This is a genomic window from Brevibacillus sp. NL20B1 (assembly GCF_018195675.1).
GTDB lineage: Bacteria > Bacillota > Bacilli > Brevibacillales > Brevibacillaceae > Brevibacillus > Brevibacillus aydinogluensis.
In genome coordinates this window covers 1-115,343 of the sequence record NZ_JAGTPT010000003.1, presented here as the reverse complement: position 1 = coordinate 115,343, position 115,343 = coordinate 1, and the positions used below count along the sequence as shown (strand labels likewise).

98 protein-coding genes, 2 tRNA genes and 2 riboswitches (1 of these 102 running past the window's edge) are annotated in these 115,343 nt (G+C 59.0%); of the genes, 75 read left to right on the top strand and 25 right to left on the bottom strand.

The genetic code is table 11. From position 1 onward, the window contains the following. The 4 genes from nagB to KDN35_RS03625 all read left to right on the top strand — a co-directional run. A protein-coding gene (gene nagB / locus KDN35_RS03640) for a glucosamine-6-phosphate deaminase (RefSeq protein ID WP_212132101.1) crosses the window boundary here: on the top strand, nt 1-527 show its 3' portion. Its footprint begins 232 nt before the window's first position; 527 of the gene's 759 nt are visible here — the last part of the coding sequence; its start codon lies off the left edge, out of view; the stop codon is at nt 525-527. 117 nt (nt 528-644) lie between these two features. Beyond that, the gene (hemQ, locus tag KDN35_RS03635; RefSeq protein ID WP_171565897.1) at nt 645-1,397 is read left to right on the top strand and encodes a hydrogen peroxide-dependent heme synthase; all 753 of its coding nucleotides are present in this window, start codon (nt 645-647) and stop codon (nt 1,395-1,397) included. Between the two features lie 172 nt (nt 1,398-1,569). Beyond that, the gene (locus KDN35_RS03630) at nt 1,570-3,789 is read left to right on the top strand and encodes an S-layer homology domain-containing protein (protein WP_212132100.1); all 2,220 of its coding nucleotides are present in this window, start codon (nt 1,570-1,572) and stop codon (nt 3,787-3,789) included. 173 nt (nt 3,790-3,962) lie between these two features. After that, complete coding sequence (locus tag KDN35_RS03625; protein WP_212132099.1) at nt 3,963-5,948, top strand: methyl-accepting chemotaxis protein; 1,986 nt, start codon at nt 3,963-3,965, stop codon at nt 5,946-5,948. Nucleotides 5,949-6,050: 102 nt separating this feature from the next. Here the strand turns inward: KDN35_RS03625 and KDN35_RS03620 are convergent, their stop codons facing one another. Continuing rightward, nucleotides 6,051-6,767 (bottom strand): glycosyltransferase family 2 protein, encoded by a 717-nt coding sequence (locus KDN35_RS03620; protein WP_171565900.1) that lies wholly within the window; start codon nt 6,765-6,767, stop codon nt 6,051-6,053. A 242-nt stretch (nt 6,768-7,009) separates the two neighbouring features. On the opposite strand from KDN35_RS03620, the gene KDN35_RS03615 reads away from it, so the two are divergent. From KDN35_RS03615 to KDN35_RS03545, 15 genes are all read left to right on the top strand, one after another. Further along, a complete protein-coding gene (locus KDN35_RS03615; protein WP_212132098.1) occupies nt 7,010-8,188 on the top strand; it encodes an ROK family transcriptional regulator in 1,179 nt (392 codons plus the stop codon). Between the two features lie 24 nt (nt 8,189-8,212). Continuing rightward, nucleotides 8,213-9,322, top strand: a complete 1,110-nt coding sequence (locus tag KDN35_RS03610; protein ID WP_212132097.1) for an extracellular solute-binding protein — start codon at nt 8,213-8,215, stop codon at nt 9,320-9,322. Between the two features lie 129 nt (nt 9,323-9,451). Further along, nucleotides 9,452-10,528, top strand: a complete 1,077-nt coding sequence (locus tag KDN35_RS03605; protein WP_171565903.1) for an ABC transporter ATP-binding protein — start codon at nt 9,452-9,454, stop codon at nt 10,526-10,528. A 13-nt stretch (nt 10,529-10,541) separates the two neighbouring features. Further along, complete coding sequence (locus KDN35_RS03600) at nt 10,542-12,269, top strand: ABC transporter permease (RefSeq protein ID WP_171565904.1); 1,728 nt, start codon at nt 10,542-10,544, stop codon at nt 12,267-12,269. Between the two features lie 163 nt (nt 12,270-12,432). Beyond that, the gene (locus KDN35_RS03595) at nt 12,433-14,964 is read left to right on the top strand and encodes an NEW3 domain-containing protein (RefSeq protein WP_171565905.1); all 2,532 of its coding nucleotides are present in this window, start codon (nt 12,433-12,435) and stop codon (nt 14,962-14,964) included. A 122-nt stretch (nt 14,965-15,086) separates the two neighbouring features. Next, nucleotides 15,087-16,598 (top strand): argininosuccinate lyase, encoded by a 1,512-nt coding sequence (gene argH, locus KDN35_RS03590; protein ID WP_171565906.1) that lies wholly within the window; start codon nt 15,087-15,089, stop codon nt 16,596-16,598. Beyond that, nucleotides 16,595-17,605 (top strand): N-acetylglucosamine kinase, encoded by a 1,011-nt coding sequence (locus KDN35_RS03585; RefSeq protein WP_212132096.1) that lies wholly within the window; start codon nt 16,595-16,597, stop codon nt 17,603-17,605. Before argH ends, KDN35_RS03585 begins: the two co-directional genes overlap by 4 nt. A 2-nt stretch (nt 17,606-17,607) precedes the next feature. Further along, nucleotides 17,608-18,345, top strand: coding sequence for a PIG-L deacetylase family protein (locus KDN35_RS03580; RefSeq protein WP_212132095.1), 738 nt, complete (start codon nt 17,608-17,610; stop codon nt 18,343-18,345). A gap of 36 nt (nt 18,346-18,381) precedes the next feature. Beyond that, nucleotides 18,382-18,963 carry a hypothetical protein gene (locus KDN35_RS03575; RefSeq protein WP_212132094.1) on the top strand — a complete coding sequence of 194 codons (582 nt, stop codon included), beginning with the start codon at nt 18,382-18,384 and terminating at the stop codon, nt 18,961-18,963. Between the two features lie 195 nt (nt 18,964-19,158). After that, the gene (locus tag KDN35_RS03570; RefSeq protein WP_349290950.1) at nt 19,159-19,833 is read left to right on the top strand and encodes an NUDIX hydrolase; all 675 of its coding nucleotides are present in this window, start codon (nt 19,159-19,161) and stop codon (nt 19,831-19,833) included. Between the two features lie 28 nt (nt 19,834-19,861). Then, a complete protein-coding gene (locus KDN35_RS03565; RefSeq protein WP_212132093.1) occupies nt 19,862-20,941 on the top strand; it encodes an NAD(P)H-dependent flavin oxidoreductase in 1,080 nt (359 codons plus the stop codon). 82 nt (nt 20,942-21,023) lie between these two features. Continuing rightward, nucleotides 21,024-21,692: a hypothetical protein gene (locus KDN35_RS03560; RefSeq protein ID WP_212132092.1), complete on the top strand. Its 669-nt coding sequence runs from the start codon at nt 21,024-21,026 to the stop codon at nt 21,690-21,692. Nucleotides 21,693-21,807: 115 nt separating this feature from the next. After that, nucleotides 21,808-22,302, top strand: coding sequence for a GNAT family N-acetyltransferase (locus KDN35_RS03555; protein ID WP_171565914.1), 495 nt, complete (start codon nt 21,808-21,810; stop codon nt 22,300-22,302). Nucleotides 22,303-22,402: 100 nt separating this feature from the next. Then, a complete protein-coding gene (gene nagA / locus KDN35_RS03550; protein ID WP_212132091.1) occupies nt 22,403-23,572 on the top strand; it encodes an N-acetylglucosamine-6-phosphate deacetylase in 1,170 nt (389 codons plus the stop codon). 150 nt (nt 23,573-23,722) lie between these two features. Next, nucleotides 23,723-24,001 (top strand): DUF5316 domain-containing protein, encoded by a 279-nt coding sequence (locus KDN35_RS03545; RefSeq protein ID WP_212132090.1) that lies wholly within the window; start codon nt 23,723-23,725, stop codon nt 23,999-24,001. A 71-nt stretch (nt 24,002-24,072) separates the two neighbouring features. On the opposite strand, the gene KDN35_RS03540 is transcribed toward KDN35_RS03545, so the two are convergent. Both KDN35_RS03540 and KDN35_RS03535 read right to left on the bottom strand, forming a co-directional pair. Then, the gene (locus tag KDN35_RS03540) at nt 24,073-25,767 is read right to left on the bottom strand and encodes an L-lactate permease (RefSeq protein ID WP_171565917.1); all 1,695 of its coding nucleotides are present in this window, start codon (nt 25,765-25,767) and stop codon (nt 24,073-24,075) included. Nucleotides 25,768-26,132: 365 nt separating this feature from the next. Continuing rightward, nucleotides 26,133-26,819, bottom strand: coding sequence for a FadR/GntR family transcriptional regulator (locus KDN35_RS03535; RefSeq protein ID WP_212132089.1), 687 nt, complete (start codon nt 26,817-26,819; stop codon nt 26,133-26,135). A 137-nt stretch (nt 26,820-26,956) separates the two neighbouring features. Here KDN35_RS03535 and KDN35_RS03530 point away from each other — a divergent pair, with 137 nt between their 5' ends. The 9 genes from KDN35_RS03530 to rbsB all read left to right on the top strand — a co-directional run bounded on the left by KDN35_RS03530 (nt 26,957) and on the right by rbsB (nt 35,991). Next, nucleotides 26,957-27,691 carry a (Fe-S)-binding protein gene (locus KDN35_RS03530; protein WP_212132088.1) on the top strand — a complete coding sequence of 245 codons (735 nt, stop codon included), beginning with the start codon at nt 26,957-26,959 and terminating at the stop codon, nt 27,689-27,691. Continuing rightward, entirely contained in the window at nt 27,688-29,184 is a 1,497-nt protein-coding gene (locus KDN35_RS03525; protein WP_212132087.1) for a LutB/LldF family L-lactate oxidation iron-sulfur protein, read from the top strand. Before KDN35_RS03530 ends, KDN35_RS03525 begins: the two co-directional genes overlap by 4 nt. Continuing rightward, the gene (locus KDN35_RS03520; RefSeq protein WP_212132086.1) at nt 29,184-29,942 is read left to right on the top strand and encodes a LutC/YkgG family protein; all 759 of its coding nucleotides are present in this window, start codon (nt 29,184-29,186) and stop codon (nt 29,940-29,942) included. Before KDN35_RS03525 ends, KDN35_RS03520 begins: the two co-directional genes overlap by 1 nt. Nucleotides 29,943-30,237: 295 nt before the next feature. Beyond that, complete coding sequence (locus KDN35_RS03515) at nt 30,238-31,242, top strand: LacI family DNA-binding transcriptional regulator (RefSeq protein ID WP_171565922.1); 1,005 nt, start codon at nt 30,238-30,240, stop codon at nt 31,240-31,242. Next, nucleotides 31,239-32,156: a ribokinase gene (gene rbsK / locus KDN35_RS03510; protein ID WP_212132085.1), complete on the top strand. Its 918-nt coding sequence runs from the start codon at nt 31,239-31,241 to the stop codon at nt 32,154-32,156. The genes KDN35_RS03515 and rbsK overlap by 4 nt, the downstream gene beginning before the upstream one ends. A gap of 9 nt (nt 32,157-32,165) precedes the next feature. Continuing rightward, entirely contained in the window at nt 32,166-32,561 is a 396-nt protein-coding gene (rbsD, locus tag KDN35_RS03505; RefSeq protein ID WP_171565924.1) for a D-ribose pyranase, read from the top strand. Between the two features lie 27 nt (nt 32,562-32,588). Continuing rightward, entirely contained in the window at nt 32,589-34,097 is a 1,509-nt protein-coding gene (locus tag KDN35_RS03500; protein WP_171565925.1) for a sugar ABC transporter ATP-binding protein, read from the top strand. Then, nucleotides 34,087-35,013: an ABC transporter permease gene (locus KDN35_RS03495; protein WP_230077323.1), complete on the top strand. Its 927-nt coding sequence runs from the start codon at nt 34,087-34,089 to the stop codon at nt 35,011-35,013. The genes KDN35_RS03500 and KDN35_RS03495 overlap by 11 nt, the downstream gene beginning before the upstream one ends. A gap of 24 nt (nt 35,014-35,037) precedes the next feature. Beyond that, nucleotides 35,038-35,991 (top strand): ribose ABC transporter substrate-binding protein RbsB, encoded by a 954-nt coding sequence (gene rbsB, locus KDN35_RS03490; RefSeq protein ID WP_171565927.1) that lies wholly within the window; start codon nt 35,038-35,040, stop codon nt 35,989-35,991. Between the two features lie 58 nt (nt 35,992-36,049). Here the strand turns inward: rbsB and KDN35_RS03485 are convergent, their stop codons facing one another. Further along, nucleotides 36,050-36,595, bottom strand: coding sequence for a PadR family transcriptional regulator (locus KDN35_RS03485; RefSeq protein ID WP_212132084.1), 546 nt, complete (start codon nt 36,593-36,595; stop codon nt 36,050-36,052). A gap of 215 nt (nt 36,596-36,810) precedes the next feature. Here KDN35_RS03485 and KDN35_RS03480 point away from each other — a divergent pair, with 215 nt between their 5' ends. The 6 genes from KDN35_RS03480 to KDN35_RS03455 all read left to right on the top strand — a co-directional run bounded on the left by KDN35_RS03480 (nt 36,811) and on the right by KDN35_RS03455 (nt 42,325). Continuing rightward, nucleotides 36,811-37,797 (top strand): ABC transporter ATP-binding protein, encoded by a 987-nt coding sequence (locus KDN35_RS03480; RefSeq protein ID WP_171565929.1) that lies wholly within the window; start codon nt 36,811-36,813, stop codon nt 37,795-37,797. Then, the gene (locus KDN35_RS03475; RefSeq protein WP_171565930.1) at nt 37,794-38,645 is read left to right on the top strand and encodes an ABC transporter permease; all 852 of its coding nucleotides are present in this window, start codon (nt 37,794-37,796) and stop codon (nt 38,643-38,645) included. The genes KDN35_RS03480 and KDN35_RS03475 overlap by 4 nt, the downstream gene beginning before the upstream one ends. After that, entirely contained in the window at nt 38,642-39,433 is a 792-nt protein-coding gene (locus tag KDN35_RS03470; protein ID WP_171565932.1) for an ABC transporter permease, read from the top strand. The genes KDN35_RS03475 and KDN35_RS03470 overlap by 4 nt, the downstream gene beginning before the upstream one ends. A 42-nt stretch (nt 39,434-39,475) precedes the next feature. Beyond that, complete coding sequence (locus KDN35_RS03465; protein ID WP_212132083.1) at nt 39,476-40,531, top strand: ABC transporter substrate-binding protein; 1,056 nt, start codon at nt 39,476-39,478, stop codon at nt 40,529-40,531. A gap of 216 nt (nt 40,532-40,747) precedes the next feature. After that, nucleotides 40,748-41,566, top strand: a complete 819-nt coding sequence (locus KDN35_RS03460; protein WP_212132082.1) for an alpha/beta fold hydrolase — start codon at nt 40,748-40,750, stop codon at nt 41,564-41,566. Between the two features lie 78 nt (nt 41,567-41,644). Further along, nucleotides 41,645-42,325, top strand: coding sequence for a hypothetical protein (locus KDN35_RS03455; RefSeq protein WP_171565940.1), 681 nt, complete (start codon nt 41,645-41,647; stop codon nt 42,323-42,325). 103 nt (nt 42,326-42,428) lie between these two features. Here the strand turns inward: KDN35_RS03455 and KDN35_RS03450 are convergent, their stop codons facing one another. Continuing rightward, entirely contained in the window at nt 42,429-43,292 is an 864-nt protein-coding gene (locus KDN35_RS03450) for a metal-dependent hydrolase (protein ID WP_171565941.1), read from the bottom strand. A gap of 178 nt (nt 43,293-43,470) precedes the next feature. Here KDN35_RS03450 and KDN35_RS03445 point away from each other — a divergent pair, with 178 nt between their 5' ends. From KDN35_RS03445 to KDN35_RS03380, 14 genes are all read left to right on the top strand, one after another. After that, the gene (locus tag KDN35_RS03445; protein WP_171565943.1) at nt 43,471-43,686 is read left to right on the top strand and encodes a hypothetical protein; all 216 of its coding nucleotides are present in this window, start codon (nt 43,471-43,473) and stop codon (nt 43,684-43,686) included. A 284-nt stretch (nt 43,687-43,970) separates the two neighbouring features. Continuing rightward, nucleotides 43,971-45,041 (top strand): ribosome small subunit-dependent GTPase A, encoded by a 1,071-nt coding sequence (gene rsgA, locus KDN35_RS03440; protein WP_212132081.1) that lies wholly within the window; start codon nt 43,971-43,973, stop codon nt 45,039-45,041. Nucleotides 45,042-45,165: 124 nt separating this feature from the next. Beyond that, a riboswitch (purine riboswitch) is annotated at nt 45,166-45,267 on the top strand. A 209-nt stretch (nt 45,268-45,476) separates the two neighbouring features. Beyond that, nucleotides 45,477-46,067, top strand: coding sequence for a xanthine phosphoribosyltransferase (locus tag KDN35_RS03435; protein ID WP_212132080.1), 591 nt, complete (start codon nt 45,477-45,479; stop codon nt 46,065-46,067). A gap of 43 nt (nt 46,068-46,110) precedes the next feature. Further along, a complete protein-coding gene (locus KDN35_RS03430) occupies nt 46,111-47,421 on the top strand; it encodes a nucleobase:cation symporter-2 family protein (RefSeq protein ID WP_212132079.1) in 1,311 nt (436 codons plus the stop codon). A gap of 285 nt (nt 47,422-47,706) precedes the next feature. Further along, a complete protein-coding gene (locus KDN35_RS03425; RefSeq protein ID WP_171565949.1) occupies nt 47,707-48,705 on the top strand; it encodes a LacI family DNA-binding transcriptional regulator in 999 nt (332 codons plus the stop codon). 115 nt (nt 48,706-48,820) lie between these two features. Next, complete coding sequence (locus KDN35_RS03420) at nt 48,821-50,275, top strand: aldehyde dehydrogenase family protein (protein ID WP_212132077.1); 1,455 nt, start codon at nt 48,821-48,823, stop codon at nt 50,273-50,275. A 36-nt stretch (nt 50,276-50,311) separates the two neighbouring features. Beyond that, the gene (locus KDN35_RS03415) at nt 50,312-51,487 is read left to right on the top strand and encodes an iron-containing alcohol dehydrogenase (RefSeq protein WP_212132076.1); all 1,176 of its coding nucleotides are present in this window, start codon (nt 50,312-50,314) and stop codon (nt 51,485-51,487) included. 40 nt (nt 51,488-51,527) lie between these two features. Next, nucleotides 51,528-51,674, top strand: a complete 147-nt coding sequence (locus KDN35_RS03410) for a hypothetical protein (RefSeq protein ID WP_212132075.1) — start codon at nt 51,528-51,530, stop codon at nt 51,672-51,674. A 191-nt stretch (nt 51,675-51,865) separates the two neighbouring features. Further along, nucleotides 51,866-52,294 carry a VOC family protein gene (locus KDN35_RS03405; RefSeq protein ID WP_171565955.1) on the top strand — a complete coding sequence of 143 codons (429 nt, stop codon included), beginning with the start codon at nt 51,866-51,868 and terminating at the stop codon, nt 52,292-52,294. A 227-nt stretch (nt 52,295-52,521) separates the two neighbouring features. Further along, nucleotides 52,522-52,640, top strand: a riboswitch (SAM riboswitch). Nucleotides 52,641-52,748: 108 nt separating this feature from the next. Next, nucleotides 52,749-53,897 carry a sugar ABC transporter substrate-binding protein gene (locus KDN35_RS03400; protein WP_376717851.1) on the top strand — a complete coding sequence of 383 codons (1,149 nt, stop codon included), beginning with the start codon at nt 52,749-52,751 and terminating at the stop codon, nt 53,895-53,897. Between the two features lie 31 nt (nt 53,898-53,928). Next, complete coding sequence (locus KDN35_RS03395) at nt 53,929-55,464, top strand: sugar ABC transporter ATP-binding protein (RefSeq protein WP_212132073.1); 1,536 nt, start codon at nt 53,929-53,931, stop codon at nt 55,462-55,464. Beyond that, a complete protein-coding gene (locus KDN35_RS03390; RefSeq protein WP_171565960.1) occupies nt 55,442-56,449 on the top strand; it encodes an ABC transporter permease in 1,008 nt (335 codons plus the stop codon). The genes KDN35_RS03395 and KDN35_RS03390 overlap by 23 nt, the downstream gene beginning before the upstream one ends. A gap of 359 nt (nt 56,450-56,808) precedes the next feature. Beyond that, nucleotides 56,809-56,885 (top strand) — tRNA-Arg (locus KDN35_RS03385). Between the two features lie 34 nt (nt 56,886-56,919). Continuing rightward, nucleotides 56,920-56,996: transfer RNA gene (locus KDN35_RS03380), tRNA-Pro, on the top strand. A 156-nt stretch (nt 56,997-57,152) separates the two neighbouring features. Here KDN35_RS03380 and KDN35_RS03375 read toward each other — a convergent pair. The 3 genes from KDN35_RS03375 to KDN35_RS03365 are packed head-to-tail and all read right to left on the bottom strand — an operon-like array spanning nt 57,153 to nt 59,522. Beyond that, the gene (locus KDN35_RS03375; protein WP_171565961.1) at nt 57,153-58,562 is read right to left on the bottom strand and encodes a ferrous iron transporter B; all 1,410 of its coding nucleotides are present in this window, start codon (nt 58,560-58,562) and stop codon (nt 57,153-57,155) included. After that, the gene (locus KDN35_RS03370) at nt 58,540-59,271 is read right to left on the bottom strand and encodes a FeoB small GTPase domain-containing protein (RefSeq protein ID WP_171565962.1); all 732 of its coding nucleotides are present in this window, start codon (nt 59,269-59,271) and stop codon (nt 58,540-58,542) included. Before KDN35_RS03370 ends, KDN35_RS03375 begins: the two co-directional genes overlap by 23 nt. 2 nt (nt 59,272-59,273) lie before the next feature. After that, on the bottom strand, nt 59,274-59,522 hold the full coding sequence (locus tag KDN35_RS03365; protein ID WP_171565963.1) for a FeoA family protein: 249 nt from the start codon (nt 59,520-59,522) through the stop codon (nt 59,274-59,276). 271 nt (nt 59,523-59,793) lie between these two features. On the opposite strand from KDN35_RS03365, the gene KDN35_RS03360 reads away from it, so the two are divergent. Together KDN35_RS03360 and KDN35_RS03355 are read left to right on the top strand one after the other, a co-directional pair. Beyond that, nucleotides 59,794-60,162 (top strand): ArsR/SmtB family transcription factor, encoded by a 369-nt coding sequence (locus KDN35_RS03360; RefSeq protein WP_171565964.1) that lies wholly within the window; start codon nt 59,794-59,796, stop codon nt 60,160-60,162. Between the two features lie 150 nt (nt 60,163-60,312). Continuing rightward, nucleotides 60,313-62,754, top strand: a complete 2,442-nt coding sequence (locus KDN35_RS03355; protein WP_249178892.1) for a heavy metal translocating P-type ATPase — start codon at nt 60,313-60,315, stop codon at nt 62,752-62,754. 114 nt (nt 62,755-62,868) lie between these two features. On the opposite strand, the gene KDN35_RS03350 is transcribed toward KDN35_RS03355, so the two are convergent. Genes KDN35_RS03350 through KDN35_RS03330 form a run of 5 tightly spaced genes read right to left on the bottom strand, consistent with a single transcriptional unit; the run spans nt 62,869 to nt 68,052 of the window. Continuing rightward, entirely contained in the window at nt 62,869-63,975 is a 1,107-nt protein-coding gene (locus KDN35_RS03350) for a GerAB/ArcD/ProY family transporter (protein ID WP_212132072.1), read from the bottom strand. A 36-nt stretch (nt 63,976-64,011) separates the two neighbouring features. Then, the gene (locus tag KDN35_RS03345; RefSeq protein WP_171565968.1) at nt 64,012-64,161 is read right to left on the bottom strand and encodes a hypothetical protein; all 150 of its coding nucleotides are present in this window, start codon (nt 64,159-64,161) and stop codon (nt 64,012-64,014) included. 12 nt (nt 64,162-64,173) lie between these two features. Next, on the bottom strand, nt 64,174-65,418 hold the full coding sequence (locus KDN35_RS03340) for a Ger(x)C family spore germination protein (protein WP_349290949.1): 1,245 nt from the start codon (nt 65,416-65,418) through the stop codon (nt 64,174-64,176). Then, nucleotides 65,411-66,517: a GerAB/ArcD/ProY family transporter gene (locus KDN35_RS03335; protein ID WP_212132071.1), complete on the bottom strand. Its 1,107-nt coding sequence runs from the start codon at nt 66,515-66,517 to the stop codon at nt 65,411-65,413. The genes KDN35_RS03340 and KDN35_RS03335 overlap by 8 nt, the downstream gene beginning before the upstream one ends. Further along, nucleotides 66,514-68,052 (bottom strand): spore germination protein, encoded by a 1,539-nt coding sequence (locus KDN35_RS03330; RefSeq protein ID WP_171566046.1) that lies wholly within the window; start codon nt 68,050-68,052, stop codon nt 66,514-66,516. The genes KDN35_RS03335 and KDN35_RS03330 overlap by 4 nt, the downstream gene beginning before the upstream one ends. 276 nt (nt 68,053-68,328) lie before the next feature. Between KDN35_RS03330 and KDN35_RS03325 the strand changes: the two genes are divergently transcribed. Beyond that, on the top strand, nt 68,329-69,951 hold the full coding sequence (locus tag KDN35_RS03325; RefSeq protein ID WP_249178891.1) for a dynamin family protein: 1,623 nt from the start codon (nt 68,329-68,331) through the stop codon (nt 69,949-69,951). 8 nt (nt 69,952-69,959) lie between these two features. Next, nucleotides 69,960-71,927, top strand: a complete 1,968-nt coding sequence (locus tag KDN35_RS03320; protein WP_212132070.1) for a dynamin family protein — start codon at nt 69,960-69,962, stop codon at nt 71,925-71,927. Between the two features lie 147 nt (nt 71,928-72,074). On the opposite strand, the gene KDN35_RS03315 is transcribed toward KDN35_RS03320, so the two are convergent. Next, nucleotides 72,075-72,662 (bottom strand): GNAT family N-acetyltransferase, encoded by a 588-nt coding sequence (locus KDN35_RS03315; RefSeq protein ID WP_212132069.1) that lies wholly within the window; start codon nt 72,660-72,662, stop codon nt 72,075-72,077. A 197-nt stretch (nt 72,663-72,859) separates the two neighbouring features. Here KDN35_RS03315 and pdxR (KDN35_RS03310) point away from each other — a divergent pair, with 197 nt between their 5' ends. After that, nucleotides 72,860-74,281, top strand: a complete 1,422-nt coding sequence (gene pdxR / locus KDN35_RS03310; RefSeq protein WP_212132068.1) for a MocR-like pyridoxine biosynthesis transcription factor PdxR — start codon at nt 72,860-72,862, stop codon at nt 74,279-74,281. 157 nt (nt 74,282-74,438) lie between these two features. On the opposite strand, the gene putP is transcribed toward pdxR (KDN35_RS03310), so the two are convergent. Beyond that, nucleotides 74,439-75,908: a sodium/proline symporter PutP gene (putP, locus tag KDN35_RS03305; protein ID WP_212132067.1), complete on the bottom strand. Its 1,470-nt coding sequence runs from the start codon at nt 75,906-75,908 to the stop codon at nt 74,439-74,441. A 244-nt stretch (nt 75,909-76,152) separates the two neighbouring features. On the opposite strand from putP, the gene KDN35_RS03300 reads away from it, so the two are divergent. After that, complete coding sequence (locus tag KDN35_RS03300) at nt 76,153-76,365, top strand: cold-shock protein (protein WP_171565976.1); 213 nt, start codon at nt 76,153-76,155, stop codon at nt 76,363-76,365. Between the two features lie 522 nt (nt 76,366-76,887). Here the strand turns inward: KDN35_RS03300 and pdxR (KDN35_RS03295) are convergent. Then, complete coding sequence (gene pdxR, locus KDN35_RS03295; RefSeq protein ID WP_212132066.1) at nt 76,888-78,327, bottom strand: MocR-like pyridoxine biosynthesis transcription factor PdxR; 1,440 nt, start codon at nt 78,325-78,327, stop codon at nt 76,888-76,890. Between the two features lie 233 nt (nt 78,328-78,560). Here pdxR (KDN35_RS03295) and KDN35_RS03290 point away from each other — a divergent pair, with 233 nt between their 5' ends. From KDN35_RS03290 to cimA, 8 genes are all read left to right on the top strand, one after another. Further along, nucleotides 78,561-80,030, top strand: a complete 1,470-nt coding sequence (locus KDN35_RS03290) for a catalase (RefSeq protein WP_212132065.1) — start codon at nt 78,561-78,563, stop codon at nt 80,028-80,030. Between the two features lie 77 nt (nt 80,031-80,107). Beyond that, entirely contained in the window at nt 80,108-80,596 is a 489-nt protein-coding gene (locus tag KDN35_RS03285) for a redoxin domain-containing protein (protein WP_212132064.1), read from the top strand. A 39-nt stretch (nt 80,597-80,635) separates the two neighbouring features. Then, nucleotides 80,636-81,430: a thymidylate synthase gene (locus KDN35_RS03280; protein WP_212132063.1), complete on the top strand. Its 795-nt coding sequence runs from the start codon at nt 80,636-80,638 to the stop codon at nt 81,428-81,430. Next, complete coding sequence (locus tag KDN35_RS03275; RefSeq protein WP_171565983.1) at nt 81,427-81,915, top strand: dihydrofolate reductase; 489 nt, start codon at nt 81,427-81,429, stop codon at nt 81,913-81,915. Before KDN35_RS03280 ends, KDN35_RS03275 begins: the two co-directional genes overlap by 4 nt. Nucleotides 81,916-82,153: 238 nt before the next feature. After that, nucleotides 82,154-83,359 carry an amidohydrolase gene (locus tag KDN35_RS03270; RefSeq protein ID WP_171565984.1) on the top strand — a complete coding sequence of 402 codons (1,206 nt, stop codon included), beginning with the start codon at nt 82,154-82,156 and terminating at the stop codon, nt 83,357-83,359. An 82-nt stretch (nt 83,360-83,441) separates the two neighbouring features. Continuing rightward, entirely contained in the window at nt 83,442-84,542 is a 1,101-nt protein-coding gene (locus tag KDN35_RS03265) for a YheC/YheD family endospore coat-associated protein (protein ID WP_212132062.1), read from the top strand. Nucleotides 84,543-84,678: 136 nt separating this feature from the next. Next, the gene (locus KDN35_RS03260; protein ID WP_212132061.1) at nt 84,679-85,512 is read left to right on the top strand and encodes an alpha/beta hydrolase family protein; all 834 of its coding nucleotides are present in this window, start codon (nt 84,679-84,681) and stop codon (nt 85,510-85,512) included. Nucleotides 85,513-85,633: 121 nt separating this feature from the next. Beyond that, nucleotides 85,634-87,256 carry a citramalate synthase gene (gene cimA / locus KDN35_RS03255; RefSeq protein ID WP_171565988.1) on the top strand — a complete coding sequence of 541 codons (1,623 nt, stop codon included), beginning with the start codon at nt 85,634-85,636 and terminating at the stop codon, nt 87,254-87,256. Between the two features lie 132 nt (nt 87,257-87,388). Here cimA and KDN35_RS03250 read toward each other — a convergent pair whose 3' ends face one another. The 5 genes from KDN35_RS03250 to KDN35_RS03230 all read right to left on the bottom strand — a co-directional run bounded on the left by KDN35_RS03250 (nt 87,389) and on the right by KDN35_RS03230 (nt 93,424). Next, nucleotides 87,389-88,672: an MFS transporter gene (locus KDN35_RS03250; protein ID WP_171565989.1), complete on the bottom strand. Its 1,284-nt coding sequence runs from the start codon at nt 88,670-88,672 to the stop codon at nt 87,389-87,391. A gap of 271 nt (nt 88,673-88,943) precedes the next feature. Next, nucleotides 88,944-89,621 carry a cupin domain-containing protein gene (locus KDN35_RS03245; protein ID WP_212132060.1) on the bottom strand — a complete coding sequence of 226 codons (678 nt, stop codon included), beginning with the start codon at nt 89,619-89,621 and terminating at the stop codon, nt 88,944-88,946. 276 nt (nt 89,622-89,897) lie between these two features. Next, a complete protein-coding gene (locus KDN35_RS03240) occupies nt 89,898-90,128 on the bottom strand; it encodes a DUF1128 domain-containing protein (RefSeq protein WP_171565992.1) in 231 nt (76 codons plus the stop codon). Between the two features lie 54 nt (nt 90,129-90,182). Beyond that, on the bottom strand, nt 90,183-92,675 hold the full coding sequence (locus tag KDN35_RS03235; protein WP_212132059.1) for a U32 family peptidase: 2,493 nt from the start codon (nt 92,673-92,675) through the stop codon (nt 90,183-90,185). Nucleotides 92,676-92,833: 158 nt separating this feature from the next. Beyond that, a complete protein-coding gene (locus tag KDN35_RS03230; RefSeq protein WP_029098589.1) occupies nt 92,834-93,424 on the bottom strand; it encodes a TetR/AcrR family transcriptional regulator in 591 nt (196 codons plus the stop codon). Between the two features lie 195 nt (nt 93,425-93,619). Between KDN35_RS03230 and KDN35_RS03225 the strand changes: the two genes are divergently transcribed. From KDN35_RS03225 to KDN35_RS03205, 5 genes are all read left to right on the top strand, one after another. Further along, a complete protein-coding gene (locus KDN35_RS03225) occupies nt 93,620-94,099 on the top strand; it encodes an N-acetyltransferase (RefSeq protein WP_171565994.1) in 480 nt (159 codons plus the stop codon). A gap of 205 nt (nt 94,100-94,304) precedes the next feature. Continuing rightward, a complete protein-coding gene (locus tag KDN35_RS03220) occupies nt 94,305-96,389 on the top strand; it encodes a methyl-accepting chemotaxis protein (protein WP_212132058.1) in 2,085 nt (694 codons plus the stop codon). Between the two features lie 181 nt (nt 96,390-96,570). Then, a complete protein-coding gene (locus KDN35_RS03215; RefSeq protein ID WP_171565998.1) occupies nt 96,571-97,311 on the top strand; it encodes a GTP pyrophosphokinase in 741 nt (246 codons plus the stop codon). After that, nucleotides 97,298-98,734, top strand: a complete 1,437-nt coding sequence (gene pepV / locus KDN35_RS03210; protein ID WP_212132057.1) for a dipeptidase PepV — start codon at nt 97,298-97,300, stop codon at nt 98,732-98,734. The genes KDN35_RS03215 and pepV overlap by 14 nt, the downstream gene beginning before the upstream one ends. Before the next feature lie 102 nt (nt 98,735-98,836). Beyond that, complete coding sequence (locus tag KDN35_RS03205; protein WP_212132056.1) at nt 98,837-100,237, top strand: DEAD/DEAH box helicase; 1,401 nt, start codon at nt 98,837-98,839, stop codon at nt 100,235-100,237. A gap of 205 nt (nt 100,238-100,442) precedes the next feature. On the opposite strand, the gene KDN35_RS03200 is transcribed toward KDN35_RS03205, so the two are convergent. Continuing rightward, nucleotides 100,443-101,849: an RsmB/NOP family class I SAM-dependent RNA methyltransferase gene (locus KDN35_RS03200; RefSeq protein WP_171566002.1), complete on the bottom strand. Its 1,407-nt coding sequence runs from the start codon at nt 101,847-101,849 to the stop codon at nt 100,443-100,445. Between the two features lie 90 nt (nt 101,850-101,939). Here KDN35_RS03200 and KDN35_RS03195 point away from each other — a divergent pair, with 90 nt between their 5' ends. Continuing rightward, a complete protein-coding gene (locus KDN35_RS03195; RefSeq protein WP_171566003.1) occupies nt 101,940-102,704 on the top strand; it encodes a hypothetical protein in 765 nt (254 codons plus the stop codon). Nucleotides 102,705-103,040: 336 nt separating this feature from the next. Further along, on the top strand, nt 103,041-104,465 hold the full coding sequence (locus KDN35_RS03190; protein ID WP_212132055.1) for a hypothetical protein: 1,425 nt from the start codon (nt 103,041-103,043) through the stop codon (nt 104,463-104,465). A 42-nt stretch (nt 104,466-104,507) separates the two neighbouring features. Here the strand turns inward: KDN35_RS03190 and KDN35_RS03185 are convergent, their stop codons facing one another. After that, nucleotides 104,508-105,197 carry a class I SAM-dependent methyltransferase gene (locus tag KDN35_RS03185; RefSeq protein WP_171566006.1) on the bottom strand — a complete coding sequence of 230 codons (690 nt, stop codon included), beginning with the start codon at nt 105,195-105,197 and terminating at the stop codon, nt 104,508-104,510. Between the two features lie 268 nt (nt 105,198-105,465). On the opposite strand from KDN35_RS03185, the gene hppD reads away from it, so the two are divergent. The 6 genes from hppD to KDN35_RS03155 all read left to right on the top strand — a co-directional run bounded on the left by hppD (nt 105,466) and on the right by KDN35_RS03155 (nt 112,943). Continuing rightward, entirely contained in the window at nt 105,466-106,557 is a 1,092-nt protein-coding gene (hppD, locus tag KDN35_RS03180; protein ID WP_171566007.1) for a 4-hydroxyphenylpyruvate dioxygenase, read from the top strand. A gap of 447 nt (nt 106,558-107,004) precedes the next feature. Then, the gene (locus tag KDN35_RS03175; protein ID WP_212132054.1) at nt 107,005-108,726 is read left to right on the top strand and encodes a sensor histidine kinase; all 1,722 of its coding nucleotides are present in this window, start codon (nt 107,005-107,007) and stop codon (nt 108,724-108,726) included. After that, the gene (locus KDN35_RS03170) at nt 108,701-109,483 is read left to right on the top strand and encodes a LytR/AlgR family response regulator transcription factor (RefSeq protein WP_212132053.1); all 783 of its coding nucleotides are present in this window, start codon (nt 108,701-108,703) and stop codon (nt 109,481-109,483) included. The genes KDN35_RS03175 and KDN35_RS03170 overlap by 26 nt, the downstream gene beginning before the upstream one ends. A 148-nt stretch (nt 109,484-109,631) precedes the next feature. Further along, the gene (locus KDN35_RS03165; RefSeq protein WP_212132052.1) at nt 109,632-111,725 is read left to right on the top strand and encodes a carbon starvation CstA family protein; all 2,094 of its coding nucleotides are present in this window, start codon (nt 109,632-109,634) and stop codon (nt 111,723-111,725) included. Further along, nucleotides 111,722-111,934: a CstA-like transporter-associated (seleno)protein gene (locus KDN35_RS03160; protein WP_171566012.1), complete on the top strand. Its 213-nt coding sequence runs from the start codon at nt 111,722-111,724 to the stop codon at nt 111,932-111,934. Before KDN35_RS03165 ends, KDN35_RS03160 begins: the two co-directional genes overlap by 4 nt. A gap of 178 nt (nt 111,935-112,112) precedes the next feature. After that, complete coding sequence (locus KDN35_RS03155) at nt 112,113-112,943, top strand: inositol monophosphatase family protein (protein WP_171566014.1); 831 nt, start codon at nt 112,113-112,115, stop codon at nt 112,941-112,943. Between the two features lie 46 nt (nt 112,944-112,989). Here the strand turns inward: KDN35_RS03155 and KDN35_RS03150 are convergent, their stop codons facing one another. Both KDN35_RS03150 and KDN35_RS03145 read right to left on the bottom strand, forming a co-directional pair. Then, nucleotides 112,990-114,942 (bottom strand): glycoside hydrolase family 15 protein, encoded by a 1,953-nt coding sequence (locus KDN35_RS03150; RefSeq protein WP_212132051.1) that lies wholly within the window; start codon nt 114,940-114,942, stop codon nt 112,990-112,992. Between the two features lie 37 nt (nt 114,943-114,979). Further along, nucleotides 114,980-115,343 (bottom strand): substrate-binding domain-containing protein (locus KDN35_RS03145; RefSeq protein WP_212132050.1); only part of this gene is annotated, 364 nt, incomplete at its 5' end.

The following is a 115,343-nucleotide window of genomic DNA, read 5'->3' as shown; positions in this document are numbered from 1 at the left end:
AAAGCTACCACACGTTCATGCAGGAACACTTTTTTCGCCATGTGGACATCCCGCTGGAGCAGACCAACATCCCGCGCGGAGACGCACCCGACCTGCAGGCGGAGTGCCGGCGATATGAAGCGGCAATCGCGGCGGCGGGAGGCATCGACCTGCAGGTGCTGGGTATCGGCGGAAACGGCCACATTGGTTTCAATGAGCCGGGGTCCGACGCGGAGACGACCACGCGGATCGTGGAACTGGCACAAAGTACAATCAAGGCGAACGCGCGCTTTTTCGAATCGATCGACGAAGTGCCGACGAAAGCTGTATCGATGGGGATCAAAACGATTCTGGCGGCGAAGCGGATCATGCTGCTTGCGAGCGGCGAGGCCAAGGCGGATGCGGTGCGCCGCATGCTGGAAGGAGAGAAGACGCCTGACGTGCCCGCGTCGCTGCTGCAGCTTCATTCAGATGTGACCGTCATCGCGGACAAGGAGGCGGCAGCGCTGCTGTCAGCCGAGACGAAAAACAGCGGCCGCCTGGTGTGAACGGCCGTTGTTTGCGGCGCTTGTTCACCAATTCGTTTCGCATAACGCTTCGTTCGTTATGCTATACTGGGAGTGTCCAAGAAGAATGCACCAGATTACCGTAAGGAGTTGAACCTGATGAGCACGAACGAGGCATTGCTTACGCTGGAAGGCTGGTATACTTATCATAATTTCCGCACGATCAATTGGGAGAAGTGGAAAGCGGCTTCGGCCGAAGAGCGCCAGGCCGCACTGGACGAGCTGTTTGGCCTGATCCGCGAGTGGGAGGCAAATGAACAGGAGAAGCAAGGCAGCACGGCCATCTACAGCATCCTGGGGCACAAGGCGGACCTGGTCTTCCTGTTCCTGCGCCCGACGATGCAGGAACTGGACGCGATCAAGACGGCGTTCAACAAGACCCGCTTCGCCGCGTACACCGAGGCGCCGTACTCCTATATTTCTGTGGTGGAGCTGAGCAACTACGTACATAATCCCGGCGAAGACCCGAAGTCCAATCCGCAAATCCGGGAGCGGCTCTACCCGATTCTGCCGAAGTGGGAGCACATCTGCTTCTACCCGATGAACAAAAAACGCAACCTGCAGGACAACTGGTACATGCTGACGATGGAACAGCGTGCCGAAATGATGCGCTCGCACGGAATGATCGGCCGCAAGTACGCCGGCAAAGTGAAGCAGATCATCGGCGGCTCGGTCGGCTTCGACGATTGGGAGTGGGGCGTCACGCTGTTTGCCAACGACCCGCTCGAGTTCAAGCACATCGTCTACGAAATGCGCTTTGACGAAGTGAGCGCACGCTATGGGGAGTTCGGCAACTTCCTGGTGGGCAACATTGTCACACCCGAGTCGCTCACGCAAATGCTGCAGGTGTAACTCTTTCAACCACAATCTACCCACGGTGCAGCCGGGGTAGATTTTTTTTGCATGCAAAGCATCTGCTGGATAGATGATCCTCTCATATATGGAATAATTTGTATCAATTCGTGACAAATGGTAAGATTGTGTTCGAAATCGCAAAGCCAAGAGGGGAGAGGTGTTTTTCGGTATGACCAGAAAAAAGATGCTGCGGGTGGCAGCGGGATTTTCGGCAGCGGTGCTGCTGACCGGTGTTCCCGTCCCGCTTGCCGGCGTGTGGGAGAACAGCCTGCCGAGCGCCTTGGCCGCCGAGCAGCGGGCGGACGGTTTGACGCAGGAGCAGGCGATTCAACAGGTGAGCAAGCTTTTGAACATACCGGCCGATTACAAGCTGGATCGGACGTCGTACCACAAGAAAAATCAAAAATTGCCGTTTGACCATCCGCTGTGGAGCCTGACCTGGGTAAAAGGCAGGGAGGGATTTTTGTCTGTCAACGTCGATGCGGTGACGGGACAATTGGTGTATTATTCACACCACGATGAAAAGTGGGAAAGCGACTCGTTATCGGCGGTCAGCGAGGAACAAGCGCTGCGGGCGGCCGAGCGGTTTCTCGAGCGGGTTCTCCCCAAAGCAGAGCGGGAGAAGCTGTCCAAGCCAAACGAATACCCCGGCCTCCCCAATTTTACGGGTGACCCGTGGAGAACGCGCGTCTTTTCCTATACACGCATGGAAGACGACACGCCTTTTCTCGGCAACGGCGTTCTGGTGATCGTCGATCGAACCGGCGAAGTGATCATGTTTATTCGGAATTGGTACCAGGGAGAACTGCCTGACGCCAAGGCAGTGATCCAGCCTGACGAGGCGGAGCGGCTGCTGGCGGAAAAAGCGGCGCCCTCACTGGTCTACTCGCTGGAGAGTGAGCTGACCGGCCGTTACCAGGAGGACTCAAACCGGTACCGCTTGGTCTACCGCTACGTCCAGACTGATCCGCAGTTCGTGGACGCAACGACCGGGAAGTTACTGAACGCACTCGGCGAGCCGGCCGAAGAAGTCGGCATCAAGCCGCTGGGGACCACGGTCAACAGCCGTGCAGCGGACAAGCTGATCGGCAAGGAAGAGGCGCAGAAGATCGCCGAAGAGCTGGTCAAGCGGCTTCCCGGCAGCTATCGTTCCGATGGAAGCAGGGGAGGAGGTGCCAGATCGGGAGCGGATGGCGTGGAATCGAGATACTGGCGTTTTGAATTCACTCCGCTGCACGTCCAGGGGAAAAATGCGGAGCCGATCGTTATCAGCATCAGCGACCGCGGTGAATTAGTCGAATACCGCATCGGGGAAGGGCTGTTTCCTGCCGAACGGGGACGGAAAATCGAGAAGGCGGTCTCGTGGACAGCAGCGCAGGAGAGTGCGGTCAAGCTGGTAAAAACGCTGCTGTCCGAACGGCTGGGGGACATCTATCTGATTGATCGCAAGCCATCCCGCACGATCGAGGAGGAGGTGCGGGAGCAGGGGCAGTATTACGTGTTTAGGTTTGGCTTGATGAAGAACGGCATTCCGATCGAAGACAGGAATTTCCGCGTGATCGTCAATCCCGACACCGGGGAAGCGATAGAGCTGGACGTATACGAGTTTGGACCTGTCAGTGCAGAGGCGACAGCGGCCAAAATCGACCAAAAGGCAGCAGCCAAAACGGAGCGGGAGCAGAAGAAACTGATGCTTGCCTATCACCTGCCGGACGGCGAGTCCAAACCGCTGCTTGTCTACAGCTACGTCGGCGATGAGGGAGTCGTGGACGCCGTGACCGGGGAGTGGCTCAGTTTTGCCGACTTGCGGAAAAAAGAAATTCCGCAGGACATTGACAACCATCCCGAGCAGGCAGCACTGCAGTTTGCCATTCGGGAGGGCTTGTTGACGGTGACTGACGGCAAGGTGGAACCGGACAAAGCGGCGACGCGCGGTGACATGGTGCAGATGATGGCGCGCATGGTCAACCGCATCGAGTTTCATCGGCAGATCAGCGTGCGCGATGACGATGAAGCCCGCCAGCCGTACCGGTTTGCTGACGTCGACGAGAAACACCCGCTGTACGGTGTCATCCAAAAAGTGATTCAATACGGACTGATCCCCAAGGAGGGGACCAGGTTTGAGCCGGATCGCCCGGTGACCCGCGGAGAAGCGGCGGAAATGGCCGCCCGCCTGCTGGGGTATGGTGAACTATTGGAAAAACCGGGGCTGTTTGCGTCGCCGTATCGGGATGTAGAAAAGCGGCTGGTGCCCGCCGTCGCCCTGGCCCATGCCTACGGGCTGCTTCCTTCCGGGTCACCCGACGCGTTCCAACCAGACAAAACGCTGACCCGGGCGGAGGCTGCCAAGTTGATGAAGGCGCTTCTGGAGGTTAGGAAACCGAAGTGACGTGCGTCCCGCGAAAAAAGATCTAGAAAAAAGAAAAAAATGGGCATGAAGGATATACTTGTCTTGTCATTTTCGGGAAATATTTGTACAATGATGGACGGCTGTTCTTTTTATTTGGAATGGCCTGTTTTTTTTGTGTTTATTATAGCTCATCAACAACAGGAGGAATCGACATGAATGGGCCTACCGAGCCAAAACGAACACGTTCGCTGCAGATGAAAGGAAAACTGCTGTTGACCTTTGCCGTGATTCTGCTGTTGCCGAGTCTGCTGATCGCAGGGGTCTCGTTCTACAGCGCCAAGCAGGAAATCGAGGACCAACTGCTGCAGCGGGCTGACGAGCAGGTGAAGACCCTGGCCGGAACAATTGATGCCTATCTGGATTTGCAGATGAAGGAGGTGGAGCGGGTCGCTTCTCATCTGGCGGGACAGGGGCTGACGAGCAACGATTCCGCAGCGCATGCGTATTTGCAGGAGGCCGCCACCATCCACAACGAGTGGGAAGGTATCTACATCGGAACGGAGACGGGGGCGTTTGTCAGCACGGTGTCGGTAAAGGCCGGGTATGACCCGCGTACTAGACCCTGGTACCAACAAGCCATGGAGAACAAGGGAAAAACGGTCATCACTGATCCGTACATTTCTGCGTCTACAGACCTCCCCGTCATCACCATTGCCCGGACGACAAAAGACGGGCACGGAGTGGTCGGGCTCGACCTCAGTCTGCAGGCACTGGCCGAAATCACCAGCCGGGTCAAAATCGGCGAATTCGGCTACGTCGTGCTGATGGACAAACAGCGGAAGTTCATCGTCCATCCCCAGCAGAAAGCGGGGACGGAAGCGGAGAAAGCAGATTATATCGACCACGTGTATGCTAACGAAGCGGGCACGTTTGAGTTCGTCAACCAGGACGGACAGAGCAAGCGAATGGCGTTTGTCACCAACGGACTGACCGGTTGGAAGCTGCTGGGCACCTATTACGTGAGTGAAGCGGAAGCAGAGGCCTCCGACGTGCTGCCTCCCATTTTGACGATCGTGGCCGTAGCAGTGATCGGCGGCGCCGTGCTGGTGCTGTGGATCGTCCGCTTGATCACGCGTCCGCTCGCCGTATTGATGGCGGCCGCCGCCAAGATCAGCGAGGGCGACCTGTCTGAACCAGTAAGAGTAAATGCCAGGGACGAAATCGGCCGCTTGGCGGAAAGCTTCGAGGGCATGCGCCTGTCGCTGCAGTCTGTCCTGGCCGAGGTGAACCAGGGTGCCGTCCAGGTGGCGGCGTCGGCTGAGGAGCTGATGGCGAGCGCGGATCAGAGCAGCAAGGCCAGCGAACAAATCTCGTCCGCGATTCAGGAAGTGGCCGTCGGGGCGGACAAGCAGGTAGCTGGCGTGGAAGAAGCGTACCAGGTGGTCAACATGATGGCAAGCGCTGCGGAACAGATCAACGGCAACACGCAGCAGGTGGCTGGACTGGCTTCCGAGGCTTCGGACAAGGCAGCTTCCGGCAGCCAGACCGTGCAAACAGCGATCAACCAAATGACGGAAATGAGTGTCACCGTCAAGGAATTGGCGCATACCGTGGACGGACTGGGCAAGCGCTCGCAGGAGATCGGCAGCATCGTCGACGTCATCTCCGAGATTGCCGATCAGACCAACCTGCTGGCGCTCAATGCCGCTATCGAAGCAGCGCGGGCAGGTGAACACGGCCGGGGATTTGCCGTGGTGGCGGATGAAGTGCGCAAGCTGGCAGAGCAGACGACGCAATCCACGCAAAAGATTGCCGAACTCATTGCGGTGATCCGCCAGGAGACGAACGATGCGGTTCGTTCCATGCACACGGTGACCCAGGAGGTGGCCGCGGGAATTGACGTGGTCCATGCGGCTGGGGCCTCCTTCGAAGAGATTCGTGCGGCAGTGGAAGAACTGGCTGGACAAATCCAGGAGGTGTCCGGCGCGGTGCAACAGTTGACCGAAGGCACAAAACGCGTGGTGGAGACGACGCATACGATCCGGGAAGTGGCAGAGGAAGCGGCATTTGGTACGCAAAACGTTTCCGCCGCAGCTCAGCAGCAGTTGGCTTCCATGGAGGAGATCAACGCGTCGGCCACGGCGCTGGCGAAGATGGCCGAAGATCTGCAGGAGATGGTAGGCAGTTTCAAAGTATAACCGTACATGAAGTATAAGCACGATCTGTGCGTATTCAGATTGCCCGGGCGGGGGAAGATCAAGGGATCACCCCCTCCCGGGCTGTTGTTTTTCTGGCAACTCCTATCCGACGACAAACTTGCGATAGTTGACCGTGCGGGCAATCCGCCTGTGCGGCCGGGAGAGCAGGTACCGGTGGCCTGCTTTCCAGGTGTGGCTGCCGACGTTTTTCCGGCGAATCGCACAGTAGTGAAAACGGCTGCCCGAGTAGATGCGAAAGCCGAGGCGGCGGCAATTCCGCAGGAACGAGACATCCTCCCCAAGCGAGCGGTTGGCAAAACGGACACGGTTCCACACGCTTCGCCGAAATGCGAGGGTCCCGCCTGCGATCCCCCCTGTCATCCTGTGTTCGTTCCCCGGATATAGCAGGATCAGCAGCCGCAATCCAGAAAAGTACATAAAATACGAGCGCTTCCCGACGACGGCCGCCTTTGATCGGGCAAACGCGCGCAGCGTGTCAGCCGCGTAGCGGGGGGCGTAGTAATCGTCGTCGTCAAATTTGGCGAGGTAGGGATAGCATGCCTTGCTTGCGGCAAAGTTCAGGCAGGCGCCGAGTGACGTCCGTCCGGGCAGTTTGTAGACGGACACGTTGGGAAACGAACGCGCGTAATTTTTGTAGCGCGCTTCGCTCATCGCATCGTTGTTCAGCACTACGATCAATTCCTTGTTGACTCCGCGCTGCCGCAGATAATTCTGAAACAGGTTGCGCATCATGCCGGGACGTTTGGTGCAGGTGATAATGGAGATGCCGGTTTTCCCGGTACTCCCGGTTCGCTTCACGTTGAACCACTTCCTTCTTCGCTGGGATAGTGTGATACGAGCGGGAAAACGTCCAAAACGTACTACATGTGTATTCAGAGGCGGGGCGAAGAACGCTGAGCGGGTGCGGAGTTTGGCAAGATAACCTGTGGGTGGTGCATATCATTGAAGCGAAATAGTTTGACTATTCTGTGTATGGGCGGTATAATTTGGATAACTTTGTTAGTTAGGTTAACTAACTGTTTGGTGGTGAGTGAAAAGGCGTGCGTTCGTCCAGAAAAACGGGCAGCAGCAAGCTGGTGAAAAAGTGGAACAAGGAAGAGATCTTGCAGCAGGTGATTCAGCACGGTCAGATCTCCCGCGCCGACATTGCCAAACAGACGCAGCTGAGCCGCCCCTGCGTTTCCGCCCTGGTGGAGGAGATGATTCAGGATGGGCTGCTCAAGGAGGTGGGGATGGGCGACTCCCGTGGCGGCCGAAAGCCGATCCTGCTGGAGTACAACTACCAGGCGTACGCGATCGTCGGCGCAGTGTTTGAAGGCTCCGCGCTGGAGATGGCGGTGGCCGACCTGAAAGGCGAGTTTTTGGCCCGGTACCGCAAACGTCTGGCCCAGCCGGCCGACGGAGAACGGGTGATCGAGGATTTGGCGGCGGGACTGGACCGTCTGCTGGCGGAGAGCAGCTTGCCGCGCGACAGGCTGCTGGGCATCGGTGTCGGCCTGCCCGGGGTCACCCAGCGGGGCAGCGGTACGGTCAGCTTTGCTCCCAGCACGGGCTGGATGGGATCGCCGATCAGGCAGACCATCGAGGAACGGCTGGAGGTGCCGGTCATCATCGACAATGACGTCAACATGATGACCCTGGGCGAGAGCGTCCGCGGTGTCGGTGTCGGCTATTCCAACGTTGTCTACATCTACGTCGGCACGGGGATCGGCTCCGGCATCATCCTGGACGGCCAGTTATACCGGGGAAGCCGGGACGCAGCGGGCGAGATCGGTTACATGCTGATCGGCCCCGTACACAGCCGGCGCGACGGAGCGTACGGCGTGTTTGAGACGCATTACTCCGTCCCTGGCGTCAAAGCACAGGCGAAGGCCTTTCTCTCCGACCTTCAGGAAGGGTCGAGTATCATAGAGACGCTGATCGGTCAAGCTCGGCAGGACAACCAGGAGGCCGCGCGGTTGCTGGATGACGTATACCGACACTGGGCCTACGCGATGGCCAATATCGTCAGCGTGCTGAACCCGGAGCTGTTGATTCTGAGCGGAGAGATGGTTCATATCGACGAAAAAGGGGTGAAGCAGATTCGCGAGTGGCTGACGGAATGGGTGCCCGTTGTGCCCCGTATGGAAAAAGCGCGACTTGGTGAAGAGGCGGGGTTGATCGGGGCCGTTCACAGCGTTCTGGAAGCGTTTCCATCTACGAAATTGCTGGACAAATAGAGTGAAAAAAAGGGGGATTCGATTGTGAAAACGTCCAACAGCACATGGAAAAAATGGCTTCGCGGCGTGTTTGTCGGCTCGCTGGCCCTGACCGTCGCCGCTTGTTCCGGCGGAGGACAGGCGGACAGCGGTACAGGCGGCCAGTCCGGTGATCAGGCGCAGCCGGCAGCATCCGGCGAATCGCAAAAATTGGTCATTTACACCGCCCGGGACAAAAATATTTTTGAAATCGTCCTGCCCAAGTTTAAGGAAAAATATCCCAATATTGAAGTGGAAACATTTGAGATGGGGGCGCAGCAAATCCTGGAGCGGGTGCGTGCCGAAAAGGCCAATCCGCAGGCCGATTTCTGGTGGGGCGGCACACAGTCCGCGCTGAGCACGGCAGCGGACGAGGGGCTGTTGGAGCCGTACAAACCGACGTTTGCCGACAAGATTCCCGATCTGTACAAGGACCCGCAGGACCGCTGGTACGGCGAAATGCTGCTGCCCGAGGTGATCATGTACAACTCGCAGGCGCTGACGAAAGAAGAAGCGCCGCAGGACTGGGACGACCTGCTCGATCCCAAGTACAAGGATAAAATCGTGATCCGCAACGTCCTGCCGTCCGGCACGATGCGGACCATTTACGCGGCGATGATCTACCGTCAGGGGCCAGACACGCCGGAAAAAGGGTATGAATGGCTGAAAAAACTGGACGCCAACACCAAGGAGTACGCCCAGGACCCGACCCAGCTCTACCTGAAGCTGGACCGCCAGGAAGGCGTCATTTCCCTGTGGAACCTGCAGGACGTCCTGATTCAAAGCAAGCAGAACAACCATCCGTACGATTTTGTCTATCCGGAGAGCGGCGCGCCGATCCTCGTCGACGGGGTCGCGATCGTCAAAGGAGCCAAGAACATGGACGCAGCCAAAAAGTTCTACGAGTTCCTGTTCAGCCCGGAGATCGCCACGCAGTTGGCGAAAGAGCGCTACCAGTTCCCGTCACGCACCGACATCAGCAAGGACGAACTGCCTGACTTCATGAAAAACCTGGAGCTGAAACCGCTGGAGCTCGACTGGAATGTGATGGCGGAGAAAGAAAAAGAGTGGATGCAGTACTGGGACGAAAACATCAAGGGAAAAAGCAAGAAGTAAGCGGGTGAGGACAGCAGGACCAGACGGGAAGGGGGACCCCTTTCCGTCTGGCCGTGTCCGGTTCCGTCCGGCACAGGCGACTGCCGAAGCCGGGCAGCGCCCTGCCAATCTCGAGAGGGAGGACACCTGATGAGCAGCGTAACACTTGATCACGTCAGCAAACAGTTTGGCGACGCAAAAGGGGTCGAAGATGTTCACATTCACATCGAATCAGGCGAATTCTTCACCTTTTTGGGGCCAAGCGGCTGCGGCAAGACGACGACCCTGCGGATGATCGCCGGCTTTTACTATCCCACCAGGGGACGGATCTGCTTCGGCAGCCGGGATGTCACATCGCTGCCGCCCCACAAGCGAAACACGGGCATGGTGTTTCAAAACTACGCCCTGTTTCCGCACATGACCGTATTTGAGAACATCGCCTTTGGGCTCAAGGTTCGCAAGATTCCGAAAGCGGAAATGAAAGAACGGGTAGAGCGGGTGATGAAGCTCGTCCGTCTGGAAGGATACGGCGAACGCCGGATCGACCAGCTTTCCGGCGGACAGCAGCAGCGGGTGGCGCTGGCCCGCGCGCTCGTTATCGAGCCGCAGATTCTGCTTTTGGATGAACCGCTGTCCAACCTGGACGCCAAACTGCGCGAAGAAACCCGGTATGAAATCAAGCGGCTGCAGATGGAACTGGGCATTACCACCATTTACGTCACGCATGACCAGGCGGAGGCGATGTCCATGTCGGATCGGGTGATGGTGATGCAGGGCGGCGAAGTGCAGCAGGTGGGTACGCCGCACGAGATTTACCATCGGCCGGTAAACCGTTTCGTCGCGTCGTTCATCGGCGAAACCAATCTGTGGGAGGGGATCGTGGCAGGCATCGACGGTAACGAAGTACGGGTGCGGGTGGCTCCTGACCTCGTGCTGACCGGATATGCGCACAACGTGTCGCCGCAGGTGCGGCTCGTGCCGGGCGAGACAGTCGTGCTGTCGATTCGGCCGGAAACGGTGCAGGAAAGCACGGGAGCGGACGGTGAGAACGTGGTGTCGGGCACTGTTGTGCTTGCCGAGTTTACGGGTGCGTGCGTCAACTACGTGACCAGCGTCGGCCCTCATCAGCTCCGCAGCATGTCCATCAGCCAGGGACGGCCGCTGAAACAGCGCGGAGAGACCATCTCCCTGCACATTCCGAAAGCGAGCATCTACTTTGCGGGATAAGGAGGAGGAGCTTGTGAAAGCAGAACTGCAGCCAGCCGCGACACCGTCCAAACGGATCTCCTTCACTGCTTCGCCGTCCTTTGTCTACGTGCTGGTTTCGCCGCTGTTCCTGATCCTTTTGGCCTACGTCATCTATCCGCTGTTTGAAACATTTGCCACCAGCGTCAACGTGGACGGGCAGTTTACGTGGAAAAACTACGCCCGTTTCTTCAGCCTGGAGCACACGGCCAATCTGGAAGCGCTTTGGAACAGCGTATACATATCCGTGTTGAGTGTCATTACCTGCGGCATTGTTGGCGTGACGATGGCCTTTTTGCTGGAGCGCTACGAGTTCCCGGGGCGGAAAATCCTCTCCGTGCTCGCCCTGGTGCCGATGGCGCTGCCGCCGCTCATCGGCGTGCTGTCGTTTACGTTTTTGTACGGGGAAAGCGGCATATTCCCCCGATTGTTCAAGGAACTGTTCGGGCTGGAACAGGTGCCGTTTTCGCTGAAAGGAATATGGGGCGTCGTTGTGGTCCACACCTTTACCATGTACACCTATTTTTTCATGACGGCATCGGCGGCGATCAAAGGTCTTGACCCGTCGCTGGAAGAGGCGGCGGCTAGCCTGGGCGCCAACCGCTTTACCGTCTGGCGGCGGGTGATTTTGCCGATGCTCACGCCAGCCATGGTGGCGTCGTCGCTGCTGGTGTTCATGATCTCCATGGCGTCCTACACGGCGCCGCTGATCTTCGGCATCGACCGGACGATGACGATGCAGATTTACCTGTCCCGGACCAACGGCGATCTGGACATGGCCGCCACCCAGTCGACCGTCCTGTCCGTCGTCTCCATTGCCTTTTTGCTGCTGATGCGCTGGTACCAAGGGGTGCGCAACTACCAGAACATGAGCAAGGGCATCAGCGTACACCGCACCGAGGTGAAAAGCAAAGCGGGCCGCTATGTCTGCATAGTGCTGGCCTTCATCGGCATCGTCATCCTGATGCTGCCGATCCTCGTGCTGGTGTTGATCTCGTTCTCGGTGGACGGCACCTGGACGGTGCAGATTCTGCCGCCGCAGTACACGCTGGACCACTACATCGACCTGTTTACGGACAGCAAGACCTGGCGGCCGATTGCCAACAGCCTGGAGCTGAGTGCGATCGCCACCGTCGGCATCGTCCTGTTCGGGGTGGCGGCGGCGTACGCGATGGTGCGGCTGCGCTTTCGCGGCAAAACGCTGCTCGACGTGCTGATCATGCTGCCGTGGGCGCTTCCCGGCACTGTTGTCGCCGTCAACCTGATCGCCGCGTTCAGTGAGCCGACCGTATTCAGCTTTGGCCAGGTGCTCATCGGCACGTTCTGGATCATCCCGCTCGCCTATTTCGTCCGCCATCTGCCGCTGGTGTTCCGCTCCACATCGGCCACGCTGATGCAGATGGACCCGTCGGTGGAGGAAGCGGCGCGCAATCTGGGGGCATCGTGGTGGTACAGCTTCCGCCGCGTCGTTTTCCCGATGGCATTTGGCGGGATTTTGGCCGGCACGCTGTTGGCGTTCGTTCAGTGTATCGGCGAGTTCGTCGCCTCCATCCTGATCTTTACGCCGCGGACGATGCCGCTGTCAGTGGCCATTTTCCAGCGCATGTACACGTTTGAATTCGGCACCGCGTGCGCATACGGCGTGCTGCAGATTGTGGTCATCATCATCGTCCTGTTCATCTCCAGAAAACTGGCTGGCGACAAGGCGGGCACTGCGGTGTAGGCAGGTTTGCGTTCGATTTAGCGTCCCGAAACCAGACGGCAGCGTCTGTGCATGTCCGTTTCAGCTACCTCAGGTCAATCCATGGCGACAGCAGGAACAGGCTCCATGGACGGCCATGATTGATGCATACATCAATCCCAATAAGGAAAAGGAGGAGCGTTCATTGAGAAAGGGGACATTTGCCAAGCTGTTTTCCGTCGTATCAGCCGTGGCCCTGGCAGGCACTCTGGTATGGCCGATGGCGCCCCGGACCGCCCATGCTGACCGGGGAGTGGTCGACTTGTACAAAGCGATCAAGCCGTTGACTACCATCGCCAGCGCCATGAACACGGGGGCTCACCCGGATGACGAGCACAGCGCGATGCTCGCGTACCTGTCGCTCGGCAAGGGTGTGGACACGTACAGCATCATCGCCAACCGCGGCGAAGGGGGCCAAAACGAAATCGGCAGCGAGCTGGGCAACGCACTGGGCATTATCCGTACTCGTGAATTGCAGGAAGCGTCCAAGGTCACCAACGTCACGCTGGACATCCTCAGCGAATCGATCAACGACCCCATTTACGACTTTGGCTTTTCCAAGAGCCCGGATGAGACACTGTCCAAATGGGGAGAACAGGTCGTCTACGAACGGCTGATTCGCAAGATTCGCGAACTGCGGCCGGACGTGCTCATCCCCGCGTTTTTGAACGTACCCTCCACGCACGGACATCACCGCGCCATCAACGTGATCACGGTAAAAGCGTTCAAGGACGCCGCCGACCCGTCCGTGTTTCCGGAGCATCTGAAAAACGGGCTGCGCCCCTGGCAGCCCAAAAAGCTGTACGTGCCGGCGGATGAGAAAGACTACACGGTTCGCGTGCCGATCGGCGAGTACGACGAGGTGTACGGCGCGTCTTACCAGCAGTTGGGCGAGGAATCCCGCTTCATGCACAAGAGCCAGGGGATGGGGCGCCACTACGACGAAGGGCCCAGCTTCAACTACTACAAGCTGGAGCAGTCGACGGTTCCGTCCAAAGCCCGGGAATCGGACTTTTTCGAAGGCATCGCCTACACCTTTGACGACCTGGCCCGGGAAGTGGCCGGCAAGCCGGGCGGGGAAAAGCTGGCCAGGGAGCTTCGCACCCTGCAAAAAGACGCCGACGACGTGATCGCCGCCTACCCGCGCTTTGCCGACGTGGCCAGGGAAGTGCACGACATGCTGTCGGACGTGCAGAGGGCGCTGACCGTCGTGCAGGAAGCCAAACTGGACGAAGCGACCAGGGCAGACCTGACCCACCGTCTGAAGGTAAAGGAACGACAGCTGTACACGGCGAGTGCGGAGGCGCTGTCACTGGTGGCCAAAGTAAGGCCGGAGACAGGCGAACTGGTCGCCGGTCAGACTGCCACCGTAAAAGTGACGGCGTACAACGGCGGACAGGTGCCGCTGAAAGACGTCAGCCTGAAGCTGAATGTGCCGGAAGGATGGCGGGCCAAGCCGTTGGGGGCGACCAGCTTCGGCCAGGTGGGGTACAACCAGACCGTCACGGCCGCGTACGAAGTGGAGGTGCCGAAAGACGCCCCGCTGTTCCAGCCGTATCTGCCGCCGTCCATCACTGCGGACGTATCGTACAAGGCGTTCGGCTCCACCGCGGTCAGCCGCGTCGTTCCGTCTGACGCTGTCGCCGTCCTGCCGCCGTTCTCGCTGTCGCTCGACCCGGGCGCAGCTGTTCTGAACACGTTGAAGCCGCAAGAGCCGATTTCGGTGAAGGTGACGGTAAAGAACTACCAGCCGGGTGCGGCGGAAGCGGACATCTCGCTGGACGTTCCGGCAGGCTGGACGGTAGAACCGAAGGCAAGTCCGCTGGCGTTTGCCGCCAAAGGGGAGACCAAGTCGGTCGCGTTTACGGTAAAGCCGTCCGCCGCCGTCAAATCGGGCACGTACACGGTAACGGCCGTGGCGCGCGCGGGGGCAAAAGAAAGCCGCCATGGCGCCCAGGTGATCCGCTATCCGCACATCGGCACCACGTATTACGTCCAACCGGCGGAGCTGATGATCCAGGCGTTTGACCTGAAAGTGCCGGAGGGGTTGAAAGTAGGATACGTCTCCAGCGGTTTTGACAACATCGACGAGTACCTGAAACAGGTCGGCGTCAACGTCACCCTCCTCAGCGCCAAGGACATCGAGTCTGGCGACCTCAGCCAGTACGACACGATTGTGCTGGGCATCCGGGCGTACGGGTTCCGTCCCGAACTGATTTCGAGCAATGCCCGCCTGTTGAAGTACGTGGAAAACGGCGGCAACCTGGTGGTGCAGTACCACAAGCCGGAAGACAACTGGAAGCCGGAGTTGGCGCCGTACCCGATCACGATCGGCACGCCGCTGATTGAATGGCGCGTCACCGATGAAAACTCGAAAGTTACCATGCTTGCGCCGGATCATCCCATTTTCAACACACCCAACAAGATTACGGAGGAAGACTGGAACAACTGGATTCAGGACCGTTCCGCCTACAACCCGTCGCAGTGGGGCAAAGAGTACGTGGAGCTGATTGCAAACGGCGATCCGGGCGAGAAGGAGTTTACCGGCACATTCCTGACCGCAAAATACGGCAAGGGGACGTACACCTACAGTTCGCTCGTCTGGTACCGTGAAATCCCCGCCCTGGTGCCGGGAGCCATCCGCATGTTCGTCAACATGGTCAGTTTGAAGCAATAAGGCAGGAAAACGGGACGGGAGAGACGGCCGCAGTCGGCCGTCTTCCCCGCTTTTCCCGGCTCCCCGGCAGTGGGGAACCGCGAAAAAACAGAAAAGGAAACGGCAGGGAAGGAGAACCGTCAATGGACTACAAAGAGCGGATATTTCAACGGGAAGGAGCCCGGTTCCCCGGAAAGACGTACGCGGAGGCCGTGCTGGAACCGGCTTTTTCGGAAGCGAAAACCCATCTGCTGACGCCGATGATGGCGATCAACAAGGCGCATCTGATCATGCTGCGCGAACAGAAGCTGATCACGGAGGACGAAGCGAAGGCGATTGCCCGCGCCCTCACTGCCATCGACCTGGACGGGCTGCGCCGCTCAGCCTATACCGGACAGTTTGAAGATTTGTTCTTTCAGGTAGAGAGCCGTCTTTTGGAACTGGCCGGGGACGTGGCCGGCAATCTGCACCTGGCCCGCAGCCGCAACGACATGGGCGTCACCATCTACCGCATGGTGCTGCGCGAGAAGCTGCTGGCCACGCTGGCTTCGGCACTCTCTCTGAAAGAGCATTTGCTCCTGTTTGCGCAAGAACACACCGAGACGGTGATGATCGGCTACACCCACACCCAGCAGGCGCAGCCGACGACGATGGCCCACTACATCACGGCCGTGGCTGACTCGCTGTCGCGGGACATCCGCCGCCTGATCAGCGCCTACCGCACCTGCAACCGCAGTCCCATGGGAGCGGCGGCGCTGACCACCTCAGGTTTTCCCATCAGCCGGGAGCGAATGCGGCAGCTGCTCGCCTTTGACGAATTGGTGGAGAATTCCTACGACGCGATCGGCGGGGCGGACTACCTGGGCGAAACGGCGGCCGCCGTGCAGGTGGCGGCAATCAACCTGGGGCGGACGGTGCAGGATATGCTGCAGTGGTGCACGCAGGAGTTTGACGTGCTGAAAGTGGCTGACCCGTATGTTCAGATCAGCTCGATCATGCCGCAGAAGCGCAATCCTGTCTCGTTTGAACACATGCGCTCCATGCTATCGTCCAGCGCGGGCAACGCCGCCGTCGTCTTGACGATGATGCACAATACGCCGTTTGGCGACATCGTTGACACGGAGGACGACATGCAGCCGTACGCCTGGCGCAGCCTGTCCGTCCTGGAGCAGATGTACCGCCTGATGGCCTGTGTGGTCGGCACGATGGACGTAAACAAGGAGGGGCTGCTGGAACGGACCAAAGGCAGTTTCGCCACGGTGACGGAACTGGCCGACACGCTGGTGCGCATCGACCGTCTGTCCTTCCGCACGGCGCACCACATCGTCAGCCGCGTGGTGAAGGAGGCGGCGGCCCAAGGGCTGCGGGCGGACCAAATCAGCCTCGAGCTGGTCAATCAGGCCGCTTTGGCTGTCATTGGACGGACGCTGACGATTACGGACGAGCAGCTTCGTCAGGCGCTCGATCCGGTATATTTCGTCGCCGTTCGCAAGCTGCCCGGCGGACCCAATGCGGACGAGATGAAGCGGATGATCGGCGAACGAAAGCAGTCGCTGCAGGCAGAAATGGCCTGGCTGAAGCAGGCCCGCGAGGCGTGCGACCAGGCGATGCGCTATTTGGATCAGGTCATGGCCGAATGGAGTGAACGGAAATGACAGCGGTACACATTCCCCTGCTGGCCGTGGACGGCGGCGGCACGAAATGCCTCGCTGTTCTGACAGACCGGTCCAAGCGGACGTTGGGCGCGGGACGGGCCGGTTCCTGCAACTACCAGGGGATTGGCAGGGAAGCGGCCGCGCGGGAACTGGCGGCCGCAATCAGTCAGGCGCTGAATGAGGCGGCGGGGCGGCTGCCGACAGCCGATCCCCACGACAGCATGAGCCGTACAGCATGGGAGATTGAGTGCGCCGTATTTGGCCTGGCTGGATTGGATACAGAGCACGACCGGCAGGTGATCACGGGCATGGTCCGCGACGTCCTGAAGATGCTGCGGATTCGCGTCCGCCACCTGATCGTGGAAAATGACGGCTTTGCCGCCCTGCTGGGAGCGACCAACGGAGAGCCGGGCATTCTCGTGATCGCCGGGACCGGCTCGATCGCGTTTGGGGTGAACCGGGCGGGCGAGACGGCGCGCGCAGGCGGATGGGGTCACCGCGTCGGCGACGAGGGCAGCGGGTACTGGATCGGCAAACAAGCGATCATGGCTGTATTGAAAGCGGCGGACGGCCGCGGTGAGCCGACGCTGCTGGAAAGCCTGCTGCTGCCGCATCTGGGGCTCGATCGGGTGGAGGAACTGTTTAACTGGACGTACGGCCCGGACTACTCCGTGGAAAAGGTGGGCGAACTGTCGCCGTTCGTCAGCCAGGCGGCCGACTCGCAGGATCGGGTGGCCGCGTCAATTCTCAAGGCCGCCGGTGAAGAGCTGTTTCTCGCTGCCCGCGCCGTCATCGAGCGGCTGAGGATGAGAGAGGAGCCGTTCAAAATGATCCTCCAGGGAGGCGTGCTGCAAAACGACGAGCGCGTCCGCCGCATCGTCATCGAGCACGCCCGCCGCTACACGCCGCAGGTGACCATCGACAAGGCGCAAAACGATCCGATCTTCGGCGTGATAGCCAAAGGACTGGCCTATCTGGAAAAACAGGCCGGCGAGAGCGAGGTGTGATGATGAAACGACTGATGTTTGTCTTTCCCCATCCTGACGATGAATCGTTTGCCTGCGGCGGGACGCTGGCCAAATGCAGCGATGCCGGACAGGAGACCTGCCTGATTTGCGTCACGTCCGGCTGTAAGGGACGTTCCGGCCCGTTTGCGTTCGACAGCCGGGAAGCGCTGGCCCGTCACCGCGAACAGGAGCTGCACAATGCGGCGCACATCCTCGGCATTACGCGGCTGGAGCTGTACCGCTACCCAGACGGCGGGTTGGCCGAAGTGGATCCCTGCGAACTGGCCGGACGGCTGGCGTCCGCCATCGTGGAATGGAAGCCGCACGTGGTGGTCACGTTTCCCCCCGACGGAGTGACGGGCCATCCCGACCATATCGCCGTATGCCGCGCGACGGGCATGGCGGTGGAACAGGCGGAGCAGGTGCTGCCGACGGATGAGTGGCCTGATTTCTACTTCGTCTCCATCCCGCACTACTACGACCATTGTCCGGACAAAGGACCTGCTCCCGCCGTGCCGATCACCGGCAAGGTGGACATCACCCGCTACCGCGACCGCAAGGGGGAGGCGCTCCGGGCCCACCAAAGCCAGGTCTACTCCGTCAACCGCGCCTACCCCGGGGTCATGGAGGGAGACAACGGGGTGATTGGTTGCTACGAGTATTACACGCTTGTCCGTTCCGGCGGCCAACCCGTGAAACCGGTCGCGCCCAAGAACGGGATTCCGGTGATGGAGTTGTAGCATTTTCGGGACCGCATACCAGACTGAGGTGAGCCAATGGGTGCCGTGCTGGAGATCACCCTTTATACAAGAAAGGGTATCGACTTTTCAGAATGCAGCAAGTTGCTTCACAAAAACAATATCACGTGCGACATTGTCGAGATCGAAGTCATTGAGGATTGGGAATATCGCAATCAACAATGCTTGCCTCCAGATACCGACCTTGCCCTGCTGCATGAGTATATCGAGCAGGGAAAGATTTGCCTTGTTCGCTGCATGGTAAATCAATCGATACATGGAGGGTGCTACGTACAAAAGAACAACGACATCTACGAGCTCTCTGCATGGTTTGATGTGGACAGATATCCGGCTTTGGATGTAGATGATGTGTCGGCGAAAAATCGCTGGTTTTATGAACGACTGACCGGAGAAATTGGCAGTCTGGTAGAAACCAAAGACTTTGTGATAGGCGGAATTGGCGTCGAGACAATCATCACCTATACGGTGAACGTTAAGAGAATGATCGAGAACAGTCACAACGTGAACCGCTGGCTGTTGCCAGTCTCTTTTGACGAACCAATCATCGGTTATCGAGCAGAGAAAACATCTAATTTGATCGTGCTGGATAAAGCAGAGTAAATCAAATTCCAGTTTCATCCTGTCAAAAGACGTGGTACCCTGATGAAAAGGGACTGCGTCTTTTTTTGGCAAGCCGGCGGAACAGGCGGAGCCGAGGGGGAGAACGCCTCGGCGTCCGTCCGTTCCCGGCTGGCGGTACAGTGGGGGAGCGGCTCTCTCCCCATGGAAGCGCCATCATGAAAAGGAGGGCGGCGAGTGAACAGCAAGGAACCGACCCGTAACCATTTTCTGTCTGTTGCCGAAATTGCCGACGCGCTGGGGCAGCGCCAGCCCGGCATCATGGGAGAGAAGCACCTGGGCCGCTTCAGCGTGCTGGTGCCGCTGGTGGAGCGGGATGACGGAACGTTGGCGGTGCTGTTTGAAAAGCGGGCGCGCACGATGCGGCGGCAGGCCGGAGAAATCTGTTTTCCGGGAGGGCGGGCCGAAGAGGGAGACGCCTCCCCGTGGGAGACGGCCCGGCGTGAGACGAGCGAAGAGCTGGGGCTGGCCGCTGAACGCATCCGCCAAGTGGGGACGCTGGATACGGTGGTGACGCCGTTTGCCTGTATCTACCCGTTTGTCGGGCAGATCGACTCGCTTGCAGACATGTCGCCCAACCCGGCCGAAGTGGAAGAGGTGTTTTGCGTGCCGCTGCAAACGCTTGTTGCCACCCGGCCGGAAGTGTATCCGGTGAAGATGAAGGTGGAGCCGGGAGCGGACTATCCCTATCACCTGATACCGGGCGGCGAGCGGTATCCGTGGCGGACCGGCACCGTCCACCACTTGTTTTATCGGGTGGAGGGGCGCGTGATCTGGGGGCTGACCGCACGGATTCTGGCACATTTTCTGGAACTTGTGGGTCCTGACGGCGAAGGACAAGCCGAACGCTGATTCCGATTGCGAAAGGAGCGTATCATGCATGTGGCCAACAAACGAGGCAACCAAACGACTGCAGGTGCAGTGGCCGATCATCCAGGCCCCGATGGCCGGCGGGGCGACGACACCTGAGCTGGTCGCCGCTGTTTCAAATGCGGGCGGGCTGGGCTCGCTGGGGGCGGGGTACATGAGCGGTGAGCAGATCCGCAGTGCGGTTCGCGCCATCCGTCAATTGACCGACAAACCGTTTGCGGTCAACCTGTTCATCCCGGAGGAGGTCAGCGGCGATACGCGTCCGGGCGAAAACGTCCGGCGGCTGATGAACGAAGCGCGGCGGCGGCTGGGCATCCCCGAAGACCCGGACGTCGGCCGGTTTGCCGAACCGTTTGAAGAGCAGATGGCGGCGGTGCTGGAGGAAGAGGTGCCAGTGTTCAGCTTCACGTTTGGCCTCCTCGAGCAGCGCTGGATGGCGGAGCTGAAGCGGCGAGGGGTCACGGTGATCGGCACCGCCACCACGGTACGCGAAGGCGTGGCGCTGGAGGCGAGCGGCGTCGACCTGGTGGTCGCGCAGGGCAGCGAGGCAGGCGGGCATCGCGGCTCGTTTTTGCCCGATTCCCCCGACAACCTGATCGGCTTGATGGCCCTGGTGCCGCAGTTGGCGGACAGGCTGAATATCCCGGTCATTGCCGCCGGCGGCATCATGGACGGGCGGGGGATCGCTGCCGCGTTGGCACTGGGGGCAGAGGCTGTACAGGTGGGCACGGCGTTTCTGGTCTGCACGGAGAGCGGCGCCCATCCGCTGCACAAACAGGCGATCCTGGAGGCAGGCGATGACCAGACGGCGCTGACGATCGCGTTTTCCGGCAAGCCGGCGCGGGGCGTCTGCAACCGGTTCATGCGCGAGATTGCCCCGTACCGGGATGAAGTGCCGCCCTATCCGGTGCAAAACGCCTTGACCCGCGACATCCGGCAGGCCGCGGCGAAACAGCGCGAGCGCGACTACCTGTCGATGTGGGCTGGCCAGGGGAGCGGTCTCTCCCGCCAGATGGACGCGGGGACGCTGATGCGCCGTCTGGTTGAGGAAACGGAACAGGCGATGGCACGTTTCGCCGGCCGGACGTAAATGGCATCACGGCCGGGATCGCGGCCGTCGAAGGCTCCCGCACGTCCCCCGCGCGGCGGTGAGCAGCATACGGACAGATGAGATGAAATCATTCATGCGGGAGAAGGGAGGATGGCACACCTTGGGCATGCTGCGCATCGTTCTGTTTGTGCTGTCGTCGCTTTTGCTCCTGTCATGCTCCAATTCCGAGCGGACGCAGCCGGGCATGCTGCACATCGAACCTGTCGATTTGTTCGCCGGAGATGCCCAAAAATTCAAACCGTTCCTGGGAGACATGTCAGGGGCCGTCAAAGTGTCCTACGAAGGAAAGAAAGAGACGATCCGGGCTGTGGTTGAGGTGTGGGAAAACGGCGTCAAAACGGACATTGGGCAGGCGTTTGACACAATGACCCGCGCGTCAACCAATAACAGGCATTACGACGGCCAGTTTCTCATCTCCGTACGAGAGTCGGACGCCAACAACGAAGCCAGCACGCGATACGTGGTCACTTCCGCTTTTGCCGACGACAGCGAACAGTCCAGCGTCCGGACGGAACTGGACGCCGGGCGTAAACATATGGCAAGAGGGCTGATTCAACTTCACGACAGTGTACAGGTTTCGGAAGGGGAACAAGTAGCCGTCTGGGGCATGCAGGCGACGGATGAAAACGCCATGCACGTGATGGATTTCTCCCCCGAGCGGCTAAAACTGGCAAAGTGGGCGTTGATTGTCAAGCTGTCGGCCGTCAATGGCACCGAGGTTGAAAAATAGAACGTAATGCTGTTCGCCAGAGTGCTGACGGAACCACGTCGGGAACCTCGCCTCTATCGGCGCATTATGTGTTCGGCTGGCGGGGTGATTGCGATACAATAGAGGGGGAACGAGCATGAACGAAATTCGTGTCAGAGCCCTGGTCGAGTCGGACCGGCTGTGGCTGGGCGGCTTTCTCCGTGAGCATTGGGGCAGCTCAAACATGGTGTACGGCCACGGACTGCAGGTGTTTGCCTGTGACGAGCTGCCCGGATTTGCCGCTTTCTGCGGCGAGGAGCTTGTCGGGCTGGTGACCTACGCTGTCGCCGACGGCCAGCTGCAGGTGGTCTCGCTGGACAGCGTGAGGGAAGGCATCGGCGTCGGCACCTCCTTGATGCTGGCGGTGGAACGGGTGGCGCGCGACAGCGGAATGGATCGCGTTTGGCTGTTGACGACCAACGACAATCTGAATGCCCTGCGCTTTTACCAAAAGCGGGGGTACGTGCTGGTCGCCGTCCACCGCAATGCTGTGGAGCAGGCGCGTCGGCTCAAGCCGCAAATCCCGACCGTTGGCAGTGACGGCATCCCGCTGCGCGACGAGATTGAGCTGGAAAAGCGGCTATCGCCGTAGCCGCGCGGCATCGCTTGAGAGCGCCGGCAGGCACCTGCGGCCATCATCCGACCGGGCGGCTGCACACGATGAAGCAAAACAGCTGATGGAGGGATGGAGGATGAAGCAAGCATTTGCCCTGCGGGGAACGGTGGTCACAGGCGGCACGTGCGTGGCTGACGGCCTGGTCGTCGTGGACGGCGGCACAATCGCCTACGCGGGAACGTCAGCCGGGTACGCCGGACCGCTGCCGGAACGGGTGGAGACGGTGAAGGACGGCTGGATTTGTCCGGGGTTCGTCGACATACACATGCACGGCATCGCCGGCTGCGACACGATGGACGGCACGCCGGAGTCGCTTATGACGATCTCCCGGGCGCTGGCCCGATTCGGCGTCACGTCGTTTTTGGCGACGACGATGACAGCCTCTTACGCGGAGTTGGAAAAGGCGATCCGCAACATCGCCGCGGTCAGCCGAGCCGGGACGGAGGGAGCGGCTGTCGCGGGCATTCACCTGGAAGGGCCGTGGATCAATCCGCGCTACAAAGGGGCGCAAAACGAGGCCCACATCGTCGCACCCAAATTGGCGGAGGTGCGCCGGCTGTACGAGCTGGCAGGCGGACTGCTGAAGGTGGTGACGATCGCGCCGGAGCAGCCGGAAGCGCTGGAAGCGATCCGCTGGCTGAAGGAGCAGGGGGTCATCGTCTCCGCCGGGCATACCGGGGCCACGTTTGCCCAGGCACAGCATGCGGTGGAGTGCGGCGTGCAGCACTTTACCCACTGCTTCAACGCCATGACGGGACTGCACCACCGCGAGCCGGGGGTGGTCGGTGCGGCGATGGTGCACGAACAGTTGAGCACCGAGCTGATCGCCGACGGAGAGCATGTGCACCCGGCCGTGATGCGCATTTTGTATCGGCTGAAGTCGTTTGGGCGCCTGGCCCTGGTCAGCGATTCGATGCGGGCGGCGGCGCTCGGCGACGGCGTGTACGACCTGGGCGGCCAGGAAGTGCACGTGCGGGGAACGCAGGCCAAACTGGCGGACGGCACGCTGGCCGGCAGCATTTTGACACTCAACCGGGCGGTGCAGAACATGGTGACCCTGTGCGGCGTGCCGCTGCCGGAAGCGGTCGCCATGGCGTCCCAGACACCGGCGGAGATCGTGGGCCTGGGCGGGCAAAAAGGGCGCCTGGAGGCGGGGTACGACGCGGATATTACCGTGCTGAACCTGTCGTACGGAGTGGAGGCCACCTATGTAATGGGCAGACAGGTGTACCGCGCACAGGCGTGATCAATGGCACAAAAGACTGTCCCGTGGGGGATGGCACCGTCCAGCGGGGATGCCGTCTGACACAGCATGAGCATCATCTGCTGCTGCATCGGCGCAGCAGATCCGAATCGCGAATAAAGGAATGGCAGGCAAAAGGGGGAGGGTGGTCTCGTGAAGTACGCGGTCGTATGTGCCGGGCTATGGCTGGCCTGTTTGGCGGCCGGACTGTATTTCGGCTATTGGAACACGTTTGCCGTCGTCGGCGGAGCGGTGTGGCTGTTCAGCGCGGTCTGTTCGGGAGCGCTGCTGAGCGGCGACCGCATTCGCGCCAACTACGCGACGGAAACGGCGGAGGATCGCAAGCAGCGGCAGAAATGGGCGGGACGCTTGTTTCTGTTCGGCCTCCCTTTTGTCGTGACGGCCATTTTCCTGTTATGGTCTACACGCTGAGCGAAGCAGCACGAGTCTGCTTCGCTCTTTTTTCATGCCAAGTCGCGGCGCCCATCAGCGATTCGAGCGCGTCACGGAATCATCCACGACAGGACGTTGGATTGCAGGAACGTGATCAGGCCGACCAGCACCACCAGGATGATGCTGTGCTTCAGCGTAAAGCGGACGAGGTCGGCTTCCTTGCCGGCCAATCCGACGGCGGCGCAGGCGACTGCAATCGATTGCGGCGAGATCATCTTTCCGGTGACACCCCCGCTGGTGTTGGCGGCAATCGCCAGGACGGGATCAACCCCCAACTGCGTGGCCGTCACTTTTTGCAAATGTCCGAACAGCAGGTTGGACGACGTGTCGGAACCGGTGATAAACACGCCGAGCCACCCGAGGAACGGCGCAAAGAATGGAAACAGCACGCCGGTTGAAGCCAGCAGGGTCCCCAGTGTCGTGCTCATGCCGGACGCATTGGTCACGTAGGCAAACGCGACAACCGAGGCGATGGTCACGATCGGGAAGCGAAGTTCGTGCAGCGTTTCGGCAAAAGTGGAACACCAATCTTTCCAGGATATCCTGACGATGAACTTGGTCACGACAGCGGCGACCAGGATCGATGTGCCGGCAGCAGCCAGCAGTTCCAGCTTGAACACGGCGGCCATCGGGTTGCCGGCGGTGTCGATAATCAGCTTGTGCAGGCCGGGGACTTCCGGCGTAAAGGTAAGCAGCTTCCCGAGCGGATTAAGCAGGTTCAGCAGGGGATTGCTCCCCTCGTATGTGCCGAGCAGGGCCTTTTTGACAGGGGGGAGTCCCCAGAGAAAGATGAAGACGGTAAGCATGACAAACGGCGACCACGCCTTGACTACCTGCAAAGAGGAATGCTTTGGGCCGGCGTGCCCTGCTGAAGCGGCAGCGGCCGCCAGTTCAAAGGAGGCCTGCTCGGCGGAAAAGCGAAACACCTGCTTGGGCTTCCAGACTTTCAGAAAGAGCGCCAGCGCCACGATGGAGACGAGCGCGGACAGGATGTCGGGCAGTTCCGGTCCCAGGAAGTTGGACGTGAGGTACTGGGTAAGCGCAAACGAGACGCCGGAGACGAGAATCGCCGGCAGGACCTCCACCGCTTTTTTTACCCCTGCCATGATGACGATCAGGTAAAACGGCACGAAGGCGGAGAGAAACGGAAGCTGCCGCCCGACCATCTTGGAAATCTCCATCGCGGGCACCCCTGTCGGCCCCTCCACGGCGAGGATGGGAATGCCGATCGCGCCAAATGCGACGGGTGCAGTGTTGGCAATCAGACAGAGGCCGGCGGCGTAAAGCGGGTGAAAGCCCAGACCGACCAGCAGTGCGGCCGTGATAGCCACCGGAGCGCCAAAGCCGGCCGCCCCCTCCAGAAACGCGCCAAATGAAAAAGCGATCAGCAGCACCTGCAATCGACGGTCTTCGGTAATCGACACGACAGAGGCGCGGATCAAATCAAACTGGCCCGTCTTCACCGTCAGCTTGTACAAAAACACGGCACAGATGATGATCCAGCCAATCGGCAGCAGGCCGTAAACAGCTCCCTGAACCGACGACATGACCGCCATCCGGACCGGCATGCCGTAGACCAATACAGCGACGAGCACGGCCAGGAGCAGCGTGGTGATTCCGGCCACGTGCCCTTTCATGCGCTTGATCGCCAAGGCCCAGAAGAAGTACAGAATCGGGACGAGTGCCGCCAGGGCCGAGAGTACGATACTCCCATTGAGGGGAGCGACTGTTTGTGTCCACGTCATGGAAAAACACCCCGTTTCTACATGAGTTCAAAGCAGGAAGCACGACAAAGTAATAAGGTCACCTGATGAATTGGTGGTTGAGAGTCCGTTCCGTCACGAGCGTACTGTATGCGAATCAAAGAAAGCGTTTGCAAAAACAGTAAGGCAAATGTCCGGCAGCGCCCTCCTTTCCGGTGGACATGAACGAGAGTCATTCGTCATGTAGTAAGGTCATCTGATGAATTTTTGGTGAATGATTACCTCGATTATAAAAAGCAGGAAAAAAAGATTCAAGAAAAATTTTGAATCTTTTGATCGGTCGGCGCTGCAAAAAAACGGCACGAGCCCCCGCCCGTCCTAAAAAGGCGGAGCCGAGGGCTCGCTGCTCATTTGTTTTCCTTGGTCAGGGGCAGTTCGGATCGCTGCAGGTGTTTGGCCATCAGCTCCATCCCCCGTTTGGCGTCACGATTTTTGATCGCTTCCACCAGCTGTTTGTGCTCCTCGTACAGTTTCATGGCCGACTCGGTATGCAGCCACAGCTTTCGTATGTCCTGCATCGTGCGAAACAGGGAAGAGGCGAAGTTCTCGATCAGCGATTGCAGGATCGGGTTCTGCGTGCTGCGGGCGATGGCCAGGTGGAAGTTGACGTCGTAGAGGTGGCTGATCTCTTCGTTGCCCAGCGCTTCTTTCATCTGCTTGAGAATCCGCTCCAGCTCTTCGATGTTTTCGTCCGTGCGGTTGTATGCGGCCAGTTCCACACAACCGATCTCCAGAATCTTGCGCACCTGCATGATCTGCAGCAGTTCCACCTGCGGGTTGTTCAACTGCAGCATGGTTTCCGCTGATTGGAACGGGGCGCTTTTGACAAACGTCCCGCCGCCCTGCCGCGACTCGATCAGCCCCAGGGCCTTGAGGTGGCTCAACGCCTCACGGATGGTGGACCGGCTGACGTGATACTGCTTGGCCAGATTTTCTATCGTATCCAGTTTGTCACCAGGCTTGAGCAGGCCGGATTCAATGATTCGCTGCAACTCTTCGGCGATAATTTCATAGCTTTTTTTATGCAGAAACATCCGGTTACCTCCATGGCAGTGATAATTCCACTCTACACTTTTTTCCTGAATTATGATAGTCTGGTGTAAATTCATCAGATAACCTGACATATTTTTGGTCAGGCATACCCAAGCGACGAACTGGAGGAGAAGCATGGATGAACGTCTCGCTCTTTGTCACCTGTTTGTCTGATGCCGTCTATCCCCGCGTGGGAGAAGCGGTGGCCCGCCTGTGCGCCAGGTACGGCATCCGGCTCCGCTTTCCCGACGGGCAGACCTGCTGCGGCCAACCCGCGTTCAACAGCGGGTACTGGGATGCGGCCCGAGACGCGGCCAAGACCATCATCGACGCGTTTGCTGAAAGCGATTTCGTGATTGCCCCGTCCGGCTCCTGTGTGGGAATGATTCACCATCACTATCCCGCGCTGTTTCAAGACGACCCGGTCTATTTGCAAAAGGCGGAATCGCTGATCGAAAAGACCTATGAATTTTCGCAGTTTTTCGTCAATGTTTTGGGGGTGACCGATCTGGAGGCGACCTTTCCGCACACGGTCACGTATCATCCGTCCTGTCATGCCAGCCGGCTGCTCGGCGTCAAGGACGAACCGCTGTCCCTCTTGTCCAATGTAGCCGGGCTTCGACTCGTTCCGCTGCCCTATGCCGAAGACTGCTGCGGATTCGGCGGGACGTTTTCGGTCAAGCTCCCCGACATTTCTCTGGCGATGGCGGCGGACAAAGCGGAGCACGTGCTGGAGACGGAGGCGGAGGTCCTGGTCGGAACGGACATGGGCTGCCTGATGAACATCGGGGGCCGCTTGATGCACGAAGGCAAACAGGTGCGGGTGATGCACCTGGCGGAACTCTTGTACGAAGGGGTGAACAGCAGACGATGAGCGGACATCATACGGCCGATACCTTGGAGCAGCGGGCGAAAATCGCCCTGCGCGACCAGTTTTTGCGAAATGCCGTCAAGTTTACCACCAAGAAGCTGCGCACCGGCAAGCAGACAGCGGCGGACGAACTGGGCAACTGGGAAGCCTGGCGCGAACGCGGGCGACAGATCAGACTGCACACGATCGCCCATCTGGATTACTACCTGAGCCAATTTGTCGCCAACCTCAGGGCGGCGGGGGGATACGTTCACTTCGCGGCGGACGCCAGGGAGGCTGTCGACATCACCTTGCGCATCGCCAGGGCGAAACAGGCGAAATCGGTGGTGAAGTCCAAGTCGATGGTGTCTGAAGAACTGCACATCAACCAGGCGCTGGAGGCGAACGGGATCGAGGCGGTGGAGACCGATCTGGGAGAGTACATCATCCAGCTGGCCGGGGAAACGCCGTCCCACATCATTATTCCCGCGATCCACAAGAACAAAAGCCAGGTGGCGCAGCTGTTTTCCCAGGTGGCGGGAACCGATCTCCCGGCGGAAACGGCGATTCTTGCCGGATTTGCCCGCACCAAGCTGAGGGAGAAGTTTCTCGCCGCCGACATCGGCATGACCGGCTGCAACTTTGCGATTGCTGAAAGCGGTTCGATTGTGCTTTTTTCCAACGAAGGAAACGGCAGAATGGTCAGCACGTTGCCCAAGACGCAGATCACCTTCATGGGGATGGAGCGAATCATCCCCTCCTGGGAAGATCTCGAAGTGATGGCGACGCTGCTGCCCCGTTCCGCCACCGGACAGAAACTGACCGTGTACATGTCGGCGATTACCGGTCCGCGGCGCAGCGGAGACGGCGACGGGCCGGAAGAGCTGCACGTCATCATCATCGACAACGGGAGGTCCCGCCAACTGGGCGACCCGGAGTTTCAGGAAGTGCTCAACTGCATACGCTGCGGTGCCTGCCTCAACGCCTGCCCGGTCTACCGGCACGTGGGCGGCCACGCGTACGGCTGGGTGTACAGCGGGCCGATCGGCGCCGTGCTCACGCCTCTGCTGAATGAAGACCGGACCAAGTGGGGCGAGGTGGCGAACGCTTCCAGTCTTTGCGGCGCCTGCTATGAAGCGTGTCCGGTCAAAATCCCCCTGCACGACATGCTGGTCTACATCCGCAGGAGAAATGTGGAGAGCGGACTGACCGCACCTGCGGAGAGGCTGGGGATGAAGGTGTTTCGACTGGCTGCCTCCAGTAGCCACGCGTTTCGGCGAACGATCAAGCTGGGGCGGATCGGACAGGCCGCGCTGCTGCGAAACGGCGTGATCCGCGCCAAGTGGGGCCCGTTCAAGGGATGGAACGCGGGGCGGGTGCTGCCGGGTTTGGCCGGGCAGCCTTTCCGCGAGCGTTGGTCCGCCCTGGAACAGGAGCTGCGTGATGACAGCACGGAGATGAGCGACGAGATTCGAAAACGGCTGCAGGATCAGCTCGAGCAAAGGAGGAAACGCTGATGAACCGCACTCTATCCCCAACCGGCCATGAGGAAATTGATCGGCTGCATCGCGAATCTCTGGAAAAGGAACAGGCATTCTTCGCGCGGATTGCAGAACGCCTGGGACGGCCGCAGCTCACCAAGCCGCCGCAGCGCACGGTAAAGGGAGCGCCCGATTTTTGGAACGATTATGCGCTGGACAGGGAGGACAACGTGGAGTTGTTCATCAAAAACTGGAAGAGTCTGGGCGGGGTTGCCAGGCGTTTTGCAGACACGGCCGCTCTCGGTCAATTTCTCGAAACGTTTGCCGCCGAGACAGGCGTGAAGCAGGTGATCCGAGCCGATCATCCGCTGATGGAAGAACTGCGGGTGGACGTCCGCATGAAACCGGCCGAGGTACACGTCTGGAAAAAGGAATCGGGCGAAAACGGCGGGCGTTCGCGCCTGTTGGAAAAGGCAGCCGACGCCGACCTGGGAATCGCCGTCGTCGACTTTGCCATTGCTCACACCGGTTCGGTGGTGATCGCCTCCGGGCCGTCTCAGGGCCGCTCGATCAGCCTGCTGCCCACTGCGTTCATGGGCATTGTGAAGGCATCTGCGATCAAGACGAAAATGGGCGAGGTGCTGCGCGAGATCGCCGCATGGAGCGGGTGCGGGCTGCCGGCGGGCATTCACTTTATCACAGGCCCCAGCCGTTCGGCCGACATCGAGAACGACCTGACGATCGGCGTGCACGGACCGGGGATCGTCTACGCATTGGTCCTTGACGACGAATGACGAATCATTATATGTGTGGTCTGCAAACGAAAGCGGGTGTCTTCAACTGACGCCCGCTTTTGCGTTGGGGAAGCGGACAGGCGAGAAAAAGCATTGTCGCCGCTGCGTGAACGACGGCCGCATCGTCTTGGTCCGGACTGGGCGCGTCAGAAAAGTGTTGACATCCTCGGATGCACAGGCGTATATTGAAAGCGTATACATGAAACCGGTTACATATGGTTGGATACTCCGATCATTCATTTTTTTCCAATCATGTGTAACCGGTTACAGATCAGATGACGACGGTGAAGCAGACATGGCGACGATTCGCGATGTAGCCAGACTGGCGGGCGTCTCCGTGGCGACAGTGTCCCGGGTGCTCAACCAAAACGGCTACGTGAACAAGGAAACGGAACAAAAAGTGCGCAGAGCGATTGAGCAGCTCAGGTACGAACCGAATGCGGTGGCGCGGGGCTTGGCCGGCAAACAGACAGGCACGATTGCCCTGATACTGCCCGACATCACCAACCCGTTTTTTCCCGAGATGGCCCGCGGCGTGGAGGACGCGGCACAGGCGCAGGGGTACACGGTGATTCTGTGCAACTCCGACGACCAGGGACAAAAGGAAAAGTCATACATCGAAATGCTCCGCAAAAAGTACATCGACGGCATCATTTTCGCCTCCAACACCCTGGGGCAGGAAGACGTGGAGCAGATGCGGAGCAACAACATTCCGCTGGTCGTGCTCGACCGGGCGCCCACTCGGCAGTTGTGCAGCGTGATCCGTTCACAAAACTACGAAGGGGCCAAACTGGCGGTCCGCCACCTGCTGGACGTGGGGTGCCGGAAAATCGCCCACATCTACGGCCCGCAGGAGCTGATCACGGCGAAAAAACGGCTGCTCGGCTACGAGGAGACGGTGATGCACTTCCCCTGGTACACGCCCAGCCTGATGGTGCCCGGCCACTTCCGCGTGGATGGCGGATTTGATGCCGTCAAGGAGCTGTTGAAGCGGCACCCGGACGTGGACGGCATTTTCTGCGGCAACGATCTGATGGCGGTCGGCGCGTTAAAAGCGCTGTACCAATTGGGCGTAAGAGTGCCGGAGGACGTGGCGCTGATCGGTTTTGATGGGATCGGGTTGACTGAACTGACCCAGCCGGAGCTGTCCACGGTGGCCCAGCCCATTTACGAGATGGGAGTGCTTGCGGCCAAAGTCTTGATGGAAACGATTGAGACCGGCGTGATGGAGCCAAGGCTGTACGAGCTGGAGGTCACCCTCGTTGCGCGGGAATCCACGAAAAGGAGAGCGGAAGCATGAACAAGATCCCTTCGATTGTCGTAATCGGCAGTTTGAACATCGACATCGTGGTGGAAGCGGACCGGCCGCCTCAAATGGGCGAAACGGTGTCCGGCAGCCAGGTGCATTTCATTCCCGGAGGCAAAGGTTCCAACCAGGCGGTGGCCGCTGCCCGGCTGGGAGCGCGAACAGCGATGATCGGGGCTGTCGGCGGCGATCCGTTTGGCGCGGAACTGCTGCAATCGCTGAAGCGTGAAGGCATCGACACAAGCGCAGTCAAAACCGTAAGCGGGACGCACACCGGCGTTGCCTCAATCCTGCTGTCGCAAGGAGACAACCAGATTATCGTCGTCGCCGGGGCAAACGGTCACTGCACTCCGGCTGACATCGACCGGCACCAGGAGCTTGTCAGACAGGCGGACGCGGTGCTCCTGCAGTTGGAAATTCCGCTGGAGACGGTCCAGTACGCGGCCCAGACGGCCAAGCGGCTCGGCAAGGCGGTCGTGCTCAACCCGGCTCCGGCCCGGCCGCTGCCCGACGACCTGCTCTCCCATGTGGATGTGCTGATTCCGAATGAAACGGAGCTGTACCTTTTGGCGGAAGCGGACGAACGCACCAAGCTGGTCGATGCGATGCGCCGTCTGCAGGACAAAGGGGTGCGGACCATCGTCACCACGCTCGGCGCCAAGGGTGCGGCGTATCTGACAGAAGACGGAGCGTTTGGCCGCGTTCCCGGCCACAAGGTGGATGTGGTGGATACGACAGGAGCAGGCGATGCGTTCAACGCCGGATTTGCCTTTGCGCTTGCAACAGGCGAGACAGTGCCTGCGGCGGTGGCGTTTGCCGTCAAGGTGGGGGCGCTGGCCGTCACCAGGCTGGGGGCGCACGCCGGAATGCCGACGCTTGCACAGGTGCAGGAATTTGCCGCAGAGTAGGAGGACGCCATGAAAAAACAGGGGATACTCAACAGTGAATTGTCGGCGCTGATCAGCAGACTGGGACACACGGACCGGATCGTCATTTGCGATGCCGGCCTGCCGATTCCCGAATTCGTTCCGCGCATTGATCTGGCTGTGTTGCCGGGACTGCCGTCGTTCTTTGACGTGCTGCAGGCGGTCCTGATCGAGATGCAGGTGGAGCGGGTGATCTACGCGGAGGAATGGCAGCGGGTCAACCCGCAGGCCGTCCGGCGGCTGGAAGCGGAACTGCCCGGCGCCGAACGGGACATCGTCAGCCACGAAATGTTCAAGCAGCTGACCAGGGAAGCCCGGGCGGTGATCCGTACGGGTGAGTGCACGCCGTACGCCAACGTGATCCTGCAGGCAGGCGTCATCTTCTAAAGCGCGAGGCGAAGGGAGGGAGAGCGCATGAGTGACTACTTGTTGGAGATGAAGGAGATCAGCAAGTCGTTCCCCGGGGTAAAGGTGCTGGACGGGGTGATGCTCAACCTGAAGCGCGGCGAAGTGCTTGCGCTGATGGGCGAAAACGGGGCGGGCAAATCCACCCTGATGAAAATTCTCGGCGGCATCTACCAGCGGGACGGCGGCACGATTGTCGTCAAGGGGCAGACGCAGGAAACGATGACCCCCGACATCGCCGCCAAACGGGGCATCGCCATCATCCACCAGGAGCTGAACCTGATCCCGCACCTGTCCGTCATGGAAAACATCTTTCTCGGCCGCGAGTTTACCTACGGCAAAAGCGGGCTTGTAAACTGGTCCCGGATGCGGACGGAAGCAAAGCGCTGGCTGGAGCAGCTGGCGATCGACCTGGATCCGGCGACGCTGGTGGGCAACCTGTCCGTCGGGCAGCAGCAGATGATCGAAATTGCCAAAGCGCTGTCGATGCAGGCGGATATCCTGGTGCTGGACGAACCGACGGCGGCGCTGACCAACCGGGAGATCGACGCCCTCTTTGAGGTGATTGCCGCCCTCAAACAGAAAGGGGTGGGCATGATCTACATTTCCCACCGCATGGAGGAGATTTTCCAGATCAGCGACCGGATCACGGTGCTGCGGGATGGCAAATACGTGGGAACAGTGACGACGGAACAGACCAACCTGGATGAACTGGTAAAAATGATGGTCGGCCGGGAAATCACGGATCGCTTCCCGAAAGTGGAAGTGAAGCCTGGCGAGGAACGGCTTCGCGTGGAGAACCTCACCGTCCGCGGCAAGCTGTCCGGCATCTCCTTTTCCCTGAGAAGCGGTGAGATTGTCGGCGTGGCCGGCTTGATGGGAGCAGGCCGCACCGAGATGGCCAAAGCGCTGTTCGGCGCGGAGAAGATGGACGGCGGCGCCATTTTCGTCGACGGCAAGCAAGTCCGCATCAGCCAGCCGATCGACGCGATCCGGGCAGGCATTGCGCTGGTGACCGAGGACCGAAAAGAGGAGGGGCTGGTGCTGCCGCTCTCTGTGCGGGAAAACATCGCACTGCCCAATCTGGCAAAGCTCTCGTCGCTGGGCGTGATGAACCGGCAGGCGGAGCGGACATTGAGTGAGGAGACGATTCGGCGGCTGTTGATCAAGACATCCGGCGGGGAACAGGCGGCCGGCTCGCTCTCCGGCGGCAATCAGCAAAAAGTGGTGATCGGCAAATGGCTGGCCACCAAGCCGAAGATTTTGATTTTGGACGAACCGACCCGAGGGGTCGACATCGGAGCGAAAAAAGAGATTTACGACATCATGAACCGCCTGGCCCAGGAAGGCGTGGCCATCCTGATGATTTCCTCCGAACTGCCGGAGGTGCTGGGGATGAGCGACCGGGTGCTAGTCATGCACGAGGGGCGCATCACCGGATCGTTTTCACGGGCGGAAGCGACACAGGAATTGATCATGCATGCGGCGACGGGAGGGACGAACACCCATGCGGTTTAACCTATTGCAGCGGATGGGCCCGCTCCTCGGGCTGGCCTTGATTGTCATCGTACTGTCCATTATTAGCGACGACTTTTTGACCCTCAGCAACATTTTCAACGTGCTGCGGCAGATCTCCATCAACGCCCTGATCGCGTTCGGGATGACCTTCGTCATCCTGACGGGCGGGATCGACTTGTCCGTTGGCTCCATTCTGGCCCTGTCCAGCGCCATCACGGCCGGCTTGATGACCGGCGGGATGGACACGACGCTGGCCGTCCTGATTGGCCTGATGGCCGGCATGGCGATGGGAGCCGTCAACGGCCTGATCATCGCCAAGGGAAAAGTCGCCCCGTTTATCGCCACGCTGGCGACGATGACCGTGTTTCGCGGACTGACGCTTGTCTATACGGAAGGAAAGCCGATCACCGGCCTGAATCCCGATTTTGCCATGCTGGGGAAAGGCTTTTTCCTGGAGATTCCGATGCCGGTCATCTGGATGGTGCTCTCCTTTGTCGTGCTGTACTTCATCCTGCGTCACACGACGTTTGGGCGTCACGTCTACGCGCTCGGCAGCAACGAGGAAGCGACGAGGCTGTCCGGCATCAGCACGACCCGGGTGAAGGTATGGGTCTACACGATCAGCGGGCTGTTTGCCGCTCTGAGCGGAATTATCCTCGCCTCCCGCCTCAACTCTGCGCAGCCGACGGCGGGGACTGCGTACGAACTGGATGCGATTGCTGCCGTCGTGCTGGGCGGAACCAGTCTGGCCGGCGGACGCGGCTGGATCGTCGGCACCCTGATCGGGGCGATGATCATCGGTGTGTTAGACAACGGTCTCAATCTGCTCAATGTCTCCTCTTTCTACCAGGCGGTGGTCAAAGGGGCAGTCATCCTGGTGGCAGTATTGCTCGACCGGTCTAAATCCAATAAATAATGATCACATAGGGGGAAGGTACACATGAAAAGGTTTTTGAAGTTGGCGTTGGCTTCGTCTCTGGTGCTGTCGGTGCTGGCCGGCTGCTCCACGTCGTCCAGTCTGGAAAACAAGGCACCGGATCAGTCGTCCCAAGGTGGCTCTGGTGCTGCGGCAGACGGCACAATCACCATCGGTCTGGCCGTGTCCACGCTGAACAACCCGTTCTTTGTCACGCTCAAGGAAGGGGCGGAAAAGGCAGCAAGCGAGGCCGGCGCAAAGCTGATCGTCGTCGACGCGCAGGATGACACCGCCAAGCAGATCAGCGGCGTGGAAGACCTGATCCAGAAAAAGGTGGACGTCATCCTGATCAACCCAACGGACAGCGCCGCCATCACCACCGCAGTGGAAGCGGCCAATCAGGCCAACATTCCGGTAATCACCGTCGACCGTGCGGCAGAAGGCGGAAACGTCGTCTCCCACATCGCCTCTGACAACGAAAAAGGAGGCAAAATGGCGGGCGAGTTCATTCTGGAGAAGCTGGGCGGCAAGGGCAACATCGTCGAGCTGCAGGGCATCGCCGGCACCTCCGCGGCCCGCGACCGCGGCAAAGGGTTCCACGAAGCCGTTGACAACAAGGACGGTGTAAAAGTGGTGGCTCAGCAGCCGGCTGACTTTGACCGCGCCAAAGGATTGAGTGTAATGGAAAACATTCTGCAGGGCAACAAGGACATTCAGGCCGTCTTCGCCCACAACGACGAGATGGCGCTGGGCGCACTGCAGGCGATCGAAGCGGCGGGCAAACAGATCCTGGTGGTCGGCTTTGACGCTACCGACGACGCAGTCAAAGCGGTCAACGAGGGCAAAATGGCGGCAACCGTCGCGCAAAAACCGGCTGCAATCGGGGAGACGGCTGTGCAAACGGCAATCAGCGTGGCAAAAGGAGAGAAAGTGGACAGCTTCATCCCGGTTGATCTGGAGCTGGTGACGAAAAAGTAACACCGGAAATGAGCCTCCTGTCTGTACGGCGGGAGGTTTTTTTGCGCATGGATTGGATTTAAGGCCGGGAGTTGTTCAACAGGTCCATCACCCAGCGGCACCACTCCATTTCCTCGCGCATGCTGCTGATGGCGCGGCGGATCAGAATGTATTCGCCAAAGGAGGGAGTGCGGGGGTCTTGCGGCAGGCCGTCGCAGGCCTTCTCCAGCTCTTGTAAAAAGGTCTCAAACATCTGCAGCTGCTCCCGGCAGTACGCTTCCCGCTCGGCAAACAGGTTGCGGGCCGACTCAGTATCTGTCAACCACAGGCAGTACGACTTGAGAAACAGCTCGTCGCGAAACACCGGCTCCGAAGTCGGTTCCGCCAGCCACTCCCGCAAAGCCTCGCGTCCCTTTTCGGTAATCGAATACACTTTTTTGTCCGGCCGGTCTATCTGGTGTACGCGGGTAAATTCCACATACCCCTCCTGCTCCATTTTGGCCAGCAGGGGGTAAATCTGGCTGTGTTTGGCCTGCCAAAACGGTTGAAGCTGCAGCATCAAGTCATAGCCGGAGCTGGGCGTGCGCGCCACCAGCCCGAGCAGTCCGTACGCAAGCGGATTCACGTTGTAGCCTCCTGTCATCGTTACGTTTGAGACTATTATAGGAAGAGGTGGAAACGTTTTCAACTTGGCGTGTTTGCCCGCCGCCATCGCGCCGAAAACTCGCTCGGAAAAATTTGATCGACAAGACCCTCCACCTGTTTACAAAACGTGTCATCCACGTTATATTTACCTAGATTGGTTATGAGTATTTTGACATATGGTGAGACGATGACCAGATGAAAACGATCATTGCCCTGGAGTCAATTGAAAAGCACTTTTCAGGTTCCGTGGTGATTCCTCCCCTGTCCCTAACCATTGGTGAAGGGGAATTTCTGACGCTGTTGGGGCCGAGCGGCTGCGGCAAAACGACACTGCTGCGCATGATCGCCGGTTTTGAGGAGCCGACAGCCGGGGAGATCTATCTGGACGGGAAGCCGTTGACCAACGTTCCCCCCTACAGGCGCGACATGAACATGGTGTTCCAGCAGTACGCCTTGTTTCCGCACATGACGGTGGAAGAGAACATCCTGTTCGGACTGAAAATGAAGAAAGTGCCTGCTGCGGAACAGCAGCGGCGGCTGGAGGAAGCCCTGCAGTACACGCATCTCGCTGAGCTTCGCAAGCGGACGCCGAAACAGCTGTCCGGCGGGCAGCAGCAGCGCGTGGCCATTGCCCGGGCAATCGTCAACAACCCGAAGGTGCTGCTGTTGGACGAGCCATTGGGAGCGCTGGACTATCAACTGCGCAAAAATCTGCAGTTGGAATTAAAGAATTTGCAGAAAAATTTAGGTATTACCTTTGTCTACGTGACGCACGACCAGGAAGAGGCGATGGCGATGTCCGACCGGATTGCAGTCATGAACAAGGGGCGGATCGAGCAGATCGCCACACCGGCCGAGATTTACAACCGACCGCGCACCCTGTTCGTCGCCACGTTCATCGGTGAAAACAACATTTTCCGCAGCGGTGACGCCAACATCGCCGTCCGTCCGGAAAAAATCAGGCTGTATCCGCTTGAAGCGGAGCAGGACAAGCACCGCATGACCGGCCGGATCATTGACATGGTGTTTCTCGGCAACCTGCGCAAGCTGTACATTCGGCTGTACGAGGAGGACATGACCGTGCTGGCCCACCAGTACGCAGGCGACAGCCGCAGCTGGCGGGAGGGCGATCAAGTGGCGATCGGATGGGCACCCGAGGACGAGGTGACGCTCTGGTTATGACCACCAAACGGCTCAAGCTATTGGCGCTGCCGGCCCTGGTGTGGCTGGGGGCGCTCTTCGTCCTGCCGCTATTGATGATCGCTGCCCTTTCCTTTTTGAAACGCGGCACCTACGGCCAGATCGTGTATCAGGGGACGCTGGACAACTACACGCGCATCATTGATCCGCTGTACGGAGACATCTTCCTGGACACGCTGGCCATTTCCGTGCTGACGACGTTTCTCGCGCTCGTCTGCGGCTATCCGCTGGCGTACCACATCTCGCGGATGCGGCGGTCGGCGCAGAAAATCTGGCTGCTGCTGGTCATGATCCCGTTTTGGATCAATTTTCTCGTTCGCTCGTACGCCTGGGTGATCATTTTGCGCTCGCAAGGTGTAATCAACACCGTGCTACAGTCGCTCGGCCTGATCGACGAACCGCTGCCGCTGTTGTACAACTCCGGCTCGGTGCTGCTGGGGATGGTCTACACCCTGCTGCCGTTCATGGTGCTGCCGATCTACGTCTCGCTGGAGCAGATGGACCGGCGCAAGCTGGAGGCGGCGTACGACCTGGGTGCGACGCCGTGGAAAGCCTTTTGGCACGTCACCTTGCCGCTGAGCAAGACAGGCGTGGTCACCGGTTCCATTCTGGTTTTCGTGTCGTCCATCGGCATGTTCGTCGTGCCTGACGTGATGGGCGGGGCGAAATCGGCCCTGATCGGCAACGTCATCCAGAACCAGTTCCTCTCCGCACGCGACTGGCCGTTTGGCTCGGCGCTTTCGATCGTTTTGATGCTTTTGTCGATGCTGTTGATCTTCCTTTACTACCGTGCCACCAAAGCGGCCGGGCCAAAGGAGGGAGCAGCATGAGCAGCTGGCGGCGCCGAGCACTATCCGGTTATTCCTGGGCGATGCTGGTCTTTTTGTACCTGCCGATCGCCGTTTTGATGCTGTATTCGTTCAACCAGTCGCGCATCAATGCCGTCTGGAGCGGGTTTACGTGGAAATGGTACGTTTCCTTGTTTGAAAACCGGCAGGTGATGGAAGCATTGGGCAACAGCTTGTCCATCGCGCTGATCAGCAGTGTGCTGGCCACGCTCCTGGGTACGGCGGCGGCATTGGCGTTAAAGCATTTCTCGCTTCGCTGGCGCAGCATCGTTCAATCCCTGATCTACCTGCCGATCGTCATCCCGGAAATCATGATGGGGCTGTCGCTGTTGGTGCTGTTCAGCCAACTGCACATCGAGCTGGGCAAAGCGACGCTGGTGATGGCGCATGTCACCTTCAGCATGCCGTTTGTGATGGTCATCATCATGGCGCGGCTGGCCGACATGGGCAGCGAACTGGAAGAGGCGGCACAGGATTTGGGTGCCACTCCCTGGGAGACGCTGCGCCATGTGACGCTGCCGCTGATCTCGCCCAGCATTCTCGCCGGGCTGCTGATGTCCTTTACGCTCTCGCTGGACGACTTCATTATTTCGTTCTTTGTCGCCGGGCCCAACTCGACGACGCTGCCGCTGTACATCTACGGCCTGGTTAAACGCGGCGTGTCTCCGGAGGTAAACGCGCTCTCCACGCTGATGATCGCCTGCACGGTGCTGCTGGTGGTCATCGCTGAGCTTCTCCGGCGCAAGGACTCCAAATCGATCACGTTGTAACCAGGACACAAACAACCGTTTACGGGAGGTTGAACTCGTCACATGAAAGTGCTGAAGTCCCTGTTGATCGGCGCGATGTCCGCCGCCCTCGCCTTTTCCGCCGTCGGCTGCTCCTCTTCCGAGCAAGAGGAGCAGGTGCTGAACATCTACAGTTGGGCTGACAACTTTAACCCGGATGTGATCAAGGAGTTTGAGCAGACGTACAACGTCAAGGTCAACTACGACGTGTACGGCAGCAACGAAGAAATGCTGGCCAAAATCCAGGCGGGCGCTTCCGGTTACGACCTGATCCAGCCGTCCGACTACATGGTGGGAACGTTGATCCAGCTCGGCTTGCTGGAAGAGCTGAACAAGGAGAACATCCCCAACCTGAAGAACATCGTCTCCACGTTCCAGACGCCGCCGTTTGACCCGGGCAACAAGTATTCGATCGTGTATACCTGGGGCATTACGGGGATCGCCTACAACAAAAAGTACGTGAAAGAGCCGATCACCAGCTGGCAGGACCTGTGGAACCCTGCGTACAAGGGACGTGTGATCCTGCTGAACGACCCGCGCGAAGTCATGGGCATGGCGCTGATCAAAAACGGCTTCTCCAACAGCACCAAGGACAAGGGCGAACTGGAGAAGGCGTTTGCGGATCTGAAGGGCCTTTTGCCCAGTGTGATCGCGTTTGACACGGACAACATCAAGCAGAAAATGATCGCCGAAGAAGCGTGGATTGGCACCGTTTGGTCCGGCGACGCGTCGTTTATCAACGCGCAAAACCAGGATGTCGCGTACGTCATCCCGAAAGAAGGGGCCACAATCTGGGCGGACACGCTGGCCATTCCCAAAGGAGCCAAACACAAGGAACTGGCGGAGAAGTTTATCAACTTCCTGATGGACCCGCAGGTCAGCGTGAAAAACTACGAGTTCATCGGCTACAGCAACCCGAACGAAAAGGCGTACCCGCTGCACAGCGAAGAATACCGCGCCAACAAGATGATCTTCTTGGACAAAGCGGACATCGATCGGGCCGAATGGCTTGTCGACGTGGGCGACACGCTGCAGGAGTACGACCGGTACTGGACTGAACTAAAGAGTGGACGTGAATAAGCGCAAGTCCCGTTTCACCGCACATGTGGCGGCGGCGGGACGCGTGCAGCCAGCCCGGCAGCGAGGACATCTCCCGTGTGCCGGGCCGTTGTTTTTTCAGCGCACATCGCGACCCATACGTGACGTCCGGACTTTTTGGGGGGGGTATCTCGTATATTGTGTGAATTGTCTGGACACAACCGGGTGATGTGTGCAATAGTGGTGGCGTGAGAAAAAATGGAAATCGATCTCGTAACGCAATCCGGATGGATCGAAGCGAACGGCACCCGCTTCTACTACGAAGCACAGGGAACGGGAGAGCCGCTGCTGCTGATTCACGGACTCAATCTGGACACGCGCATGTGGGAGAGACAGGCGGCGGTGTTTGCCCAATTCTATCGCGTCATCCGCTTTGATCTGCGCGGCATGGGCCGGACGCCCATCGGGGAGGGCCCCTATACGCTGTACGGGGATGCCCGCGCCGTGCTGGAGGGATTGGGTGTGAAACGGGCCCATGTCGTCGGCCTGTCATTCGGCGGGACGGTGGCCCAGGAGTTTGCCCTGGCCTGGCCGGAGATGGTGAAGCGGCTCGTACTCGTCTCGTCCGGTCTGCTCGGCCACCCGCGATCGGAGCGACGGCAGCGGGATGCAGGCCGCATAGCAGAGCTGATTGAATCAGGCAGCCGGGAAGAGGCAGTGGAGCTGGCGGCGCGGATGTGGTTTGACGGGCCGGATCAGCCGGTCAACACAGAGGCGGGAGAAGCAAGGGAGAGCTTTCGGCTGATGACCGCGCATGCCTACTCGCTGCCGCCGGTGACCCAAATGCCCGCGTGGCTGTCACCGCTGCCGAAAGACCGGCTGGAAGAGATCAAGGTACCGACGCTGGTAATTGCCGGTGCCAGAGACTACGAGGACTTTTTGCAGATCGCCGACGAGCTGGCGGCACGCATATCCGGCGCGGAAAAAGCAGTGCTGGAGGCGTCGGCTCACATTCCGCCGATGGACCAGCCGGAGGCGTTTAACCGGCTGGTGCTCGACTTCCTGGGGCGGAAGTGAAGGGAAGCAGAAAAACGAAGGCTGTACTTATCCGCAAGATGGGCTTGCAAAGACAGCTAAGGAGGCAAAAAGACTCTAGTGAAGAAATGGCTGCTGCTTGTTGTGACAGCTGTTGTCCTGATCGGCTGTACGTCATCGAACAGCGAGCAAGGGGAACGAATACAACCTGTTCAATTAGAAGAGGGGGATGCAACCAACATCCCCGATTGGTTGTTCGATTCATTCAGACAAAAGTTTAGTCAACCAGATGAAATCAAGAAAGAAAGCATTACGCTTGTGTATCTTCGGATGGATCGAAAAAACAGGGCACCCGAAATAGCCGCCTTCCTGACAACGAGCCATATGGAAGGCTGGTTTGTTCTGTATGCGGAAGAAAACGGCGCATACAGAGAGGTGTATGCCAAGGGTGAGCCAGTATATGGTCTGCAGGTTCACGGTGCCGTTGATCACATGATTTCATTTGTATCCGGGCTTGGCGGTTCCGGCGTACAGAAAAACAATTACCATCTCATCAAATACACAAAGCAGGGTTACAAAGAAGTGTGGAATGGCGTAGCTTATGATGTGTTGGCGAACGGCCCCCCGCCGTTACACAAGAAGTTTGGCACGTTTTTTATCGATGAACATACAGGCACACTGTATTACAAGCAGACTGCCTACAACTATAACGAGGACTTCGAACACGTAAGTTCGACCAAAGAAACTTCACAAGTCTATCACTATGATGAAGAGAAGGACGTTTTCATCCCCTCTTCCTGATACCAGACGGACTGCTTCGCTCGCCGCGCGTTTCGCGAGTCAGCCGACATTCCGGCCGCTGTGCCGCTGACGCGGCGAGCACACAGTCGTGATCGTGTGCTGATTACTTGTCGATGTACTCGTACAAAAACGACTCGCCCCGGTCGCCAAAACGCGGATCGAAGACGGCCAGACGCTCAGGCGTGTCAACGACGACGACCATCGGCGCCCACTGGTAGAGCGTGCGGGCAGCCGGATTTTGCTCGAACAGCGGCGTCAGGTCGGCCTGCTCGGCGGTGGTGAGGCGCTGAAGCAGCACCGGCTCCGACCAGACGGAGGCGCGGTGAATGTCCACAGTGGTTCCCTGTTTGCTGATCACCTTGTACGAACCAGGCACAAAGTCGGCGGCCAGCACGACCTGCTCGTACCGGTCTGCAAACGAATGCTTCACGATCTGGCCCTGCACCGTCTGGCTGGCGATCTCCAGCACCAGTAGGCAGGCAACGGCGCGAAAGACGAGATGGCGCGGCCATTTGCCGAAACGGCTGAGGAGATAGCCGGCGAGCATGATCGCCCACATGACCAGATCGATAATCGGGACGGTGCCGATGGAGACGCGCTGCTGGGAAAACGGCTCCCAGTAGCCGGTGCCCCACGGATTGAAAATGTCGGTGGTGATGTGGACAAAGAGGGCGAGCATGGCGAGCGGGAAAATGCGCTTGTCAGCCACCCGCCACCACCATCGGGCGATGCCGGTCAAAAGCGCGGCCCACACCGGCACGAGCAGGACCGAGTGGGTAATGCCGCGATGCCACATCAGGTATTGGCCGCCTGTATCCCACAATTGGGAGACGACGTCGATGTCGGGCAGTTCGCTTCCGGCAAGCGAGGTGAACAAGAGCGCCCGCTTTTCCGCTTTGGACAGGTGTTCAGTGCGAATCGACCTGTAGAGAACTGCGCCGATAAGCGCGTGTGTGACCGTATCCATGGATAAGAAACCCCTCCCACTGCACAGCATGTAAGGTAAGCGTACCACAGAATTATCCAGGCAAACAGCGGGGGGACGTACGGCCGCTTTTTCTGGGCATTCGGCCTGCCTGACTGCAAGACCGCTGCATGTATAATGAAACGGCAATCAAAAATTGCAAATGCTGGGGGGGAGAAAGATGAAAGCAATCATCATCGGTGCCGTATTATTGATCCTCCTGCTGCTGGTGCTCGTGTCGGCCGTCAAAAGGGCGGGCACTGGTCGATCCTCCGCGTACGGCAGTGACAGTTCGTCGTCCGGACCGTTTTACATCGACAGCGACGGTAAAGACCACAAGTCCGACGGCATCTGGGGAGACGGCGGAGGAGGAAGCGACGGTGGAGGCGGCGACTGACGCCGTCGCGTCAGGCAGAAAATCCGGGGCATCCCGTACTGTTGCTCCCCATAAAACCGTGGTACAATTAGCGGTAACCACATGCATTGACCGGTTCGCCGGTCTGAAAGGAGAGATGTCACGATGGTAAAAACGCAGATTGTCGAGATTGTTCAAGGTGATGTAGTCACGGGAATCCTCCTTTCAGCCGGACGCTAACCGTATTTTTTGCCAGAGGATTCCCTGTGACGGGTTGTTGTCCTGTTGACTGGACCAGACAATACCTTTGCAGGAGGAATCCGTAAGTGAACAACAATTTGCAGGCATGGGGCTGGAACGACCATTTCGCAGCCCATTTCGCTCCGTTTGCGGAGCAGGATGTATGTGTGGGACGCATTGTCCTGGAACACAAACGATTGTATCGCGTGATGACGGAACACGGCGAACTCCTGGGGGAAGTGACGGGTAAGTTCCGTTTTTCAGCCTCCGGACGGGAAGACTACCCGGCGGTGGGGGATTGGGTGGTCATCACTCCCCGCGTCGAAGAGAAGCGGGCCTCCATCCACGCCGTGCTCCCGCGCACGAGCAAGTTTTCCCGCAGGGCGGCGGGCGAAACAGTGGAGGAGCAGATCGTCGCCGCCAACGTGGATACCGTGTTTCTCGTCAACGCGTTGAACAACGATTTTAACCTGCGCCGGATCGAGCGCTATCTGATCCTGGCGTGGGAAAGCGGGGCCAACCCGGTCATCGTGTTGAGCAAGGCCGATTTGTGCGAGGATGTGGAGCGCAAGGTGGCCGAAGTGGAGTCGGTCGCCATCGGAGTGCCGATCCACGCGATCAGCGCTGAACGGGGCGAGGGGCTGGACAGCCTGGCTCCGTACCTGAGGGAGGGGCAGACCGTCGCACTGCTGGGCTCCTCCGGGGTGGGCAAATCGACGCTCATCAATCGGCTGGCCGGCATGGATCTTCAGCGGGTCAGCGGCGTGCGCAGCAAAGACGACCGCGGCCGGCACACCACGACGCACCGCGAGCTGTTCCGGCTGCCCTCAGGCGGCCTGATGATCGACACGCCTGGCATGCGGGAACTGCAGTTGTGGGAGGCGGATGACGGGTTTCGCGACGTCTTTGACGACATTGAAACACTGGCGGAAGCCTGCCGCTTTCGCGACTGCCGTCACGAAAGGGAGCCCGGCTGTGCGGTCCAGGCGGCGTTGGCCGACGGCTCGCTGCAGCGGGCCCGCTTTGACAGCTATCGGAAACTGCAGCGGGAACTGGCCCATCTGGCCCGTAAGGATGACGCCAGATTGCAGGCGGCCGAAAAAAACAAGTGGAAGAAAATCACGATGGCCATGCGCCACGCTAAGCCCAAGCGGTAGGCGGCCTGCTGTTCCATCCTGCCGAACCCTCCCATTGCGCGAGGGTTCGCGCTTTTTTTTGACTTGATTGCGGCAAAATTACGCTTGCCCCGCCGACAGGTAGTGTGGTAGATTTGTCTGTATCAACCGAACATCGACACAAGCTCGTATAATTTTGGGAATATGGCCCATAAGTTTCTACCAGGTGACCGTAAATCGCCTGACTACGAGTGAAAGAGCGCCTAGGGTTCCGTTTTGACCGCCGGTCCGTATCGCGGCCGTCCGGCAAAAGCCCGGTCCGAGCGGCGCTGGCACATCTTTCGTGCTACACCTGAGGGAAAAAAGCCCAGAGGGACAGGTTTCACTTGGAGTTGGTCTGCCTGCCAGCCGGTGAACTGTCCGCTCTGGGTTTTCTTGTTTTTGTGGCAGTGCAGCCGATAGGAGGAGGAAAACAACGTGAAAGAATTAAAGGAACGAATCGTCCGGGACGGCAAGGTGTTGTCCGAGACGGTGCTGAAGGTGGATGCGTTTTTGAATCATCAGGTGGACCCGCAGTTGACGATGAAGATCGGCCAAGCCTTTGCCGAGCTCTTCCGCGATGAGCGGGTCAGCAGGGTGCTGACGGTGGAAGCGAGCGGCATTCACTTTGCGATGGCCACGGCATACGCGCTGGGCGTGCCGTTTGTCTATGCGAAAAAGAAAAAAGCCGTCACCTTGAGCGACGAGGTGTATTCGGTGCCGGTCCATTCCTTCACCCGCCAGGAGACGTACCAAATCAGCATCGCCAAACAGTACCTGTCGTCTCATGACCGGGTCTTGATCGTCGACGATTTTCTCGCCACCGGAGCGGCGCTGGTAGGTTTGGCTACGATCGTAAAGGAAGCGGGGGCGCACCTCGTCGGCGTCGGCGCGGTGATCGAAAAAAGCTTCCAGGAAGGGCGCGGTCTGTTGGAGCAGATGGGCGTTCGCGTCGAGTCGCTGGCCCGCATCCAATCGATGCAGCCGGGTGACATCCAGTTTATCGAGCCTGTGTCTGCTCGCGTCTAGTCGGGTACGCGGGGAATCCCATTCACAAGAGAGGAGAACACTCATGCTGTCCAAACAAAAACTGCTGACGCTGGGCATGCAGCACGTATTGGCCATGTACGCGGGGGCAGTCATCGTCCCGCTGATTATTGGCGGCGCGCTGAAACTGACTCCCACTCAGATTGCCTACCTGATCGCAGCCGACTTGTTCACCTGCGGACTGGCCACTCTGCTGCAAGTGATCGGCACACGCTACACCGGGATCAGACTGCCGGTCGTGCTCGGCTGTACGTTCACCGCAGTGGGGCCGATTATCGCCATCGCCTCCGGCAGCAACCTGGCCACCGCCTACGGAGCGATCATCGTCTCCGGTCTGTTTGTCGTGTTGGCCGCACCGCTCTTTGGCAAGCTGCTGCGCTTTTTCCCGAAGGTGGTGCAGGGCTCCGTGGTGACGATTATCGGTCTGTCGCTGATTCCTGTCGCCATGAACAACGCCGCCGGCGGTGCAGGCAGCCCGGATTTTGGCCAACCGCGCAACCTGCTGCTGGCATTTGGCACACTGGTCATCATTTTGCTTATCAATCGTCTGTTTACCGGCTTTATTCGCGCCATCTCGGTGCTGCTCGGCCTGGTGGCCGGAACGGCAGCGGCGTACGTGATGGGCATGGTCAATTTTGACGCCGTAACTGAGGCATCCTGGGTCAACATTGTCCAGCCGTTCTATTTCGGCGTGCCGGAGTTTCACATCGTTGCGATCCTCACCATGATCCTCGTGAACATCATCAGCATGGTGGAATCGACCGGCGTCTATTTTGCCCTCGGCAGAGTGACGGAACAGGACGTCAGCAGCCAGGACGTCGTCAAAGGATTGCGCGGCGAAGGGATTGCGATCATGCTGGGCGGGATTTTCAACGCCTTCCCATACACCGCCTTTTCTCAGAACGTCGGCTTGGTGTCCCTGACGCAAATCAAGACCCGTGACGTAATGGTAGCCGCCGGCGGCATTCTCGTGGTCCTCGGCCTGCTCCCGAAACTGGCCGCGCTGACCACCGTCATCCCCAATCCGGTGCTGGGCGGCGCGATGATCGCCATGTTCGGCATGGTGGTGGCATCCGGGATCAATATCTTGTCGCAAGTCGATCTGCGCCAAAACGAGAACCTGCTGATTGCCGCCTGCAGCATTGCCGTCGGGCTTGGGTCCGCTGCCGTCCCGCAGATGTTTGATCAACTGCCGACGATGGCGAAAATGATTCTGCAAAACGGCATTGTCACCGGTTCGATCACGGCTGTCGTGCTGAACATTCTGCTCGTGCACAGCCGGCAAACACAAAAACAATCAACGCCGGTGCATACGGGTACCGTTACAGAGGCGTAGGGAAAAGGAATCCTCCTCCGCCCGTCCACGGACTTTTTACATTAGATGAATAACCTGTTGGACTGTAGTCAAAGAGGGGACTGTGCAGACAGTCCCCTTTGCTTGTAGACAAAGTCCGTGGGGCATGGGTGGTGATAGGGCCCGCTCGCTCTCTTGACGACCAGCCAAGAAGTTGGCAGCGTCCGCGTACTATATCTCCAACGACGTTTGAATATGGACAGATTACCAAACAGGCGGTATACTATTCTCTACCAATGAATACGTATACATTCGAGGTAACGTTCCATGATCTCTTCCAAAGATGTTGCAAAATTGGCGGGGGTGTCCCAAGCCACCGTTTCCCGCGTACTGAACAACGCGAAAAGCGTGAAGCCCGAGACGAGAAAAAAGGTGCTGCAGGCGATGGAAACCCTGCGCTATCAGCCCAATCTCATCGCCAGGAGCCTGGTGACGAACAGCACGAAAACCATCGCCTTGATTTCCGGTACGCTCAAAAACGGCTTCTTCGTGGAAACCACCGACTCCATTATCAACCTGGCGACCAAACACGGCTACAAAACCATGGTGTACTTTGAGGGCGAGGCAAAGCTGAAAGACATTGTGAACACCGTGATGGGAAACAAGGTGGACGGCATCCTGATGTCATCCATCCTGCTGGACGATCCCCTGTTTCACGAGATCGAGCAGTCCGGCATCCCGTACATGTTTTTCAACCGCCGCCCGAGAAACGGTGGGAACTACGTCGTTCTGGACAACACGCGGGCAGGCGAAATGATTACCAAGCATCTGTTGGACCTGGGACATGAAAGGATTGCCTACATTACGGGCGAACCCACGATCTCTACCTTTCTTGAACGGGAAACAGGGTTCAAAAAAGCGATGGAAGAAGCCGGCATCGAGATCGATCCGCAGCTTGTGTTTGTTACGAACACGACGTCAGCCGAGGTGGAAAAAATCACCTGGAGGTTGATGAACCTGGACGAACCGCCCACGGCGATCATCTGTGCGACCGATACCATGGCGTTGGCCTGCATGGATACGATCATGTCGATGGGGCTGTCCATCCCGGATGACGTAAGTCTGGTCGGGATTGATGACATCAAGATTTCCTCCCATCGCGCCATCCAATTGACAAGTATCGGTCATCACAAATTCAAGATGGGGGAGATCGCAGCCGAAAACCTGATCGAGATGATTCAGCAAGGGGAGCGCCCGAAACAGCTGCGACAGATTGTGCTGCAGCCCGAGCTGATTGTTCGCAAGACGACTGCCCGCCGCAAGTAGCCATGGCCGGGACACCTCTTTTTCGATGTTTATGAATACGTATTCATAGGGGCGATTCAAGAAAGAATCAGCATTGGATCAAAAGGTGTAACGACCCGCAGGAGGAGTGGTGGAGATGAATCAAAGCGAGATCACCGTCATGCACGTCGGCTCTCTCATCGACGGCAACGAGGTTACCGGGGGCGGCCGGATTCGGCACGAGGTTCGCAGTCCGTACAATGGCGAACTGATAGGAGTTGTGGACTTTGCGACGAGAGAAGATCTGGAACAGGCCATCCAAACCGCCCACCGGGTCTTTCAGCAAACCATGAAAAAAATGCCCGCGCACCAGCGGTCCGAGATTTTGCGGAAAGCTGCCGATGCCCTCGAGGCGCAGCGGGAGGATTTTGCTCACCTCCTGTCTCGTGAAGCGGGCAAGCCGATCCGCGATGCGCGGGGAGAGGTGGGACGTGCGGTGCAGGTACTGCGCTTCGCTGCCGACGTGGCCAAGGCCAACGACGGCGAACTCATCAAAATGGACAGTGCGGTCGGCGGAGAAAACCGAATCGGATTTGCCCGCCGCTATCCGGTTGGGGTGGTCGCCGCCATAACGCCGTTCAATTTCCCGCTGAATCTCGTTTTGCACAAGGTGGCCCCGGCCATCGCAGCAGGCTGCACCGTGGTCATAAAGCCGGCCGAAAAAACGCCGCTGTCCGCGCTGAAACTCGCCAGGCTGCTGCTACAGGCAGGGCTGCCGAAAGGGGCGTTGCATGTCGTGATGGGCACCGGTCCCGATCTGGGGGAACCGCTTGTCACCCACCCGCTGGTAAAGAAGGTGACCTTCACGGGAAGCGGGCCGGTCGGCTATAAAATCAAACAACTGGCCGGCAACAAAAAAGTAACCCTGGAGCTGGGCTCGAATTCGCCCAATCTGGTCTTCGAGGACGCCAACCTGGACGCAGCGATTTCCAGCATCGTGACGGGCGGGTTTGCCTATGCCGGCCAAGCGTGCATCTCAGTGCAGCGCATCTATGTGCAAAGGACGCTGTACCAGACGTTTCTCGATCGGCTTGTGCCGCGGGTGGCGAGCCTGCGCGTAGGGAATCCGGCCGAGGAAACAACAGATGTAGGTCCGCTGATTACGGAAGAGGCGGCCGTACGCGTGGAACAATGGGTGCAGGAAGCGGTCGAAAACGGTGCGAAAGTGCTCACCGGCGGCAAGCGGGAAGGATCCATTTACCATCCCACCGTTCTGGTGGATGTCAAGCCGGACATGAAAGTCGTATGTCAGGAAGTATTTGGCCCTGTCGTTGTCGTCATCCCGTTTGACACGGAAGAAGAAGCGGTATCACTCGCGAACGCTTCCGACTACGGCCTGCAGGCAGGCGTTTTCACGTCGGATATCAATCGTGCCTTTCGCCTGGCCGACGAGCTGGAAACCGGCGGGGTGTGGATTAACGAAGTGTCAACCGTTCGCCAGGACAACTATCCATACGGTGGCGTAAAACGGAGCGGGATCGGTAAAGAAGGCGTGAAATACGCCGTTGAGGATATGACCGAAGTGAAATTTATCGGTGTGAAGCTGCTGTAGACGGAAAATATGTGCGGGATAGGAGAGGAATGGACGATGAGCATTAGCGTGTTTCGAACACCGACTGAACTCGTGACGGGAATCGGCTCGATTGCACACATTGGGGAGAAGGCAAAGAAGCTGGGGGCAACAAAGGTTTTGGTCTTGACCGACAAGGTATTGAAGCAAACAGGTCTGGTCGACAAGGCCGTAACCCCGCTGACGCAAGCAGGCCTGCCCGTTCACGTGATTGATGAAATCATGCAGGAGCCTCCGTTTGAAAATCTGGAGCAGCTTGCCTCCCAGGTCAGGGGTCGGGGCTATGACGTGTTTGTCGGGATCGGGGGCGGTAGCGTGCTGGATGTGACCAAGGCCTTGTCCATTATGATGACCAACACGGGCGATGTGCGCGACCTGGTGGGCATTGACAAGGTGGCGATCAAGGGCGTGCCCTTCATCCTCGTGCCGACCACTTCCGGAACCGGGTCGGAAGTTACCTGCAACGCCATTTTTACGGACACGCGCGACCAGGTGAAAAAGGGAATTGTCTCACCGTACCTGCTCCCGGATGTGGCCATCGTCGATCCGGAACTAACGGTGACGGTGCCTCCATCCGTCACGGCCGCGACGGGGATGGACGCGTTTGTTCATGCGGTGGAGTCCTATACGGCGATTCGGGCAAATGAACTGACGGACGCGATTGCCCTGCACGCGATCAAACTGGTTTCCCGTTCCCTTCGCCAAGCCGTGTATCAGGGACATGACCTCAAAGCGCGCGAAGACATGGCGATGGGAAGTCTGCTCGCCGGCATTTCGCTGGGCAACGCCGGGGTAGGAGCCGTCCATGCGCTGGCCTATCCGCTGGGAGGCAAATTCAAAGTGCCCCACGGGGTGGCAAACTCCTTGCTGCTCCCCTACGTCATGAAGTACAATGTAGTTTCGAATATTCCCAAATTTGCGGAAGTGGCCAGGGCGATGGGAGAAAACGTAGACGGGTTGTCGCTTCGCGATGCAGCAATGCAGGCGGTCCACGCCATCGCCAAACTGTCTTGCGACGTGGGCATTCCCGCCAGCATCAGAGATGTTGGCGTGACAGAAGAAGACATTCCGGCCTTGGCAGCAGAAGCAAGCAAAATCGACAGACTGCTGAACAATAATCCACGCTGGCTGACGGCTGCGGACATCGAAACCATTTACCGTGAATCGTTCGCCGGCAAACTGTTTTTGGAATAATTTGTTTCCCGACCTCAGCACCGACTCGGCCTCTCTCGGTATGATGCGCCGTTTGGTGGACGAAGGCAAATACGGCCAGAAAAACGGACACGGTTTTTATCAATGGACAAAGGAATTTTTGCAGAAGAAGAACGACGAGCGGGAAGCAGAACTGATTTATTTGCTGAAAAAAGAGTGGGGGATCTAGCAAAATCTCGCTTGTTTCAAGCCATGCTTCATTTTCCTTCCTGTAAACAACACGATCATTGACACTGGATTCGTTTTCAAATCAGAGAATCGGAAATAATAGAGAGTATGGCTTGCTTTAATACGTGTCAATCTGTGGCCCGTACGGATTTTTGCGGCGGGCAGAATGAAAATCCAAGGAGCTGATTCCTGATGACACTGCGCTTGATCCCCTATCTGATCATGGACGGAAATGCCAAGGAAGCCATTCACTTTTACGAACAAGCACTGGATGCCAAAATCCTGTTTTACCAAACGTTTGGCGAGATGCCGGAAAACCCGGAATTTCCCCTGCCGGAAGAGGCAAAGGACCGCGTGTCGCATGCCATGATAAGGGTCGGCGAGTCGGACCTCATGTTTTCCGATACGTCTCCGGGCCAACCCCATCAGAGCGGCAGTCAAATCACCATCTGTATCTCGACGGACGACAAGGAAAAAGCGACACGAATCTATGAAGCCTTGAAGCAGGACGGTCAGGTGAACATGCCGCTGCAAGAGACGTTCTTTAGCCCGGCCTATGGGATTGTAACGGACAAGTTTGGCGTGACCTTCCAAATCAACACGGAGGGGAAACAACAGTAACGAAAACAGCTCTGCTCGCGTTGATTGCAGCAGAGCCGTTTTCCTTGGCGTTTTACGCCTGCCCAACCTTCGCTGTTCGTCGATTGAAAACTGTCAGCGGAAGATGCTGACAGTTGTGAATTTTTTGGAGAAGCGATCGAAAAACGGGATTGACGGCACATCCCGCTTCGATGTATGATGTCATCAATATTAAAAAGCATAGTGGAAAACTTGGAATTACACATGCCTTCTTATCCAGAGCAGGCTGAGGGACTGGCCCGATGACGCCCGGCAACCGACTGTCAAGAGCATGCTGCTCTTGCGGCACGGTGCTAACTCCTGCAGGAATTATCCTGAGAGATGAGAGGTGAGCGAGCAAACCGCGCCTCTTTTCTCAAGGAAAAGAGGCGTTTGTTTTTTCGGTTTTTCCGTCCATGTCATTATTTTTTACGCACTCATGAGGGGGATGTACCAGATGAAAACGATCAACAAATGGATGTCTGCCAGTCTCGTCGCTGCTCTTTTGCTGACGGGCTGCACCAATGAACAGCCGCCGGCGCCGTCTGCCCAGTCTGCCACGTCACCGTCATCACAGCCGGCGGACGCGCCGCAGCAGCCGGGCGCATCACCGGCGGCGGCAACTCAGGCAGCTATTCCGGCGGCAGTGGACAAACCGTTGAAAATCGCTCTGGTCAGCGAGTTTTCCATCGGAACGTTTTCTGCCCAGTACCTGCAAGGAGTCAAAGAGCAGGTGAGCAAATTCGGCGGCGAGCTGGTCGTCTACAACGCGGACGGCGATTTGGGCAAAATGGCGGCCCACCTGGACACCGCGATCAACCAAAAAGTGGACGGCATCCTGATCAACCACGGCCGTGCGGAAGCGCTGCAGCCGGGGGTGGAGCGGGCGGTCAAGGCGGGGATTCCCGTCGTCGCGTTTGACAACGACCTGGACCAGGTGGAAGGCGTCACTGTAATTGACCAGGACGACTACAGCCTGGCCTGGCAGGGGCTGAAAAATCTGGCCCAATCCATCGACGGGAAAGGCAACATCGTCTACATCTGGGTGGGCGGTTTTGCGCCGATGGAAAAGCGCAACCGCGTCTACGAGATTTTTCTCAAGCGCTACCCCAACATCAAGGAGATCGCCCGCTTCGGTTCGGCCACGCCGAATACGGCGCTGGACACCCAGGCGCAGATGGATGCAATCCTGAAAAAGTTCCCCAACAAAGGCGACATTGCCGCCGTATGGGCGCCGTGGGACGAATTTGCCAAAGGGGCCACACGGGCGATCAAGGCGGCGGGACGGACGGAGATCAAGGTGTTCGGCATCGACCTGTCCGACGAGGACTTGCAGCTCATCCAGGAGCCGAACAGCCCGTGGAAAGCGTCGGCGGCGACTGATCCGGCGGACATCGGACGGGTGCAGAGCCGCTTCCTCTACCAAAAGATCGCCGGCGAACACACGCCCAAGTACTTCTCGCTCGATCCGCATCTGGTCAGCCAGGACAAACTGCCGGACCAACCGGTCAACATGTCCGACCTGACGCAATACGTGAGCGGATGGGGTCGAAGCGACGCCGCCATCTCGCCGTGGATGGCTGCGCTGGAGGCAAAGCACAAGTGACCGAAATGGACAGATCAGGGAGGGATGCGAGATGACGGCCTCTGTTTTGGAAATGAAGGGGATCGTCAAGCAGTACGGCGGGGTGTACGCCCTGCGCGGAGTGGATTTCACCGTGCGCAGCGGGGAGGTGCACGCCATCCTCGGAGCCAACGGAGCGGGCAAAAGCACGCTGATGAAAATTCTCTCCGGCGCAGAGCAGGCGACGGCCGGCAGCATTCTGATCGACGGCCGTGAGCTGGCCGTCAGCGGACCGCGGGATGCCAAGCGGGCCGGTATCCACCTCGTGCAGCAGGAAGTGGACACGGGGCTGATTCCCTCCCTGAGCGTCGCGGAAAACATACTTCTGGACCATACTGTCTCCGCCGGCGCCTGGTGGCATTCGCCGAAGCGTACGGTGGAGCGGGCCCAACAGATACTCAGCCGGTGCGGTTTTTCCCTGCCGCTGAAGGCAAAGGCGGAGGAGCTGACGCTGGCGGAGAAACAGTTGGTGCTGCTGGCCCGGGCTGTGGCCCAGGATGTCCGCTTCGTCATCTTTGACGAACCGACCGCGCCGCTCAGCCTGACGGAAGCGGCGGCGCTGTTTGAGCTGATTGCCAGCTTGAAGGCGGCAGGGCTGGGGATTGTCTACATCTCCCACCGGCTGCCGGAGGTGTTTGCCATCGCTGATCGCATCACTGTGCTGCGGGACGGCAGCCGGGTGTGGGAAAAGCGGACGGAACAGACCAGTCCGGAAGAGGCGGTGGCGGCGATGCTGGGCCGCCGCGAAGCCAATCAGGCAGACGAGAGATGCAGACGGGCAGGCGAGGTGTTGCTGGAAGCGAGAGAGCTGCGGATCGGCCACAAGGTGAAGCGGTTTGACGTTCAGCTGCGGCAGGGGGAGATCGTCGCGGTGGTGGGACTGGTGGGCGCCGGCAAGACGGAGGTGTCCCGTGCCCTGTTCGGCGCCGACCGGCTGGACGGCGGCGAGATCCGGCTGAGAGGGAAGACTCTGCGCCTCCGCCATCCTGGTGAGGCGATTCAAAACGGCATCGCGCTGATTCCCGAAGAGCGGCGGCTGCAGGGCATCCTGGTGGAGGAGCCGGTGAAGCACAACCTGACACTGGCCCACCTGAAGGCGTTTACGCGCGGAGGCTTTCTCTCGGACAAGGCGGAGCGCGAGGCGGCCCAATCCCTCGTGGAGCGGCTGGGCATCAAGACGGCCGGGCTGGATCAGCCGACGGGCAGCCTGTCCGGCGGCAATCAGCAGAAAGTGGCGATCGGCAAGTGGCTGTTGACCACGGCCAGCGTGTTCCTCTTCGACGAGCCGACCAAGGGCGTGGACATCGGCGCCAAGCAGGAGATTTTCCGCTTGATTAAGGAACTCGCGGACGAGGGCAGAGGCGTCTTGTACTTTTCCAGCGAGATTGACGAAACACTGGCGCTGGCCGATCGGCTGATCGTGCTGGAAAACGGACGGACCGCCGCCGAGTGGAGCCGGAGCGAATGGACGACAGGACGGATCACGGCCGAGACGGTGATGTATTACATGAGTGGAGGGAATCATCATGGAAGCAGTGCTGCAGGGTGAAAAAACAAAACAGACGCGGGGGTCGCTGGCGCAGCGGTACGGTGCGCTCCTGGCCATTCTGGCCGTGATCGTGTTTTTCAGCATCGTCAACGAAAACTTTCTCAGCTACGCCAATCTGGTGGACATCCTGCGTTCCATTTCCATCGTGACGCTGGTGGCAATCGGGGTTACCTTTTCCCTGATCGTGGGCGGCTTTGACCTGTCCGTCGGTTCGACGGTCAGCGTGGCGACGGTGCTCTCCGCCTCGCTCATGGTGTGGTACCGGCAGGAACTGCTGGTGGCGGTGGTTGTTCCGCTCCTGGCCGGTCTGGTGATCGGGCTGATCAACGCGCTGTTGGTGGTCAAGGTGCGGATTCCCGACATCCTGGCGACGCTCGTGTCGCTGTACGTCTTTCAGGGCATTCACCTCAGCTACACGCAGGGCTTTTCCATCTACAACAACATGCCGATGGCCGACGGCTCGTCCGCTCCCGGCATCATCATTCCGTCGTTTCTCTTCATCGGCCAGGGGGAAATATGGGGCATTCCCGTCCCGGTCATCCTGATGGCGCTGGCCGTCGTCGGCGTGCACGTGTTTCTCAACTACACCCGTTTCGGACGGATGCTGTACGTCACCGGCGGCAATCTGGAAGCGGCCCGCCTCTCCGGCGTACCGGTCAACAAGTACCGCACGCTGGCCTACATGCTGTCGGCGCTGTTCGCCTCCATCGGGGGGATCGTGCTGACGGCGCGGATCGGCACCGGCCAGGTGATGGCCGGATCGCCGCTGTTGATGGACGCCGTGGCTGCTGCGTTTATCGGGTTTTCCATCTTCGGGCAGGGCAAGCCCAACGCGTTCGGCACCTTTTGCGGCGCCATCCTGATGGGCGTGCTGATGAACGGGTTGACGATGATGAACGTGCCGTATTACGCCCAGGACATCGTCAAGGGGCTGGTGCTGGCAGGAGCGCTGACGCTTACCTATCTGCCCAGGCTGAAAAAATAGGCGGGCAGCCGATGGACTGCTGCTGTCGGGTTAGTGAGCTTTCTGTTTTTGCGAAAGCGACCGCCGAGTGACTGAAGCAGTAGTTTCCCGCTTTGTTTGATCGGAAAAAGGCGCGATGGCCGTCATGTCGGACGAGGGCGGCGATACGGCCATACGCCCGGTTTACGCCCGCTGACTTCCCGCCGGCATATCCGCCTGTCTTTTTCGGGCACGCTGGCTGTGTTTGTCCGCTGTGCGCCTGCCTTTTCCGGGAGCTTGCGAAAAAAATTTGTGAATGGAAAAAAATACGGGTTGATTTTTTCTTGTCTCCCCTGTATAGTATTGAATTGTCGCCACGGTGCGAAACAACAAACAGATACGTGCCCTTAGCTCAGCTGGATAGAGCGTTTGACTACGAATCAAAAGGTCGGGAGTTCGAATCTCTCAGGGCACGCCATAATGCAGAGGCGAGAGCCCATCTCGCCTCCAGTCGGGAAGTGGCTCAGCTTGGTAGAGCGCTTGGTTCGGGACCAAGAGGTCGCAGGTTCAAATCCTGTCTTCCCGACCATTTTTATTTTTACGGACGTGCCGCTCAGCATTGTTGGCAGAAAACCAAGCCCCAAGGGGCGGCATACAAGCCCTACGCCGGTATGGGAATAGGGACAGCGGCTTTTCAGAAGCAAAACAGACCGCCAGGAGGAGATCTCCGGCGGTCTTGCTGTTATTACGCCACCAAGCCCAATCCTCGTGCTGTCTGCGCGATGACAAACGTCACGGCAATCGCGATGGACAGCGGGATCAGGGCGGACAGCACGGTCCATTTGGCGCTTTTGGTCTCTTTGTAAATGTTGAACAGGGTCGTGCCGCAGGGATAGTGCAGCAGCGAGAACAGCATCATGTTCAGCGCGGTCAGCCACGTCCAGCCGTGTGCCAAAAAGATGTCCTTGATGTTGTCCAGGCCGTCAATGTCCACCATTGCCCCGGAGGACAGATATCCCATCAGAAGGATCGGCAGGACGATCTCATTGGCCGGCAGCCCGAGCAGAAAGGCCATGAGGATGTACCCGTCAAGTCCGAGCGCGTGGGCGAATGGATGGAAAAAGGAAGCCAGGTGATTCAAGATGCTGTCGCCGCCCACGGTCACGTTGCCCAGTATCCAGGTAATCACGCCGGCCGGAGCGGCGACGAGGACCGCCCGGGTCAACACGCTCAGGGATTTGTCCTTGGACGCCAGCAGCACGGTTTTGAGCATCTGCGGTTTCCGGTACGGCGGCAGCTCCAGCGTGTAGTGGGTGGGGACGCCGCGCAGCGCCGTTTTGGACAAAATCCAGGAGACGGTCAGGGTGACGACGATGCCGATCAGCACCATGCCCATGACGATCAGCGCCGTGACCAGCGTGTGGTACTGGCTGGCGACACCGGCGGCCACGAACAGTGAGGCGAGCAGGATCAGCGTCGGCCAGCGCCCGTTGCAGGGGACAAAGTTGTTGGTCAGGATCGCAATCATCCGCTCCCGCGGCGATTCAATGATCCGGGTGGAGATGATCGCCGCCGCGTTGCAGCCGAAGCCCATCGACATGGTCAGCGCCTGCTTGCCGTGCCCGCCCGCCTTTTTAAACAACCGGTCCATGTTGAATGCGACCCGCGGCAGATAGCCGAAGTTTTCCAGCAGCGCAAAGATCGGGAAGAAGATCGCCATTGGCGGCAGCATGACGCTGACGACCCAGGCTGTCCCGCGGAACAGCCCGAGCACGAGCAGGCCGTGCAGCCAGTCAGGGGCGTGAACAGCCTGAAACGCGGCCGTCAGGTGCCCTTCGATCCATCCGAACATGTCGGCCAGCATCCCGGACGGGACGTTGGCGCCGGCGATGGTGATCCAGAACACGACGCCGAGAATCGCCAGCATGATCGGGAAGCCCCAGATCGGCGAGGTGACGATTTTATCCAGCCGATACGTGCTTTCCAGCTTTTTGGGGTCTTCGTAGCGGACGGCCTCCCGGCAGATGTTCCGGGATGTCTGGTAAATGTCGCGGACGATGCCGTCGCGGATCGCGTCTCCGCCGGCCATGCACTGGGCCAGGGCAAACAGCGAGTCGAGCGAATCCGGCCTCTCAGTGGCAAGAAATCTGCTCATGGGGCACGACCTCCTTCATCCCGGTCGCTCCGACGGTGTCGAGGCGTGCCTTGAGGGAGGCGAGCAGCTTCTCGTCGCCGTCAAGCAGGCGGAGCGCAATCCATCTGGGCGAAAAACGCGTGCCCAACAGGTGCGTGACATGCGGCTCCAGCTCCCTGATTTTCTGCTCGATGTCCGCACTGTAGGAAATCGTCACGGGCTGCGGGATGATTTTGCCGGACGCCACTTTTTCCACCTCGGCCAGGAGCGCGTCGATTCCCGTCCGATTGCGGGCTGAGATGGCAACCGTCGGCACGCCCAGCTTTTGTCTGATTTTGGTTACGTCGACGTGAATGCCCAACCGCTTCGCTTCGTCGATCAGGTTGACGCAGAGGACGACGCGGTTGGTCATCTCCATCACCTGCAGCGCCAGATTCAGGTTGCGCTCCAGCGATGTGGCGTCCACGACGACGACAGTTACGTCGGGCTGTTCAAAAATGATGTAATCGCGCGCCACTTCCTCATCGGCGGAATTGGAATACAGTGAGTAGGTGCCCGGCAGGTCGATCACCCGGTAGGTGACGTCTTCGTGGACAAACTCACCGACGGCTGACTGCACCGTTTTTCCCGCCCAGTTTCCGGTGTGCTGGCGGAGGCCGGTCAGCGTGTTGAACAGCGTGCTCTTTCCGGTATTGGGATTGCCGGCCAGAGCGATTGTGTACGCAGCCAAAATCATTCACCTCCCAGGATGTTTCCGAATATCTGCGAGCTTTCTTCCCGGCGCAGGGCAATCGTCGTATTGTTCACACGAAATGCGACCGGATCGCCGAGCGGACTTTTCTGCAGGACCTCGATGACGTTTCCCGGGACGAATCCCAGGTCGAGCAGTCTTCGCCGCAGGACCCCCTGCACGTTGATTCCCGATAAAACAAGCCGCATTCCGGTTTTTGCCTCGGAAAGCGGAATTGTGGGCGAAGCCATGTGATGCCACCCCCTGTGGTTTTCGCATGGGACAAAATGTTTGCCAAGGGCAAATTTTTGCTTACAAAAAAATATGTGACAAAAGTAGATCAGGTTCTTACTGTTAGTATAGTACAAAATTTTTCTCTTAGGAACAAAAAGTTTCTCTAGTGCAACATTTCGTCCTTTGTGCAACACTCCGACGCTGGAGCGGCAGGCATTCGGCACGACTTTGACTCATTTGTCTGTTATAATGGAAATCGTAACGGTTCTCTTTTGGGGTGGTGACTGGATGATATCAAACGAGATGCAGGATTCCTGTGACGATACGTGTCAAGGAACGGAACCGACAGCCGCTGAAATAAAGGAAGCCATGATTGATAACGACACGGCCGGGGCGCTCGCCGATCTGTTTCGCGCGCTGAGCGATCCTACCCGGGTCAAGATCATTTACGCTTTATTGCACAGGGAGCTGTGTGTCCACGACATCTCCACGGCCCTGGACATGGGGCAGTCAGCGGTGTCGCACCAGCTCCGTTATCTGCGAAATCTGCGCATCGTCAAACGGCGAAAGGCGGGAAAAACCGTCTTTTACTCCCTGGACGACGATCATATTGAACAGATATTCGTGCAGACGCTTCAGCACATGAAACACGGCTGATCGTCCGAGACCCGCTTGCTTGGCAGGCGGGTTTTTTTGTCTGCGCTGCGGCCTGCATGCACGGCTGTCCGCCCGGGAAAAATTGTGTTGACGTTTTGCAGCCGGAAAAAATAAGATGATTGTGAGGATAAAATACATGAACAATTAATCATGTGTTTGAGCGGGGTGGAACGAATGGCCAATACGGATGAGTGCTGCAAAGCGGCCTCCCACGCGGAAACAGGATGCTGCGGCAACGGTACTGCCGTTGAGACCTGCAGTGAAACATTGTCCCTGATCGGTCTGCACTGTGCCGACTGTGCGGCACGTCTGGAGAAAAGCCTGGCCCGGTTGCCCGGGATGGCGCGGGCGGAAGTGAACGCCGCCGTCGCCAAGGCAAGCGTCAGCTACGATCCGCATCGGACGACCTATGAGCAGATTGTCGACACCATCCGGAAACTGGGCTACGACGTCGCCCCGCAGCAGCGGGGGACGGCCACGGCTCGCTTCCGCATCCGCGGGATGGACTGCGCCGATTGCGCGCAAAAGCTGGAGAAAAAGGTGGGAGCCCTGCCCGCCGTGCATCGCGTCCAGGTCAATTTCGGCGCGGCGATCATGACCGTCGAGCATGACGGAACGGCAGTTGACCGCGTGATCGACACTGTGCGCCAGGCGGGCTACGAAGCCGTCCGGGAGCAGGAAGCGAACAGGCGGGAGGAAGAGCGGGGCTTTTGGCGGCAAAACAAAAAAGCCTGGTCGACCGTGACTGCCTCCCTTTTGTTTCTCGCCGCCTGGGGCCTGGGGTTCGCGCCGGCAGCACCGGAGCCGCTCATCACGCTGCTCTACGCGCTGTCCATCCTGGCCGGCGGCGTTCGCATCGCCAAAAGCGGCCTGTACGGTCTCAAGTCGCGAACGGTCGGCATCGACTTTCTGATGACGATCGCTGTCATCGGGGCGGTGGCGATCGGCGAGTGGGCGGAAGGAGCGGCGGTGGTCTGCCTGTTTTCGCTGGGGGAAACGCTGGAGGCCTATACCATGGACCGGACGAGACGATCGCTGCGCAGCCTGATGGAACTGGCGCCGGCTGAAGCACTCGTCCTGCGCGACGGTCGAGAGTTGACGCTTCCGGTGGAACAGATTCGCGTCGGCGACACGATTCTGGTCAAACCGGGGGAAAAGATCGCGATGGACGGCATCGTGACCGACGGGCGGTCGACCGTCAACCAGGCGCCCATTACCGGCGAGTCCGTACCGGTGGAGAAGGGAGCCGGAGACGAGGTGTTCGCCGGCACGATCAACCAGCAGGGAGCGCTGACGGTCAGGGTGACCAGACGGGCCGAAGACAACACCTTGTCCCGGATCGTTCATCTCGTGGAAGAAGCACAGGCGCAGAAGGCGCCGTCGCAGCGCTTTGTCGACGCCTTTGCCGCCTACTACACGCCGGCGGTGATCGCCGTGGCTGTCGCAATCGCCGCCGTTCCGCCGCTTCTGTTCCAGCAGCCGTTTGCGGACTGGTTTTACCGAGCGCTGATGATGCTAGTCGTTTCGTGCCCCTGCGCGCTGGTCATTTCCACCCCTGTCTCTATCGTCTCCGCCATCGGCAATGCCGCACGCAGCGGGATTTTGATCAAAGGGGGCATCCATCTGGAACGGCTCGGTGCCGTTTCGGTGATGGCCTTTGACAAGACGGGGACGCTCACCCAGGGGCATCCCGAAGTAACCGGGATCATCCCTGTGTCTGCTCTGACGGAGGTGGAGGTTCTCGCCATCGCCGCTGCCGTGGAAGCCCGATCGGAACACCCCTTGGCGGCAGCCATCGTCCGCAAGGCGAAGCAGGAGGGCGTGGCCATCCCTGACAGCGATCAGTTTGTCTCCGTCCCCGGCGGCGGGGTGAAAGCCCGGGTGAACGGCATCACGTACATGATCGGAAACCCCCGGTGGATCTCCGGCGACGCGGGGCTCTCGCTGGAGCGGGTCGAGCAGCGGATCGAGCAGCTTCGAGAGTCCGGCCACACCTTGATGGTGCTGGGCACGGAACAGCAGGTGGTGGCGCTGATCACGCTGGCCGACGCGGTCCGTCCGTCCAGCAGGACAGCGATTCGGGAACTGCGCTCCCTGGGGATAGAGCGGATGGTCATGCTGACCGGAGATCACCGGGGCGCGGCTCGCGCTGTCTCCAGCGAACTGGGAGGCATCGACTGCCATGCCGAACTGCTCCCGGAAGACAAGCTGACCCTCATCCGGGAGTGGCAGTCTGCTGGCGCCAGCGTGGCCATGGTGGGGGATGGCGTCAATGACGCGCCGGCGCTTGCTGCGGCGACCGTGGGCATCGCCATGGGCGGTGCCGGATCGGATACGGCGCTGGAAACGGCCGACATCACCCTGATGGCCGACGATCTGTCCAAACTTCCCTACGCCGTCAATCTCAGCCGGCGGACGCTGCGCATTATCAAGCAGAACATCGCGTTTTCGCTGCTGGTGAAGGCGGTCTTTCTGCTGATGATCGCGTTTGGCTGGTCCACGCTGTGGATGGCTGTGCTGGCCGATACGGGAAGCTCCCTGATCGTGATCGCCAACGGCATGCGGCTGCTGCGGTCCGCCGAGCGCGCCTAAGCGCTCCCGGTCCGCACCGGGCAGGCGGCGGGCTAGGCAGCAGCCCGCTGCCTTTTTTAGTCCAGCCACCATCCCACCGGCCCGTCTGGCGCTTCAATGCGCACAAATCAGCGGTCAGCTGCCATCCTTCACTCCCCGCAGTTTGGCGATCGCCAGCAGCACGAGCGGGATGACATAGGCGATCACCACTCCGAAATAGCCGAGCCGGTCGCCAAAGGTAAAAAACTCGGTCTGGTTTTGCGGCATCATCGCAATCAGGTAGATAATCGGCGAGAGGATGAGAATCCACGTAAATCTTGAAATCCGGGTAAACACGGACTGCAGCGTGGTTATGGCCAGATCAAACGAGATGCTGCAGGTGTTAAAGATGGTCATGATCCAGATGGTAAAAAAGAGGGAATCGACCCGTTCGATAAACCCGCCCGGCACTTCGACGCCTTTTGCCAGCTCGATGGTGGGAAAGGTCAGATTTTTGACCACCTCCGCTGAAAAGACGCCGATGACCACCATGTAGATGGTCATGTACACCAGGATGGGAATCGCCATTCCCAGCGTGACTGATTTGGGGGCATCCTGCGGACGTTTCATCAGAACCGTGTAAAAAAGCACTAATTCCCCCCCGGTCATGGAAAGGCCCAATCTTTTCACACCGCTGAGCTGGGACATCCAGTCTGAAGAGAAAAACGGCCGGACGTTTTCCCATTCCAAAAAGCGCAGCATGTACAACTGGACCAGGAGAATGATCAACAGCGCGATCGGCAGAAAGATGAGGTTGAGGCGCAACAGCGCCAGGCGCGATCCAGCCGCAACGTACTGGACGATCAGCAAAAAGGCCAGCGTAATCATCTCCACCGGCGTGTTCGTGAACAGGTACTGCTTGGCGATAATGCCGACTGCCCGGATTTCAAAGGAGGCCATCCATATGCTGTGCACACTAAAGAGCAAAGTGAGCAGATACGCGAACGGCCGGCCTGCGATCACCGCCACAATAGCGAAAAAGGGACGGGTGGGAAAGCGGCTGGCCAGCTTGCCCAACAGCCAGCTGATAAAACAGACGACAGTGCCGGCGATGAGGATGGAAATCCACCCGTCAAACGAATTGGTTTCCTCCGCAATCGAACGGGGAAAGGTGAGGATGCCTACGGCGATCACGTAATTGGCGATGATGAAGATCATCTCTCGGGTACTGATTTTTTTATCCGCATAGGAAACGTTGTTCATGGCGAATCCCCTGTCTTCATGCGAATGTTTTTGCGCTCATTCCCGCTTGTCGCATTTCCATGGCGGATCGCCGTGCTCGCGCAGCTTGCGGAACATGATGTGGAGGCTCCACGGAATCAGCACAGACAGCACCGCCCCGGCACATGTCATAAACGGGGGAAGAATGCCGAATAGCTTGTTCAACATGGCTACACCGCCTTAACGTACTTCGTTCCTGCTGCGGGTTTCCGTTGTATTGATCTCGCCCACATTGCGGATGTACACGGTTGCCTTGACGTCGATTTCGCTCGATGCGAAGTAATTTCTGCCGTACTCCCAGTCGTGTTTGAGCTGCTTCCAGAGGTGGGGATGCTCCTGTTTCAAGTAAGTGCCCAACCCGAGCACATCTGTTTTCATCTGCTTGTGCACCTTTCTGATCGTGTCGCGGGCCATTCGCTCGATCTCTTTGGCCAGGTGATCCTGCAGCGTTTTTAACGCATCTTTGCTCAGGTAATTCATTGGCTTGAACGTCTCGTCGATCACGCCTTCACACGTGATGGTGTAGACGAATCGCATCCGCTCCTTGTGCCGGATATCCGCCTTGATTTTCCGGCTGGCCGACTCAATGTTAAATGTCACCAGTTCGCGATCGAGCACTGCCTTCAGCATGCCCCCCTTAACGCGGTCGGTGAGGAAGTTCAAGCCTTCCGTTTCTTCTTCGCCCAAAAAACCGACCATGCGGTTTGATTTTCCATTAAACACGGCCGCGCCGGCCACTTTCACTTCCTTTTCGTTTGAGGTAATGCGGGGAAGCACAAAGCTGTGCTCGTTCATCAGATTTTCGTGGCATTCACCCAACCATATTTCCGGCAATATCCGCGCGTTTTTTTGGATGTTTTCGGCCACGGCGTTGATGTACATGGCCGGCAGTTTTTCGTTTATTGGGGAGATTTCCAGGACGGGGCGGGCGTCCCCTTTGGCGATCATCACCTTGCTGCTGCGGCGCAGTTCCGGATCGCGCAGGAAAAAGTCGAGCGCGTCGGCAAAGGCGTGATTGGCCTTGGCCACCTCTTCGGAGATGATCAGCACTTTCAGTTGCTGGTAAAACGGAATCCGGCTGCTCCGCGTCGCCAGCTCACTGGAAATCTCCAGCAGGGAATCCCCTTCTGATGCGAGGTTCAAAAACGCCTCGTTGGCACTGCCCTGGACGCCTCTTTGCTGCGAACCGGAAACCAGTCCGCCGGGAACCACGAACTGGTGGGTAACCAAAAACCGCCATCGTCCCTCCGGCCTGTCTGGCGCTTCCTTTTCTGCTGTTTCCTCTGCGGCTGAGGAGCGGGGGAAGTCAATCGCCACGCCGATGACAAAACCGCGCTCTTCGATGGGCACCTGATCCCAGCACCCGGATGTCAGGAAAGCGCACAGACCGATCAAGGCAGTGCGCACGAATCGGCGGTCAATCACTCTCCTTCACCCCCCGCAGTTTGGCGATCGCCAGCAGCAGGAGCGGGATGACATAGGCGATCACCACACCGAAGTAGCTGAGCCTGTCGCCAAAGGTAAGAAACTCGTTCTGGTTTTGCGGCGACATCGCAATCAGGTAGACAATTGGCGAGATCATGCGAATCCACGTAAATTTCGAAAACCGGGTAAATACGGACCGCAGCGTGGTTATGGTCAGATCAAACCAGATGGTGCTGGTGTTAAAGATGGTCATGATCCAGATGGTGAAAAAGAGGGATTCGACCCGTTCGATAAACCCGCCGGGCACCTCGACACCTTTTGCCAGCTCGATGGTGGGAAAGGTCAGATTTTTGGCCACCGCCGCTGAAAAGACACCGATGATCACCATGTAAATGGTCATGTACAGCAGGACAGGAATCGCCAGTCCCAGGATGACTGATTTGGGGGCATCCTGCGGACGTTTCATCAGGAGCGTGTAAAAAAGCACGATTTCCGGGCCGGACATGGACAGGGTCACTCCTTTCGCACCTTTGAGCAGGGTCATCCAGTCGGAAGAGAAGAACGGCCGGACGTTTTCCCATTCCAAAAAGCGCAGCGTGTACATCTGGACCATGAGAATGACCAGCAGCACGATCGGCAGAAAGATGAGGTTGAGACGCAGCAGCGCCATGCGCGATCCTGCCACAGCATACTGGACGATCAGCAAAAAGGCCAGCGTGATCATCTCCACCGGCGTGTTCGTGAACAGGTACTGCTTGGCGATATTGCCGACAGCCCGGACTTCAAAGGAGACCATCAATATGCTGTACACACCAAAGAGCAGAGTGAGCAGATACGCGAACGGCCGGCCGACGATCAGCGCCACGTAATCGAAATAGGTACGGGTGGGAAAGCGGCTGGCCAGCTTGCCCAACAGCCAGCCGATGAGACAGACGGCAGCGCCGCCGATGAGGACAGAAATCCATCCGTCAAACGCATCGGTCTCCTTCGCAATCGAACGGGGAAAAGTGAGGATGCCTACACCGATCACGGCATTGGCGATGATGATCACCATCTCTCTGGTGCGGATTTTTTGATCCGCATAGGGAACGTTGTTCATGGCGCATCCCCTGTCTTCATGCGAATGTGGTCTTTTGGCTGCCCGGTCTCCGGCCGTTTTCGCATAAACGTCACGGGAGCACGCAGCAACAGATCCTTCCAGTCGTTCAGCAGTTGCGGCGCAAACGGCGTCAGGTACGGCACACCCAGGCTCGTCAGATTGGCCAGGTGAATAAAGATGGCGACAAACATAAGCACGACTCCGTACAGGCCGAAGATAGCGGCGGCAAACATCACAACAAAGCGGATCATGCGAAACGTCAGCGCCAGGTTGTACGCCGGGATGGCAAACGAGGCGATCGCCGTCAGGGCGACGACGATGACCATGACCGGGCTGACGAGTCCGGCTGATACGGCCGATTCGCCGATCACCAAACCGCCGACGATCCCCACCGTCTGACCGATTGGTTTCGGCAGGCGCAGCCCCGCCTCCTGAAGCAGCTCCATCGTCGCCACCATCAGCAGCGCTTCGACAAACGCCGGAAACGGAACGCCTTCTCTCGTCGCTGCGATAGAGAAGGCCAGGTCGGATGGGATCAGTCCGGGATGATAGGTGACGAGCGCGACGTACAACGCTGGAGAAAAGACCGCCAGAAACGCGGCCACGTAGCGAAGCAGCCGGGCCAGCGTTCCGACAATCCAGCGCTCGTAAAAGTCTTCCGGCGAATGAAGCAGCATGCTGAAGGTAACCGGCACGATCAGGCCCATCGGGGTACCGTCCAGCAAGATGGCCACCCTGCCTTGAAACAGCGCGGAAGCCACCTTGTCCGGCCGCTCGGTCACCTGGCATTGCGGGAACGGCGAAAGAAAGTCGTCTTCGATCCACTGTTCGATAAATCCAGATTCTTCCACCTCATCAACGTCGATGGTGGCCAGCCGCCGTTTCACCTCTTGCACGAGCGCGGGATTGGCGATGTCCTGCATGTAGGCGATAATCAAATCGGTCTTGCTGCGCCGTCCCACGTTCATGGTATCAAAGCGGAGCTGGACGTCCCTGACCCGCCGCCGGACGAGCATCGTATTGTCCCGGATGTTCTCGGTAAACCCTTCCCGTGGGCCCCGCACCAGCCCTTCCGACACCGGCTCGTCGATAGTGCGGGTCTGCCAGCCTCGGCTGTCGATCACGATGGTTTGGGCTGTGCCGTCGACAAACAGGGCGGTATCTCCTGCGAGTACCCGGTCATACATGGCTTCAAATGTTGATTCCAGTTTGACCTCGATGGTAGACAGCACTTCTCTCAACAGGAACGTCAGCATCTCTTCGCCCGGCGGAGGGAGCTTCTTGCCCGATGCCGGCAGTGTCAGCTGGATGTGCTTGACGACTTTGTCATTGATGAGATCAGAGTCCACCAGTCCGTCGAAGCAAACCACGGCGCACGTTAGCGAGGTATTGTCGATCGAAAATGTCCGGACGATCAGATCTTGCGGGTTACCCAACGTCTGCTTGATGGCCGTCAGGTTTTCCTCAAGACGGGGGTAGAGCGGGGTGGACAGGTCGGGCGTCTGCTGCGGGCGTCGCTTCAACTGCGAAGCCATTGTTTTTGTCGGCCTCTTATTTTTGCGATACACCTGGAGGTCCCTCCTGTCGTGGAAACACAAGCCTGTTAGTGCGATTTTTTCCGGAAGTGAGCGGAATTATGCGAACGCTGCCGCTTCTGCGGTGCCGGTTTGCCCCTGCATGTAAGTTCCAATACCGCATTCGCGCAAAAGAATTGAAGAACGAGGGGAGGTGTGGTACATTCGGCATGGTAGAATAGGAGAGTGGAGAGGAAGAAAGACGAGAGGATGATAGGGGTGCCTGACACACAGGTAATGGAGCGGGCAACGGATTTTGCCCGCCTTGCTGATACACTGGAACAGATCGGATCGATGATGGAAGAGGCGAAAGACGGCACGACGCCGGGGAAAATGGCGCAGCTTGCCGAGAAGACGCGGCAGGCAGAGCTGAACATCGCATTTTGCGGCCATTTTTCCGCCGGCAAATCGACGATGATCAATACGCTGTTGGGCGTCAATCTGCTGCCGTCCAATCCGATTCCCACCAGCGCCAACGTGGTCAAAATCCGCGGCGGGGAAAAGGCTGCTCGCGTCTATACGCGCAACAGCGGCGTACTGACCTTTGACCCTGACACCGAAATGGAAAAGCTGAAGCAGTTTGCCGTGGATGGGGACACCGTGGAATGGGTGGAAGTCTCCTATCCGGGGACGTTCCTGGACGAGCGTTCCAGTCTTCTGGATACGCCGGGGATCGATTCCACCGACGCCGCCCACAAGATCGCGACCGAATCGGCGCTTCACCTGGCGGACGTGGTCGTCTACATGATGGACTACAACCACGTGCAGGCGGAGGAGAACTTCAATTTTACCAAAGCGCTGAAAGACCGCGGAAAACCGGTCTACCTGGTCGTCAACATGATTGACAAGCACATCGACTTTGAGCTTGATTTTGACAGTTACAAGGAGAGCGTGGAAGAGGCGTTCGCCACGTGGAACATCAAGCCGGACGGCATTTTCTACACGTCGCTGGCGGAGCCGGATCACCCGGAAAACCAGTACGAGGCGTTTCGGGAGAAGCTGCTGGCGCTGATCGGTGAGCGGGAGAGGCTGATTGGGGAGAGCGTCGTCCACTCTGCGGAGCACCTGATCGACGAGCACGTGAAAGGGATCGCCCAGCGCAACGCAGCGGCCCGCGAAGCGCTGGAGAGCAGACTGGAGGCACTGGCGGTGGACGGCGTGGACAAGAGCGATGCCGCCCAGGCGGAAGCGGCGCTCCGGGAGGCGGAAGCGCAGCAGTCTGCGCTGGCCAACCGGGCCGAGGAGGCGCGCAAGCAGATGGAAAAAGAGCTGTCCGCCCTGCTTGACAACGCGCGGCTGACGTATTACAGCACCAACGAAGCGGCGGAGCGCTATCTGGAAAGCCGCAAGCCGGGATTCAAGGTGGGCCTGTTCTTTGCCGCCAGAAAAACGGAGGAGGAACGGGCCAAGCGGCTGGACGCCCTCTTGGCTGATATCCGCGAAAAGGTGGCCGGCAATCTCGACTTCCATTTCAAGGATCTGGTGAGCAAGCTGCCCGAGGCGTACGGCATCCGCGACGAAGCCTACCACGCCGCCGTGCACGCCACGCGGATCGAGGTGACGGCTGAATTTCTCGCCGCCCTTGTGAAGGAGGGAGCAGGCACGCGCGAATACGTGATGAACTACTGTTCCGATATTTCCAACGCGATCAAGGCGGAGTACCACCGTGCAGGACTGGCGTTCATCGAACAGGTGACGGCGCGGCTGCGTAAAGAGGCAGAAGCGGAGGCCGAAGCGCTGAATGGGCGGCTGGGCGCACTGCGTGAACTGGCGGAGATTCACGCCGGGCTGGCTGCGCTGGCAGAAAACGAGCGGGCGGTCAAAGAGCGGCTGCGAGCGATTTTGCGTGAAGGAGCGTAACGGAGACAATGAACCAACTGAGAGAGAAACTGATTGCTGCAGCGGAGCGCTTGCGGCGGGCAAGCGATGAAATTGCGACGGTGCCGGGAATGCAGGCGCAGGCCGAGGCAATGCGGGAGCGTGCCGACCGTCTGACTGCCAACCGCTTTACGGTCGCGTTGTTCGGAGCGTTCAGCGCCGGCAAGTCGTCGTTTGCCAACGCGCTGATGGGGGATTTGGTACTGCCGGTGTCCCCCAATCCGACGACGGCGGCGATCAACAAAATCATGCCGCCGACCGAGAGCCATCCGCACGGGACGGTGCGAGTGGTCCTGAAGAGCCGGGAAGCGGTGGAGCAGGACGTGCTGCGCTCACTTGCCGTCTTTGGCCTGTCGGCTGACGGGCTGGAGCAGGCTCTGGCCGAACTGGACAAGATCGACGTGGCGCACATTCCGCCGACTGCGAAACCGCATTTCACCTTTTTGAAAGCGGTGACCAAGGGGCTCAGCGACATGACTCCCCATCTGGGGGGCGAGCTGATCGTCGACATGCAGGCGTTCAAAGGCTTTGTGGCCAAAGAGGAGAAAGCCTGCTTTGCCGAGTACATCGAGCTCTTTTACGCGTGTCCCCTGACCGAGCAAGGGATCGTGCTGGTCGATACGCCGGGAGCGGACTCGATCAACGCCCGCCATACCGGGGTCGCCTTCGAGTACATGAAAAACGCCGACGCGGTGTTGTTCGTCACCTACTACAACCACGCCTTTTCCCAGTCGGACCGGGAATTTCTGCTGCAGATGGGCCGCGTGAAGGACACCTTTGAGATGGACAAAATGTTCTTCATCGTCAACGCTGCCGACCTCGCCTCCTCCAAGGAAGAGCTGGACGGAGTGGTCGCGCACGTGGAGAAAAACCTGCTCGCCTGCGGCATCCGCCATCCGCGGATCTATCCTGTCTCCAGCCAGACGGCATTGCTGGCCAGGATGCACGCGGCAGGCAAGCTGTCGGCCTCGGCGGAAAAAGTGTACCGCCAGCGCACCGGCACGGCGGAAGGCGAACCGCTGCCAGCGGCGGAACAGGCATTTGAGCTGTCCGGCATGGCAGGGTTTGAACGGGATTTCCTCCGCTTTACCCTGGAAGAACTGACGAGCATTGCTGTTACGGCGGCGATGGGAGAAATCCGCCGGGCACACGACATGCTGGCCGAGTTCATCCGGATGGCCCAGGCGGACGAAAGCGAACGGATCGCACGCCGCCAGGCCGCCGAAGAGGCGAAGCGGGCGGCGCTCGCAGCGGTGGCCGAGCTGTCTACTGCGTCGGCCGAACGGGATCTGGCCAAGGAGCAGGAGGAACTGCTGTACTATGTAAAACAGCGCCTCTTCTTCCGGTTCAACGAACTGTTCAATGCCGCGTTTAACCCGGCTGTGCTGAAAGAAGACGGCCGGAACATGAAGCAGGCGCTGCAAGGCTGTCTGAGTGACCTGCTGCGGTCGATCAGCTACGACCTGGCTCAGGAGTTGAGGGCCACGACGCTGCGCCTGGAGAAGTTTGTAAACAAACTGGGAGTCTCCCTGGTGGAGCAGTGGCAGCGCGACGTACAGCGGCACGCCGCCGGGCTGACGCTGGCTCCGTTCCAGCCGCGCCAGACGGAGACGCTGCCGTTTGCTGAAGAGCTTCCGGTGGATGCGGCAGCCCTGCACCCGGCGCTTTCCCTGTTCAAAAACACCAAGGACTTTTTTGAACAGGACGGCAAGACCAAACTGCGCGACCAACTGGAAAAACTGCTGCAGGAACCCGTCGCCGCCTACGTCGCGGCCGGCAGTGAGCAGTTGGGTGAACAGTTTTCCACCCTGTTTGCGGCCGTGACAGCGGACGAGCGGAACCGTGCGGCGGAGCAGGTGGAGTCGTACTTTACCGGCGTGTTTGCCGCACTGGACATGACGCTGGATTTGGACGAACTGTCCGGCAAGCTGCAGCGCGTGGCTTCCGAGCTGGAGTAAGCGGCACCGGCGAGACGAGGAGCAATGTAACATGACGCCAAAAGCGGCCTGTCACCGGGCCGCTTTTTTTGGTGTGCATGGGCGGAAGCGTTTGATGCAGCGATACACGCTTCGGCACTGCTGGGCGCAGGAAGCGCCAGGAGGAGTTCATCCTCCTTGTCCAAGCTGTCGGCGTGACTCCCACTCTTCGCGCAGAATGCCCATCTTGATCGCGTCGTAGTATTCGCCGCGCACGATGCGTGCCTTGCGAACCCGCGCTTCTTCGATCATCCCGCAGCGGGCGGCCAGCCGGATCATCCGCTCGTTCCCGGACCAGGTGCCGATTCCCAGCCGGACGGTGTCCATGTGGGTAAACAGATAGTCGATCCACATCTGAAACGCTTCGCTGCCGTAACCGTTGGACCAGTAGCGCGAATCGTAGATGACGATGCCGATCTCAAACCAGTTGGTTACCTCCGACACCCAGTAGCGCCCCACACTTCCTTTCAGCTCGCCGTCGATTTCGATGATCAGTTCCGTTCGGGGCTTGTCTGTGCCTGCGAGAGCCAGCGCCTCCCGGTGTTTGGGAAGCTGACGGTACTCTTCCAGCGTCATCGGCTCCAACGGCTTGTAGGGGCTGTTCCAGTTGAGATGCTCCCGGTCATTTGCCTCGTAATACCAATAGTAGAGCGTGTCCAGATCCTCCGGACGGATGTCCCGCAGTACCACTTTTTCCCCTTTGAGCAAGATGTTCATGCGTATTCCCCCCGGTATGGTGATGTGTCTGCATATCAAGATCTTGACAGATGACAGGAAAAGCTCCCGCATGCGGCTGGCTTTGTACGCGCGTTTCACAGTGCGAGCTTTTCTGTTATACTTAGTCTACTTGACATCTGCACCTGTCAATAGTGACAGTTTTCAAGGGATTGATAAGGACAGAGAGGGGACGATGAATGGACCTGACGCCCATCTTGCACCCCGACAGCGATGAACCGTTGTACGTTCAACTGTATCAGGCGATCAGCAGGGAAATTGCCGCCGGACGCATCCCGGCGGGAACCCGGCTGCCGTCCATCCGCCAGCTCGCCCGATCCATCGGCGTGGGCAAGATCACGGTGGAAGCGGCCTATCAACAGCTGCTGGCGGAAGGCTACATCGTCAGCCGGGAACGCAGCGGATATTTTGCCGCTGACATTGAAGCCTGGGCGGACAGCAGCACAGACGAGCGACCTGTGCTGCCCACCGGACAAAAAAAGCGGAAAGGCGAGCATCTTTCCTTGCGGTACAACTTTCACGGTTCGGTGGTGGACACCCGTCATTTCCCGTATGCGCTGTGGCGCTCCTGCCTGATGGAGGCGATGGACCGGTACTCCGCCGACTTTGCCTATTACGGGGACGACCAGGGAGAGTGGGAACTAAGGGTGGAGCTGGCTCGTTACCTCAGACGGGCGCGGACGCTGGTGTGCGAGCCGGAGCAAATCGTCATTGGCACGGGACTGCAGCAGGCGATAAGTTTTCTCTGCCTGATGCTGCGGGACGATCATCAGGTCGTGGCGATGGAGGAACCGGGCTACGCCGATGCTCGCGTCGTGTTTGAACATCACGGTTTTCGCGTCGTGCCGGTGCCGCTGGAGGAGGACGGCCTGTCCGTGGACGTGCTGGAGCGAAGCGGTGCCACCGTCGTCTACGTAACGCCCGCCCACCAGTACCCGCACGGCATGGTCATGCCGGTGGCCAAACGTCTCCGCCTGCTGCAGTGGGCCAAGGCATGCGGAGGAATCATCATCGAAAATGACTACGACGGCGAGTTCCGCTACAACGTCAAACCGACGCCCTCCCTGCAAGGCATGGATCAAACGGGAACAGTGGTCTACATCGGCAATTTCTCCAAGGCTTTTTCCCCCGCGCTGCGCATGAATTATACGGTGCTGCCGCCGGTCCTGCTGGGCCGCTATCTGGAGAGCTTCCAGGCGTATCCGTCGCCTGTCCCGCGCCTTGAGCAGCGGGCGATGCAGCTTTTTATGCAAAAAGGGTACTGGGAAAAGCACGTTCGCAAGATGCGGACAATCTACCAGAAAAAGCATGCAATCCTGCTGCAGGCGATCGTCGACCACCTGCATCCGCACGTGACCGTGCTGGGCCATTCCGTGGGCCTGCACATCCTGCTGGAAGTACATACGGACCGCAGCGAAGAAGAGCTGATTCGTATAGCCGCTGAGGCGGGAGTGGGTGTCTACCCGGTCGGACGCAACTGGCAGGAGCCGTGCGGCAGACAGGAGCGGCCGCGCATCATCGTCGGCTTTGGCGGCATGAGGGAAGAAGACATTTCAGAGGGAATCCGCCTGCTGGCCGCCGCGTGGTTTGGGCGATGCTGAGCGTGTCGTGTCCGGTATTGTCGTGCAGAGGGGTTACCGGTTTGAAAAGGAAAGGTTCGGGCAGATATTCGCGTGCAAAAATGAGCAGACCGCCAATGCAGGTTGCATTGACGGTCTGCCCGTTGTATTGAGTGGGAGCGGCAATCAAGCAAAGTGCTTACTGCTTGCTCAAACGCTCGTATCGGTCAAATTGCTCCTGAAGCTGCTGCGACGGCTTTTGCGTCAGCAGGCTGACGACCACGATGGCCAGCAAGCTGGCGGCAAAGCCCGGCACCATTTCGTAGAGGAAATTCTTCAGCACGTCAAATTGGGTCCAGATGATGACGGTAGCGGCACCGGCAACCATCCCGGCGAGCGCGCCCCATTTGTTCATCCGTTTCCAGTAGAGGCTAAGCAGCACCACCGGTCCAAACGATGCGCCAAACCCGGCCCAGGCGTAACCGACCAGACTCAGGATCGTGTCGTTCTTGCCGTAGGCGAGCGCCAAGGCGATCAGCGACACCAGCAGGACGGACAGGCGGCCGATCGTGACCAACTCCTTGTCTGTGGCCGAGCGACGGAAGAAGGTCTTGTAGACGTCTTCAGTCAGCGAGCTGGAAGTGACGAGCAGTTGGGAAGAAATCGTACTCATGATCGCTGCAAGAATGGCTGCCAGCAGGAAGCCGGTAATCAGCGGGTGGAACAGGATTTTACCCAGTTCGATAAAGATCGTCTCCGGATCGGCAATCGTCCAGCCCTGTTTGGAGTACAAGGCGATGCCGATCAAACCGGTCAGCATTGCACCAACGACGGAGAAGATCATCCAGCCCATGCCGATGCGGCGCGCTTTTTTCATCTCCTTGACGGAGGAGATGGCCATGAAGCGGACGATGATGTGCGGTTGGCCGAAGTAGCCAAGCCCCCAGGCAAACAGCGAGATGATGCCCATCAGGCTGGTGCCTTTGAAAATGTCGAGCAGGGCGGGGTCAACGGCATGGATTTCCGTAAAGGTTGGCCCGATTCCGCCGACGGTCATAATGGTGACCACAGGCACCATGATCAGCGCGATGAACATGATCAATCCCTGCACAAAGTCGGTCCAGCTCACGGCGAGAAAACCGCCGAACAGCGTGTAAGCGATGGTGACGCCGGCTACGATCCACAGCCCGGTGTGGTAGTCGAGGCCAAACGTGTTTTCGAACAGCACGCCGCCGGATACGATCCCGGAGGAGACGTAAAACGTAAAGAAAATCATGATGACTAGGCCGGATACCAGGCGCAGTATGCGGCTGCCGTCGCCAAAGCGGTTTTCCAAAAACGCTGGAATGGTGATGGAGTTGTTGGCTACCTCCGTATAGGTGCGCAAACGCGGCGCCACGTACAACCAGTTGGCGTACGCCCCGAGCGTCAGGCCGATGGCAATCCACGAGGCGCTGATCCCTTGGGCAAACATCGCGCCGGGCAAGCCCATCATCAGCCAGCCGCTCATGTCGGATGCTCCTGCACTGAGCGCCGTCACAGCCGGCCCGAGCGTCCGGCCGCCCAACATGTAGTCAGTGAGATTGGATGTGCGCTTGTACGCGTAGTACCCGATCAGCAGCATGCCGACCATATAGGCGGTAATGGAAGCGACTAGTTGCATATCCATGTGCGTTTTATTCCCCTTTACAATTTTATCAATATTGAACATATTGTGACGATGAATAGTCTAACATGAAAGCGCTTTAAAATCTACTGGTAAAATCAAACGAATAGCAAAAAGATATCAAAAAATTAGATTGAACGTTTCCTTCGTACGACATTCTTTCTTTCGTGCTGCGTTTCCACTTTCCCATGCATCCGCATATGATGTGATAAGCCAGCGAGCTGCACTGACACAGGGAGGAAGGGCAATGATTGAAGGGAAAGTGAAATGGTTCAGCAAGGAAAAAGGGTACGGCTTTATCGAACGGGAAGGCGGCCCCGATGTGTTTGTCCACTATTCGGCCATCGCCGGAACAGGATACCGCAATCTGGAAGAAGGTGAATTGGTCACGTTTGACATCGTCAACGGCCAGCGCGGCTTGCAGGCGGCAAATGTGGTCCGCAAGAACAGCCAAAGCTGACCGCTGGCCCCGGCCGGCAGCGAGGAGGAGCAACAGTCGCCAGCCGGTTGCCTCTCGACAAACAGTCCCTGCAGACGTACAAGACGCCGTTGCTCCCGCGGGAGCAGCTGGCGTCTTTTTGCGCATGTCTTATTGTCGGGATAAAAATATGAAAAAGGCAATCAACAAAACGAGCGTGAGGGACAGATAGATCGAAAGCAGGTTTTTCGACCGTCTGGCAAAACTTCTTCTCGTCTTTTCTTCCGGATTTCGGCCGATCAGGATGGTACTGACAAGTCCGATGAAGGATAGAACGAGGACGGCTATGATAAAGGGATAAATGCTCACATCGGTACACTCCTTTCGGTCTTTGCCATGCGTCAGCGAGGAGCTGAACACATGGGGCCACATGCTTGTCCCACACGATCATATCCCGTTGTTCGCCGAAATGGACCATCCACTTGCCCACTTTTTTGCCCATCCACTTGAACGACTGTCGTTCCGCGGGTGCCGTGACCCTGGGGGAAAAAAAGCGGCGGGCGGTCATTGGCGACAAACGGAGCGATACGCCTCCGCCAGGCGGCTGATCGCGTCCTGAATCCGCTCTTTTGGGGGGCGTCCGAAGGTGAAGCGGACGAACCCTTTTTTTGATCCGAAGACCATGCCCGGGACAAAGATGACGCCGCGCTTGACCGATTCGGCCAGCATCCGGTTCTCGCTCCACTCGCCCGTCAACCGGCACCATAAATGAATTCCTCCTGCGGGCGGCACAAACTCTGCGCTGCCGCCAAACGACTCGCGAAGCGAACAAACAAGCCGCTCGCTGCGGCCGGCCAGCTCCCTGCGCAGCATGTCCAGATGGGCGGGAAACCACTCCGAGGACAAAAAGCGGTTCGCCAACCACTGGGGAAAAATGCTGTGCCCAAAATCGATCTGCTGCTTGGCGTCGGCCAGCCGCTCAATGACCGTTCGGGGCCCGACAACCCATCCGATCCTCAACCCGGAGGCGACAATCTTGGTCAGCGAGCTGATGTACAGCACGGTGCCGTGTCGATCCAGGGACTTCAACGTAGGAACATGTTCGCCCGAAAAGGCGGTCAGGCTGTACGGGTCGTCCTCCACGATGGGAATTCCGTGTTCAGCCGAAATCTCCAACAGCCGTTTCCGCCGGGGCAGGGAGAGGAACGTTCCCGTCGGATTCTGAAAGTTGGGGTTGAGAAAGACCATTTTGATCCGATGCTTGCCGTGCAGCGCCAGCAGTTCGTCCGGATCGATGCCTTCGCTGTCCACGGGGAGCGGAAAAAGCCGCACGCCCGCCGACCGGAACAGCGGCAGCGAGTAGCAGTACGACGGGTCTTCGATCGCCACGGCATCGCCCGGCTGGAGCAGGCACTGAACCACGAGATGCAGGGCCTGTTGGGCGCCTGCCGTCACCAGAATGGACGAGGGAGCGGCATCGATGCCCTTCCACGTCTTCATGTGGGCAACCAGCGTGTCACGCAGCTGCGGATTTCCTTGCGGATGTTCGTAGCCAAAGTGACAGGGGAAGTCGCCCGCGGCCAGCAGCTGCCGAAACTGCTCGTGCGGGACCAGTTCGGGAGACAATTCGCCGCTCGCCAGGTCAAGCATGTCGCTGTCCTGCGTGTCGCGGCGTATCTGGCGGATCAGAGGCAGGTTGGGACGGAACAACCCCGCCTCTGCCATCCGCTTCCAGTCGGGCGTACGATTCCGGGCCAAGCCCCAGATGTCCCGGCTCACAATGGTTCCGCTGCCTTGTCTCCGCTCCACCAAGCCGGCCGCCCGCAATTCCTCGTAGGCGGTCACGACGGTCGAACGGTTGACCTGGAGCTCCTTGGCGAGCAGCCGTTCGGACGGCAGACGGCTCCCGGGCGGAAACTCTCCGCTGGCAATCCGCTGTTCCATCCATTCGGCAATTTGTTTGTAGACAGGTGTATGTCCCTGACGGATCGGTTTCCAATCCACCTTAGCATCCCCGGCTTTCTCCTAATACTTTCGTGTCGCCGTTATTATAGCACAGCCCGTCCGGTGACCGAGAAAATACGGATCGCTGCCGCTCCGCACATGATTCAGATGATAATACTTATTTCTTTTTAATAATAATTATTGAAAGATAATTGTTATTGTGTTATGGTTGATGCATGAAAGTGATAATGATTTTCAAATGATAGCTATTCTAATCAATGGGAGGCACGATCATGGAGAACCGTAATGTTTTGACGACCAATCAGGGAGCGCCGGTGGCGGACAACCAAAACTCGAAAACGGCCGGCCAGCGCGGACCGACGCTGCTGGAAGACTACCATCTGATTGAGAAGCTGGCGCACTTCGACCGCGAACGGATTCCGGAGCGCGTCGTTCACGCCCGGGGGGCGGGAGCGCACGGCGTGTTTGTGACGACGGCCAGCATGGCGAAATACACCCGGGCCGCCTTTTTGCAGGAAGCAGGCACGGAAACGCCGGTGTTCGTCCGCTTCTCCACGGTGATTCACGGCGGCACGTCGCCGGAGACGCTTAGAGATCCGCGCGGTTTTGCCGTCAAGTTCTACACCACCGAAGGCAACTACGACCTGGTTGGCAACCACCTGCCCGTCTTCTTTATCCGCGACGCGATCAAGTTTCCCGACATGGTGCACTCGCTGAAGCCGGCGCCGCACAACAACATTCAGACGCCCAACCACTACTGGGATTTCATGACGCTGAGTCCTGAATCCACGCACATGCTCACCTGGCTGTTCTCCGATTACGGGACGCCGGCCAACTACCGCCAGATGGAAGGGTTCGGGGTTCACGCCTTCAAATGGGTGAACAAGCACGGCCAGGTCGTATACGTGAAATACCACTGGAAGCCGCTGCAGGGCGTCAAAAACCTGACGGCGGAAGAGGCGCGGGAAATCGGCGGCCACGACTTCAACCACGCGACCCGGGATTTGTACGAGGCGATCGAAGCCGGCAACTTTCCGCAGTGGGATCTGTACGTGCAAATTCTCGATCCGAAAGACATGGACGCGTTTTCCTTTGACCCGCTTGATCCCACGAAGGTATGGCCGGAGGACGTGCTGCCGCTCGTCAAGGTGGGCACCATGACGCTCAACCGCAACCCGGAGAATTACTTTGCCGAAGTGGAGCAGTCCGCCTTCGCCCCCAGCGCACTGGTGCCGGGCATTGAGCCGTCCGAAGACAAACTGCTCCAGGGCCGTCTGTTTTCCTATCCGGACACCCAACGTCACCGTCTCGGGCCCAACTACCTGCAGATCCCGATCAACTGCCCGTACGCGCCGGTGCGCAACTACCAGCGGGACGGGGCGATGCGCATCAAGGAGGACGCATCGCGGATCAACTACGAGCCGAACAGCTACACGGAAACGCCGAAACAGGCCCCTGAGTACGCGGAGAGCCAAGCGCCGCTGCACGGGGTCACGACCCGCCAGCGCATCGCAAAAACCGATGACTTTACCCAGGCGGGTGAACGCTACCGCTCTTTCAGCCAGACGGAGCGGGACAACCTGATCAAAAACCTGGTGAACGACCTGAAATCGGTCGACCGGGAGATTCAATTGCGGGCCATCTGCAACTTCTTCCGCGCCGACGCCGAGTACGGCATGCGCGTAGCGGAGGGATTGGGCATCGACATCAGCGGATATATCCCGCAGCCGTCGGGCGAGTAACCCCCTGAGCGAATCCGGGCCGGCGGGGCTGAGCCGGCCTCTGATCCACCCTGATCTTCCGTGTGAGGAGGGATAGTATGCGGGTCATTCAAGCCTTGTACAAGTACGCGCTGCCATCCACCGACGGCGTTCGCGTCTCCTGCGGCGAACTGCTGCGGGACGCGAACGGCCTTGTGCTCGTCTCGTTTCCGTTTGCCTTCACCGAGACCAGCGAACAGGCTCTGGCCTGGTTCCGCGATCAGTACAGCCAGTTTGCGGAAAAGAACTGCAGCGTCGTCGGGCTCAGCGTGGAAAACGTGTTTACGCTGAAGGCGCTGCGGGAAAAGCTGCACCTGCCGTATCACCTGCACAGCGACGCCAACCGGGAAGTAAGCCGGTCGCTCGGGATTCTCCTCCCGGAAGTGGCGGGGGTCAGGGACGTCACCGATAGTTCTGTCCTGTTCGTGGACCGCTTGCGGCACATCCGGCGCTGGACGTACGGCGGCGGTGCGTCCGATTTTGAACGGATTCAGCGGGAACTGGTCAAAAGCCTTGTCCCATTTCCGTCCCATTTGGGTTACTATTAAAGGATGGGACAACTGCTGTACGCAAGGGAGCGATGAATGATGAAACAATACCTGGACCTGTGCCGCCGGATTCTGGCGGAGGGGACCGTCAAACAGGACCGGACGGGAACGGGCACGATCAGCATCTTTGGTCACCAGATGCGGTTTGACCTGCGCGAAGGCTTTCCTCTGCTGACGACGAAAAAGCTGCATACCAAATCGATCATCCACGAACTGCTGTGGTTTTTGAAAGGCGATACCAACATCCGCTATCTGCAGGAGAATGGCGTGCGGATCTGGAACGAGTGGGCGGACGAAAATGGCGAGCTGGGGCCGGTGTACGGCAAGCAGTGGCGCTCGTTTGCCGGTCCGGACGGGAAGACGGTGGACCAAATCCAGTGGGTTGTAGAGGAAATCAAGCGCAACCCCGATTCGCGCCGGCTGGTGGTGAGCGCCTGGAACCCCGCCGAGCTGGACAAGATGGCGCTGCCGCCGTGCCACGCGCTGTTCCAGTTTTACGTCGCGGACGGCAGGCTCTCCTGCCAGTTGTACCAGCGCAGCGGCGACACGTTTCTCGGCGTGCCGTTCAACATCGCCAGCTACGCGCTGCTGACGCACATGGTTGCCCATGTGACCGGACTTGAGCCGGGCGAATTCGTGCATACGCTCGGCGACGCCCACCTCTACCTCAACCACGTGGAGCAGGTGAAACTGCAGCTGACTCGGGAGCCGCTGCCGCTGCCGCAGCTCAGGCTGAACCCGGCGGTCACGTCCATCTTTGACTTTACGTTTGACGACATCGAGATCGTGGGTTACGAGGCTCATCCCCACATCAAGGGGGAGGTGTCGGTATGATCAGCATGATCGCGGCATACGCCCGCAACCGCGTGATCGGCAAGGACGGCGCGATGCCGTGGCATTTGCCCAACGACTTGAAGCACGTCAAGGAAGTGACCACCGGCAAGACGATCGTCATGGGGCGCAAGACCTTTGAGTCGCTGGGTCGGCCGCTGCCCAACCGACGCAACGTCGTGCTGACCCGCCGGCGCGATTTTGCCCCGCCGGGCGTCGACGTCGTGCACAGCGTGGAAGAGGTGCTGGCGCTGGGCGACGTAATCATCTTCGGCGGCGCCGAACTGTACCGCCAGTTCATGGATCTGGCCGATCGGCTGTACATTACGGAAATCGACATGGAGGCAGAGGGAGACACGTTTTTCCCTGAGTGGGACCGTGATGCTTTTACGCTGGTGTGGAAGCGGGAAGGAACGGTCGATGAACGCAACCCGGTTCCGCACACGTTTTACCTGTATGAACGAAAAAACAGAAGCGGCGGTGCGTGAGCCTGCTTCCCGTCCCCCATACTACAAAGCCGGACACCCGATGCGCGGCACCGCGCGGATACGGTTGTCCGGCTGTCTTTTTGCATGCGCACCATTATAATGAAGAAATTTTTCGAAATTAATCACCAAGAGCAGCAGGGCATGTTGTTATATTTTTATATTTATACAAAGCTATGAATAAAATATCGTTTTTGCTATGATGGAAAAAGAGAGCTGAAAGAGGAGCGGGAGGATGGACATGCTGCAGGAGAAACTGAAAGAACTGCTGAGAGAAATAGAACCGCAGATGGTCGCGTGGCGCCGCCATCTGCACCAGTATCCGGAGCTGTCGTTCCAGGAGGAAAAGACGCCCGCCATGATTGCGGACATCCTGCGCCAACTGGAGTTTGACGAAGTGCGGACCGGTGTGGGCGGACGCGGCGTCGTCGGCGTGCTGCGTGGCGGACAGCCGGGTGCCACTGTCGCCCTGCGCGCCGATTTTGACGCCCTGCCGATCCAGGACGAAAAAGAGGTGGAGTACAAGTCCAAGGTGCCGGGCGTGATGCACGCCTGCGGCCACGATGCCCATACCTCCGGACTGCTGGGGCTGGCGACGGTGCTGTCCCGCCACCGCGGCGAGATCCCGGGTACGATCGTGTTTTTGTTCCAGCATGCCGAGGAGGAAAATCCGGGCGGAGCGATTCAGATGGTGGAAGACGGCGCGCTGCAGGGGGTTGATGCCATTTTTGGCGCACACCTCTGGTCGATGTGTCCGGTCGGCACGGTCTGGGTGAACGCCGGCCCGGTGATGGCCAATTGCGACGACTTCATAATCGAGATCCAGGGCAAAGGAGGGCACGGCGCGATCCCGCAGGAGACCGTCGATGCTATCGTGATCGGTTCCCAGATCGTGGGGGCGCTGCAGACGATCGTCAGCCGCAACATCAGTCCGCTGGAGAGCGTGGTCGTCACGGTGGGAACCTTTCACGCCGGAGACAACTACAACGTGATCGCTGACCGCTGCCGCCTGACGGGCACGGTCCGCTCGTTCCTGCCGCACGTGCGGGACAAGGCGGAACAGCGGCTGATCGAGATTGCCAAAGGCACGGCTGCATTGATGGGAGGCAGCGCGGAAGTGACCTACATGCGCGGCTACCCGGCCGTCATCAACAGCGAGGCAGAGACAGAGATCGCCCGCCAGGCGGCCGCAGCGGCGGTCGGCTGGGACAACGTGGAACGCATGGAACCGATGATGGGAGCGGAGGATTTCGCCTACTATCTGCAGCACGTGCCGGGCTCGTTTCTCTTTGTCGGTGCCGGCAATCCGCAAAAAGGGGCAGAGTATCCGCACCACCATCCGCGCTTTGACATTGACGAAAGCGCCATGCTGATCGCCGCCGAAGTGCTTGGACGCGCCGCTCTCGATTTTTTGGACAAACACGAAAAGCGTTCACGAAGCGCCTAACCCTTGTGGGCCCTGGCGCTTTTTTTCACGTTCGGCCATAAGCTGATGGGGAGAAGTCATCCACAGAGAGGGAGGACGACACGTGAAAAAACGGATCGGCATTCTGACCTATCGGGGGAAAAATGGTTTTTACGAACAAGGATTTTTGCGCCGGCTTGTCAGGGAGGGAAAGCTGATGGGGGCGGAAGTGTTTGTCTTTTCCCCGCAGGATGTGAACGCTGCCTCCCGCATGATCAAGGGGTTTACGCCGGGAGCGGACGGCTGGAAAAGCAGCTGGTACGCTTGGCCCGATATCGTAATCGACCGGTACCGCTACTATCCGATAGCGAAGCACAAGAATTACCTGCCGTTCCGCACCAAAAACTTGTTTCGCTACGCCAACAGCCGCTTTGCCAACAAGTTTCGCGTCCATCAGGTGCTGATGCAGGAGGAGGAACTGCAGCGCTGGCTGCCGGAGACGCGGCTCTACAAGCGGGACGTGCTGGCCGACATGCTGAAACGGCACGGCATCGTCTATGTCAAGCCGACCAATGGATCAGGCGGACGCAGCATCCTGCGGGTGGAGCGGAGAGGCAAGGTCTACCTGCTGCGCGGACGGACCAAGAAGCAAGGGAGGAAGCATGCTGTCCTGCCGACGCTGTCGGCGCTGACCGCCGAAATCGAGCGCTGGACGAAACGGGAAAAATTCGGGCAGGAGCAGTTCTTCCTGCAGCAAGGGCTGGATTTGACCCTGCTGCCGGGACGGACAGTGGACGCGCGATTGTTGATCCAGAAGGATGGAAGCGGCAAGTGGAGGCTGACCGGCGTGGGGATGCGGCTCGGTTCCAAGCAATCGTCCACGTCCAATCTGCACGGCGGCGGGACCGCGTTGCCGGCTGGCCGTTTTCTGGCCTATCGCTTCGGCGTGCAGGAGGCGGAGCGGATTCTCTGCGAGTGCCGGGAGCTGGCGCTGAAAACGGTGGAAGCGATCGAGAAACATTTCGGCTCCATGATGGAGTTTGGGTTTGATTTGGGCATTGATGCAAACGGCCGGGTGTGGATCATCGAAATCAATCCCAAGCCGGGTCGTGATATTTTCCGCAAGCTGGGCCAGTGGGACCGCTACCTCCATGCTGTGAGAAGACCGCTGGAGTACGCCCTGCATTTGGTGTCTGACGAGCGCATCGCCTCCCATACCGGATAAGGCCTTCTGCCATGGCGGAAGGTCTTTTGCATTTTTCTTTGATACAGCGAATCTGGCTTCGCTCCGACGGGTTTCCTTTTGGGCGTTGCTGCCTTCATAATAAGATAAGAAAAAACCCCCAAAGAGGTGAAGAATCATGATGGAGTCGTTTCGCATTGCCGCCGGCGAGGACTTGACGATCCGCGGCGACTTTCACGCGAAGAGCGCGTCGCCGGACCAGCCGCTCGTGATCTTTTGCCACGGGTTTAAAGGGTTTAAGGACTGGGGCAGCTTTCCCTACGTCGCCGAGCAGTTGGCTGAGCGGGGCATCGCCGTCGTCCGCTTCAACTTTTCCTGCAATGGCGTCGGGGAAAGCCTGACGGAATTTGACGAGCTGGAAAAGTTCGGGCGCAATACATACGCGCGTGAGGTGGCCGATTTGACCATCCTGACCGGGTGGCTGCTGCAAGATGGCGGAGCGTTCTCCGCCTGGTTTGACAGGGAAAAGCTGTTTGTGCTCGGGCACAGCAAAGGCGGGGCGGACGCGATCCTGTTTGGGGCGGGCAACCCGCTCGTCAAAGGGATCATCACCTGGAACGGCGTGGCCGACGTCAATCTGTTTGACGAGAAGCTGCGCCGGCAAATCGCCGAGCAGGGCGTCGGCTACATCGCCAATGCCCGGACCGGACAGCAGATGCCGATTACGAAGGCGGTCATCGACGACGTGGATCAGAACCGGGACAAGTACGACCTCCTGGTGAAAGTGGCGAGCATGCCGCAGCCGCTCTGCATCATCCAGGGGCGGGATGACTACGATCGGCTGGTGAAGGGAGCGATGCGCCTGCACGAGACGGCGCGGGAGAGCGAACTGCACTGGATCGAAGCGGGCGACCACACCTTCAACACCCGCCATCCGTTTGCCGGCACCTCCTCCCAACTGGAAGAGGCAATCGAACGAACCGCCGCCTTTGTCCACGCCCGGTGCACATGAGCAAAAGCGGCGAAATCACGCGTTTTCTTTCCCTATGGGCTGTGGTATACTGAATAGCATCATATGGTGAATGATACAAATAATTCAGAAAAATGATAGAAGCACATGGGGTGGAGAGAAGATGAAAGAAAAGGTGTATCTGTACGATACGACACTGCGGGACGGCACGCAGGGCGAAGGCGTCAGCCTGTCGGTGGAGGACAAGGTGAAGATCGCCGTGAAGCTGGACCAGTTTGGCATCGACTTTATCGAAGGCGGCTGGCCCGGCAGCAATCCCAAGGACATGGCCTTCTTTGAGCGGATGCGGGAAATTCCGCTGAAACACGCGGTGGTGACAGCGTTTGGCAGCACCTGTCGGCCCAACGTGGCGGCAGAGGAGGACGACAACCTGCGAGCCCTGCTGGAAAGCGGCGTCAAGGCGGCGGCCATCTTCGGCAAGTCGTGGGATCTGCACGTCACCGACGCGCTCAAGACTACCTTGGACGAAAACCTGCGGATGGTGGCTGACTCCGTCGCTTTTCTCAAATCGCGGGGGCTGACCGTCCTGTTTTTGGCCGAACACTTTTTTGACGGCTACAAGCACAATCCGGTCTATGCACTGCGCGTGCTGGAAGCGGCGGAGGAGGCAGGTGCCGACTGGATCGTCCTCTGCGACACCAACGGCGGCAGCCTGCCGCACGAGATTTTCGATACCGTCCGCACGGTAAAGGCAAGCGTACAGACACCGTTGGGCATCCATCCCCACAACGACGGCGAACTGGCCGTGGCCAACGCGCTGGCGGCGGTTCAGGCGGGCGCCCAGCAGGTGCAGGGGACGATCAACGGGATTGGTGAACGGTGCGGCAACGTCAACCTGGTCTCGGTCATTCCCAATCTGCAGTTGAAACTTGGCTACGACTGCGTCGCTCCGGAGCAGCTCAAGCAGCTGACCAAACTGTCCCGTTTTGTGGCGGAGATCGCCAACATGGCGATGCCCAACAACCAGCCGTTTGTCGGCAACAGCGCATTTGCCCACAAAGGCGGCATCCACGTCAGCGCCGTGCTGAAAGATCCCAAGACCTATGAACACATCGACCCGGAATTGATCGGCAACAAACGGCGCGTGCTGGTCTCCGAACTGGCCGGCCAGAGCAACCTGCTGGCCAAGGCAGAGGAGCTGGAGATCGACGTGGCGCTGGACAGGCAGGAAGCGCGGGAGATCGTCAAGCGGATCAAGGAGCGCGAATTTCAGGGATATCAATACGAAGGGGCAGAGGCATCGCTCACGCTTATGCTGCTGGAGGCGGCGGGCAAGCTGCGCCAACTGTTTACGCTCGACTCGTTCAAGATTTTGATGGAAAAGACGGCAGACCAGTCGATCTCTTCGGAAGCGATGGTCAAGCTGCATGTCAATGGCCAGGTCGTCCACACCGCTGCGGAAGGCAACGGTCCCGTCAACGCTCTGGACAACGCGCTGCGCAAGGCGCTGGAAACCCACTTCCCCTGTCTGGCAGAGATGTATCTGACCGACTACAAGGTGCGGGTGCTGGACGAGAGCGGGGCGACGGCGGCCAAAGTGCGCGTCCTGATCGAATCCGCCCGCGACGGAGAAAAGTGGAGCACGGTCGGGGTCTCCACCAACGTGATCGAAGCGAGCTGGGAAGCGCTGGCGGACAGTATCCGCTACCTGCTCTGGAAAGAAGGCTGCGAGGAGGCGGAGCGGCCGGAGCAGACGGAAGCGCGCGTAGGCATCGTCAACCACTGATAAAAACAAAAAAACGGGTCTTCCCTCAGGCAGTGCCGACGGGAGGGCCCGTTTTTTTCGTGCAGTGTGGGCGGCGTGTTCCGTGCCGGATATGGGAAAGGGACGCCATGCTGCCGGGATGATGCGCCTGCGTCAAACCGCTTGTCCTGCGTCCTCATTTGCCTCGCCAGCTTTTTGCCCCTCTCCGAGGTCGAACGAGCGCAGCCCCGCGTTCATTCCGCCAATTGCCGCGCACAGGGCCAGCAAAAGCGCTCCCAGACCATAGCTGGGTTTCGCGCCGATCACGTCCGCCAAGGCGCCGATGCCGCCGTAGGTGATCGGGATCGAGATGTTAAACGCGATCGACGTCATGCTGTTCACCCGCCCCCGCATCCTGTCGGGAATCAGTGTCTGCATCAGCGTGCTCAACGGAATGTTGCAGACCATCACCCCGATTCCCAGCAGAAAATTGCCCGCATACGCCATCCATGCAAACGGGGCGACGGCAACGCTCAGCATGCCGACAGCTTCCAGACCCAATCCGGCGAGAAACCACCGCCCCACTTTTTTGGGGGAGAGCGTCCCGACCAGGATTCCGCCCAGCAGAAGTCCCAACGCGATGGAAGTTTCAAACCAGCCCAACATGCGGGCGTCCCCGTGAAATTCGCGTTGAATCAGCATGGGGGGCAGGACGTTGGTTGGAGCCAGGGCGACATTGGCAAGCGTCCCCAACAGCATGAGAAGCAGCACGATCTTGTTGTTTACCAGCCAGTTCAGCCCCTCCTTGATCTCGCTGTTCACGCTCTTTGCTGACGCGGAAGAGGCCGCAGGCTGGGCCTTGTCGTGGCGAATCCGCTGCACAAAAGCCAGAGACACCAGAAAAGACAGCGCATTGATTTCGATGGTCCCGGCAACGCCGATTATCGCGACCAAAATTCCGCCCAGCGTGGCCCCGATCATCCGCATCAACTGCATGGTTACGGACAGCAGGGCGTTGGCGCTCACCAACTCATGTCTGCCGACCAGATCGGGAATCAGGGAGGTTTGCGCGATGCGAAAGAGCGTTCCGGCCATCGACGCGCAGATCGTGATGACGTAGAGATGCCACATGTGAAACGAACCGCTTGCGATCAGCACGCCCAACAGCAGCATGGCAAGCATTTGGAAAAGGTCGGAGAACTGCATGAGACGTCTTCGGTTCAGACGATCCGCCAACACGCCAAAATAGAGCCCCACGAAAGGCTCGGGCAAAAACTTGAGAATAAACAGCAGTCCCGTTTGCAGGGCGGAATGTGTCTGCTCGTAGACGAACCACATCAATGCGACGCTGTACACATAATCGCCCAGTGCGGATACGGCACGGGCAAGCCAGAGGTTGCGCAGGGAGGAGTTGGTCGCAAGCATTCCGGTAAAGCGGGAGAGCGGCAGGCCATTCAAAACGAAATCACTTCCCCTGTATGGTGAATTTTCTGACACAAGCATCCGCTACATTAAAAATAGTGAAAAATGTGCGATTGTCAAGAAAATATTTCCATACAAGGGATGTTTTGTGGTTGTAGGTGACGCCGGAGAAAGGAGAGGGGACCTCTCCCCACAAAATGATAAGGAGAGAGGTTCGGTGTGCGGCTGCCAATATCCTTGTTGTCAAGCAAAATGGGCTGGGACTCTACATGGTCAGTAATTGAAACGATTTGGCAGCGCTGACACGTTACCAATACGGCTGCTGATGATACGGATGGGGAAGCGGTGCATACGGTTGACAGCACTGTGCTTGCGGTGCAGGTTGATATCCTTGCGCTTGCGGTACAGGTTGATATCCCTGCGCTTGCGGTGCATACGGTTGATAGCCCTGTGGTTGATGGCAGCCTGTTGGAGGGCCGATGAAGAGCGAACGTTGGATGGGGGCCAGCGTATTTTTGACGCTGGACTCATTCAGGCAGTATGTGTACGCCCATATTTCGCTGGGTGTCAGTCTCAGGATATCGGACCCCAGGATGACTTCGGGGATGGGTGCGTTGAAGATGGCAAGCAGATGCGTGTTGTCAGCGGTTGCGATTTCCCAGTGCCACCAGCCTTGGGGGATGTTGACCACTTGGCCCGGCGTAATCTGATAATGATGAAGGCGATTGGTAAATGGGTTGATGAAGGAAACATTGGCCGCTCCGGAAATGCAGTACACCAGCTCGGCGGCATTTTGATGGTAGTGAGGCTCCACGACGTTGCCCGCGCTGAGGAAGATGTCCAGCAAAGACACGTTGTCCAGCGTATTCAACTGTTGGGTGGAGAGGACGTTGATGTAGTTGCGGGGATCCTTTTGGACGAGCAGGTTATTGTTGACGTCAGAAAAGAATTGGGCTGACGTCGTGTAATCGATATACAAAGTCATGGTGCAATCCACCCCGTTTCCAGTGGAATTTGATTACGAGATATGCGTATGTCTCGGATGTACGGGATGTTCGCCCAAATTAAGCGGGGTGGGACGTGCCGTTTTTGCATCGAGGAAACAAATGAAACACGCCGTACCACTCTGCGGATACGGCGTGTCGTCAATCAGGAAGCAGGGCGAAAGCATGAGCCCCCGCACGGCGCGGTTGCAGCGATCCTCGCGCAGGTTTCCCGGGGGCTGGGCTCTAAGTCTAGGGCCTGACTATTGGGCCCCGGGTCAGGACTGCTTCCGCATGCTGCCCAGTTCTTCGACGATGGCGGTCATTTCGTTGATGCTGAAGCTCGCTTTTTTCTGCACCATGTTGTACAGGTACAGCAAGTCTTCGTAATGGGTCAGGTCGAAATCCTCCGGCCGCATGACGGCGGTGTTGGCCATGTTCAGTTTGGACTTGATGCCTTCAATAATCGTCGCCAGGTTTTCCGGCGTGGGCTGGGAAAGGTCCGCCATAATCAATCTCCTCCTCACAGGGTATGGGTAAGGCCGGGACGGTATCGACCGGTCCTATTTGGTGAGCTGGCCGCGGGTGACGCCCAACTGGTTGGTCGCTTTCAGCGTCCGCCAGACGTGGGTGCCGCTCACTTCGCCGCGCAGCGCCCGGCGGTAGAGGTCGATCACCTCTTTGACTCGCTCCGGCTCTTCCTCCAAAAACTCGACGCGGTAGCTGCCCACGCCCAATTTGATAAATTCATTCAGGTACTCCGCTCCCGACTGGTCGATGGCGTTGTACACCGTGTTGCGGCAGCCGGTATCGACGCGGACCGGATGGGAGAATCCGACGCGGTCGCGAAGCGAGACGCGGTGGGACTCGCACGGCTGGCCGCAGTTGGTATGGTCCGTGCCGGGGCTGAGGAACGTACAGTAGACGCAGTGCTCCGTATGGAACATCGGCAGGTGCTGGTGAATCACCACTTCGATTTTGGACGCATCCGTTTTGCCAAGCAGGTCCACCATTTGCTGGATGTTCAGATCGTACGAGGCGGTTACCCGCTTGAGACCGCACTCCAAAAACAGCGAGACGGCCTTGTGGTTGGCCACGTTGAGCGAGAAATCGCCGATCAACGGGATGTCCATCTCGCCGCGGCGGGACATGTAGTAGTACAGCGCGCCCGTGTTGCGGACGAGGATGGCGTCCGGCTTGCTTCTGGCGATCAGGGCCAGCACGCCGTTTTCATCCGGCATGTGGATGCGCATCGTGGCGATGCCGATGGGTTTGCCGTACCGGTGGGCCAGTTTGACCGCATCCGGATACTGTTTGACGAATTCAAAATCGGCGTACAGAAAGTCGACGTCGGTCTGGGCGGCCGCCTCCACCTGCTCCAGCGAACGGCAGAGTGCGGTCAACAGCGGTTTGTCCACCGGCTGTTTGGCAGGCACGTCGGCGTAAACGTCTACGCGCCGCTTCTGGTACACCGGCGGTTTTGTCCGCAGGTGGAGAAGCTGCTCCACCGCTTCCCGCCGCATCCGGTTCAGTTCGCTCACGGGCAGGATCAGGTCGCCGTCCAGATCGGTCGTCAGGTCCTGGGCATTCAGGGAAAACCGGGTGCCCCCCAGCCGGCTCAACTGCTCGTACAGCAGTTCTGAGGTCAGCGGCCGTTTCAGCGCTGCTTCCAGCGGCATTTCCGACTTGACAGTCACGGCGTGGTCGGCCGTTTTGTCCACCCAGGTGACGGACAGCTTTTCGCCCAGCCGGCCGACGACGTGCACCGCGAGCGGGAAGGTGCGGTACGGCTTATCTGTCTCGAATGTTTTGCGCAGCCGTTTGTCCAGCTCGGGGTCGTTCGTCTTCCAGACGCGGTCGCCGACATTGATCCGCTGCAGGTTAACGTCGTTTCGTCCCATGACGATCTCGTAGAGGCCATTCTCCACTTCGCCCTCCACCTTTTTGCCGCGGCTGAGGATGTCGTAGACGCGTCCGCCTTCTTCTTTTTGCGTCGGATCGCCGGCGTCAAAGACGATGCCGTCGCCCCGTTTCAAAGGAGCGTTCAGCTCTACCAGCACCGCGTGCTTCAGCACTTTTTTCACCGTGCCGAGATAGACGCCGCGGCTTTTCGGGAAGGTGCCGTCCAGCAGCGTCTTGTTGTTGGTGCCTTTCAGGAACCCGTGTGTAAAGCCGCGGGAAAAGCTCTGCTGCAGCTCGCGGATGTCCTGTTCGCTCGGCGCTGCCTCCTCGCCGGCGAAGTAGCGGTCGATCGCCGCACGGTATTTGCTGACCACATTGGCCACGTACTCCGGCGATTTCAGCCGGCCTTCGATCTTGAAGGAGGTGACGCCCGCCTCGATCAGTTCCGGCACCAGGTCGATTGCCGCCAGGTCTTTGGGCGACAGCAGGTAGGCGACGTTGCCCATCTCCTTTTGCATCCCGTCCACGATCAGGTCGTAGGGGAGGCGGCAGGCTTGGGCGCATTCGCCGCGGTTGGCCGAGCGGCCGCCCCACATTTCCGAAGTAAGGCACTGGCCGGAGTAGGAGACACACAATGCGCCGTGCACGAACACTTCCATCGGCAGCTTGGCCTTTTCGCCGATCACCTTGATTTCCTTCAGCGAGTTTTCACGCCCGAGCACCACACGCTCCAGGCCAAACGGCTTGGTAAACTCCACCGCTTCCGGAGAGGTGATCGTCATCTGGGTTGAGCCGTGGATGGGAAAGTCGGGGGAAATCTCGCGGATCAGCTTGACGAGGCCGAGGTCCTGCACGATCACTGCATCCACTCCGGCGTCGATACAGGCTTCGATCAGCTCCTGAGCTTCCTTCATCTCATCTTCAAAGACGAGGATATTAAAGGTAAGAAAACCTTTGACTCCGTACATGTGCAAAAACGACATGATCTCAGGCAGTTCGGACATGTGGAAGTTCTCGGCGCGGGCCCGGGCATTGAATTTTTCCACGCCGAAGTAGACGGCGTTTGCCCCGTTGGCGACGGCCGCGCGCAGACACTCCCAGTTGCCGGCGGGAGCCAAAAGCTCAATATCTTCACGCTTGATCCCGTTTCGCATGTGTATGTGAATACCTCCAACGTGTTGAACAGCTTTTCTTCATCATCATAGGGAAATGTCCCCGACTCCGCAAGGAAAAGATGGGCCGCAGGCGGGCAGGCATTTCTTCCAGCGGTCAGCGCATCCAACATGCCAGAAGGGCCGGGCACATGATGAGCTCATGCGTCCAGCCCTTCAAACACGATGGAGACCTTCTCTTCCATGATTTCCTCCAGAGCCCAGGCTCCTTCGCTGCGCACCCAGTCGTACAGGGCGTTGTAATAGATGTTTTCCAGCATGTTTGCCGCGACGAGCGGATTGAACTTCGCCTTCAGCCGCCCTTTTTCCTGCGCTTCTTCGATCAGGTCCGCAAACAGCTGCCGAAGTTCGTAGTAGACGTTCTTTTCGTTTTCCAGAATCTTGCGGTGTTTCATCGAGGACTCGATCAGCACCTTGATAAAATCGTAATTCTGGATGTTGACCTCGTTCATGATTTTATAAATCCGCAAGACCTTCTGCTTGCAACTGTCTCCGTAGTCCCACTCTTCCCGCCGTTCTTCGATTTCCTGCAGCCGTTCGTATCCCCAGTTGGCGAGGATCGCTTCCTTTGATGTGAAGTGAAGAAAGATGGTGCCGCGGGCGACGTCCGCTTCTTCGGAAATCATGTCAATGGTTGTGTTTTCAAAGCCGTACTGCTTGAACAGCTTGATCGCGGCGTTGAAAATCTTGTCGCGCGTTTCCCGCTTTTTTCGCTCCCTGCGTGTCGTCAAAGGGAAACACCTCCGTTCTATTATTGTGATTATAGCACAATTGTTCCATTTAAAAGAAATGCGTTTGTCCGCCCAATAGCAAAATGACGGAAAAAAGGATAGACTTCTCTTTTGACTGGATGTATATTTATATATCATAATGAATAATTATTATGTGGATTGAGGCGTTGAGGAGATGGAGTGGGGGAGTGCAGAATGAGTGTCACAAAGACGTTGACCGTGCGTCAGGCAACCATGAGGGACGTCGACCAGATGCTTGAGATTATTAATCAATATGCACAACAGGGGCTGATGCTGCCGCGGACGAAACTCTCCGTCTGCGAACACCTGCAGTCGTTCGTCGTCGCCCACGACGGGGAAAGCGTCATCGGCGTGGCCGGCCTGCATATTCTTTGGGAGGATTTGGCGGAAATCCGTTCGCTTGCCATCGCCGAGAAAGCCAAAGGCATGGGCGTCGGCAAACAGTTGGTGCTGCATCTCGTGGAGCAGTGCCGTCTGCTGGGAATCAACCGGGTGCTGGCGCTTACCTATCAGAAGGCATTCTTTGAAAAGTGCGGATTCCGCGTGGTAGCCAAGGAGACGTTGCCGCAAAAGGTATGGAAGGACTGCATCAACTGCTCCAAGCTGCCGATGTGCGATGAGATTGCGATGATCGTGGAGACGGCGACAGCGTAGGCGTCACCGTTCCCCGCCGGCAGGACGCGTGTGTGCGGCAGGCTGTATCAGCCGTCGTGCGGGCGCGTCTTTTTTTTTTTTGCCAATTTTTCTGACACGCACGGACAAAACTGGATATTTTTTTCTAGGTCTATGGTAATATATTTGTACCATTCATAGAATTTAGAATTTAGAAAACACAGGTCGTTTCAAGGGGGCTCATGTCATGAAATTGGGGGCGCGGGTATTGATCGCTTTGCTGCTGACCGGCGTTGTGCCGCTGACGGCAGCGGGGGTGTTTGCCTACACGGAGACCAAGCGGGGCCTGCTGGAGGGCAGTGCGGCGACGCTGGAGGCACTCCGCAACAGCAACAAGGAGCAGGTGGAAAACTACTTCCGCGAACGCTCCAAAAACCTGGAGACGCTGGCGGCGTCCGGTTCGGTGGTGCAGTCGCTGGCCGCCTTTGATGGCGTGTGGAAGCTGGGACGGGAGGCACCTGCCTACCAGGAAGTGGAGCAAATCTGGGGCAAGGAACTGAAGATGGAGGTGTCCCGCTACGGGTTTGCCAACGCGTACCTGCTCAACGCGAATGGCGACGTGGTGTACCAGACGAATCCGCAGGCCGACTTCGGCACCAACTTGTACGACGGTCCGTACAGCGGCACCCCTTTGGGGCAGACGGTAAAACAAGCGGCCAAGGGATACAGTCTGGAACTGTCGGACGTCAGCCGTTACGAACCGTCCGGCGGCGTGCCCGCCGTTTTCATGGCCGTGCCGATCTTTGATCACGGGACGGTGATCGGACAGCTCGCCGCGGAGGTTTCCCTGGACTATGTCTCCCGCCAGTTGAACCGGCGCGAGGGGTTGGGTGAAACGGGGAAAATCTACCTGATCGGGGCGGACAAGCTGATGCGGACCGAATTGGGGAACGGGCAGGAGACGATGCTTAGGCAGAAAGTGGAGACGCCGATTGCCGAACAGGCGCTGTCTTCCGGCAGCAACGCGGGCACAGCCCAAGCTGTCGACTATCGCGGGGAGGAGGTGCTGGTCGCCTACGACCGGGTACAGGTGGGCAAGCTCAACTGGGCCATCCTGGCGGAGATGAACATGACGGAGATCATGACCGGGCCTAATCAGATTCGAAATGCGATTATACTGTTTAACGGCATTGTGCTTGTGCTGGTGATGGCCATCGCCTGGGGGGCGTCTGCCGGTCTGCGCCGCTCGTTCGCTGGCCTTCTGTCCATCGCCGGGCAGATCGGCCGGGGAGATTTTACCGCGCCCTTTCCCGCGAGGTTACTGAAACGCGCGGACGAGCTGGGCGAGCTGGCCCGTTCCCTGCTTGCCATGCGGGAACAGCTCCATGAGATTTTGCGGCAGGTGCGGCAGGCGGCTGCGTCGGTGACGGAATCGGTTCGCGAGATTCACGGCAATACCGCGGAGATTGCCTCTTCCGGCGAGCAGATCACCCGGGTCGTCGAGGACGTGTCAGCGTCGGCCGACAGGCAGGTAGACAAAATGGGGCACACGCTGCATTTGGCGGAGGAACTGACCGCCAGCGTCCACAGCGTTACCAGCCACGTGGAGCAGGTCACGCTTTCGTCGCGCGAGATGAAGGACGACGCTGAAGCGGGACGGCAGGCGGTGGAGGCGGTCATCGCCAGCATGGAGGAGATCGACCGGGCGGTGACGGCGACGACGCAGACGGTACAACAGCTGGAGCAGCGATCGCGTGACATATCACAGATCATCGCTGTCATCACGGAGATCGCCCGGCAGACCAACCTGCTCGCGCTCAACGCAGGCATCGAGGCGGCACGCGCCGGCGAGCACGGCAAAGGATTTGCAGTCGTGGCGGAGGAAGTGCGCAAACTGGCCGAGGGGACGAACGCGGCGGCGCAGCAGATCGTGTCGATGATCAGTGAGATCCAGAAAAGCACGGCCGCCATCGTGGAGCAGATGGACGACGGCACGCGCACGGTGGCGGAAGGCAGGCGGACCGCCGGACAGTCGGATGAGATGTTTCGCCGGATTGAACACAATATCCGCCGCGTCTCTGCGGAAATGGAAGGTGTCAGCCAGGCGTTTGCCCGGATGGCTCCAGACGCGCAGCAGGTGGTGGCGGTCGCCCAGGAAGTATCGGCTGCTTCCCGGGAGGCGGCAGCCGGCGTGCAGGGCATTTCCGCCGCTGTCGAAGAGCAGAACGCGGCGATGGAGCTGATCGCCGCTTCCGCGAACCAACTGGCCGTGCTGGCGGAGCGGCTCACTAGCTCGCTGACGGCGTTCCGGCTGGACGACAGAAAAGAATAGCAGGAGCGGTTGGCAAAGGGACGGCCTCGGTTTTCTTGCCGCTTTCCCCAGACCGGGCCGAGCCCTGCGATCCCTGTAAAAAAGACCCGGGAGGCGGGTCTTCTTTCTTTTTATGGGAGGATATCTCATCCAAAATGTTGAATCATAAGGACGATGGAGTTTCGGGCCGGAGGGGACCAGTGTGCACAAACTAGATTGGGAACTATATCTGCTACCGTTCGAACAAGCCGTGGAAGAAATCAAGGTCAAGCTGAAAAACATCCGCAACGAGCTGCGTAAGCGCAAGGAACACTCCCCCATCGAGTTCGTCACGGGACGAGTCAAGTCCATCCCGAGCATTTACAGCAAGGCGAACCGCCTGCAGTTTCCCATCGACGAGAACATCTGCTGGGAGCTCAGGGACATCGCGGGAATCCGGATCATCTGCCAGTTTATCGATGACATTCCGGCCGTCGTGGAAATGATACGACAGCGCAATGACATGCGCGTTTACCTGGAGAAAGACTACGTTTCCAAACCCAAGGAAAGCGGGTACAGAGGGTACCACCTGGCTGTGGAATACCCGTTGATGACGGCGCGCGGACAGGTCACCATCCCGGTGGAAATCCAGGTCCGCACGCTGGGCATGAACTTTTGGGCGACCATAGAACACTCTCTCAACTACAAATACGAAGGAATTATCCCGTCCGCCATCCGGCAGCGCCTGATCGAGGCGGCCAAAGCGTCCTACAAGCTGGACAGCGAAATGAACAACATCCGCGAAGAAATCAAGGAAGCGCAGGTGGAGTTCACCGCGCAGGAGGTGCCGATGGAGTCGCTTATTTCGCTGGTGGAGCTGGATTTGGATCTGGATGCGGCACAGGCGGCAAAAGACGACAGTACGACGACGGAAGGGACGAAATCAAACGATGACAAGCGTTGATTGGCAACAAGAGGCGGCAAAGCGAAAAGACGAACTGCTTGCCGCCGTGCGGGAGTTTCTGCAAATCAAAAGCGTGCTCGATCCGGCGACTGCCCGGGACGGCGCGCCGTTTGGAGAAGGCATCCGCCAAGCGCTTGACTACGTGCTTACGGTGTGCAAAGAGGCTGGCATGACAGTCAAGGATGTCGGGGGATACGCTGCCCATGCGGAGTTTGGCGAGGGTGAGGAGCTGATCGGCATCCTCAGTCACGTCGACGTTGTGCCGGAAGGGGACGGTTGGAGCTCGCCGCCGTATGCGGCCGAAATCGTGGACGGCAAAATCGTGGCTCGCGGCGCAATTGACGACAAGGGGCCGACCATGGCCGCCATCTTTGCCGCCAAAATTGTCAAGGAACTGGGGCTGCCGCTGTCCAAACGGGTGCGGCTCATCTTTGGCACGGACGAGGAGTCCAACTGGCGGTGTGTGAGAACCTATTTCCAAACCGAAGAAATGCCGACGATGGGCTTTTCGCCGGACGCTGACTTTCCACTGATCTACGCGGAAAAAGGACTGACCGACCTGATGCTGACGCAGACTGCGGCTGCGTATGCGGCGCAGCAGATTACGCCTGTTGACCGGCCTGACGCCAGACTGCTGACGCTGTCTGCAGGCCTGCGCATGAACATGGTGCCGGACAAGGCGGAGGCCGTGCTCGAGCCGCTCTCCATGACCGGCCAGGAACTGGCCGAGCGCTTTGGCGCGTATGTGCGGGAGATGGGGCTGAGCGGAGCGGTGGACGTGCGCGGCGGTCAGGTGCATGTGCAGATGGAGGGCGTTTCCGTTCACGCCATGAATCCGAGTTTGGGCGTAAACGCGGGTACGGAACTGCTGCACTTTTTGGCCGGGCTGACACTGGACGAACGGGGCCGGCAGTTCGCCCGCTTTGCGGATCGTTATTTCCATCGGCAGCACGACGGAAAGGCAATCGGCATCGCTTGCGACGACAAGGAAATGGGACCGCTCACCCTCAACACCGGCATCATTCGCTATGAGGCGGACGGGGATGCCGTGTTTGGCGTCAATATTCGCTATCCGCATTCCCAGCCGTTTGAGCGGTGGAAGGCGATTCTGGAACAGCGGCTGGCGGAAGCGGCATTTTCGTTGGCAGTGGTGGAGCACCTGGAGCCCCATCGGGTTGACCCGCAGCACCCGCTGATCACCACGCTGCAGCGGGTGTACACGGAGCAGACCGGACAGGAGGCCGAGATCATCGCCATCGGCGGAGCCACGTACGGCCGTTCGCTGAACGTGGGGGTGGCGTTTGGACCGCTGTTTCCAGGTCGGCCGGACAGCGCTCACCAGCGGGACGAGCACATTTTGGTGGACGATCTGATCAAGGCGACAGCGATCTACGCCCAGGCCATTTACGAACTGGCGAAATGATTGTGCAGGCGGCGCGTTGCGGAATTTCTGCAGCCGGCTGCCTTTTGTTGTTTTTTTGGCAAGACTGTCATACTATTAAAGGATGTGAAAGGAAGTGACACCATGGCGAAATCGTTTGCGATGTTTGGCTTTCGACCGGAGTTGATGCAGGGCATTCACGACCTGTTTTATAAAGAGCCGACGCCGATTCAGGCGGAGGCGATCCCGCTGATTCTCGAAGGGAAGGACGTGATCGGCCAGGCGCAAACGGGGACGGGCAAGACCGCCGCGTTTGTGCTGCCGATCCTGGAGCGGCTGCAGCCGGGCAAACGGGACATTCAGGCACTGATCCTGACGCCCACCCGTGAGCTGTCGATCCAGAACGCCGAAGAAGTGGAGAAGCTGGGCAAATACCTGAACGTCAACGTACTCTCTCTGCACGGCGGGACGGATATTGAACGGCAGTTGAGCAAGCTCAAGCATGTTGTCCACATCGTCGTCGGCACCCCGGGAAGGGTGCTGGACCACATGAGGCGGGGCTCGCTTCACTTCGGCCGCATTTCCACGCTGGTGTTGGACGAGGCTGACAAGATGATGGAGATGGGCTTTCTTGAGGAGGTCCATGAGATTATCGAGGGGACGCCGCAGCACCGGCAAACGCTGCTGTTCTCCGCCACCATGCCGGATTCGGTGAAAAAGCTGGCTCAGTACTACATGAAGCAGCCGCCCCACATCCGAATCGAGGCCAAGCAGAAGACGGTGGAGAGCATTGAACAAATCTACTACGTGGTCAATCAGAGCGACAAGATGGATGCGCTGGTGGACCTGTTGGAAAATGAGAATCCGTATCTCTGCATCATCTTTGCCAACACCCAGGCGCGCGTCCAGCAGTTGACGGCCCGCCTGCAGGAAAACGGCTTTTCGGCGGAAGCGCTGTACGGCGACCTGTCGCAAAACAAGCGGGAACAGCTGATGAAGCAGTTCCGCGACATCAAGTTTCAGTACCTGGTGGCAACCGACATCGCTGCCCGCGGTCTGGACGTCGAAGGGGTGACACACGTCGTCAACTACGATGTCCCCAATGACGTGGAAAGCTACATCCACCGCGTCGGCCGCACCGGACGGGCGGGGCAGAAGGGAATCGCCATCTCTCTTGTCTCTCCCCGCCAAAAAAGCATCATGACCCGCTTCGCCAAGGCGACCAAGGCGCCGATTGAGGAAAAACTGCTGGTGGTAGGCCGCCATCTGGACGCCGGCCGCCGCAAGCGGGCAGAGGAGCGGGAAGCGTACTTTGCCCAACTGCGCGAGCAAAAGGCCAAAGAACAGTTGAAGGAAAAGGAAAAGCAGTACGCCCCCATCCGCGAGGCGCTGAAAAAGAAGATCAAGGTGAAGCCGGGCTACAAGAAAAAGCTGGCACGGGAACTGGAATCACTCAAGACCTTGTACGAGAAAAACCGCCGTCGTCAAGAGGCAATGGCGGCCCGCAAAGCGGCAAAGGGCAAAAAACCGCGCGGCAGAGGCTAACATGGGGCGGCAAACCGCCACGCGAAAGGCAGTCCATGTGGTATGGGCTGCTTTTTTGCATGGCCGGCAAACAGACAACGACGAGGCCGTCCAGGCGTAAAAAAGCGGAAAAAACGCAGCAGCCCACCGCGTGAGTGCCTGCTCTCCTGCGGTGGGCCGTTTTCGTTTTGCGGGCCGCGTAGGCTTCCCGACGGGTACTATATGATCACAGCCAGCGCAGCCCTTTGGGATAATGGTTTTTCAACTGGCCGTCCGCCTGCTTGCCCCAGCCGAGCGGAAATCCGTCCACGGTGACCAGCGTCCAGCCGTTTTCGCCGTCACGTGCCAACGCCTCTCCCTTCAAGTAGCGCACGAGCTCGGGGTCATCTGCCGCAAATGCAGCTGTGCGTGCGGCGGCGGCTTGGGGGACGGCCAGCGCCAGGGCGTGGGCAGGTTCCAGCCGGTTCTTTTTCACGGTGCCGAGGTGGAGGCCAGCCCGCACCACTTTCAGACCGTCCAGATCAAGGTCAGGCGCGGGGGTGACATACAACTGGTCGCCAAACAGCAGGAAGGCCGCGTCGTCGATAAATTGTTCCGCGATGCCGGGCAGGGACTGGGCCGCAAACGTGCGCCACGCCCCGATCGCTTCCTTCCGTCCGGCTGCCGCCGTTTTCCCGCGCTTCTCCCTGCGCCGTCTGGAAGGGGCGTTCCCTTCGTCGTCCGCCTGCTTGCACAGTTTGGCCAGGTAGTGGCCTTCCCCGTCGAGGCGGTGCGGCCAGAGCCGCGCTGAATGCGTGAGTTCCGGCAGCGGCGGCTCGGCCCACTCGGGGACGCCGGGCGCGAACCACTCGGGATGGGGCAGGGGAGTCAGGGCAAACTCCGGATGGCGAGCGAGGAAGGACGCAATCGACTGTTCGTTTTCCAGCGGCGCAAAGGTGCACGTGGAGTAGACCAGTGTCCCACCCGGTTTCAACATGGCCGCCGCGGCGTCCAGTATCTCCTGCTGGATGCGGTGACACTCCGCCACCTTTTCCGGCGACCAGTCGTCAATCGCTTCCGGCAGTTTGCGGAACATTCCTTCGCCGGAGCAGGGAGCGTCCACCAGGATGCGGTCAAAGAAGCGGGGAAACCGCTCGGCCAACCGTTCCGGCGTCTCGTTGGTGACGATGGCGTTGGCGATGCCGAGCCGCTCCACGTTTTCCGAGAGCGCCTTGGCCCGTACGGGATGAATTTCATTGGCGATCAAAAGCCCCTGACCGCGCAGTGCGGCGGCAAGTTGGGTCGTTTTTCCGCCCGGTGCGGCGCACAGGTCGAGCACGGTCTCGCCCGGCTGCACCTGCAGCGCTTCGGCCGGCGACATGGCGCTGGGCTCCTGCAGATAGTACAGGCCGGCAGCGTGGTACGGGTGTTTGCCGGGGCGTTCCCCTTCGGCATAGCGAAAGCCCTCCGGACACCAGGGAACTGGTTCGAGGGCAAACGGGGAGAGCTGAACAAAGCGCTCCCTGTCGATTTTCAGCGGATTGATCCGCAGCCCCTGGCTGGGCGGCCGGTCAAAACCGGCGGCAAAAGCGGCGTACTCGTCTTTCAACAATGTTTTCATCCGCTCGACAAAAGCGGTGGGCAGTGATCTCATGGTCAGCCTCCGATGTCAGATTTCGACGGGCCCCGAGAGGAATAAGGGAGAATCGTGGCGAATCATAAACAGGATGTGAGGTGAGAACAATTGAGAGAATCCCGCGCAGAACGGCACCGCTCGCGCCGTCGCAACGACTCGGAAGTGAGCCGGTTCTGGATCATGGGCCTGCTCTTCTCACTGCTGGTGCTCGCCTTTGAGTTTCTGATCGAAATTCCCGCCAATGCAGCCTGGCTGCAGGATATGGAGATGGCGCTGTTCAGCGCCAGTTTTACGCTGCTCGCCTTTTACCTGCTGGGCCTGACGTTCGTCTTTTCCCGCCAGCAGGAAGCGGGCAAGGTGAATCATCAGGTCATCATTTACGCGTGGCTGGGAGCGATTTTGTTTCATCTGTTCCTGCTGATCAGCAACATGACCAACCAACACGTCTACAAAGCGGGGATCATTTTATTTTTGGGGCCTTTATTTTTAACTGTGTACCATTTTATCACGTACTTGTCCGCTTTGCGCGCGGCTCGTCGGGAGGAGGAACTGGCCACTGCGACTTCCCGCGAACGGGCGGCATACCAGATCATTCTGGAGGGGACCAAGGTGCACGGGGAGATCACCCGCCTAAAGTCCGCCTATCCTGAGGTGGAGCAGATGCTGAGGGCAAACGACTTCGCCGAAAAGATGGAGCGCTGCGTTCTGGAGATGCAGCAGTATCTGCAGGCCAAAACGATTACCCGCAAGGACGTGGAGCTGCTGGAAAGCCACTACTACTACCTGGAAAACCTGCTCGTCCTGGCCAAACAGCATCCCGGTGTGATGGAGTCCCGCGTGTTTGCGCACCGCGACGACGCTCATACGCTGTAGCGGCCAAAAGCAACAAATGTGAGAAACCAGCATAGAGAGCAAACGAGCACGCGCTCTTCCATACAGGAAGAGCGTTTTTTCGCATGGGTTGTCGCTTGGCAAACGGCGTCTTTGTTTTGCGCAGCACTGCTGTCTGCTTGGTTGAACCGTCCCATTTTTAAGGACAATGAAACAGGGAAGCGATGTGCTGCGTCATACAGAGGAGTGCGTGATCCCGTGGAGTGCGGCTGTTCCGGGGCGTGTATCAAAGGCCAGATGCACTTGTCTCAGCTGCCGTCCAGCGGCGATTGAAGTATGAAAACAGGTGACATGGACTGCTGGCGAAAGGAGGATTCGATGACCAGGTCCCGTATGTTGTTCGCGATCGTGTTGGCGACCTTTCTGTTCACCTTCCTGCTTCCCCCTGATGTCTCCACTCCTCAGACGGGGACTCCAGCGGTGACGGAGGCGAATCTGGTCCGGACATGGGGGACGATGCGCGAAAAAACTTACGATTTTCCCAATGGCGACCGCTACTGGGCCAAACGGTTGGAAGCGGGCGCAAACGACCAGCCGTACACGTTTTCCCTGTTCCTGCCGGGGCGGACGGGAACGTTTCGGTATGTCCGGTACGTCGACGACGACCCGCAAAAACCGGTCTGGAACGTCATCAACCTGGAGGAGACGGCCCAACTGCCCAACGCGCCCGGCTTTCTGGAAACGACCGATCGTCACGTCTGGATAGGGGCGCCAATTGTCTACAAGCCGTTGGGCAGGGGAACGATCGAAGCAAAGCAGGAGCATGTGCTGCCGATAGCCGTGCACAAACAGTGGGGCGGTTTTGCGCTGGAGATCAGGATGCCGGTCCAGGCCGGATTGGTCAGCGAGGTGTGGGCGCTGGAATCCAGTCATCCGCTGGTTCCCTGGGACAGGGAGCAGTTCGCCTCCGTCTGGCTGGCGCTTGATTTGCAGCGCAAGGCAAAGTGGCTGTACGACGGGTACTACTATCAATCTCCGAGCACCTATGTTCCCACTTCTCCAGCCGCGTACTGGCGCATCCCTGAAAACTACGTGCTGCGCTCCCTGCTGTTTACCGGGCAAAGCCGGGTGGCTGAGGATATGGCGTACGTCATGCTGGATGCGTCGGTGCAGAACCAGGAGGCGGAGGGGTACTGGAAGACACTGCCTCGTTCGGAATGGCTGTGGCAGGATTACGGCATCCCGGACGGGTATTATGACACCCGGTTCAACACGGGCGCGGCCGAACTGATGCTGAAGGGCTGCCAGCAGTACAGGGAGGAACGCTTTTGTCAGTCAGTGAAAAAGTACGCGGCATTTTTCCGCGATTATGCGGCCCGCCACCACTTTGTCGTCGACGGCGTCAATGTCGGGTGGCTGGTAGCCGACTACGCCCACCCCGGCGGTAACAAAAAGACCCACGTATCACTCAATCACCAGTTGGCGGAGATCAACTTCCTGCTGAACTTGTACCTGCAGGAAGGCAATCCGACCGACAGGGAACTGGCGGAGATCATGCTCAACGGCGTCGTCAATCTGGGCGCCAAGTGGGTGGCGCCAAACGGCGATCTCCACTATGCCCGATTCCCCGACGGATCGTTTGGCCGTACCGACTATCCCTATCTGACTTACAACGACCTCAGGGAGACGCAGAGATTGTATCGGGCCGTGTACGGCCGGGATGAGCCGGTGCTCGACCAGCTGATACGCAGCAAGCGGGCGTGGATGAACGCCAACGGAGTGGTCAATCCGTTTCCGGAGTAGGTGAGCAACACAGAGGTGCCACGAGGGCACCTCTGTTTTTTCTTAGCCAGGCACTTTCTCCAGCGCAAACAGGGTCAAGAAACTGAGAGCTTCCCGCAGTTCTGCCGAAAGACGGCCGGCCAGCTCGGCGGGTACGCCCTCCTTGTAGACCGGCTCTTCTTCCAGAAGCCGAAAACCGTTTTCCGCGGCCAACTGCTTGGCTTCCCACGGCATCATCGTGTTCTGGATCGTCTCTTCGCCGTACAGTCGCCGATAGCTGTGGGCCCGCGGGCCGGCCGTGGGGCCGAGTATGCCCAAAAGCAGCACGCCGCCGGGGATGAGCAGACGGTGCAGCTCGCGCAGGGCGGTCAGCGGCGATGGCGTAAACTCGGTTACATTGATGCAGAGAATGCCGCCAAAGCTGGCGTCGGCAAACGGTAGAGCCGAGACGTCACCGGTCTGAAACCGGACGGACAAATCCGTTCCGCGCACCCGTTCGTGTGCCAACCGAATCATTTCCTCGGCAATGTCCACGCCTTCCACCCGATAGCCGTTTGCGGCCAGTTTGCAGCTTGCGTAGCCGTCGCCGCAGCCGGCATCCAGTACCGGTCCCGCATCCGGCTGGACATGCCGCATAAACATCGGCAAAACGGTGCGTCGGCTGCCCGTTTCCCACATGGCTGTGCTGCGCGCATGCCAGTCAGCGGCAAATTGATTCCACTGTTTTGCTGCCTCCACGCTCCAGTGACTCATGACTTAACGACAACTCCTTTCACACGCAACGTTACTCCCCTTTGGAATTCGGAAAATTTCCCTACGGTCAAACGCTCTTCTTCTGGCAAATGCTCTTCTTCATTGTATCAAGAGCGGCTGCAATCGCGAACTTTATTGGATGAAAGCGTTTGCGCGTCTGCGCGTTATCCGGTGTTCTTGCGGGAGTAAACGCTTTCCATGTACGCTCAAGATAACGACAAAATCATCTCAATCGCTACAAAATTTTGAAAAATGGAGGGCGAAAGTGATGAGCAGCACCGATTTCTTTCCGATTCAAGACTGGGACTACGTGGAGTTTTACGTCGGCAACGCCAAGCAGGCCATGCACTACCTGACCAAGGCATTCGGGTTTCGGGCCGTCGCGTATGCCGGACTGGAGACGGGTTCGCGCGACAAGGTGTCCTACGTGCTGAAGCAAAACCACATCACCTTTGTCGTTACGGGAGCCCTCACCCCTGACGGACCGATCAGCGAGTTTGTGAAATTGCACGGCGACGGAGTGAAGGACGTGGCGCTGCGCGTCGATGACTGTGAGCAGGCGTTTCGCGAAGCCGTCTCCCGCGGGGCTGTGCCGGTGATGGAGCCGACGGAGTTCCGCGATGAGCACGGCACGATCAAAAAAGCGGTCATCGCCACCTACGGGGACAACGTCCATTCCTTTATCGAGCGAAAACAGTACAGCGGGCCGTTCTTGCCCGGCTACGTCGCCTACGAATCCCCGGTGGAGGCGGAAGGCACCGGCCTGATCGGTATCGACCACATCGTCGGCAACGTGGAAGTAATGGACGAGTGGGTGCAGTACTACCAGAAAGTGATGGGCTTCACCGCCGTGCAAAACTTCAGTGATGAAGACATCTCCACCGAGTACTCCGCGCTGATGTCCAAAGTGATGCAGAACGGCACCGGACGGATCAAGTTTCCCATCAACGAGCCGGCGGAAGGGCGCCGCAAGTCGCAGATTCAGGAATTCCTGGACTTTTACCGGGGACCGGGCGTGCAGCACATCGCCCTGTTGACCAACGACATCATCGACACGGTTTCCAGGCTGCGTGCCAACGGCGTCGACTTCCTCCACGTGCCCGACACGTATTACGAAGAGCTGAAAGACCGGGTCGGGGAAATCGACGAGGATATTGATGCGCTGCGCCGGCTCCACATCCTGGTGGACCGCGACGACGAAGGCTACCTGCTGCAGCTCTTCAGCAAACCGATCGTCGACCGGCCGACGCTGTTTGTGGAAATCATCCAGCGCAAAGGAGCGCGCGGCTTCGGCAACGGCAACTTCAAGGCGCTGTTTGAGGCGCTGGAGCGCGAGCAGGCACGGCGCGGCAACCTGTAAGCCGCATGAACCTGATACCATGCCCCCGAATCTTTCGGGGGCTTCAGTTTGTAGAAAAAGACCGTGGCGACATGTATGATGGTGCCCGCTCGCACTCTTGACGACCAGCAAAGAAGCGGATCGCGTCCGCTCCAAAACGCGACGCGGGCAGGGGGCAAACATCTGGGTATTTCGAAGAAGTGAGACTTGTGCCCCCTGATTTTCCCCGCGTCTTTCGTTTTTCCGCTGAGCAGGTCGTCAAAGGAGCTCGCCTTGGCCCCATCACTCCATGCCACATCCTTTTTCTCCAACTTCGGTAGATTAATGTGAAGGCCTCCGGCCTGGAATACAAAAAAAGCAGTTTGGGGGCTTTCAATATTTTCAGTCTTGCGTGACGATTCTATTGACCGGGCGGCTGCCGCTGGCGATAATGTAAGCAACAGTTTGACCGAAAAAGGAGGGACGCCGATGAACTTGTCCCTGATGGTGACACTGGCGGAGCGGACCGCCGTGCTGGTGGTGGCAACGCTGCTGTTTACCCGCGTCAAGGCGTTTCGCAGTTTGCTGAACCAACGGGCCACTGTTAAGGATAAAGCGGTGATGGTGCTGATCTTTTCCGCCATCTCCATATTTGGAACCTACAACGGCATCTGGTACCAGGACGCGATTGCCAACTCGCGCGTGATCGGCACGGTGGTGGCGGGCCTATTGGCCGGGCCCTGGGTGGGGCTGCTGACCGGTCTGGTGGCCGGCATCCACCGCTACACGCTCGGCGGTTTTACCGATCTCGCCTGCGCGATCTCCACGATTAGCGAAGGGCTGCTGGCCGGTCTTATCTACCAGTTCCGCCGCTCCCGGGAGATTCGCTGGACGATGGCGCTGGCCGTCGGGTTCATCGCCGAATGGATGCAGATGGGCATCATTCTGCTGCTGGCCAGACCGTACGAGGCTGCGTTGGCACTGATCAAGGCGATCAGTGTGCCGATGTCGGTGGTCAATGCGCTGGGCATCGCGATCCTGATCATCATCATCGACCTGGTCAAGACGGAAGAAGACCGGATCGGCGCCCTGCAGGCCCAGCGGACGCTGCAGGTGGCGGACAAGACGCTGTCTTACCTGCGGCAGGGCCTGACCTACGAGTCGGCGAGAAAGGTGGCGGAAGAAATTTTGCGCACGACCCGGGTGGCGGCAGTGGCGATCACCGATACGAAAAAGGTGCTGGCCCACGTCGGTGCGAGTTCGTCGCATCACGTCGTCGGCGAGGAGATTTCGACCAAGGCGACCCGCGAGGTGCTGGCAACCAAAGAGGTGAAGATTGCCCGCACCAAGGAGGAAATAGGCTGCCGCGAGCCCAACTGTTCGCTGCGCTGTGCCATTCTCGTGCCGCTGATGCGGAAGCAAGGGGAAATTGCCGGCGTGCTGAAGCTTTACCAGGACCGCTCCCGCAAGCTGTCGGCGGTCGACCTGGAACTGGTCCGGGGGCTGGGAAACCTGATCTCCACCCAACTGGAGCTGGCCGATCTGGAGAAGCAGGCGCGCCTTTTGGCCGATGCGGAGATCAAGGCCCTGCACGCGCAGATCAACCCGCACTTTTTGTTTAACGCACTCAACACGATCGTGTCGTTTATCCGCTTTCGCCCGGAGCAGGCGCGGGAGCTTTTGATCCATTTGGGCGAGTACTTCCGCCGCAATTTGCACGACTCCGGCGGCTTTGTGACGCTGGCGGAAGAGTTGGAGCACATCGAGGCCTACCTGGCGATCGAGCGGGCCCGCTTCGGGGAAAAGCTGCGGGTGGAGTACGACATCGAACCGGGTGTGGACCGCTATCTGGTGCCCGGTCTGGTGCTGCAGCCGTTGGTGGAAAACGCCGTCAAGCACGGGCTGCTGCCCAAACGGGAAGGGGGCGTCGTGCGGATCGCTGCCCGCCTCCAGGACCGGCAGACGCTGGAGCTGTCGGTGGCCGACAACGGCGTCGGGATTGAGGGCGACCCGTTCGAGCCGCCGCCGCCGTCAGACGGCAAGCGCCGCCTCTCCGGGATCGGGCTGTCCAACGTCCGCAGCCGGCTGCAGTCGATCTACGGCGAGCCGTACGGCATCGTGATCGAGAGCGAAAAGGGGAAGGGAACGACCTGCGTCATACATCTGCCGATAGGAGTGAAAGCGCATGCTGAAAGCGTTCATCGTGGATGACGAAGCACCAGCCCGCGCCGAACTGCGCTATCTGCTGGAACAATTTCCGGACGTGACGGTGATCGGGGAAGCGGCGAGCGGTGAGGAAGCGATTGAATCCATCACCGGGGCGGAACCGGACGCCGTCTTTCTGGATATCCACCTGCACGATCGTGACGGCGTGGATGTCGGCCAGGAGCTGTACGAGACGATGCAAAAGCCGCCCATCATCATCTTTGCCAGCGCGTACGAAATTCACGCCGTGCGCGCCTTCGAGACGGACGCGGTGGACTACATCGTCAAGCCATTTAGTGAACACCGCCTGGAAAAGACGATCAACCGGGTTCGCCGGCTGCGCCGACAAAACGAAGCGGTTCAAAGCCACGCTCCCCAGCTGGAGGAGCAGTTGAACACCCTGCTGAAGTCCGTTCTGGCCCACCAGCAGCCGCGCCGCATCCCTGTGGAGAAAAACGGCAAGATCATGCTGATCGATCCGAACGACATCGTCTACGCCACGCTGGACAGTCGGTACGCCACCATTTACACCGAAGCGGACCAGTACGCCACTTCGTTCTCCCTGCAAGAATTGGAGAGCAGGCTGTCCCCGCATCAGTTTTTCCGCACCCACCGGGCCTACATCGTCAATCTGGCGAAGACGGCAGAACTGGTGCCCTGGTTCAAGGGAGCCGTCCACCTGGTCATGCAGGACGCGCGCCGGACGGAAGTGCCGGTCAGCCGAAACGTGGTGAAGGAACTGAAAAAGCGGCTGGGGTTCTGATGGAAGTACGTCTCGTTCATGCGCCATAATCGCCGTTCATGTCTTTATTTGTACTGTTCAGACAATTTTCGTTCTGCGTCCTCCCTCTTCCGTGATACGGTATGGTTAGGTTTTATGTATCTACATGATAGGCAAGGGGGAAGGACTGATGAAAAAATGGCTGCTCTCCGTCCTGATCTGGGGCGGGATTGCCGTGTTGGGCGCGGTCGGGTTTGGCTTTTTGGCGCTCTCCCGGGGCGAACAAGTCAACTCGTTCTGGCTGCTGACCGCCGCGTTCTGTACGTATGCCGTCGCGTACCGGTTCTACAGCCGCTTCATCGCGAAAAAAATCATGGGCCTGGACGACAACCGGGCCACGCCGGCGGAAGTGAACAACGACGGCAAGGACTTTGTGCCGACCAACAAGTGGGTGCTGTTTGGCCACCACTTTGCGGCGATTGCCGGTGCAGGTCCGCTCGTCGGACCGACGCTGGCCGCGCAGATGGGCTACCTGCCGGGGACCATCTGGATTATCGTCGGGGTAGTGCTGGGCGGTGCCGTTCAGGACTTTGTCATCCTGTTCGGGTCGATGCGCCGCAACGGCAAGTCGCTCGGCCAGATCGCCAAAGAAGAGATCGGGCCCGTCGGCGGGGCGCTGGCCCTGGTGGGCATCCTGGCGATCATGGTCATCCTGATTGCTGTTTTGGCAATGGTCGTTGTAAACGCTCTCGCGGAATCGCCGTGGGCGACGTTTACCATTTTCATGACGCTGCCGATTGCCCTGTTCATGGGCCTGTACATGCGCTACATCCGTCCGGGACGAGTGCTGGAAGGCTCGTTGATCGGTCTGGCGCTCTTGTTCCTGTCGCTGTGGTGGGGGCAGGAGGTGGCCGCTTCGCCCACCTGGGGGCCGGTCTTTACATTTAGCAAGGCGCAGCTGGCCTGGATGATCATCATCTACGGGTTCATCGCCTCCGTCCTGCCGGTTTGGCTGCTGCTGGCGCCGCGCGACTACCTGAGCTCGTTTTTGAAAATCGGCACGATCGCCGTGCTGGCGGTCGGCATCCTGCTGACACTGCCGCCGCTGCAAATGCCGGCGCTGACCAAGTTTATCGACGGTACAGGCCCCGTGTTTGCGGGCAATCTGTTCCCGTTCCTGTTTATCACCATTGCCTGCGGTGCGGTCTCCGGTTTCCACGCGCTGGTGTCATCGGGGACGACGCCGAAGATGATCGCCAAGGAATCGCACGCGCCGCTGATCGGCTACGGTGGGATGCTGATGGAATCGGCCGTCGCCATTATGGCGATGATCGCCGCCTGCGTGCTGACGCCGGGCATGTACTTTGCCATCAACTCGCCGGCTGCCGTGATCGGCGTGGACGTCGCCGCAGCAGCCCAGGTGATCAACAGTTGGGGCTTTACCATTACCCCGGAACAGATTACCGCGATGGCGAACGACATCCAGGAGAACACGATTTTGTCCCGGACGGGCGGTGCGCCGTCGTTGGCGATCGGGATGGCGACCATTTTCTCCGGCATCCTTGGCGGCAAGGCGTTGATGGCCTTCTGGTACCACTTTGCAATCCTGTTTGAAGCCGTTTTCATTCTGACCACGATTGACGCCGGCACCCGCGTCGGCCGCTTCATGGTGCAGGATCTGTTGGGCAACGTGTTTCCGAAAATGAAGCAGGTGGATTGGCTGCCCGGCAACCTGATCGGTTCCGCCCTGATTTCTGCCGGATGGGGGTACTTCCTGCTGCAGGGCGTGATGGACCCGCTGGGCGGCATCTATACGCTGTGGCCGCTGTTCGGCATCGCCAACCAGATGCTGGCCGCAATCGCCTTTGTCGTCGGGACGACGCTCATCTTCAAGATGGGCAAGGCCAAGTACTCCTGGGTCACGCTGGTGCCGATGGCCTGGCTGACAGCTGCGACGCTGACAGCCGGCTGGCAAAAGCTGTTCCACAGCGATCCGAAAATCGGCTTCCTCGCTCATGCCGAAGCGTTCCAGAAAGCGCTTGATGCCGGCACCCTGCCAAGCGGCGTCAAGTCAGTGGAAGCCGCGCAAAAAATGATTTTCAACGACCAGATTGACGCCGTTGTCTGCGCCATCTTCATGGCCATCACCATCGGCATTATTCTGGACGGCCTGCGCCTGTGGATCAACATCTTGCGCGGCAAGCAGTATCCGCTGTACGAGTCGCCGTACGTCCAGTCCAAAGGGGACAATTACTACGACGGGAAAGGAAATCACGTGGCATGAGACGCAAGTGGAGAGCGATTCGCCAATCGCTGCGCAAGGTACGTTCGACGATCAAGACCATTTTTGGCATGCCGGACTACGACCGTTATCTGCAGCATTGGTACGCGACCCACGCCAAACCGGGCTTGTTCCCGATGACGGAGCGGGAGTACTACATGTACGCGCTGCGGGAACGGTATGAAAAAGGCGGAGTATCGCGCTGTTGTTAGCTTCGCGCGGCCGCTGGCATACAAGAGAAATCGGGAGGTCCGTCTGACGGGCCTCCCGCCGCTTTCCGGCTGTCCGGCGGCAGACAGGCGCATCGACAACCGGGACAGACGAAACGGTGTATCCGCAGGCAAAGTATGGTACACTAAAGGCAAAGTCAAGATGTGGGTGGCGATACGTGTGCAAGCATCAACTCTGACGGCGTTGAAAGAGCTGGCCCTTCACTGCGCCCGAGGCGCGGGTCAGCTGAGCCTCGAGCGAATGAAGCAGCCGTTTACCGTCGAATACAAGACGTCCGCCTCCGACCTGGTCACCGCCGTGGACAAGGAAGTGGAAAAACACGTGGTCGAAACGATTTTGCGCCATTTTCCCGACCACGGCATTCTCGGGGAAGAGAGCACGTTTGCTGGCGATCCTCGCCAGTTTGATACGCTGTGGGTGATCGATCCGATTGACGGCACCACCAACTTTGTCCATCAGCAGATCAATTTTTCCGTCTCCATTGCCGTCTACCACAAGGGGGAAGGACTGGTCGGCGTGGTGTACGATCCTTCCCGCGACGAGATGTTTTACGCGGTAAAAGGAGAAGGCGCTTACCTCAACGACAGGCCGCTGCGCCTGGAGCGGCAGGTGAAGCTGGAGGAAGCGCTGCTGTGTACGAGCGTCTTCTGGAACAAGCGGGCGGAGCAGATGGGCATCGACCTGATCGTGAAAAAACTGGCCGGCAAGGTGCGGGGGATGCGCCTCTTGGGCAGCGCGGCACTGGAAATGGCCTACGTGGCCGCGGGAAGGCTGGACGGTTACGTCAGCCTGTCGCTCAACGCGTGGGATTTTGGAGCCGGCAGGATCATCGTGGAGGAAGCGGGCGGACGTGTGACGACGATGACCGGCAGCCCGCTGCCGTTCGACCGGAAAAGCAGCGTGATGGCTTGCAATCCCGCATTTTACGAAGAACTGCAGCATTACCTTACGCTCACGGAAAACGATATGGCGGACAAAGGCGCGACATGACAAAAACCACTGGAACCCCAGTGGTTTTTTTGTATGGTGAAAATATCTACAACTGTCCGTTCTCCATCAGCAGGTGCACGGTCAGCACAAACATCGCGTGAGACCAGGTGAGCGGCACGACCCAAGCGGGTTCGCCGGTCTGCCTGTCGACCTGCTCCGGCAGCAGACCGAGCGGGTTGGCATGGGCAGCGGCCCACTCCAGATGGCGTTTGGCCTCGTCAAACCGGCCCTGGGCGATCCGAAACTGGGCGAGCCACAGGGTGGTGAGAATCCACGGATTGCCGCCGATGTAGCGGTCGTCCTCGTAGCGGCGGATGCCGCCGACGCCGGGGACGGCGCAGGTGCGTTCAATTGCGTCGGCGGTGCGGGCCATGCGCGGATCGGTTGCGTCCAGCAGGCCAAATGGCACGCTGAGACCGAGCAGACTGATGTCGTAGACCGGATCGTGCTGGACGTAATAGGTGACGTATCCCTTCTCGTCCGTCTCTGTGAATGTACAGAGGCCGGACTCGACGGCGCGCTGGTAGGTGGAGCGGTCCACCTGCAGTTTGAGCGCGCGGTAGAACGTTCCCCGCTGTTCGTCATAAGCCCGCGTCAAAATGGCTTCTTTCAGGGCATTGGCGGATTGTTCCCAGCGGTCGGCCAGGTCGGCTTTCCCCAGTTCCCGAGCCATTGCCGCTGCGGCGCTTATGCCGGCGTGCACGGCGGCGGCAGAATACGTGTGCTCCGCATTGCGCTCCTCCCACAGGTCGCGGCTGGGCAGCGGCAGTCCGGTGTCGCGGTCCAGATAGGAGAGCAGAAACGACGTCCCTTTTTCCACGGCCGGCCACACCTCTTCGAGAAAAGCCCGATCCTGTGTCGCCAGATAGTGCTGGTGCATCCCCCAGAGGATGGAACCGCCCTCGTCGATCTGCAGTCCCCAGGAAGGGGCAAGCCGTCCGTCGTGATAATGGCGCTGCTGAAACGAGCCGTCCGTGTCCTGCGCTGTCAGCGTCCAGCGGTAGAACATCCGGGTTAGATTGCTCAGACCGGCCCGGTCAAAGGCGGTCGTGATGTACGCTGCGTCCCGCCCCCAGCAGTAGGCGTAGCCGCCGCAGCGGGTAAAGGTCTCGTCAAACTCCGGCGCGGCGATCACGCAGCCTGTCTGCTCGTCGGCCATCAGCCGGAAGACGAGCAGGGAACGCTCGTAGACGCGGCGAATCCGCTCGTCGCAGCCGGCAGGGAGAGTGGGCTGTGCGTTCAGGAAGTCGTGCCAGTACTGCTCGGTCTGCTCCAGATGCCGCTCAACCGAGACAGCAAATGCCCGGCACATTGCGTTTACAGCCTCGTCCACCCGACTTCCCGCTGTGAGATAGACAGGAATGGCGGCTGTCTCCCCCGGTTCCAGCGACAACGTCCAGCCGAGTGCTCCGTCCGGCGCCATGGCCACTTTGTTGCCCGGCAAATACCCTTGGGACGCGTGCTTCCAGGCGTCGGCGCAGGTGTACTGGGCGCACCCCAGCGGACTGGCCAGCGCAAACGCGTATTGATGACGAAAGTACACCAGGCCGTCGATCCGGGGGTCATAGGTCACGCAGTTGTACAGGCGGTTTTCCCCGATGGTGAGCGAAGCGGCGCAGAAAAAGCGGAGCCGGATCGGTTTGCGGCCTGTGTTGGTCCATTTGTACAAGCGAACCAACAGCGGCTCGCCAGGCACGGCGAAATCGACGGTTTCCCAGCGCAGAGGCAGACGGCGGGCCGTCCCCGCCGTGCGCAGCACGTTGGTCCGCGGCAGGTAAGCCTGCTCCCATTGCCACTCAGCCGGGTCGTCTGTCCAAACGGTCTCCTCGCTTTCCTCCTCCACAAAGACGCCGGCGCGCATCCGCTCCACGTGCTGCGGGAAGTCAACATGCGGCCACCAGAGACGGTACAGCTCTCCGTTGTGGCCCAGAGCGGCCAGCATCGACGCGTTGCCGATGACAGCGTCGTTGAGATACGGTTTTCCAGTGACAGGATTCATCATGTGGATTCTCCTTCCCATGAAGCGTCTTCCCCGGTTACGCATCCGGCTGTCGGGCCGATGAGCCGCGGACGATCAGCCGGTGGGGCAGCACGATCTGTGGCTGTGTGATCGTCTCGCCGGCCAGCTTGCGAATCAGCAGTTGGACGGTCGTGTAGCCGAGATGGTAAATGCCGATATCCACGGTGCTGATCGGCGGATTGCTCAGTTCGGACAGCATGATGTTGTTGAAGCTGACCACCGAGACATCGTCGGGGACGCGCAGTCCCGCTTCGTACAGTTGGCGGATAAACCCGAATGCGATCACGTCGTCGATCACGACGAAAGCGGTCGGCCGTTCCGGCTGGCTCATCATCAGGGACGTGGCGTGGAAGCCTGCCTGAAGCATCTCCGCCGTCATT

What these genes read in the sequence shown, in the direction of transcription:
- KDN35_RS03285 (WP_212132064.1), top strand. Translation starts at nt 80,108, where the DNA reads ATGCGGGTCATTCAAGCCTTGTACAAGTACGCGCTGCCATCCACCGAC.
- KDN35_RS03350 (WP_212132072.1), bottom strand. Translation starts at nt 63,975, where the DNA reads ATGAACAACGTTTCCTATGCGGATAAAAAAATCAGTACCCGAGAGATG.
- KDN35_RS03200 (WP_171566002.1), bottom strand. Translation starts at nt 101,849, where the DNA reads ATGAGATCACTGCCCACCGCTTTTGTCGAGCGGATGAAAACATTGTTG.
- KDN35_RS03330 (WP_171566046.1), bottom strand. Translation starts at nt 68,052, where the DNA reads ATGGCTTCGCAGTTGAAGCGACGCCCGCAGCAGACGCCCGACCTGTCC.
- rbsD (WP_171565924.1), top strand. Translation starts at nt 32,166, where the DNA reads ATGAAAAAACAGGGGATACTCAACAGTGAATTGTCGGCGCTGATCAGC.
- KDN35_RS03520 (WP_212132086.1), top strand. Translation starts at nt 29,184, where the DNA reads ATGAACCGCACTCTATCCCCAACCGGCCATGAGGAAATTGATCGGCTG.
- KDN35_RS03530 (WP_212132088.1), top strand. Translation starts at nt 26,957, where the DNA reads ATGAACGTCTCGCTCTTTGTCACCTGTTTGTCTGATGCCGTCTATCCC.
- KDN35_RS03160 (WP_171566012.1), top strand. Translation starts at nt 111,722, where the DNA reads ATGAGACGCAAGTGGAGAGCGATTCGCCAATCGCTGCGCAAGGTACGT.
- hppD (WP_171566007.1), top strand. Translation starts at nt 105,466, where the DNA reads ATGAGCAGCACCGATTTCTTTCCGATTCAAGACTGGGACTACGTGGAG.
- KDN35_RS03170 (WP_212132053.1), top strand. Translation starts at nt 108,701, where the DNA reads ATGCTGAAAGCGTTCATCGTGGATGACGAAGCACCAGCCCGCGCCGAA.
- KDN35_RS03575 (WP_212132094.1), top strand. Translation starts at nt 18,382, where the DNA reads ATGGGTGCCGTGCTGGAGATCACCCTTTATACAAGAAAGGGTATCGAC.
- KDN35_RS03270 (WP_171565984.1), top strand. Translation starts at nt 82,154, where the DNA reads ATGCTGCAGGAGAAACTGAAAGAACTGCTGAGAGAAATAGAACCGCAG.
- putP (WP_212132067.1), bottom strand. Translation starts at nt 75,908, where the DNA reads ATGGATATGCAACTAGTCGCTTCCATTACCGCCTATATGGTCGGCATG.
- KDN35_RS03540 (WP_171565917.1), bottom strand. Translation starts at nt 25,767, where the DNA reads ATGACGTGGACACAAACAGTCGCTCCCCTCAATGGGAGTATCGTACTC.
- KDN35_RS03190 (WP_212132055.1), top strand. Translation starts at nt 103,041, where the DNA reads ATGACCAGGTCCCGTATGTTGTTCGCGATCGTGTTGGCGACCTTTCTG.
- KDN35_RS03235 (WP_212132059.1), bottom strand. Translation starts at nt 92,675, where the DNA reads ATGCGAAACGGGATCAAGCGTGAAGATATTGAGCTTTTGGCTCCCGCC.
- nagA (WP_212132091.1), top strand. Translation starts at nt 22,403, where the DNA reads ATGAAGCAAGCATTTGCCCTGCGGGGAACGGTGGTCACAGGCGGCACG.
- KDN35_RS03480 (WP_171565929.1), top strand. Translation starts at nt 36,811, where the DNA reads ATGAAAACGATCATTGCCCTGGAGTCAATTGAAAAGCACTTTTCAGGT.
- pepV (WP_212132057.1), top strand. Translation starts at nt 97,298, where the DNA reads ATGACAAGCGTTGATTGGCAACAAGAGGCGGCAAAGCGAAAAGACGAA.
- KDN35_RS03395 (WP_212132073.1), top strand. Translation starts at nt 53,929, where the DNA reads ATGACGGCCTCTGTTTTGGAAATGAAGGGGATCGTCAAGCAGTACGGC.
- KDN35_RS03425 (WP_171565949.1), top strand. Translation starts at nt 47,707, where the DNA reads ATGATCTCTTCCAAAGATGTTGCAAAATTGGCGGGGGTGTCCCAAGCC.
- KDN35_RS03495 (WP_230077323.1), top strand. Translation starts at nt 34,087, where the DNA reads ATGCGGTTTAACCTATTGCAGCGGATGGGCCCGCTCCTCGGGCTGGCC.
- KDN35_RS03335 (WP_212132071.1), bottom strand. Translation starts at nt 66,517, where the DNA reads ATGAACAACGTTCCCTATGCGGATCAAAAAATCCGCACCAGAGAGATG.
- KDN35_RS03220 (WP_212132058.1), top strand. Translation starts at nt 94,305, where the DNA reads ATGAAATTGGGGGCGCGGGTATTGATCGCTTTGCTGCTGACCGGCGTT.
- KDN35_RS03150 (WP_212132051.1), bottom strand. Translation starts at nt 114,942, where the DNA reads ATGAATCCTGTCACTGGAAAACCGTATCTCAACGACGCTGTCATCGGC.
- KDN35_RS03275 (WP_171565983.1), top strand. Translation starts at nt 81,427, where the DNA reads ATGATCAGCATGATCGCGGCATACGCCCGCAACCGCGTGATCGGCAAG.
- KDN35_RS03165 (WP_212132052.1), top strand. Translation starts at nt 109,632, where the DNA reads ATGAAAAAATGGCTGCTCTCCGTCCTGATCTGGGGCGGGATTGCCGTG.
- hemQ (WP_171565897.1), top strand. Translation starts at nt 645, where the DNA reads ATGAGCACGAACGAGGCATTGCTTACGCTGGAAGGCTGGTATACTTAT.
- KDN35_RS03445 (WP_171565943.1), top strand. Translation starts at nt 43,471, where the DNA reads ATGAAAGCAATCATCATCGGTGCCGTATTATTGATCCTCCTGCTGCTG.
- KDN35_RS03355 (WP_249178892.1), top strand. Translation starts at nt 60,313, where the DNA reads ATGTGTTTGAGCGGGGTGGAACGAATGGCCAATACGGATGAGTGCTGC.
- KDN35_RS03430 (WP_212132079.1), top strand. Translation starts at nt 46,111, where the DNA reads ATGCTGTCCAAACAAAAACTGCTGACGCTGGGCATGCAGCACGTATTG.
- KDN35_RS03555 (WP_171565914.1), top strand. Translation starts at nt 21,808, where the DNA reads ATGAACGAAATTCGTGTCAGAGCCCTGGTCGAGTCGGACCGGCTGTGG.
- KDN35_RS03360 (WP_171565964.1), top strand. Translation starts at nt 59,794, where the DNA reads ATGATATCAAACGAGATGCAGGATTCCTGTGACGATACGTGTCAAGGA.
- KDN35_RS03390 (WP_171565960.1), top strand. Translation starts at nt 55,442, where the DNA reads ATGGAAGCAGTGCTGCAGGGTGAAAAAACAAAACAGACGCGGGGGTCG.
- KDN35_RS03535 (WP_212132089.1), bottom strand. Translation starts at nt 26,819, where the DNA reads ATGTTTCTGCATAAAAAAAGCTATGAAATTATCGCCGAAGAGTTGCAG.
- cimA (WP_171565988.1), top strand. Translation starts at nt 85,634, where the DNA reads ATGAAAGAAAAGGTGTATCTGTACGATACGACACTGCGGGACGGCACG.
- KDN35_RS03400 (WP_376717851.1), top strand. Translation starts at nt 52,749, where the DNA reads ATGAAAACGATCAACAAATGGATGTCTGCCAGTCTCGTCGCTGCTCTT.
- KDN35_RS03325 (WP_249178891.1), top strand. Translation starts at nt 68,329, where the DNA reads ATGGAGCGGGCAACGGATTTTGCCCGCCTTGCTGATACACTGGAACAG.
- KDN35_RS03260 (WP_212132061.1), top strand. Translation starts at nt 84,679, where the DNA reads ATGATGGAGTCGTTTCGCATTGCCGCCGGCGAGGACTTGACGATCCGC.
- KDN35_RS03420 (WP_212132077.1), top strand. Translation starts at nt 48,821, where the DNA reads ATGAATCAAAGCGAGATCACCGTCATGCACGTCGGCTCTCTCATCGAC.
- KDN35_RS03315 (WP_212132069.1), bottom strand. Translation starts at nt 72,662, where the DNA reads ATGAACATCTTGCTCAAAGGGGAAAAAGTGGTACTGCGGGACATCCGT.
- KDN35_RS03515 (WP_171565922.1), top strand. Translation starts at nt 30,238, where the DNA reads ATGGCGACGATTCGCGATGTAGCCAGACTGGCGGGCGTCTCCGTGGCG.
- KDN35_RS03585 (WP_212132096.1), top strand. Translation starts at nt 16,595, where the DNA reads ATGACAGCGGTACACATTCCCCTGCTGGCCGTGGACGGCGGCGGCACG.
- KDN35_RS03245 (WP_212132060.1), bottom strand. Translation starts at nt 89,621, where the DNA reads ATGACTTTGTATATCGATTACACGACGTCAGCCCAATTCTTTTCTGAC.
- KDN35_RS03630 (WP_212132100.1), top strand. Translation starts at nt 1,570, where the DNA reads ATGACCAGAAAAAAGATGCTGCGGGTGGCAGCGGGATTTTCGGCAGCG.
- KDN35_RS03460 (WP_212132082.1), top strand. Translation starts at nt 40,748, where the DNA reads ATGGAAATCGATCTCGTAACGCAATCCGGATGGATCGAAGCGAACGGC.
- KDN35_RS03410 (WP_212132075.1), top strand. Translation starts at nt 51,528, where the DNA reads ATGATGCGCCGTTTGGTGGACGAAGGCAAATACGGCCAGAAAAACGGA.
- rbsB (WP_171565927.1), top strand. Translation starts at nt 35,038, where the DNA reads ATGAAAAGGTTTTTGAAGTTGGCGTTGGCTTCGTCTCTGGTGCTGTCG.
- KDN35_RS03605 (WP_171565903.1), top strand. Translation starts at nt 9,452, where the DNA reads ATGAGCAGCGTAACACTTGATCACGTCAGCAAACAGTTTGGCGACGCA.
- KDN35_RS03465 (WP_212132083.1), top strand. Translation starts at nt 39,476, where the DNA reads ATGAAAGTGCTGAAGTCCCTGTTGATCGGCGCGATGTCCGCCGCCCTC.
- KDN35_RS03470 (WP_171565932.1), top strand. Translation starts at nt 38,642, where the DNA reads ATGAGCAGCTGGCGGCGCCGAGCACTATCCGGTTATTCCTGGGCGATG.
- pdxR (WP_212132068.1), top strand. Translation starts at nt 72,860, where the DNA reads ATGGACCTGACGCCCATCTTGCACCCCGACAGCGATGAACCGTTGTAC.
- argH (WP_171565906.1), top strand. Translation starts at nt 15,087, where the DNA reads ATGGACTACAAAGAGCGGATATTTCAACGGGAAGGAGCCCGGTTCCCC.
- KDN35_RS03205 (WP_212132056.1), top strand. Translation starts at nt 98,837, where the DNA reads ATGGCGAAATCGTTTGCGATGTTTGGCTTTCGACCGGAGTTGATGCAG.
- KDN35_RS03365 (WP_171565963.1), bottom strand. Translation starts at nt 59,522, where the DNA reads ATGGCTTCGCCCACAATTCCGCTTTCCGAGGCAAAAACCGGAATGCGG.
- KDN35_RS03475 (WP_171565930.1), top strand. Translation starts at nt 37,794, where the DNA reads ATGACCACCAAACGGCTCAAGCTATTGGCGCTGCCGGCCCTGGTGTGG.
- KDN35_RS03405 (WP_171565955.1), top strand. Translation starts at nt 51,866, where the DNA reads ATGACACTGCGCTTGATCCCCTATCTGATCATGGACGGAAATGCCAAG.
- KDN35_RS03580 (WP_212132095.1), top strand. Translation starts at nt 17,608, where the DNA reads ATGAAACGACTGATGTTTGTCTTTCCCCATCCTGACGATGAATCGTTT.
- KDN35_RS03320 (WP_212132070.1), top strand. Translation starts at nt 69,960, where the DNA reads ATGAACCAACTGAGAGAGAAACTGATTGCTGCAGCGGAGCGCTTGCGG.
- KDN35_RS03375 (WP_171565961.1), bottom strand. Translation starts at nt 58,562, where the DNA reads ATGAGCAGATTTCTTGCCACTGAGAGGCCGGATTCGCTCGACTCGCTG.
- KDN35_RS03415 (WP_212132076.1), top strand. Translation starts at nt 50,312, where the DNA reads ATGAGCATTAGCGTGTTTCGAACACCGACTGAACTCGTGACGGGAATC.
- rbsK (WP_212132085.1), top strand. Translation starts at nt 31,239, where the DNA reads ATGAACAAGATCCCTTCGATTGTCGTAATCGGCAGTTTGAACATCGAC.
- KDN35_RS03290 (WP_212132065.1), top strand. Translation starts at nt 78,561, where the DNA reads ATGGAGAACCGTAATGTTTTGACGACCAATCAGGGAGCGCCGGTGGCG.
- KDN35_RS03560 (WP_212132092.1), top strand. Translation starts at nt 21,024, where the DNA reads ATGAAATCATTCATGCGGGAGAAGGGAGGATGGCACACCTTGGGCATG.
- KDN35_RS03450 (WP_171565941.1), bottom strand. Translation starts at nt 43,292, where the DNA reads ATGGATACGGTCACACACGCGCTTATCGGCGCAGTTCTCTACAGGTCG.
- KDN35_RS03280 (WP_212132063.1), top strand. Translation starts at nt 80,636, where the DNA reads ATGAAACAATACCTGGACCTGTGCCGCCGGATTCTGGCGGAGGGGACC.
- KDN35_RS03175 (WP_212132054.1), top strand. Translation starts at nt 107,005, where the DNA reads ATGAACTTGTCCCTGATGGTGACACTGGCGGAGCGGACCGCCGTGCTG.
- KDN35_RS03225 (WP_171565994.1), top strand. Translation starts at nt 93,620, where the DNA reads ATGAGTGTCACAAAGACGTTGACCGTGCGTCAGGCAACCATGAGGGAC.
- KDN35_RS03565 (WP_212132093.1), top strand. Translation starts at nt 19,862, where the DNA reads ATGTGGCCAACAAACGAGGCAACCAAACGACTGCAGGTGCAGTGGCCG.
- KDN35_RS03185 (WP_171566006.1), bottom strand. Translation starts at nt 105,197, where the DNA reads ATGAGTCACTGGAGCGTGGAGGCAGCAAAACAGTGGAATCAATTTGCC.
- KDN35_RS03300 (WP_171565976.1), top strand. Translation starts at nt 76,153, where the DNA reads ATGATTGAAGGGAAAGTGAAATGGTTCAGCAAGGAAAAAGGGTACGGC.
- KDN35_RS03500 (WP_171565925.1), top strand. Translation starts at nt 32,589, where the DNA reads ATGAGTGACTACTTGTTGGAGATGAAGGAGATCAGCAAGTCGTTCCCC.
- KDN35_RS03625 (WP_212132099.1), top strand. Translation starts at nt 3,963, where the DNA reads ATGAATGGGCCTACCGAGCCAAAACGAACACGTTCGCTGCAGATGAAA.
- KDN35_RS03345 (WP_171565968.1), bottom strand. Translation starts at nt 64,161, where the DNA reads ATGTTGAACAAGCTATTCGGCATTCTTCCCCCGTTTATGACATGTGCC.
- KDN35_RS03525 (WP_212132087.1), top strand. Translation starts at nt 27,688, where the DNA reads ATGAGCGGACATCATACGGCCGATACCTTGGAGCAGCGGGCGAAAATC.
- KDN35_RS03240 (WP_171565992.1), bottom strand. Translation starts at nt 90,128, where the DNA reads ATGGCGGACCTTTCCCAGCCCACGCCGGAAAACCTGGCGACGATTATT.